Origin of the sequence: Pseudomonas sp. zfem005, from assembly GCF_032621735.1 — a bacterium.
In the GTDB taxonomy this organism is placed as follows: Bacteria; Pseudomonadota; Gammaproteobacteria; order Pseudomonadales; family Pseudomonadaceae; genus Metapseudomonas; species Metapseudomonas solani.
Map to the genome: position 1 here is coordinate 115,344 of NZ_JAVYJE010000006.1, position 115,343 is coordinate 230,686.

Genomic DNA, 115,343 nt, shown 5'->3' on the forward strand with positions numbered 1-115,343 from the left:
ACTATGGTTTCGAACTCGTTGAGATTGGGGGTGATCAGGCTGGCACCGCGGTAGATGCCGAAATCCTTGCCCTTGGGGTCGGCCAGCACCGGGATGCCCTTGCGACGGGCGGCCTGGATCAACGCCTGGTGGTTCTTCAGCGCGCCCTTGCCGTAGTCGGAGAGCACCAGCACCTTGACCCCGGAGAGCAGGCGCTCGACTTCGACGGCCAGTGCTTCGGCGTCGGTCTCGAAGGGCTCTTCGAAGTCCATGCGCAACAGTTGCTGGTGGCGGCTCATGACCCGCAGCTTGACGATGGTCGGCTGCGTGGGGATGCGCTGGAAGCGCGCGTCGACGCCAGCGGCGCCGAGGCTGGCGAGCAGGCTGGCGGCGGCCTCGTCCTCACCGGTCACGCCCACCAGGGCAGCCGGCGCGCCGAGGGCGGCGATGTTCAGCGCCACGTTGGCGGCACCACCCGGGCGATCCTCGATCTGGTCGACACGTACCACGGGCACCGGCGCTTCAGGGGAAATACGCGAGGTGCCGCCATGCCAATAACGGTCGAGCATGACATCGCCCACCACCAGAACGGGGGCCAGATCGAAACGGGGCATGGTGAGCTTCATGAAGACTCCAGGAGCATGGAAAAACGGCGCGGATCATAACATAGCAGCTGACCCGCCCCGTCGCCGGAGGCCGTCAATCGGAAAGGCGTCTCACCCAGAAAAGCTCGTGGCGGCGCACTGCCTTGCGGAAGAAGTCGTCCTCACCGCTCTCCGGCCAGCGCCGCGCGGCGAGCAGCCACTGGATGGTCCGGCGCAGGCGCTTCTTGAACGACAGCGGCACCTGCAGGTCATGCTGCATGGCCAGCGCCTGGGCCTTGTCCAGACGTGCCTGTTCACAGAGCACGGGGCTCCACAGGGCATCCGCCGGCAGCGGATCGATGCAGGGTGGCAAGGCGATGCCACCACCCGCCGGGCCCATGGGCCAGCGGTCGTTGTCCACCAGGTGGTTGGCGTAGAGCAGCTGCACGGCGGGCGTCCAGCCGCTCTGCTCGATGGCCTGGTCGAGGGCGCGACTGGCCTGGATATGGTCCGGGTGCGGATCGAGCTGCGGATGCGGCACCACCACCACGTCGGGCTGCAGGCGCGCCAGCAGGGCCGCCAGGTCGCCCACCAGGTTGCGCCAGCTCGATGCGCCGTCGAGGTCGCCGGGCAGGGCCAGGGCATTGAAGCGGCGCACGCTGCGGATATCCGTCTCGCCCGACTCCAGCGAGGCGAAGGCACGCTCCGGCTCAGCCTCCATGGCCTCCAGGCGCAGGCAGTAGTAGCCGAGCTGCAGGCAGCGGGTGGCCGGCACGCCACCCCAGAGCGGCACCGCCAGGCTGCTCCAACTACGCAGGCGCCCCTTCAGGCGCGCTGCGGCGGCGCTGTCCAGCCCCAGGCGACGATACACCTGGGCCTCGATCTCGCCCTGGGTCAGGGTGACGATATGCACATCGCTGCAGCGGCTATAGAGGCCAAAGGCCGCCAGCTCGGCATCGTCCGCATGGGGCGCGATGACCAGCACCTTCTGCTTGGCGTAATCGGGGTTGCTGAAGGCATAGAGCGAAGCATCGGGAGCCAGGCGGCAGAAGCGCCCGCGCAGACGCAAGGTCCCAGCGGCGAGCGCGGCCTGGGCACCGGAAAGATTGAGGTAGCGGCGCCCATTCACCCCGCGCTCGAAATCCTGGCGATCGGTGCACTCACCGCAGTCGATCAGTACATGAGGGTCTAGCCAGCGGCCAAGCCAGCCGCAGCGGATATTGACCTCCAGCATCAGGGTATCGACGCCCACCGGCAGATTTCCGGCTGCCGCCTCGACGCGCCCGTCCACCAGGTGCACTGGCAGCGGCTCGATGCCGGCCGGGAAACAGTATTGATAGTCGTCACGGGGGGAGTAGAACAGGTGGTCGGCGAACCAGGCCTCGTGGGCTATCCAGCCGAGCACCAGAAGCACTGGCGTGGTGCTCCAGGAACCGAACCAGTCCAGCGCCACCAAGACCAGCAGGGCGCCAAACATGAACAAACGCTTATGGCGCCGATGACGGCGCAGGAGCAGTTGCTTGCGTGTTTCCATTCACTCACACCCGAAAGACGGGAACCTTGTTGCACCAACGATCCTTGTATTCCACATCCGCGCGCCCGAACGAATAACGCAGGGCCTTGCCTCTGGCCCGGGCATCCTCCCAGGCGGCCTGCGTATTGACGAAGCTGAGAACGCTGCCGGGGCTGAAGTCCCGGCTTTGTGGATCGACGCCGCCGTTGATGTATTCGGCGCTGATCCATTTTGGAGATTCCACCCTGTACACCACCTGAACGGCGATGGGCGCTCCCTCCAGCATTAACAGGCTGCCGCTGAGGAACTCCCGGAGCAGCCCGAACACCTCTTCCAGATGCCCCTTGCCAGGCACATCGAACCCCCAGCGGCGCTCGAACAGGTCGGTATAAATAGTGGCCAACTCGGCAGCGCTGAGTTCAGCGACCGGGCGCAAGGTGCCGCCCGCCTCCTCCAGCAAACGCAGTTCGCGGCGCTGGTTATAGCGGAATTTTTTGGAAAACTCCTCGGGAGCACGGCACAGCGCCAGCGACTCTTTCTGCAGGCGCAATCCTAGCAAGCGGCTGCGGTTGGGCTCACCCAGGTAGCTGCTGCGATGGCGTAGGACGGCGCCGCTATCAGGGCGCGCCGGCAGGATGACCTCGGCGTTACCGAGGTCGAACAGGTGGCGTTTGCCAGCACGCTTGAGCACGTCCCGCGACAGCGCGAGATAACGGCCCCAGGTGGGGATGGCCGCCACCGGCTCGTCACCCTCGAACCAGCCGAGGTAGCGCACCGGAATGCCGGCCATCGCGGAGAGCCGCTCCACCACATCCGGGTGGGTCATCAGGCTGCCACCGAAACGCGCCCAGACGGCGGCGTAGTCGGCGGCACTCAGGGAATACCAGCCGCGCTCACGGCAGGCGCGTATCAGGTTCAGCACAGCCCGGTACCTGGGAATGGAAACTTCATCTCAGACACATCGACGGCTCAACCGCGCTCCGCCGCCTGGACCTTGTCCTCGGCGAACTGGTTGGCATGCAGGCGCGCGTAATAGCCATCCAGGGCAATCAGCTCGGCGTGGTTGCCACGCTCGACGATGCGACCCTGGTCCATGACCAAAATCAGGTCGGCCTTCTCGATGGTGGAGAGGCGATGGGCGATGACCAGGGTGGTACGACCATCCATCACGCGATCCAGCGCCTTCTGGATGTGGCGCTCGGATTCGTTGTCCAGCGCCGAGGTAGCTTCGTCCAGCACCAGCAGCGGTGCGTTCTTCAGCAACGCCCGGGCGATCGCGAGGCGCTGGCGCTGGCCACCGGACAGCAGCACACCGTTTTCGCCGACGTCGGTGTCCAGACCGTGAGGCAGCTTCTCGATGAACTCGCTGGCATAGGCCGCCTCGGCCGCCTGCTCGATATCCGCACGCGGCGCACCGGCGAGGTCGCCATAGGCGATGTTGTTGGCCACCGAGTCGTTGAACAGGTTGACCTGCTGGGTGACCAGCGCGATATGCCGGCGCAGGTTACGCAGGCGGTAGTCCTGGACCTCGACACCGTCGAGGAGGATCTGACCTTCGCTGTGCTGGTAGAAACGCGGGATCAGGTTGGCCAGCGTGGACTTGCCGCTACCCGAGCGGCCCACCAGGGCGATCATCTGCCCCGGCTCGGCGGTGAAGCTGATGCTATCCAGAACGGCCTTCTCGGTACCGGGGTAGCGGAAGCTCAGGTCCCGTACTTCCAGCCGGCCAACGACCCGCTCGCGCTCGACGGAACCGGTATCGGTCTCCGGCACCTCATCCAGCTGTTCGAAAATGCTTTCGGCACCCGCCACGCCCTTCTGTACCGTGGAACTGACTTCCGACAGCTGGCGGATGGGCTTGGGCAACATTCCGGCCACGGTGATGTAGGCCACCAGCTCGCCCGCCGACGCGTCCCCACGCAGGAACAGCACCAGGAACATCAGCACGGCCATGGCGGAGAAGATCACCAGTTGCAGCATCGGCGTGTAGATGGCACCGGTCTTGGTCATGCGCAACTGCTTGTCGGTGTTGCTCTGGCTGGCGTCGAGGAAGCGCGCCTCTTCGTAAGGCTCTCCGCCGAAGCTGCGCACCACGCGATAACCCTGGATGGTCTCGGAAGCCACGTGGGTGACGTCACCCATGGCCACCTGGATCTTCTTACTCTGCTTGCGGAATTTGCGGCTGGCCGTGGTCACCATGAAGGCGATCAACGGCAGAATCGCCACCATCACCAAGGTCAGTTTCCAGTTCATCCACAGCAGGTAGGCGAACAGGCAGACCACCGTCATGCCCTCACGGATCACCACCTTGATCGCATCGGTCGCCGCCCCCGTCACCATGGTGACGTTGAAGGTGATGCGCGAGATCAGGTGCCCGGAGTTGTGGTTGTCGAAGTAGCGGTTGGGCAGCACCAGCAGGTTGTTGAACAGCGCAACGCGCAGGTCGTGCACCAGGCCGAGGGAAACCTTGGCCAGGTAATAGTTGCCGAGGAACGAGCCAACACCCTGCCAGGCGGCGATCAGCACGATCAGCAGCGGCACCATCTGCAGCAACTGCAGGTCGCGCAACACCGGCACATTGGGGAACAGCACCACGCTCGGGTCGTTGAGGCCATCGACGAAATACTGGAGGATCGCCCCCAGCATCGGCTGGGTGGTGGCGAAGATCACAAAGCCGACGATGCTCAGCACGAACTGCCAGATATAGGGACGGACGTAGCTCAGCAGTCGCAGGTAGATCTTCATGCTGGACGGCTGGGATTCCGTCAGTTGTTGCTCGGTCATTCGCTCAGCCTGGGGGTGGCAGAAAAGGCGGAGAGCTTACCACAGCGTGCCTAGCCACCGTTGTTGGACTAAGATGCAGCCCTTTTCACGGAAATAGACCTTCTCAGGTGCAGGCTTCTTTCATGCTCTCACAGTCCCGGTGGCAGTCTCTTAGCTCTTTCATCGTCAAGCGCTGGCTGGTGCTCGGCTATCTGGTACTGCTCACCGGGCTGTTCTGGCTGCCCAACGGCAGTGCCTACACCAAGGTGTTCTATGCCCTGATCGCCTTCCCCGCCCTGCTGGCTCTTGCCTTGGCACCTCGTCGCTGCAGCGACCTGCTACATGAACCCATGGTGCTTGTCTTCCTTGTCTTATCGGCCTGGACGCTTACAACCCTCGCCTGGTCCGGTACTGACGATAGCTTTGGCGGATTGGTCAAGCGGCCGCTGTATCTGCTTTTATTTATGGCCGCCTGTAGCCTGATCGCCCTGGAAAGTCGCGAGTTATTGCTGAGCACCCTGCGCACCGCAGCCATGCTCGTCGCCTTTGCCGCACTCGTGAGTCTGGGCTGGTTTCTGCTGGAGCCGCCCCCCGAGAACCGCCTGATAGGTACCGGCGCCCTGCGTAACCCGCTGCTCACCTCTCATGTCCTGGGTATGTTCTGCACTTACTGGATCGCAACCTGGCTTAGCCGCGATGCCCGCCAGGAGTGGCTAGCGCCACTCATGACTCTGCCGATATTGCTGGCCCTACTCGCCACTGGCTCGCGCACGCCACTGATGGCACTGGTTGTAACCAGCCTATGGATGCTGCTTATAACACCCCGCCGTGCCGCCTTGCTGATACTCACCATTGCAGTGACAGGTGGGCTGTGCCTAGCCTTTTTCCCCGACCTGCTACTGCAGCGCGGTGGCTCCTTCCGCCCGCAAATCTGGGCAGACGCCCTGCGTCAGGCTCAGGACCACCTCTGGCTCGGGCACGGCTACGACAACCGATTCGTCTTCATAATCGAAGGCCTGAGCACCATACTGAGCGACCCACACAACGTTGAACTCGCGGTGCTTCTCGAACTGGGCCTCGTGGGGCTGGGTTTCTGGCTTGTGCTGCATGGCCTCGGCCTGTGGCACTGCCTGCGCCAACGTAAGGACAAGGCTTTCCAGGTCGCCTCAGCGCTGGTGGTCTATGGCTTGGCAGCAGGCATGACCGAAGGCAGCAGCTTCCTATCTCGCCCCAATGAGAGCTGGTTCCTTATCTGGATTCCGCTGAGCCTGGTGATCGCCCTGGCCATCCAAAAGCGAGGCCTGGGTAAAGAATGAAAAACCTGAGTGCATCAGAACTGCAGGAACTACTGACCGACTCGACAGCCATTGAGGGTGATGGCCATGGCCTGAAGGTGGCACGCCTGAAAAACGGGGACTTCCTCAAGCTGTACCGACGCAAGCGCATGCTCAGCTCTGCACTCTGGTCTCCGCCATCTCGGCGTTTCGCGAACAATGCCGAGCGCCTTCGCAAGCTCGGCATCGTCACTCCGAAGATCCAACAGTTGCTACTGATCCCGGAGCTGCAACTGAACGCTGTGATCTATAGCCCTCTCCCCGGAGATACCCTCAGGAACCGCTGGCGCCACCTTGATACGGCGAGCCGGGAGCAGGAAGTCGAGTTATTCGGCACCTTCCTGGGCAAGTTGCACCAGTTGGGGGTGTACTTCCGATCCCTGCACCTAGGCAACGTGCTGCAGCTGCCCGACGGCGAACTGGGCCTCATAGATCTATCAGACATGAAGATTGCCACTAAACCGCTAGCGAGTTGGAAGCGCCGGCGTAACCTGCAGCACATTCTTCGTTACAAGGAAGATGCCGGCTGGTTGCTTAGCGAACATCGCCAGGCCTGGGTTCGTGGCTACGCGGTTAGCTGCGGCCAGACGGCCGCAGTGCGCTTCGAACGTGACCTGTCCAAGACAACTCTGCCCGGCTAGCCCAGGTAGAGGCGGCCAAGTGCGTTAAGGGTCTTGCCATTCCAATAGCGCAACGGCAGGCGCCCCAGCAGTTCACGAGCCAGCGGCTTGTCATCACGCGCCGTCTTCAGCAGCATCGAGTTGATAAAGCGCGCACAAACCTCGGCATAGTTCGGGTGATCGCCAAAATGGGCATATGTGGCAAGCACGGCGTCGATCATCATGCGCCGGTTCTTGTAGGTATTGGTGTCGTGCACCCGGTAGAGGGCCAGTACATCAGGCAAAATGTCGATGAAGTAGCCGGCGCGGGCAATCTTCAATTCGATCAGCAGGTCCTCCAAGCGTATCGCTGGATCGAACCCGCCAACCGCCTCTAGAGCATCGCGACGAAACAGCAGTGTCGGCGCCGGAGCACCGTCCTTTCTGGCATTGAAAAGGTCCTCGAAATCCAAGCGACGCAGGGGGCGATCGCGATCCTTTCCGGGAATCGTTCGGCCCTGCCCATCAATAGTGCATATATTGCCGGCGCAGATACCTACCTCCGGCTTGTCCTGCATATAAGCCACTTGCAGTGCCAGACGCTCGGGCAGCATCACGTCATCGGAGCCGAAAGGAGCAATCAGGCTGCCCTTCGAGCGTGCTACCAGTTCATTGAGGGTATGGGCCAACCCCTTGTTCTCACGAGCGACGAAGTCGAAGCCGTGCTCCTCTTGCATCCTGCGGATGCGCGCAACGCTGTCATCGCTAGAACCGTCATCCACTACCAGCAACTCAATGCCAGGATAGGTCTGAGCCAGCACGCTGTTGATACAGGCTTCGATGTAGTGACCATGGTTGTAGGAGGAAATGATCACACTGACCAGAGGCGAATCCTGAGTCTCAGTCATTTCGGCCTCCTTCCAGCAACCCCGCCAACAACTCTCGATACTGGCGGCGGAAGTCCTCGATCGAATGGGCGCGGCGGAGATAACCGTAGGCCCGCTCGCCCTCCGCGATGCGCTCCGAGTCAGTAAGAGCCATTACCGCCCGCAAGTGCTCCGCCAATGCAACATGCTGGCGTGTCGGAAAGATGCGACCACCGCAATCCTCCAGAATCGGCTTGAGGCTGGGAATATCCGAGCCAATCACAGGTAAGTGGCCGCTCATACCTTCCAGCAGCGCCAAGGGCAGGCCTTCGCTGAGGGACGGCATGACAAAGCTATCGAATGCCCGCACGTACTGCAGCGCATCATCCCGAGCCCCTAGCAGCCGAACGCACCCATCAAGCTCCAGCTCTGCAATCACGGCCTCCAATTCGGCACGCGAACGACCTTCACCGATGATTGCCAGCAGCGCACCAGGCCACTCATCCTTGATTTCGGCAAAAGCACGCAGCAAATGAACATGACCCTTGACCGGTACCAGACGACCAATGGCCCCGAACACGAAAGCATCCGCCGGCAAGCCAAGCAGCTCGCGCGCACTCGCACGGGGTAGCTGCAAACCTTCCGCACGGTCGATGTCGATGGCATTGTTGATCTGGCAGGTGTTCGCCGAAGTGAAACCGGCCTTGGCATCAACCAAATAATTGCGCACAGCACGCGACACACCCACCAGCCGCCAGTTCGATGTCACCAACTGGCGTACAGTCCAGCAACGGAAGGAGCGGTCGTACTCGCCGAATCCATGGGCAACGCCAATGCAGGCACGAAAACCGAGCAGCTTGTTAAGCAGCATCAGCATATTCACCGGTTTGAATCGGTGGCCAATTACCGCGTCATATCTCTCTTCACGACAATGTTTGTAAAGCGCCCAAAGGGCACGCAGGCGCAGCCCACTCACCTGAGACTGGCGGTAACCAAAATAGATAGAGCGGCCAGCCTTGCTCACGGGCTCACCGGGGCCAGGACGACCGCGCAGGAATGCTGTGGTGACGTCATAGCGCTCGGCCGGCAAGGCCTGGACAATCTGCTCGGCAAGATCCGAGGCGTTAACGTTATAGTAGTTCTGCAACTGTAGAACTTTGATACGGCGCTGACTCATACCGACTTCTTCTTGGCTCCCAGCCACAAGCGCAAGGCCTTGCGGCTGTATGAAAGTTTGAACAGCACACGCCAATCGACTCGCAGCGCCTCACAATAGTAGTAGCGGGCACCGTCCTGGTCGCCGGCCAGCATGCAGGTACGAAACAACGACAGGCAACGCTGCGCCTTGTAGCGCTGACGCAGCTCTTGCCCAACTGCGGGCAACCTGTCGAATACCTCATCCACCAGTTTCAGATCCACCTTCCGCGCGGCCTCGGCGTTGTGCCGCAAACTGCCGGGGTGTTTGTGGATACGTGCGAGGGAGAAGTCCAGGCGTCTCACCGGGCCCAGGGCCAGGGTGTAGGCGAATACGGGGATATCTTCGCTGTGCCGCAGGTGCTCCGGATAGGGGCGCTGGAGCAGGAGGTCGCGCCTGAATACGCAGGCGCCGTGACTGATGGCAATGGTCTTGTCCAACAGGTAGGCGGACAGACGCTGCTGTAGGTCGTTCGGCACCTCGGAAACAGGGTGCTCGCGCTCGCGGCCATCAGGCTGAACCGCTACGTGCCCAGCCAGCCACAGACCGGTATCGGGGTGGGCACGCAACTGCTCGCTAAGCCGGGACAGCACACCCGGCGCCAACTCGTCGTCGGCATCCAGCAGCAGTACGAAACGGCCACTGGCAAGGCGCACGCCATGGTTACGCGCAGCGGAGGGGCCGGCGTTTTCCTGACGGACCCCATGGAAGCGTTCGCCGTAGCGAGTCGCCAGTGCTTCGAATACAGCCGGGGTGTCATCGCTGGAACCATCGTCGATGACCCAGAGCTCTACATCGCCATCGGCCTGGGAGAGCACCGACTCGACCGCTCGCGGCAGCACCCTGGCGTAGTTGTACGCCGGGATGATGACGCTGAGCAGCGGACTATCCGACATTGTCATACCAATCCACGCCATCCTTGACGACCAACACATCCTCCATGATCAGGTACTGCAGATCGGAGCCGTAGAACATGTTCAGCGCGTCGGTGGGCGAGCAGATCATCGGCTCGCCGCGACGGTTGAGGGAGGTGTTCAGGGAGACGCCGTTGCCGGTGAGGTTCTCCAGCTCCTTCATCAGGTCATACCAGCGCGGATTGTGGCGGCGCTCCAGCACCTGGGCGCGGGAAGTGCCGTCCTCGTGCACGACTTCGGAGACGCGCTCCTTCCACTCGTCGTTGACCTCGAAGGTGAAGGTCATGAACGGGCTCGGGTGGTCGACCTTGAGCATCTGCGGCGCCACGGTGTCGAGCATCGACGGGCAGAAGGGCCTCCAGCGCTCGCGGAACTTGATCTGTTCGTTGATGCGGTCGGCGACGCCGGGGATGCTCGGGCAGCCGATGATGGAGCGACCGCCCAGGGCGCGGGGGCCGAACTCCATGCGGCCCTGGAACCAGGCCACCGGGTTGCCGGCGACCATGATGCTGGCGATGCGCTGCGGGGTGTTTTCGATGCGCTTGAACACCGGCTTGTTCGGATGCTTGGCGCAGGCGGCGATGACGTCCTCGTTGGAGAAGGCCGGGCCGAGGTAGACGTGCTCCATCTTCTCCACCGGTACGCCGCGCTTGTGCGAGATGTAGGCGGCGGCGCCGACGGCGGTGCCGGCGTCACCGGAGGCGGGCTGCACGAACAGCTCCTTCACATCCGGGCGGGCGATGATCTTCTGGTTCAGCTTGACGTTCAGCGCGCAGCCGCCAGCGAAGGCGATCTTGCCGGTCTCGCGGAGGATGTCGCCGAGGTAGTACTCCATCATCTCCAGCGCCAGCTTCTCGAACAGGGCCTGCATGCTGGCGGCGTAGTGGATGTAGGGGTCGTCGGCAATATCGCCCTGGCGTTTCGGGCCGAGCCACTCGATCAGCTTGGGCGAGAAGTAGTAGCCCTTGCCGTTTTCCTTGTAGCGACGGAAGCCGATGACGTTGGCGTATTCGGTGTTGATCACCAGCTCGCCGTTCTCGAACTTGGCCAGGCGCGAGAAATCGTACTTGGCGGCGTCACCGTAGGGCGCCATGCCCATGACCTTGAACTCGCCGTCGAGCATCTCGAAGCCGAGGTATTCGGTGATCGCGCCATAGAGGCCGCCCAGGGAATCCGGGTCGAAGAATTCCTTGATCTTGTGGATCTTGCCGTTCTCGCCCCAGCCGAAGAAGGTGGTGGCGTACTCGCCCTTGCCGTCAATCCCGAGGATCGCGGTCTTCTCCTTGAAGCCGGAGCAGTGATAGGCGCTGGAGGCGTGGGCCAGGTGGTGCTCCACCGGCTCGATCTTCACCTTCTTGGCGTCGAAGCCCAGTTGCTCCAGGCACCAGACGATCTTGTTGCGGTAACGCTTGTAGCGGCGGTTGCCCATGAGGATCGCGTCGAGGGCGCGGTCCGGGGCGTACCAGTAGCGCTTGGCGTACTGCCAGCGGGCCTTGCCGAACAGGCTGATGGGGGCGAAGGGAATGGCCACCACATCGACGTCGGAAGGCTTGATGCCGGCCTGCTCCAGGCAGAACTTGGCCGATTCGTAGGGCATGCGGTTCTTCGCGTGCTTGTCGCGCACGAAGCGCTCTTCTTCGGCGGCCGCGATCAGCTTGCCGTCGATGTAGAGCGCGGCGGAGGGGTCATGGCTGAGGGCGCCAGAAAGGCCGAGAATCGTCAGTGCCACAGTGTTAAGCCTCTTGAAAGCAGCTGGCAGCCTGAAACGGGAAGCCCGAGGCGCCAGCGGTCATATGGTTCACGGCCCAGGGGGCTGTTTCTTCCAGCTTCAAGCACTCGGCTTCAAGCTGTCTTTCGGTAAACGTCGGTCCAGCAACTGGTGCAACGCCGAATCGGCGGGCCAGTTGCGCAGGAAGCGGGCACGGTCGCGGGCGTAGGCCCGGGCGAAACTGCGCTCGCTTCGGTGTTGCTGCACGGCATCCAGATCGATGAGGCACCAGGCGCCGTTCTGCCAGAACAGGTTGTGTCCCTTGAGGTCGCCATGGCTGATGCGCTCACGGATCAGCGCGGCGAACAAGCGGTCCAGCGCCTGCAGATCGGCTTCGGCCGGCAAGCCATTGCCTTGCGGATCGGCCTGGGCTTCCTGAAAACGGGCGATTATATCGTGCCCGGGCAGATATTCGGTAATCAGGTAGGCGCGGCTGCGCAGCCAGCACCAGCGGCGCTCGATCATGGCCAGGGGCTGCGGGGTGGCGATGCCGAGGAAGGCCAGGCGATTGCCCTCCTTCCAGCTGTGCCAGGCACGGCTGGGGCGCCAGAAGCGCTTCAGCCAATGCAGCGGGCCCTTGATGTTGTAGCGCTTGAGCAGCAGTTGCCGCCCACCGGCTTCCACCTGCGCCACCGTGGCGGTGCCGCCGCCCTTGAGCAGACGACCGGCGGCGAGGGCCGCGTCGGGGTCGTCCAGCAACGGCGACAGAGCATCCAGCGCATCACGCCGGGCGGCGCGGAAACCGAAGGCCGAGCCGATCACGCTGAACAGGCTGCAATCACGGCCGACCTTGGCGAGGAAGTCGCGCAGGCGCCAGCGGCGTACCCGGGCGATCTCCTTCTGCAACATCTCCAGCGGCAACGCGTGCTCGCCGTTGGCCAGCAGGTAGTGCACCAGCAACTCTTCGAGGAAGGGGTCGAGGTCCGCCGGCAGCTGGGCGAAGAACACCCCGAGGTTGGCCAGCACCTTATCCCGCGCCAGGCTCTGCCCGGGGGATTCACCGCGTACGCCACCACCGTCGATCAACTGCAGCGCGCCCTGGTGGCGAAGGATGTTGTCCAGATGCAGGTCTTCCTGGACCAGCCCCTTGCCATGCAATTGCCCGATCAGGGCCAGCGCCTCACCCAGCACGGCCTGCTGGCCATCGGAGAGCGGCGCCTCGGCTTCCACCGCGCGCCACTCGTCCCACAGGCTGCTAGCGCCTTCCAGGTAGTCGAACAGCAGCCAGCCGCCCTGCCCCGCGGCAAAGCCTTCGGCCAGCAGAGCCGGCGTCGGCAACCCCTGCTGGGCGAGCAGTTTTGCGCCGGCCAACTCCCGCTGGTAATGACGCTCGGCCTTGGCGCCGACCATCAGCTTGGCCAGCACCTCGCGGCCCCGCCAGCGGGCGAGGCCGACATAACGCTGCCCGGGCAGCACGCGGAACAGGCGGACCAGCTCCAGGCCATCCGCAGCGTCCACGGCCAACGGCAGGTTCGGTGCGCGCCCGGCACCGGCGAGTTCGGCCAGCTTCAAGCGCGACGCTCCTTGTTGCGGCGACGCGCGCCGAGGCGGCGGACCCAGGTATCGATATCGCTGCTGGAGTGCTCGGCGCCCAGGTAGGCCACCAGCAATTCGCGGAGCTCGCTTTCGCCCCAGGCGTTGGCACGGCGCACCAGCGGCTCCAGGTCCTTGACCCGGTCACGACGCCCCAGCAGCAGCGGGCGGGTCTTCTCCAGGTCGATCAGGCAGCTTTCGTAGTGGCCGCCGCTTTCGCGCAGGAAGATGTGCTTGGGGTAGAAGCAGCCATGCACCTGGCCGGCCCCATGCAGCCGATGGGCAAGCGTGCCGACGGCGAGGATGATCGCCGCGCGCGGCTCCTCGTCCAGGCTGGGCCAGCGCTCCAGCAGCTCGGCCAGTTCGGTCCAGCCGTCCAGGGCACGGGTAAGCAGGATGGCGCGGCGCTCGCCGTGCACCTCTCGCTCGGCGAAGAAGGCCGCGCGCAAGGCCGGGACCTCCAGCACCTGGTAACGCTGGATATTGCGGAATTCGCGGGCGAAGGTGGGCTCGCCGAACGGGCGCGCCAGGCTGCGGCTGAGGTAGTTGCTCTGCCGCTTGAGGTAATAGGCGGCATCACCCAGGTCGAGGCGGAACACGCTGCTCCAGCCGCCACGGCCGGTATTGGGGGCGTCCACCGCCTCGAGCTGCAGGTTCCACAGCGCCTCGAAGTTGTCGAGGCCATGACGGGCCAGGATGTCGCGGTCACTGGCGGCGATGAAGTCGCTCATTCGCGTCCCTCGAAGAAGCCGATGATCTGCCTGATACGCCGCTTGTCGGCGACGTTCAGGCGCTGGCGCCCGCAGTACTGCAGGTAGAAACGCAGGCGCTGGGTGCGGCTCAGCTGGTACTTGGCCACCTTGTCCAGGCAGGCCAGGTCCTTGGTGATGCGGCGCCGCAGGAAGGGGCCGAACCAGAAGGCGCCGGTGGGGCAATCGATGAGGAACAGCTCGCCCTCGTCGTTGACCAGCAGGTTGCGCCACTTCAGGTCGTTATGGGCGAAGTGGTGGCCGTGCATGGCGCGAGTGGCGCGGGCCAGCTGTCGGCTGACGCCATCCACCCAGGCCGCGTCGTCCAGGCGCGGGTCGTCACGCAAGGCCAGCGCCGCCATATCGGCGGTGCGCTCCAGCTCACGGGTGATCAGCGCGCCACGGTGGAAAAGCCCGCAGCGCCGCTCCAGGCCCCAGCCCACTAGCGGCGCCGTGGGGATGCCCCACTTGCTGAAGCTCTTGAGGTTCTGCCATTCGGCCTTGACCCGCGGCCGGCCGATCCAGCGGCGCAGGCCCTTGCCCGCCCCCCAGTAGCGTTTGACGTAGTAGCGGATGCCCGCATGCTCGATCCGCAGCACTTCGGAGAGCGGGTCACCGGTGATCCAGTCGCCCTTGAGGGCGAACACCGCATCGAGGTCGGCGAACAGGCCGGCGACGCCTTCGTCGAGCCCCGGCGCCAGTTTCCAATCGCTCAATCCGTTGCTCCTTCCACGTACTTGCGCTGGTAGCGCACCAGCAGGCGCGCGGCCTTCTGTTCCATCCAGGCCAGCAGAGCGATCTCTTCGCGCAGCACCTGGCGCAGCGGTTGCTGGAAATAGACCTGGAGGAAGCGCAGCTTGTCGTGGCGGGTCAGGCCGATGTTCAACGCCGAGAAATACAGGGCCGCCAGGTCCTTGTCGCGCCAGCGGCGCGGCGTGCTCGCGCGCACCTGGGCGCGGTGCAGGTCGATCACCGAGAGGCGGAAGTCCCCGGGCGTGACCGGCTTGTCGGTGTGCAGGAGGAAGTGGCAGATGTAGCAATCACGATGATTGACGCCTGCGCGGTGCATCTCGCGCACCATGCGCGCCACCTCGTCGATCAGTGCGCGCTTGAGCTTCAGCGGCGGCGGGTTCTGCTGCCAGTCGAGGCTGAAGTCTTCCAGGCTGATGGTCGGTGCCAGCTCTTCGGTGACGATGAAGGAGTGTTGCTGCGCGGGGTTGCTCCCGCGCTCGCCGAAGGCCACCGCGGTCATGGTCGGTACCCCCACCTGCTGCAGGCGCTGGATGGCGGCCCATTCGAGGCCGGCGCCGAGCACCGGCAGCTTGGCGGTGATCAGGTTCTTGAAGATCTCGCCCCAGCCGATGCCACGGTGGATCTTGACGAAGTAGCCGCGCCCGTCGACCTCGGTGCGCAGGGTGCGCCGGGCCTCCAGCTCACGGAACACCTCGCCCTGCAGCTTCTCGACCTCGGCGAAGGCGTCGCGCCCGGCCCACAGGTCCTTGAAGGGTTGTGCGAGCACCAGTTTCATGGGCGCGCCTGCAAGATCACGTCGGCCGCGCGCTGCGGCATGCTGTAGAGGTCCGCCGCATCGGCGAAGGCCAGGCCATTGCGGGCCCATTCGTTGCGGGCGTTATCGTTGTCGAGCATTTCGGCCAGCATGCGGTTCAGCTGCTCCTGTTCGAAGGGGCTCGGCACCACGCGGCCTGCCCTGGCCTCGTCGATGTAGTGGGCGTAGCCGCAGACGTCGGTCACCAGCACCGGCAGCCCGGCGACCAGCGCCTCCAGCAGCACGGTCCCGGTGTTTTCGTTGTAGGCGGGGTGGATCAGCAGGTCGGCGCCCAGCAGGAAGCGTGGGATGTCGCTGCGCCCCTTGAGGATTTCGACCTGATCGGAAATACCCAGCGTCTTCATCTGCAGGATGAAAGGCTTGGGGTCGTCCTGGCCGATGACGATCAGCCGCGTGCGCTTCTTCAGCGCCTTGGGCAGCGCGGCCAGCGCGCGCAGGCTGCGGTCCAGACCCTTGGTCTTGAAGCCGGAGCCGATCTGCACCAGCAGCAGCTCGTCGTCCGCCAGCTTGAACTCGCGGCGGAACTCGGCGCGGATCTCGGCGGCGTTGGCCGGGGCGCGGCGGTCGGCGGCGATACCCGGCGGCAGCAGATGGAAGCGCTCGGCCGGCGTGGCGTAGTGCTTCACGAACAGCGGTTGCTGGACCTCGGAGATCATCAGCACCTGGGTTTTCGACTCGGGGGCGAACACGGCCCGCTCGTAGTCGGCGAAGTGCTTGTAGCGGCCCCACTTGCGGTACAGGCCGTTGCGCAGGGTCTGCGCCTTGTCCTCGAAGCAGGGGTCGGCGGCGTAGTACACGTCCAGGCCGGGCATCTTGTTGAAGCCGATCACCCGGTCCACCGGGCGCTTGGCCAGGTCGGCCTCGACCCAGGCGGTGAACTTCTCGTTGCGCTTGTGGTTGAACAGCGCCTTGACCGGCGCAATCAGCACTTCGAAACCGTCCGGGATGTCGCCTTCCCAGATCATGGTGTAGACGCGGATGGCGTGCCCACGGCGCTGGCAATCCTGGGCGATGCGCATGAAGTCGCGCTGCAGGCCGCCGAACGGGAAGTACTTGTAGAGCACGAATGCCAGTTGCATCAGTGAGTGTCCTCGGTCAGCAGCAGGGCCTCCAGCTGGGTGGCCACGCGCTGCGGATTCAGCCGGGTGAAGCACAGGGGCTGCTCGCGTTTCAGGTCGAAGCGGCGCCTGTCTTCCTCGGTCGGCTGGTAGGTACAGGTCTTCTTCAGGCACGGCGCGCAAGGGAAGTCGCTGCCCAGGTGCACCTGCGAACGCCCATAGGCACCGGTGAAGCCGGGGTTGGTCGGCCCGTAGAGCGACAGGGTCGGGACATCCAGCGCCGCCGCCAGGTGGCCCAGCCCGGTGTCGACCGCCACGCAGGCACGGGCCCCCGCCAGCACCTTGGCCATGCCGGCCAGGGATAATTTGGGGAGCACTGCGGCGTTTTCCAAGCCCTCGGCGATGCGCTCGGCCCGCGCCTTCTCGTTCGGGTTGCCCCAGGGCAGGCGCAGGTTCCAGCCGTGCTCGCAAACCCGCTCGGCGAGGTCGCGCCAGTAGGCTTCCGGCCAGTGCTTGGTGTCCCAGGTAGTGCCGTGCAGGAACAGCAGGTAAGGCGCGCTGCCCGGTGCATCGGCCAGCTGCGAACGGCTGAGCCCGTAGTCGCCGGTGGTGGTCGGCAGCGGGTAGTCCAGTGCCTTGGCGAACAACTGGCGCACACGCTCGACGGCGTGCTGTCCCCAGGCCACGGAGTGGGTCTGGTCGTAGAAGCGCGCGGCGATGGGTTCGCGGGCGGACTCGCGGTCCAGCCCGGCCACGGGCGCCTTGGCGTAACGGGTCAGCCAGGCACTCTTGAACAACCCCTGGGCATCGATGATCAGGTCGTAACGGGTCTCGCGCAGGCGCGCCTTGAAGCGCTTCCACTCGCCACTGCGGATGGTCTGCATCAGGTTCTTGCGCCAGCGGCGGATGGCCACCGGGATGACCTGCGCCACCGCCGGGTGCCAGGCGGGAATCTCGGCGAACCCCTCCTCCACCACCCAGTCGAACTGGATGCCGGGGATGGCCCGGGCGGCATCGGTGAGCGCCGGCAGCGTGTGGATCACATCACCCAGGGACGAGGTCTTGACCAGCAAAACCCTCATTCAGCGACCTCGGCCGGATCGGCCACCAGGCGCCCCAGGGCATCCATCACCGGGCGCGGCTTGAGCTGGCGCAGGCAGTTGTAGTGGCCGAAGCGGCAGGTGCGGTCGAAGCAGGGGCTACATTCCAGGCCCAGGCGCACCACCTCCACCTGTTCCGCCAGGGGCGGGGTGAACAGCGGCGAGGTGGAACCGTAGACGGCCACCAGCGGGCGGTTCAGCGCAGCGGCCACGTGCATCAGGCCGGAGTCGTTGGAGACCACGGCGCCGGAGCAGGACATCAGGTCGATGGCCTCGGCCAGGCTGGTCTGTCCGGCGAGGTTGATCACCTCTTCGCGCAGGCCCGGGATCAGGCGCATGCGGATGTCTTCGCCACCGGGGTGGTCGTTCTTCGAGCCGAAGAGCCAGACCTGCCAGCCGTCGCGGACCTTCAGCTCGGCGACCTTGGCGTAGTGCTCGGCCGGCCAGCGCTTGGCCTCACCGAATTCGGCGCCAGGGCACAGGGCGAGGATGGGGCGGTCGAGGCTGAGGCCGAACTTGGCCAGGGCCGCGTCGCGGCTCGCCGGTTCGATGCTCAGGGTCGGCCGCGGATAGGGTTGCGGCAGCTCGGCGCCGGGCTCGTAGGCCAGGGCCATGAAGCGCTCGATCATCAGCGGGTAGCGGGACTTGTCCAGCTTGCGGATGTCGTTGAGCAGGCCGTAGCGCATCTCGCCCTTCCAGCCCGTGCGCTTGGGAATGCCCGCGAAGAAGGGCACCAGCGCGGACTTCAGCGAGTTGGGCAGGAGGATCGCCTGGTCATAACGACCGGCGAGGGACTTGCCGATGCGGCGGCGCGTGGCCAGTTCCAGCACGCCGTGGCCGAGCGGAAAGCTCAGGGCCTGGCGCACCTCGGGCATGCGCTCGAGAATGGGCCGGCTCCACTCGGGTGCCAGGACGTCGATCTGGCAGTCGCCATGGCGGGCTTTCAGGCACTGGAAGAGTGTCTGCGCCATCACCATGTCGCCCACCCAGGAGGGGCCAACGATCAGAATATTCATAAAGGCAGCTTCGGGGCCTCAAGCGACAAGCCGCAAGCTTCAAGCAGTACCCACTGCTTGCGGCTTGCGGCTTGCACTTTGCAGCCTTGTCTATTTATTTGACCAGGGTGCGCCACTCGGCGTGCGCGGCGGTCTTGCCGGTCACCAGGTCGAAGTAGGCCTTCTGCAGCTTCTCGGTCACCGGACCACGGCTGCCGATGCCGATCTTGCGGCCGTCGACTTCGCGGATCGGGGTGACTTCAGCGGCGGTGCCGGTGAAGAAGGCTTCGTCGGCGATATACACCTCGTCACGGGTGATGCGCTTCTCGACCAGCTTCAGGCCCTGCTCTTCGGCCAGGCGCAGCACGGTGTTGCGGGTGATGCCGTTGAGGCAGGCGGTCACTTCGGGGGTGTAGAGCACACCGTCCTTGATGATGAAGATGTTCTCACCGGAACCCTCGGCTACGTAGCCTTCCGGGTCCAGCATCATGGCCTCGTCGGCGCCGCCGGAAATGGCTTCCTGCAGGGCCAGCATCGAGTTGATGTAGGCACCGTTGGACTTGGCGCGGGTCATGGAGATGTTCACGTGGTGGCGGGTGAAGGAGCTGGTGCGCACCTTGATGCCCTTCTGCAGCGCTTCCTCGCCCATGTACGCGCCCCAGTTCCAGGCGGCGACGATGACGTGGACCTTCAGGCCGGTGGCGCGCAGGCCCATGCCTTCGCTTCCGTAGAACACCATCGGGCGGATGTAGGCGCTTTCGAGGTTGTTCTCACGCACGGCGGCGCGGGTGGCCTCGTTGATCTGATCCTTGGTCCACGGGATCTGCATGTTCATGATGTGAGCGGAGTCGAACAGGCGGTCGGTGTGCGCCTGCAGGCGGAAGATCGCCGTGCCGTCCGGGGTGTTGTAGGCGCGCACGCCTTCGAACACGCCCATCCCGTAGTGCAGGGTATGGGTCAGTACGTGAGTGGTCGCTTCGCGCCACGGCACCAGTTCGCCGTCATACCAGATCACGCCATCACGATCGGCCATCGACATATTTGCCAGCTCCTCAAGGATTCGATTGATTCAGCTCGGCGAGTTAGCACGCTGCTAGCTCAAGCCCAACTCACGCCAGATCCGCATCACGCCTTGGCGCTCCGCGTGGAACTGGTCACCACTCACTACGCCCGGCTGCTTCTGCAACGCCTGCCGGTGGGCGGCGGAGCGATAGGCCTTGTAGGCCTCCTGCAGCAGGCTGACCGCTTCACCGGACAGCAACCCGACCTGCTCGAGGCCGTCGAGAATGCGGATGTTATCGGTGTAGCGCACCAGCTCCGGGTGCTGTCGCGACCAGGCAAGGGCCGCATATTGCACCATAAATTCGATATCGACGATACCGCCGGCGTCCTGCTTCAGATCGAAGGGAGCGGTGGTTTCGAAGGCGTTCGCAGCGGTTCCCGCCGCGGTCTCGCGCGTTCCCAGGGTGGTGCGCATCTTCGCCCGCATCTCGCTGACCTCCTGGCGCAGGGTGTCCAGCTCGCGCTCGCGGCCGAGCACCGCCAGGCGCACCGCCTCGAAGGCCGTTGCCACACGCTTGCAGCCCACCAGCACGCGGGCACGTACCAGCGCCTGGTGCTCCCAGGTCCAGGCCTCGTTCTCCTGGTAGCGCTGGAAGGCGCCCAGGGAGCTCACCAGCAGGCCCGCCGCGCCTGAGGGGCGCAGGCGCATGTCCACCTCGTAGAGCGAGCCGGAGGTGGTCTGAGTGGTGAGCAGGTGGATGATGCGCTGGCCCAGGCGGGTGAAGAACTGGGCGCCGTCTATGGGTTTCTCGCCATCGGTCTCGGCCTGGGGATCGCCATCGTGGATGAACACCAGGTCGAGGTCGGAACCGTGGCCGAACTCCAGGCCGCCGACCTTGCCGTAGCCGACGATGATGAAGTCCGGGTCGCAATCGCTGCCATCGGCACGGTGCGGCACACCATGGCGGGCCACGGTATGGCGCCAGGCCAGGGTCAGTACTTGGTCGAGAATGGCCTCGGCCAGCCAGGTCAGGTAGTCGCTGACCTTCATCAGCGGCAGGGTGCCAGCGATTTCGGATGCCGCCACTCGCAGGCTGTGGGCCAGCTTGAAATGGCGCAGGGCCTCCATCTGCTGCTCGAGGTCGTCCTCGGGGATGCGCGTCAGTCGCTCGCGCAGCTCGGCCGCCAGCTCGGGTGCCAGCGGCGGGTGATAGAGGCGGCCCTCGTTGAGCAACTCGTCCAGCAACAGCGGATAGCGGGCAATCTGTTCGGCGATCCAGGGGCTGGCGGCGCAGAGAGTGATCAGGCGCTCCAGGGCGCCGGGGTTCTCGCTCAGCAGCACCAGGTAGGCCGAGCGCCGGGCCACCTTTTCCACCAGAGGCAGCACGCGCTCCAGCACCAGATCAGGGTTGGCGTGTTCGCTGGCCATGGTCAGCAGGCGCGGGATGAAGGCGTCCATGCGCTCGCGACCCAGGCGCTGCATGGCTCGCAGCTGCGGGCCGTTGCGCAGGTCGATCAGGCGCTTCATGGCCGCCAACGGGTCGAGGAAGCCGGATTCGCTCAGTTGCCGGCAGGCGCTCTCTTCATCCAGGGCGTCCTCCCACAGCGGCAGCCACTCGCCGCCGATGCAGGCGTCCTGCGGGCCGGCGTCCTCGTCTTCGTCGGGGTCGGCGATGACCTGGTGGAAGTGCCACTCGACACGGCCGCGCCAGTACATCAATCGCTCATGGAAGGCCGCCCAGTCATCGAAGCCCATGATGAAGGCGACGCGGGCCCGATCCAGGTCGTTGTCCGGCAGCATCTGCGTCTGCCGGTCGGCAATGGCCTGCAGGGCGTGCTCGGTATAGCGCAGGAAGGCATAGCCATCGCGCAGCTCGGCCACCACGGCCGGCGGCAGGTAGCCCTGCCCTTCCAGAGTCGCCAGTACCTTGAGTAGCGGCCGCTGCTGCAGGCTCAGGTCGCGCCCGCCGTGAATGAGCTGGAAGGCCTGGGCGATGAACTCCACCTCGCGGATGCCCCCGGAGCCAAGCTTGACGTTCTCGGTCATGCCCTTGCGACGCACCTCCTGCTGGATCAGCTGCTTCATCGAGCGCAGCGCTTCGATCGCGGAGAAGTCCAGGTAGCGGCGATAGACGAAGGGCCGCAGCATCTCCAGCAACTGCGCGCCGGCCTGCTGGTCACCACCGACCACCCGCGCCTTGATCATCGCGTAGCGTTCCCAGTCGCGGCCCTGGTCCTGGTAGTACTGCTCCAGCGCATTGAAGCTGAGCACCAGCCCGCCGGACGAGCCATAGGGGCGCAGGCGCATGTCGACGCGGAAGACGAAGCCGTCGACGGTGATGGCGTCCAGCGCCTTGATCAGCTTCTGGCCGAGACGGATGAAGAACTCCTGGTTATCCAGGGCGCGCTTGGCACCCTCGGTCTCGCCGCCTTCCGGGTAGCCGAAGATCAGGTCGATGTCCGAGGACAGGTTCAGTTCGTGGGCGCCCAGCTTGCCCATGCCGAGGATGACCATGTGCTGCGGCAGCCCGGAGCGGCGCCCGGTGGGGGTGCCGAACTGCGCGCAATGGCGCTCGTAGAGCCAGTGATAGGCGCGGTCGATGCAAGCGTCGGCGAGATCGGAAAGGTCGCGGCAGGTTTCCGCGAGGTCCGCCTGGCGGGTCAGGTCGCGCCAGATGATGCGCACCTGCTGGCGGTTGCGAAAGCGCCTCAGGCGGCGCGCCAGCTCATCTTCACTCTCGCACTCAGCAAGAACTGAATCCAATTGTGTACACAATTCATTGGATTTAAGTGTACATTCCAGCTCGCCCGATTCCGCCAGCTGCATGAGCATCGCCGGATCGCGCTGCGCCTGCTCGGCCACGAAGTCACTGGCCGCGCACACCCGCTGGAATGCCTGCTGCCGTTCGTCGGGCCAGCCCTCGAACACCCGCCGCGGAGATTCCGGCAGGCCCTCCCCAGCGGAGGTGAAAGCCTGGCGCGCACGGTCGGCGAGCGATTGCAATTGCGGGGGAAGGGCGACAAGCGGGGGCAGGCTCATGGTCTATCCTGTGATCGGCGTACGCCGGGCCTGTGGTTGCTGGCCTTGCACCGCCCATCTGTAGTTTTACTACGAAAGATTGTGTCCAGAGTGCTGAAACGGCCGTCGAAATGTAGTAAAACTACACAAGGCCGGTTCGACCCCCGGTAAATCCAAGAATTAGCTTCTGCCCGCCCAAAAGGCTGGCAGTGAACATAGGCGTCCGATTCTGGAAGCCTTTCCGCCCTGGAGCAAGCCATGCAAGACCTCGATCCCGTCGAAACCCAGGAATGGCTGGACGCCCTGGAATCGGTTCTCGACAAAGAAGGCGAAGACCGCGCGCATTACCTGATGACCCGTATGGGTGAACTCGCTACCCGTAGCGGTTCGCAGCTTCCCTATGCCATCACCACGCCCTATCGCAACACGATCCCCGTCACCCACGAAGCACGCATGCCTGGCGACCTGTTCATGGAACGCCGCATTCGCTCGCTGGTACGCTGGAACGCGCTGGCCATGGTCATGCGCACCAACCTGAAGGACTCCGACCTGGGCGGTCACATCTCCAGCTTCGCGTCCTCGGCGACCCTCTACGACATCGGCTTCAACTACTTCTTCCAGGCCCCGACCAACGAACACGGCGGCGACCTGATCTACTTCCAGGGCCACGCCTCCCCCGGTGTCTACGCCCGCGCCTTCATGGAAGGCCGTATCACCGAAGACCAGATGAACAACTTCCGCCAGGAAGTCGATGGCAACGGCCTGTCGTCCTACCCGCACCCCTGGCTGATGCCGGACTTCTGGCAGTTCCCCACCGTATCCATGGGCCTCGGCCCGATCCAGGCGATCTACCAGGCACGCTTCATGAAGTACCTGGAAAGCCGCGGCTTCATCCCCGCCGGCAAGCAGAAGGTCTGGTGCTTCATGGGCGACGGCGAGTGCGACGAGCCGGAATCCCTCGGCGCCATCTCCCTGGCCGGCCGCGAGAAGCTCGACAACCTGATCTTCGTCATCAACTGCAACCTGCAGCGCCTCGACGGCCCGGTTCGCGGCAACGGCAAGATCATCCAGGAACTCGAAGGCGTGTTCCGTGGCGCCCAGTGGAACGTCAACAAGGTCATCTGGGGTCGCTTCTGGGATCCGCTGCTGGCCAAGGACGTCGACGGCATCCTGCAACGCCGCATGGACGAAGTCATCGACGGCGAATACCAGAACTACAAGGCCAAGGACGGCGCGTTCGTCCGTGAGCACTTCTTCAACACCCCCGAGCTCAAGGCGATGGTCGCCGACCTCTCCGACGACGAGATCTGGAAGCTCAACCGTGGCGGCCACGACCCGTACAAGGTCTATGCGGCCTACCACCAGGCGGTCAACCACAAGGACCAGCCCACCGTCATCCTGGCCAAGACCATCAAGGGTTATGGCACCGGTGCCGGCGAAGCGAAGAACACCGCGCACAACACCAAGAAGGTCGATGTCGACAGCCTGAAGTCGTTCCGCGACCGCTTCGACATCCCGGTGAAGGACGACGAGCTGGAAAACCTGCCCTTCTTCAAACCCGAGGAAGGCAGCGCCGAAGCCCGTTACCTGAGCGAGCGCCGTGCCGCACTGGGTGGCTTCGTGCCCCAGCGTCGCGCCAAGAGCTTCAGCATCCCGACCCCGCCGCTGGATACCCTCAAGGCCATCCTCGACGGCTCCGGCGACCGTGAAATCTCCACCACCATGGCCTTCGTGCGGATCCTCTCGCAGTTGGTCAAGGACAAGGAAATCGGCCAGCGCATCGTCCCCATCATCCCGGACGAAGCACGTACCTTCGGTATGGAAGGCATGTTCCGCCAACTGGGCATCTACTCCTCCGTCGGCCAGCTCTACGAGCCCGTCGACAAGGACCAGGTGATGTTCTACCGCGAGGACAAGAAGGGCCAGATCCTCGAGGAAGGCATCAACGAAGCGGGCGCCATGAGCTCCTTCATCGCCGCCGGCACTTCCTACTCCAGCCACAACCAGCCGATGCTGCCGTTCTACATCTTCTATTCGATGTTCGGCTTCCAGCGTATCGGCGACCTGGCCTGGGCCGCTGGCGACAGCCGTACCCGTGGCTTCCTGATCGGCGGCACCGCCGGCCGCACCACGCTCAACGGCGAAGGCCTGCAGCACGAGGACGGCCACAGCCACATGCTGGCCGGCACCATCCCCAACTGCCGCACCTTCGACCCCACCTATGGCTATGAACTCGCGGTGATCATCCGCGAAGGCATGCGCCAGATGACCGAAGAGCAGCAGGACGTCTTCTACTACATCACCGTGATGAACGAGGCCTACACCCAGCCCGCCATGCCGGCCGGTGTCGAGGAAGGCATCATCAAGGGCATGTACCTGCTCGAAGAGGACAAGAAGGAAGCCGCGCACCACGTGCAACTGCTGGGCTCGGGCACCATCCTGCGCGAAGTCCGCGAAGCGGCGAAGATCCTCCGCGACGAGTTCAACGTCGGCGCCGATGTCTGGAGCGTCACCAGCTTCAACGAACTGCGCCGCGATGGCCTGGCCATCGAACGCCACAACCGCCTGCACCCGGGCCAGAAGCCCAAGTCGACCTACGTCGAGCAGTGCCTGAATGGCCGCAAGGGTCCGGTCGTGGCCTCCACCGACTACATGAAGCTGTTCGCCGAACAGATTCGTCAGTGGGTGCCGAGCAAGGAATTCAAGGTCCTGGGTACCGACGGCTTCGGCCGCAGCGACAGCCGCAAGAAGCTGCGCCACTTCTTCGAAGTGGACCGCTACTGGGTTGTCCTGGCGGCACTGGAAGCCCTCGCGGATCGTGGCGACATCGAACCGAAAGTGGTGGCCGAGGCCATCGCCAAGTTCGGCATCGACCCCGATAAGCGCAACCCCCTGGACTGCTGAGGAGACGCATTGTGAGTGAGTTGATCCGCGTACCCGATATCGGCGGCGAAGGCGAAGTGATCGAGATTCTGGTCAAGGTCGGCGACCGCGTCGAAGCCGACCAGAGCCTCGTCACCCTGGAATCCGACAAGGCCAGCATGGAAGTCCCCTCGCCCAAGGCCGGCGTGGTGAAGAGCCTGAAGGTGAAGATCGGCGACCGCCTCAAGGAAGGCGACGACCTGATCGAACTGGACGTCGAGGGCGCCGCCGCTGCGGCACCCGCAGCCCAGGCACCGGCTGCCGCCCCCAAGGCGGAAGAGAAGCCCGCTGCCGCACCGGCACCGACGGCCCCCGCCAGTGAAAGCGTCCAGGACGTTCACGTCCCGGACATCGGTTCCGACAGCAAGGCCAAGGTCATCGAAGTGCTGGTCAAGGCCGGCGATCGCGTCGAAGCCGACCAGAGCCTGATCACCCTGGAGTCCGACAAGGCCAGCATGGAGATCCCCTCGCCCGCCGCTGGCGTGGTCGAGAGCGTCGAGGTCAAGCTGGATGCCGAAGTCGGCACCGGCGACCTGATCATTAAGCTGCGCGTTGCGGGTGCTGCACCCGCTGCCGCCAAGGCCGCTGAACCACCTGCCGCCGAGCCGGCACCGGCCCAGGCTCCCGCAACGGCTCCGGCCGCTGCGGCTGCCGAAGCGGTGCAGGACGTCCACGTCCCGGATATCGGCTCCGACAGCAAGGCCAAGGTCATCGAGATCCTGGTCAAGGCCGGCGACAGCGTCGAAGCCGACCAGAGCCTGATCACCCTGGAATCCGACAAGGCCAGCATGGAGATCCCCTCGCCCGCCGCTGGCGTGGTCGAGAGCATCGTGGTCAAGCTGGACGCCGAAGTCGGTACCGGCGACCTGATCCTCAAGCTACGCACCCAGGGCTCCGCCCCGGCCGCCGCTCCGGCCCCTGCCGCGCAGGACAGCCAACCGGTCCATCGCGTACCGGCAGGCGCCAGCCCGGCCGTTGCCGCCGAGGTCAACGCCATCGCCTCGCTGTCGGCCGCTGCCGCCGGCAGCGCCGGCGCCCCGGCCCGCTCCAACGGTGCCAAGGTCCATGCCGGCCCGGCGGTGCGCCAACTGGCCCGTGAATTCGGCGTCGAGCTGGGCGCGGTCACCGCGACCGGCCCGCACGGCCGCGTGCTCAAGGAAGACGTGCAAGCCTACGTCAAGGCTGTGATGCAGAAGTCCAAGGAGGCCCCGGCCGCTGCCGCAAGCGCCACCGGCGGTGCCGGCATTCCGCCGATCCCCACCGTGGACTTCAGCAAGTTCGGTGAAATCGAAGAAGTGGCGATGACCCGCCTGATGCAGGTCGGCGCCGCCAACCTGCACCGCAGCTGGCTCAACGTCCCGCACGTGACCCAGTTCGACTCTTCCGACATCACCGAACTGGAAGCCTTCCGCGTCGCCCAGAAAGCCGTGGCCGAGAAGGCCGGCGTCAAGCTGACCGTGCTGCCGCTGCTGCTGAAAGCCTGCGCCTACCTGCTCAAGGAATTGCCGGACTTCAACAGCTCCCTGGCCCCCAGTGGCAAGGCGCTGATCCGCAAGAAGTACGTGCACATCGGCTTCGCCGTGGACACCCCGGACGGCCTGCTGGTCCCGGTGATCCGCAACGTCGACCAGAAGAGCCTGCTGCAACTGGCTGCCGAAGCTGCTGCCCTGGCCGAAAAAGCCCGGACCAAGAAGCTCTCGGCGGACGACATGCAAGGCGCCTGCTTCACCATCTCCAGCCTCGGCCACATTGGCGGCACCGGCTTCACGCCGATCGTCAACGCGCCGGAAGTGGCGATCCTCGGTGTATCCAAGGCCACCATCCAGCCGGTCTGGGACGGCAAGGCCTTCCAGCCGCGCCTGATGCTGCCGCTGTCGCTGTCCTATGACCACCGCGTGATCAACGGCGCTGCCGCCGCGCGCTTCACCAAGCGCCTGGGCGACGTGCTGGCGGATATCCGCACCATGCTGCTGTAAACCTTTGCTTCATCGCGAGCACGCCACGCTCGCACCTCGACCCCGCCCCTTTAGGCGGGGTTTTTTTTGGCCTGGAAATACCCCTGAAGGAAACCCACGCCCATCGCCCAGGCGTCGTCCTACGGCAGCCCGTATCGTGCGTTCAGAAGAGAGGAAAGACACGCAGCCCATCAGCCGGTGCCGATGGGCTTCGTCGCTGCAGCCAGGTCAGCCCTTCTGCAGATTGCGGATCAGGAAGCTGAAGGCCTTGGCCAGTTGTCCGGCGCCATCGAGATCCCGGACGATGGTCAGCATCGGTTCCGTGGAGCCGGGCACGTTGAGCACACAGGCCAGGCCTTCGCGAGGGCACGCGTAGCTGATGCTCGGATCGACGCCGAACACCGGCAGCAAACGGTTGCGTACCGAAACCCCGGTGCCCGAGGTGGCACGCACCTCTTCGCGCAGCATCAACTCGCCCGGCTTGGCCAGGCTCACCTGGTACTCCAGGTCGCGGCGGTCGCTGGAACCCACCTGGTAGCCGGCGCTCAGGGCGTAGGTCCTGAGCAGCGCATTGGTATGCGCAAACAGCGCCTTGCGCTCGTCGTCGGTCAGGTAGAGACGCTTGATTTCCGTCAGGTAACGGGTCTGTTCGGCGCTGCTGAGAACAGGCTCAGGAGCGGCCACCGAGACCGGTGATAAAAAAAACAGCCCACATAGCACCAAAGCCCCACCAAGTTGTCTTGTCAGCCCCATCCGCATGATGCACCCTTGCCCGACGCCATAATATGAAGTGGGCCGAGGCCCGACTCGGTCAGCATACTGGAACCCACCCGCCCGATGAAAAGCCATCCCGATGCCGCCAGCCGTACGGTGGCCGAGGTTGTGACGCAGTTGCCAGTCCCTTCGCGGCTTGGCCTCATGCGTTTCGAGCGGCTCAACGAGGCCAGCTGGGCGCTGCTGTTCCTCGACCCCAATTGCGAACGCCAGATCGGCCTGCCGGCCACCGAGCTTTGTGCCCTGGTCGGCTCGCCCTACGCCAGCCTGATGTCCCCCGAAACGCGCTACCGCCTGCATGACGAAATCCAGCGTCAGCTGACCGGCAGCGCCAGCTACCAAGTGCAGTACGGCCTGCACACCCCCGACGGCGTGCGCACCATCCTCGAACTAGGCGAAGCCTTCCAGCAGCACGGCCGCAACCTGCTGCGCGGTTACCTGCTGCCGGTGGACGTCGACGACCGTGAAGACGACGACCATCGCCTCAGCGAACTGGAAGCCCAGAACCAGCGCCTGAAAAGCTCCCTGGATCTCTACCAGCGCTCCCAGGAAGACCACCTGCAGCACCTGATCCGCTCCCGCGCGCAGCAGAGCCTGATCGTGCGCCTGGCCCGCCACCGCTACAGCCCCGGCGACCCGGCCCTGGAAGCGGCCAAGCTGATCACCCAGGCCGCCTGCGAGGCCTACGAGGTCTCCCGCGCCTCCCTGTGGATGTTCGATGGCGACCTGCTGCGCGCCATCACCCTCTACCGGCGCGACCAGGACCACCACGAACACCCGGGCGCCATCGACGTCAGCCGCTACCCGCAGTACCTCGAAGCCCTGCACAGCGGCCGCGCCATCGACGCCCACAACGCCCAGCGCGACCCGCGCACCATCGAGCTGGTGGACGACTACCTCAAGCCCCAGGGTGTGGTCGCCCTGCTCGATGCCAGCGTGCGCATCGGTGGCGAGGTGGTCGGCGTGCTGTGCCTGGAACACACCGGCGGCCAGCGCGTCTGGCAGACCGATGAAATCGCCTTCGCCGGCGAGCTGGCCGACCAGTTCGCCCAGGTTCTGGTCAACCAGCAACGCCTCGACGCCACCAACGCCCTGCACCTGTTCCAGCGCGCCGTCGAACAGAGCGCCAGCGCCTTCCTGCTGGTGGACCGCGACGGCCTGGTGGAATACGTCAACCCCAGCTTCACCGCCATCACCCAGTACAGCTCCGACGAAGTCCACGGTCGCCGCCTCTCCGAGCTGCCGGCCCTGGAAAACCTCAGCGACCTGCTGTTCGACGCCCGCTCCAGCCTCACCACCAGCAACAGTTGGCAGGGCGAGTTCCGCAGCCGGCGCAAGAACCTCGAGCCGTACTGGGGCCAGCTGTCGATTTCCAAGGTATTCGGCGAGAACGGCGAACTGACGCACTACATCGGCATCTACGAGGACGTCACCCACAACAAGCTGGCCCAGCAGCGCATCGAAAAGCTGGCCTACACCGACAACCTCACCGGGCTGGGCAACCGTCCCTACTTCATCCGCAGCCTCGAAGAGCGCTTCCAGAGCGACCACGAGTCGCCCCTCTGCCTGCTGCTGGTGGACATCGACAACTTCAAGCGCATCAACGACAGCCTCGGCCACCAGACCGGCGACAAACTGCTGGTCAGCCTCGCCCGCCGGCTGCGCAACACCCTCGGCCAGGGCGACATCCTCGCGCGCTTCGCCAGCAACGAATTCGCCGTGCTGCTCGATGGCGCCGACCTGGAGAGCGGGCAGAAGACCGCCGGGCAGATCCTCCACACCCTCGACAAGCCGCTGTTCGTCGACAACCAGCTGATCAGCGTCACCGGCTCCCTGGGCCTGGCCTGCGCGCCCCAGCATGGGCGTGATCCGCAGACCCTGATGAAGCACGCCGGCCTCGCCCTGCACAAGGCCAAGGCCAACGGCAAGCACCAGCTGCAACTGTTCACCGAAACCCTCAACGCCGAGGCCAGCTACAAGCTGTTCGTCGAGAACAACCTGCGCCGCGCCCTGGCACAGAACGAGCTGGAAGTCTTCTACCAGCCCAAGCTGTGCCTCAAGTCCGGGCAACTGCTGGGCATGGAGGCGCTGCTGCGCTGGCAGCACCCGGAGCGCGGCATGATCCGCCCCGACCAGTTCATCAGCGTCGCCGAGGAAACCGGGATGATCATCCCCATCGGCAAATGGGTGATCCGCGAAGCCTGTCGCATGAGCCGGCGCCTCAGCGCCTCGGGCATGGGCGATGTGCAGGTGGCGATCAACCTCTCGCCCAAGCAGTTCAGCGACCCGGACCTGGTGGGCTCCATTGCCGCCATCCTCCACGAGGAGCAACTGCCCCCGGGCCTGCTGGAACTGGAACTGACCGAAGGCCTGCTGCTGGAAGCCACCGACGACACCAAGCACCAGCTCAACCGTCTCAAGACCCTAGGCCTGACCCTGGCCATGGACGACTTCGGCACCGGCTACTCGTCCCTCAGCTACCTGAAGAAGTTCCCGATCGACGTCATCAAGATCGACCGCAGCTTCATCAAGGACATTCCCGACAACCAGGACGACATGGAAATCACCTCCGCGGTGATCGCCATGGCCCACAACCTCAAGCTCAAGGTCGTCGCCGAAGGCATCGAGAGCGCCTCCCAGCTGGCCTTCCTCCGCCGCCAGCGCTGCGACGTCGGCCAGGGCTACCTGTTCGACCAGCCCATTCCCGGGCACCTGCTGCTGGAAAGCCTGCGCCGCTACCCCTGCCGCCCGCAGCCCTGAGCCCTGAGCCCTGAGCCCTGAGCCCTGAGCCTGCGGTAACATCGGCCATTCCCGCAGGTCTATCGACCAGCCACCCAATCAGGAGAACGCCATGGTCCTGCGCTCGCAGATCCTCGCTCACAAAATCGAGCTGCCCACGGCGGCACAGGCGCTGCCCGGCCGTGAATCGCCGATGCCGGTGCCCGACGCCCACTTCGTCAACGGCCGCCCGCTGCAAGCCCCCTTCCCCGCCCACCTGCAACAGGCGGTGTTCGGTCTCGGCTGTTTCTGGGGCGCCGAGCGCCGCTTCTGGCAACAGGAAGGCGTCTGGTCCACCGCGGTCGGCTACGCCGGCGGCCACACCCCGAACCCGACCTACGACGAAGTCTGCTCCGGCCTCACCGGCCATACCGAAGTGGTGCTGGTGGTGTTCGACCCGCAGGTGATCAGCTACGAGAAGCTGCTCTCGGTATTCTGGGAAGCCCACAACCCGACCCAGGGCATGCGCCAGGGCAACGACATCGGCACCCAGTACCGCTCGGCCATCTACTGCAGCGACGCCGCCCAGCTGGAAGCCGCCAAGGCCAGCGAAGCCCGCTTCCAGGCCGAACTGAGCAACTCAGGCTTCGGCGCCATCACCACCGAAATCGACGAAGCCCCGACCTTCTATTACGCCGAGGCGTATCACCAGCAGTACCTGGCGAAGAATCCGGGGGGTTATTGCGGGTTGGGGGGGACGGGGGTTTGTATGCCGGTTTAGAGCTTGAAGCGGGAAGCTTGAAGCTGGAAGAAGGAGCACCGGCCTGAGGCTTCCGGCTTCCGGCTTCTGGCTTCTGGCTTCTGGCTTCTGGCTTCTGGCTTCAAGCTTCAAGCTTCAAGCTTCAAGCTATCAACTGTCCGCAATAATCCAATCCAACCGCCAGCCACCCTGACTCTGCGCAAGCTTTTCGCTCAGCCAGGGCAGCAGTTGGCGCAGTTCCTCTTCCAGTCCCCATGGCGGGTTGGCGATGGCCAGGCCCGAGCCGTTGAGGCCGAGGGCGTTGTCCGCCGGGTGCACCATCAGTTCCACGCGCAGCAGCTTGGGCGCCCCGGAGGCTTCCAGGCCCTGGTAGAAGCGCTTGAGCTGGCGCTGGTCCTTGATCGGGTACCAGATCGCCACGACTGTCTGGCGCATGCGGCCGATGGCCTCCTTCAGCGCAGTGACGCAACGCTCCAGCTCGTCGGCTTTTTCGAAGGGCGGGTCGATCAGCATCAGCGCGCGCTTCTCAGCGGTGGGCAGCAGGGCGCGGGGCAGGTGCCAGCCTTCGCCCAGGTGCACGGCAACGCGGCGGTCGCCGGCCATGTTCTCCTTCAGCGCCTGGCCGTCTTCCGGGTGCTTTTCGTTCAGGTGCAGGCGGTCCTGCGGGCGGGTCAGCTGGCGTGCCAGCTCCGGCGAACCGGGGTAGTGGCGCAGCGCGCCATCGGGGTTCAGGGCGTGGAGCACGCCGAGGTAGTCCACCATCAGTTCCGGCAGGTCGGGCTGGCCCCAGAGCCGACCGATGCCCTCCTCCCATTCCCCGGTGCGGTTGGCCTGGTCGCCGGCCAGGTCGTAGAGGCCGACACCGGCGTGGCTGTCGAGGTAGGCGAAGGGCGCCTCCTTGCGTGACAGCAGGGCGATCAGGCGGGCCAGGGTCAGGTGTTTGAGCACATCGGCGTGGTTGCCGGCATGGAAGGCGTGACGGTAGTTCATGGTGTGGGAATCCTCGCGAGGCGCGCAGTTTACCAGCCGCGACGCTGGCCGGGTTTTGCCGCTTTATCACCCTTATGGATGTTGCTAGGCGACCTTCATTCACCGATCTAGACTCCGGCCATCCAACCGGAGATCCGACATGTCCGAGACCCTGCTCAGTTCCCGCAACCTGGCCTTCGAACTCTACGAAGTGCTGGACGCCGAAGCCCTGACCCAGCGCGAGCGCTTCGCCGATCACAACCGCGAAACCTTCGACGCCGCCATCGGCACCGCCCGCAGCATCGCCGAGAAATACTTCGCCCCGCACAACCGCAAGGGCGACGAGAACGAGCCGGAGTACCACAACGGCGCCGCCACGCTGATCCCGGAAGTGAAGCCCGCCGTCGACGCCTTCCTCGAAGCCGGCTTCCTCAACGCCACCCGCAGTTTCGAGCAGGGCGGCATGCAACTGCCCACGCTGCTGTCCCAGGCCTGCTTCGCCCACTTCCAGTCGGCCAACGTCGGCAGCTCCGCCTACCCCTTCCTGACCATGGGCGCGGCCAACCTGATCGAGAGCTTCGGCAGCGACGAACAGAAGCAGCGCTTCCTGCAGCCGATGATCGACGGCAAGTTCTTCGGCACCATGGCGCTCACCGAGCCCCACGCCGGCTCCTCGCTGTCGGACATCCGCACCCGCGCCGAACCGGCCGGTGACGGCACCTACCGCATCAAGGGCAACAAGATCTTCATCTCCGGCGGCGACCACCCGCTGTCGGACAACATCGTGCACATGGTGCTGGCCAAGCTGCCGGACGCCCCCGCCGGGGTCAAAGGCATCTCGCTGTTCATCGTGCCCAAGTTCCTGGTCAACGACGACGGCTCCCTCGGCAAGCGCAACGACGTGATCCTCGCCGGCCTGTTCCACAAAATGGGCTACCGCGGTACCACCTCCACCGCCTTGAACTTCGGCGACAACGGCGACTGCGTCGGCTACCTGGTGGGCAAGCCCCACGCCGGTCTGTCCTACATGTTCCAGATGATGAACGAGGCGCGCATCGGCGTCGGCATGGGCGCGGTGATGCTCGGCTACGCCGGTTACCTCTACTCCCTGGAATACGCCCGCGAGCGCCCCCAGGGCCGCCTGCCCGACGGCAAGGACCCGACCAGCGCCCAGGTGGCGATCATCGAGCACGCCGACGTGCGCCGCATGCTGCTGACCCAGAAGGCCTATGTGGAAGGCGCCTTCGACCTCGGCCTGTACTCGGCCCGCCTGTTCGACGACACCCAGACCCTCGCCACCGAGGAGGAGCGCAAGCAGGCCCACGAGCTGCTCGACCTGCTCACCCCCATCGTCAAATCCTGGCCCTCGGAGTTCTGCCTCAAGGCCAACGAACTGGCGGTGCAGATCCTCGGCGGCCACGGCTACACCCGCGAATACCCGGTGGAGCAGTACTACCGCGACAACCGCCTCAACCCCATCCATGAAGGCACCCACGGCATCCAGTCCCTGGACCTGCTGGGCCGCAAGGTGGCGCAGAACAACGGTGCCGGCCTCAAGCAGCTGACCCGCCTGATCAACGACACCTGCCAGCGCGCCAGCGCCCACGGTTCCCTCGACGCCCTGCGCCAGCCGCTGGAGCAACTGGTGTCGCGCCTCTCCGCCGTGACCCTGGCCCTGCTCGGCGACCTGATGCAAGGCAAGGTCAACCAGGCCCTGGCCAACTCCGCGCTGTACCTCAACGCCTTCGGCCACGCGGTCATCGGCTGGCGCTGGCTGGAACAGGCGATCCGCGCCGAAGAAGGCCTGGCCCGTGGCAACGCCGCCGACGCCGACTTCTACAAGGGCAAGCTGCAGGCCGCGCGCTACTTCCTCACCTGGGAAGTGCCGGGTGTGCACCACGCCCTGGCCATTCTCGAAGCCCGCGACGACACCTGCCTGGAAATGCGCGACGCCTGGTTCTGATTTCAACTTTTCAGGGTTTCCCTGCCCCGCGCACATGCGGGGCTTTTTTTGCCTGCGAATCGGCCAGCCCACCGATGACCGGCTCGGCACCGGCATTCCCCGGATCGTCAAATCGACCTCGGACAATATCCTGACCACCTGGTCGAATCCGTGAACACAGGCTTCGGCCCTGTTCAAAAAACCTGTGGATTTATGCCGATCAGCGCTTGCGGCGCGTTGCGGGTAGCAGGTTAGAATCCAGCTGGCATGCACGCTGCATGCATCCCTCCAGCGTCACCCCCGACATCATTGCCAGGAGCTTCAATACGTGGATGCAGCCACCATCAATAGCCTGTTCCTGATCGGCGCGTTGCTGGTCGGCGCAAGCATTCTGGTGAGCTCGGTTTCCTCGCGCCTGGGCATCCCCATCCTGGTCATCATCCTGGCCGTGGGCATGGTCGCCGGCATCGATGGCCCGGGCGGCATCGGCTTCAGCAACTACCCGCTGGCCTACCTGGTGGGCAACCTGGCGCTGGCCATCATCCTCCTCGACGGCGGCCTGCGCACACGGGTCTCCAGCTTCCGCGTGGCCTTGTGGCCGGCGCTGTCGCTGGCCACGGTCGGCGTCTTGATCACCACCGGGCTGACCGGCATGGCCGCGGCCTGGCTGTTCAACCTCGACATCATGCAGGGCCTGCTGATCGGCGCCATCGTCGGCTCCACCGACGCCGCGGCGGTGTTCTCCCTGCTCGGCGGCAAGGGCCTCAACGAACGGGTCACCGCCACCCTGGAGATCGAGTCCGGCAGCAACGACCCGATGGCGGTGTTCCTCACCGTCACCCTGATCGACATGCTGGCCAAGGGGCAGAGCGAAATCAGCCTGTCCTTCCTCGGCCACCTGGTCAGCGAGTTCGGCATCGGCGCCCTGCTCGGCCTCGGCGGCGGCTGGCTGCTGCTGCAACTGATCAACCGCATCAACCTGCCCAACGGCCTCTACCCGCTGCTGGTGGTGAGCGGCGGCCTGCTGGTGTTCGCCCTGACCAACTTCCTGCACGGCAGCGGCATCCTCGCCGCCTACCTCTGCGGCCTGGTGCTGGGCAACCGCCCGATCCGCTCGCGCCACAGCATCCTGCACATGCTCGACGGCATGGCCTGGCTGGCGCAGATCGGCATGTTCCTGGTGCTGGGTCTGCTCGTCACGCCCCACGACCTGCTGCCCATCGCCCTGCCCGCCCTGGGCCTGGCGCTGTGGATGATCCTCTTCGCCCGCCCGCTGTCGGTGATGATCGGGCTGATCCCCTTCCGCGCCTTCCATGACCGCGAAAAGGCCTTCATCGCCTGGGTCGGCCTGCGCGGCGCGGTGCCCATCATCCTCGCGGTGTTCCCGATGATGGCCGGCCTGCCCCACTCGCAGCTGTACTTCAACCTGGCGTTCTTCATCGTCCTCGTCTCCCTGCTGCTGCAGGGCGCCAGCCTGCCGCTCGCGGCCAGGCTGCTGCGGGTGACGGTACCGCCGGAGCCGGCGCCCATCTCCCGCGCCGGGCTGGAGATCCACCCCACCAGCGAGTGGGAGCTGTTCGTCTACCGCCTGGGCGCGGAGAAGTGGTGCATCGGCGCCGCCCTGCGCGAACTGAAGATGCCCGAAGGCACCCGCATCGCCGCGCTGTTCCGGGGCACCGAACTGCTCCACCCTTCGGGCAGTACCGTGCTGGAGGCGGGCGACATCCTCTGCGTGGTCGGCCACGAGCACGACCTCTCCGCCCTCGGCAAACTGTTCAGCCAGGCGCCCCAGCGCGGCCTCGACCTGCGCTTCTTCGGCGACTTCGTCCTCGAAGGCGATGCCCAGCTCTCCGCCGTCGCCTCGCTCTACGGCCTCAAGCTGGAGAACATCGACGGCACCCAGCCCCTGGGGCGCTTCATCTCCCACGAGATCGGCGGCGAACCCATCGTCGGCGACCAGGTGGAATGGAACGGCCTGACCTGGACCGTCGCCCTGATGGAAGGGAACAAGGTGCGCAAGGTGGGCGTCAAATTCCCCGAAGGTCACGGGCGCCCAGGCCCCGGACTGTTCCTCTGAAGGCGCGGCACGCCCCACCACGGGCGCCGCGCCTGGCATATCATTAACCGCACTTTTTCCAGAGCCGCCCCCAGCGACCATGTCTTTCCTGCGCCCCCTCATTGCCGCCGCCCTCATCGGCTTCAGCCTCGGTGTGACCAACCTGCACGCCGCCGAACCACCGACCAGCGCCAAGGTCCAGCAAAGCCTGGACAGCCTGGCCGAGCGCAAGCTGTCCGAAGCCGAGCAGAAGGCCGTGCAGCAGGTGCTGGAACAGACCCTGACCCTGCTGGGCAACGAAGCCGAAAGCGAAAAGCGCCTGGCCGACCTCAAGCGCCAGCTCACCGACGCCCCGCGCCAGACCAGCGACGCCCAGCGCGAATTCACCCGTCTCAAGGCCAGCAAGCCGGTGGACGTCACCGAGCGCTACAGCAAGTCGTCCCTGGCCCAGCTCGACCAGTTGCTCAACCAGCGCAGCACCCAGCTGGCCGACTGGCAGAAGGACCTGGCCGAGGCCAACAGCCTGATCATCACCGCCCAGACCCGCCCCGAGCGCGCCCAGGCCGAGATCGCCAGCAACCAGGCCCGCGCCCAGCAGATCAACGCCACCCTCAAGATCGGCAAGGAAGGCAGCAAGGCGCTCTCCGACGAGCAGCGCGACCAGTACAACGCCGAACTCGCCGCCCTCGACGCCCAGACCCAGCTGCGCCGCCAGGAGCTGGCCGGCAACAGCCTGTTGCAGGACCTCGGCAACAGCCGCCGCGACCTGCTGGTGGAGCGCATCCATCGCCTGGAGCAGGAAACCCAGGCCCTGCAGTCGCTGATCAACGACAAGCGCCGGGAAAGCTCCGAGCAGACCGTCGCCGAACTCTCCCGCGAGGCGCAGAAGGCCACGCCCGATAGCCTGCTGGCCGCCGAGAGCGCCACCAACCTCAAGCTCTCCGACTACCTGCTGCGGGCCACCGACCGCCTTAACGAACTGACCCAGCAAAACCTGCAAACCCGCCAGCAACTGGACACCCTCAGCCAGGCCGACCAGGCCCTGGAGGAGCAGATCAGCGTGCTCAAGGGCAGCCTGCTGCTGTCGAAGATCCTCTACCAGCAGAAGCAGGCCCTGCCGCACCTCAAGCTCGACGGCGACCTGGCCGACGAGATCGCCGACATCCGCCTTTACCAGTTCGAACTCAGCCAGCAGCGCGACAAGCTCAACAGCCCCCAGGCCTACGTCGACGACCTGCTGTCCCGCCAGCCCGCCGACCAGGTCACCCCGGAACTGCGCGCCACCCTGCTCGACCTGGCCACCACCCGCACCGAGCTGTTCGACCGCCTGAGCCGCGAGCTCAACGCCCTGCTCAACGAATCCATCACCCTGCAGCTCAACCAGAAGCAGCTGCAAAGTACCTCCCAGGCGTTGCGCGCGACCCTGGAAGAGCAGATGTTCTGGATTCCCAGCAACAAGCCGCTGGACCTTTCCTGGATCAAGAACGCCCCGCACTACCTGCAACGCCAGCTCGCCGACGTGCCCTGGGGTTCCGGCCTGGCCGAGCTGGGCGAGGGCCTGGTGGACCGCCCCTGGCTGTTCATCCCCCTGCTGCTGATGATCGGCGCGCTGCTGTGGCGGCGCAGCTGGATCTACGCCAAGCTCACCGACCTGCACCAGGACATCGGCCACTACAAGCGCGACAGCCAGATGCACACGCCCCTGGCGTTGCTGCTGAACGTCCTCCTGGCCCTGCCGGTGACCCTGTTCCTCGCCCTCTGCGGCCTGGCCCTGCAGATCGACGCCCGTGGCCAGAACGCCACCCTCGGCGCCGCGCTGATGGAGATGGCCCAGGCCTGGCTGGTGTTCTACACCCTGTACCGCATCCTCTCCCCGGGCGGCGTCGCCGAGCTGCACTTCCGCTGGCCGCGCCCGCAGGTGTCCCTGCTGAGCAAGCAGATCCGCCGCCTCGGCATGGTGGTGATGGCCCTGGTGGCCGTGGTCACCGTCGCCGAGCACCAGCCCCAGGCCCTGGCCGAGGACGTGATCGGCATCATCGTCGTCATCTCCTGCTACGCCCTGATGGCCCTGGTGCTGAGCAACCTGCTGCTGGCCGAGCCGATGCGCGAGCACACCTCGCCCTTCCGCTTCCTCATCGGCCTGGGCTTCACCCTGCTGCCGCTGGCGTTCATCGTCGCCGTGGGCTTTGGCTACTACTACACCTCGCTCAAGCTCACCGACCGCCTGATCAACACCCTCTACCTGCTGATCCTCACGCTGGTAATCGAGGCCGCCTTCGTCCGTGGCCTGGCCGTGGCCGCCCGGCGCCTGGCCTACGCGCGCGCCCTGGCCAAGCGCCAGGCGCAGACCAAGGAGAACGCCGAGGGCGAGGAAGTGGCGGTGGAAGAGCCGACCCTCGACATCGAGCAGGTCAACCAGCAGTCCCTGCGCCTGATCCGCCTGGCCCTGCTCGGCACCTTCATCGCTGCCATGTACCTGGTCTGGGCCGACCTGATCAGCGTCTTCGCCTACCTCGACGAAGTGACCCTCTACCAGTACGCCGCCGGCACCGGCGACGCCGCCACCCAGGTGCCCATCAGCCTGCTCGACGTGCTCGGCGCGCTGATCATCGCCGGCATCACCACGGTGCTCGCACGCAACCTGCCCGGCCTGCTGGAAGTGCTGGTGCTGTCGCGCCTGAGGCTCGCCCAGGGCAGCGCCTATGCCACCACCACCCTGCTCTCCTACGCCATCGCCGGCATCGGCTTCGTCAGCGCCCTGTCCACCCTCGGGGTCAGCTGGGACAAGCTGCAGTGGCTGGTGGCCGCGCTCTCGGTGGGTATCGGCTTCGGCATGCAGGCGATCTTCGCCAACTTCATCTCCGGCCTGATCCTGCTGTTCGAGCGCCCGGTGCGCATCGGCGACCTGGTGACCATCGGCACCGTCACCGGCACGGTGAACCGCATCCGCATCCGCGCCACGCACATCACCGACAGCGATCGCAAGGAAGTGATAGTCCCCAACCAGACCTTCCTCACCAGCCAGCTGATCAACTGGACCCTGACCGACACCGTCACCCGCATCGTGCTGGTCTACAACGTCAATCGCGGTGCCGACCTGGAACTGGTGCGCAAGCTGCTGCTGCAGGCCACCCAGGAGAACACCCGCGTGCTGCGCGACCCGGCCCCCAACGTGCAGCTGAAGACCTACGGCGCCACCACCCTGGAGCACGAGCTGAAGATCTACGTGCGCGAGCTGGGCGACCGCGGCCTGGCCACCGACGAGCTGAACCGGCGCATCGACCAGCTGTTCCAGGAGCACAACATCAACATCTCCTCGGTGCCGAAGATGGACGTCATCCTCAGCCGCAAGGTCGAGGCCCACGCCCCGTCCGAGGAAGCTGCCGCCGACGCCGCCGAAGAGCAGGCCAAGTAGGCCGCTGCCACGCGGGGACCACCGGTCCCCGCGACTTCCCCCGGCTCCGGCCGCGTGACAAGCTGAGCCCATGAAACGACTCGACGACCTGCAGTTCGACAACCGCTTCGCCCGCCTGGGCGATGCCTTCTCCACCGAAGTCCTGCCCGACCCGCTGGCCGACCCGCACCTGGTGGTGGCGAGCCCGGCGGCCATGGCGCTGCTCGACCTGGACCCGGCCGAGGCCGACACGCCGGTGTTCGCCGAGCTCTTCGCCGGGCACAAGCTGTGGTCCGACGCGGCCCCGCGCGCCATGGTCTATTCCGGGCACCAGTTCGGCAGCTATAACCCGCGCCTCGGCGATGGCCGCGGCCTGCTGCTGGGCGAGGTGGTCAACGACGCTGGCGAGCACTGGGACCTGCACCTCAAGGGGGCAGGCCAGACCCCCTACTCACGCATGGGCGACGGCCGCGCGGTGCTGCGCAGCTCGATCCGCGAGTTCCTCGCTAGCGAACACCTGCACGCCCTGGGCATCCCCAGCAGCCGCGCGCTGTGCGTCACCGGCTCCAGCACCCCGGTGTACCGCGAGAAGAAGGAACGCGGCGCCATGGTCATGCGCCTGGCCCCCAGCCACGTACGCTTCGGCCACTTCGAGTACTTCTACTACACCCGTCAGCACGAGCAGCTGAAGACCCTCGGCGAGCACGTCCTGGCCTGCCATTTCCCCGAGTGCCTCGACGCCGACGAACCCTGGCTGGCGATGTTCCGCACGGTGATCGAGCGCAACGCCGAGATGATCGCCGGCTGGCAGGCCTATGGCTTCTGCCACGGGGTGATGAACACCGACAACATGTCGATCCTCGGCATCACCTTCGACTACGGCCCCTACGCCTTCCTCGACGACTTCGACGCCAACCACATCTGCAACCACTCCGACGACAGCGGGCGCTACAGCTTCAGCAACCAGGTACCCATCGCCCACTGGAACCTCGCCGCCCTGGCCCAGGCGCTGACGCCGCACATCGCCGTGGAAGCCCTGCGCGAGGCGCTGGAGCTGTTCCTGCCGCTGTACCAGGCGGCCTGGCTGGACCGCATGCGCCGGCGCCTGGGCTTCACCCAGGCAGAGGATGGCGACGAAGCGCTGGTGCAGCGCCTGCTGCAACTGATGCAGACCAGCGCAGTGGACTACAGCCTGTTCTTCCGCCGCCTGGGCGACAGCGCGCCCGAGCAGGCGGTGGCCGTGCTTCGGGACGATTTCGTCGACCTCGCCGGCTTCGACGCCTGGGCCGCGCAGTACGTCGAGTGCGCCGCGCGCGAAGGCGACGACCAGGACGCCCGCCGCCAGCGCATGCACGCGGTGAACCCGAAGTACATCCTGCGCAACTACCTGGCCCAGCGCGCCATCGAGGCCGCCGAGCGTGGCGACTACAGCGAGGTGCGCCAGCTGCACGCCGTGCTCACCCGTCCGTTCGACGAGCAGCCGGGCATGGAACGCTACGCAGAGCGCCCGCCCGAATGGGGCAAGCACCTGGAAATCAGCTGCTCTTCCTGAGCCCCCGAGCCCTCGGCGGGCCTCAGCGGGCCAGCCCCTGGGTCTGCTCCACGCGCCGCAGCAGGTAAGGGAAGAAGGGGTTGGACGTGGCACGCTGCAGCGCGCCCATGTCCATCACCAGCGCACCCCGCTCGCCCCGCAACGACAGGTCACCCAGGTGGATGCCGAAGTCATCGGCCGGGTCGGGGCGCCGGCCATACAGCCCATCGCTCTCGGGGAAGGGCACAGCCACGTGGGACAGCGAGAACAGCTCACGGGGGAAGGTCAGCTCCAGCGGCGTCACCCACTCTTCCCGCGCACCGGCTTCGGTCACCCGCTCGACCACCTCGCGGCTGCTCGCCGTGACATTGGTGACCACCGCCGTGCGGTAGTTGCGCGGCGGCGGCGGCAGCAGGCGCGCCAGCGCCAGGCTCGCCTCCAGCCGCAGCAGCGGGCCGAAATCCACCGAGCGGTTGATGTCGAACAGCACCAGCTCGCTGCCGTTGTCCGGCAGCAGGCGGTAGAGCCCGTCCACCACCGCTGGCGTGCTCACCGTGGCATCCACCACCGACTGGAAGGTCAGCAGCGGCGGCATCGCACTCAGGCCGTCACGGTGCGAGGCCCGCTGCAGCTGTTCCTGCAGGGCCGCCGTGAGCAGGTAGGACTGGCGCGCGCCGTTGACCGGAAAGGAGTTGTACTTGAACGGGTTGTACTCGGGCAGCAGGTCCAGCCAGGCGGCCTTGGCGAAGGCCGGGAACACCGCCGGCCAGCCCGCCACCCCGGCGAAACGTGCATAGCCGGCGACGCCCACCATGGGCGAGAGCAGCACCAGCCGCTCGGCCCGGGGCAGCGCTGGGTCCTCCAGGGCATCCAGCGAATACTTCAGCGCCAGCGCGCCGCCATTGGAGTAACCCACCAGCCGCAGCGGCCGCGACTCGCCCACCAGGCGCCGGGCCTCGCGCACGGCCAGGCGGGTGGCGGCCAGCCACTGCTGCCAGCTCACGTCGGTCAGCGCCGCCGGCACCGTGCCGTGGCCCGGCAGGCGCAAGCCCACCACCACGAAGCCCGCCTGGCGGTAGCGCAGCGCCAGGTGGCGCAGGCTGTAGGGCGAATCGGTGAGGCCGTGCAGCATCACCACCGCGCCCACCGGCTCGCCTTCCGGGCGCAGCACGTAGGAACGGTTCCAGTCTTGGTGGAAGTGCCCGGGGTAGAGCGGGCTACCGGGGAAGTAGCGGTTCGCCGGCACCCGTTCCTCAGGCTCAAGGCGCTCGCTGACCTGCTGGCGCACCTGGTCGAAGACATGGGCTTCGGCCCCCATCCAGGCGGCCCAGTCCGCCTGGTCCAGGGCCTTCTCGTCGAGCTCGTCCGGCACGAAGCGGTGCCAGGGCAGCAGCGCCGGCTCGCCCTGGATATCCAGCACCCGCACGGCGAAGACCAGCAGCACCGCCAATGCCATCAGCAAGGCGCCACGCCCCAGCCACCGGATGATCCCTGTACGCATCGCCCCGCTCCCGTCTTCAGGCCCCTGCCAGCAACCAGTCCAGCCCCATGCGTACATGCTCCTCGGTGCTGTCCACCAGGGGCAAGGGCGAATCACAACCGTCCAGCAGCAGGCCGATCTCGGTGCAGCCGAGGATCGCCGCCTGGGCCCCCTCGTCCTTGAGCTGCTGCAACTGTGCCAGGTAGAAGGCCCGCGCCTCGGGCAGGAAGCGGCCCAGGCACAGCTCCTGGAAGATCACCCGGTCGATCTCCACCATCGCCGGCGCATCCGGCACCTGCACGCGAATGCCGAAGCGCTCGCCCAGGCGTTGCCGGTAGAAATCCTCCTGCATGGTGAAGCGCGTGCCCAGCAGCGCCGCCCGCTCGCAGCCTTGCGCCTTGAGGGCCGCCCCCACACCGTCACCGATGTGCAGCAGGGGGATGTCCACCGCCGCCTCGATCGCCGCCGCCACCTTGTGCATGGTGTTGGTGGCCAGCAGCAGGGCCCCGGCGCCGGCACGCTCCAGGCCTTGCGCAGCGGCAGCCAGCTGGCGCCCTGCCTCGTCCCAGCCACCGGACTTCTGCAGGGCGGCGATGCCGGCGAAATCCACCGAATGCAGCAGCAACGGCGCCGAATGCAGGCCGCCCCGCGCATCGCGCACGCCTTCGTTGAGCAGGCGGTAATAGCTCAGGGTCGACTCCCAGCTCATGCCACCCAGTACACCCAGCAACCCCATGACGCGTTCTCCCGAGCAAAATCCCAGCCTAGCCCAGGCAGGCGTGCTGCCTGGACATACAGTTATCCGGCGATGGGCAGGTACAGCCGCAACGGGCCACCCGAACCTTTGAAAATGGAATATGAACCTGCGGAAATCTTCTTAGACTCTCTAAGCAAAGCCGCTTATCTTCGCCGCCTGCTTATTCCAGCCTGTTCTACCACCCACTGTCAGGCACCGTACCCCGCATGAAGATCCGCAATCTCGACCTCAGCCAGAGCCCGATCAACACCGAGCACGAGGCACTGGGTATCCCCCCCGTCGAGGACTTCGTCAGCCACCCCGACAACCACCCGGTGCTGCGCGCCGCGATGTGGTTCGCCGTGCTGGTGCTGGTCAGCCTGCTGGGCTTCCTCGCCTGGCGCCTGTTCTTCGGCGACCACGGCGGGGCCACCGGCCTGGACATCATCGAACGCACCCTCAGCAGCCCGACCTTCTGGAGCGCGGTGGCCGTGGGCTTCCTCGCCCAAGTGGTGGATGGCGCGCTGGGCATGGCCTACGGCATCACCGCGACCACCTTCCTGCTCACCGCCGGCGCCTCCCCCGCTGCTGCCAGCGCCAGCGTGCACATCGCCGAAGTCTTCACCACCGGGCTCTCGGGCATTTCCCATGTGAAGCTGGGCAACGTCAACAAATCCCTGTTCCTGCGCCTGCTGCTGCCCGGCATCATCGGTGCGGTGCTCGGCGCCGTGCTGATCACCACCTTCGACGGCGCCGCGCTCAAGCCCTTCATTTCCGCCTACCTGCTTCTGATGGGCCTGTACATCCTCAGCAAGGCCTACCGCCACGTCGCCCAGCGCCGGGCGCCGAAGCACGTGGCCAAGCTGGCCCTGTTCGGCGGTTTCGTCGACGCCGCCGGCGGCGGTGGCTGGGGTCCGGTGGTCACCAGCAGCCTGCTGGGCTCTGGCAGCGATCCGCGCACCACCATCGGCTCGGTGAACTTCGCCGAGTTCTTCCTGACCATTTCCAGCGCCACCTCCTTCATCCTCCTGGCCGGTGAGCTGAACACCTGGATGCTGGTGGCCGGGCTGGTCTTCGGCGGCCTGTTCGCGGCGCCCTTCGCCGCCATGCTGTGCAAGAAGCTGCCAGCGCGCACCCTGCTGACCCTGGTCGGCACCCTGATCACCCTGATCAGCGCTTTCAACATCTACATGGCCCTGCGCTGATCGGGCGGTTCTAGCCACCGAACTTTTCGGTCTAGCCGCGCCAGCCGCTGATTGCTCCAGGTCATTGACCGCACCCCTTCCGCTTTCACATGCTGCGCTCCTTCATCAGCCCCGAAGGAACGCAGCCACAATGAAACCGGAAACCCTCGCCATCCACGCCGGCTACAGCCCCGACCCGACCACGCGTGCGGTGGCGGTACCGATCTACCAGACCACCTCCTACGCCTTCGACGACACCCAGCACGGTGCCGACCTGTTCGACCTCAAGGTGCCCGGCAACATCTACACCCGCATCATGAACCCCACCAACGACGTGCTGGAGAAGCGCATCGCCGCGCTCGAAGGCGGCGTCGGGGCCCTGGCCGTGGCCTCGGGCATGGCCGCCATCACCTACGCCATCCAGACCGTCGCCGAAGCCGGCGACAACATCGTCTCGGTGGCCAAGCTCTACGGCGGCACCTACAACCTCTTCGCCCACACCCTGCCGCGCTCCGGCATCCAGGTGCGCTTCGCCGCCCACGACGACATCGCCGCCCTGGAAGCGCTGATCGACGAACGCACCAAGGCGGTGTTCTGCGAGTCCATCGGCAACCCGGCGGGCAACATCATCGACCTCGCCGCCCTGGCCGCCGCTGCGCACCGCCATGGCGTGCCGCTGATCGTCGACAACACCGTAGCCACGCCCATCCTCTGCCGCCCCTTCGAACACGGCGCGGACATCGTCGTGCACTCGCTGACCAAGTACATCGGCGGTCATGGCAACAGCATCGGCGGCATCGTCGTCGACTCCGGCAAGTTCCCCTGGGCCGAGAACAAGGCACGCTTCCCGCTGCTCAACACCCCGGACGCCTCCTACCACGGCGTGACCTACACCGAAGCCTTCGGCCCCGCCGCCTTCATCGGCCGCTGCCGCGTGGTGCCGCTGCGCAACATGGGCGCGGCGCTGTCGCCGTTCAACGCCTTCCTCATCCTCCAGGGCCTGGAAACCCTGCCCCTGCGCATGGAACGCCACACCGAGAACGCGTTGAAGGTCGCCCACTTCCTCCAGGCCCACCCGCAGGTGGCCTGGGTGAAATACGCCGGCCTGCCGGACCACCCCGAGCACGAACTGGCCCAGCGCTACACGGCAGGCAAGCCGGCGGCGATCCTGTCCTTCGGCATCGTCGGCGGCGCCGAGGCGGGTGCGCGCTTCATCGACGCGCTGAAACTGGTGGTGCGCCTGGTGAACATCGGCGACGCCAAGTCCCTGGCCTGCCACCCGGCCTCCACCACCCACCGCCAGCTCAACGACGAGGAGCTGGAAAAGGCCGGCGTGCCGCGCGACATGGTGCGCCTGTCCATCGGCATCGAGCACATCGACGACATCCTCGCCGACCTCACCCAGTCCCTCGAGGCCGCACGGGGCTGATGCCCAGGGGTTGATATTCGGCAGGTCGGCTCCAGATCAGGGGAATCTGTTCCGGAGCCGACCATGACCGATCCCCTGATGATTCCCTGCGCCCACTGCGCCGGGCTCAACCGCATCCCCGCCGAGCGCCTGGGCGACTCGCCCCGCTGCGGTCACTGCAAGTCCGCCGTGATCCCCGCCACGCCCTTCGACCTCAACGAAGCCGGCTTCGCCAAGCAACTGCGCGGCGACCTGCCCTTGCTGGTGGACGTCTGGGCCGACTGGTGCGGCCCCTGCAAGGCCTTCGCCCCCACCTACCAGCAAGCCGCCGCCCAGCTCCACGGCCGCTGCCGACTGGGCAAGCTGGACAGCGAGGCCAACCGCCAACTGGCCGGGCAGCTCAACATCCGCTCCATTCCCACGCTGATCCTGTTCAAGGGCGGTGTCGAAGTCGCCCGCCAGAGCGGCGCCCTGCCCCTGCCGCAACTGCTGGGCTGGCTGAAGAGCCAGGGCATCTAGAACGTCGGGGCGGGCGCCGCTTCGGCTAGCCTTGCCCGGCGTACATCTCGTTCAGCGCCCGCTGCATCTCCTCGGCGGAGACCTGGCGCTTGTGCGTGGAGATGGTCCAGGTGTTGCCGAACGGGTCGATGACCCGGCCTTCCCGCGAGCCGAAAAACATATCGGCCACCGGGCTCAGCTCCCGGGCGCCTTCGCGTATCGCCCGGGCGAAGGTCGCGTCCGAATCGGGCACATAGATCTGCGCCAGCAGCGGCTGCTCCGGCCAGCCTTCCATCGACTCGCCGAGGTTGATCCGCGAGTCGCCGAACCTCAGCTCGCAATGCACCACCTTGCCGTCCGGCGTCGTCAGGCGTAGCAGCTCTTCCGCGTCGAACACCGCCTGGTAGAACCTGACGGCACCGGCTAGGTCGCTGACGATGCTGTTCGGGGTAACAGTATTGAATCCCTGTGGTTTGAAGGTGGCGTTCATGGGCTTTCCCTGCTGGTTCGAGCGAGCGCGACATGCGCAGGCCGATGATTACCCTAGGCAATGAAGCGCGTCCGTTACAGGCTCAACCTCCCGGTGAAAGTCCCACCTAACGGCCGGGTCCTGATCGTTTCGGTCACCCGTGCTGGCCGTCCCGGTCATTGCCGCCGACGCGCATCCGGCTAGGCTCCAGGCATTCGTCCAGCCGGAGTTCGCCATGCAATTCAACGAAGAAATGGCCCGCCACTTCACCGAAGATAAGATCGCCTTCGTCCGCCGCACGGGCCTCAAGGCCCTGACCCTGGAGCCGGGCCATGTGCAACTGCTGATGCCCCTGGCCGGCAACGAGAACCACATCGGCACCCTGTACGCCGGCGCCCTGTTCACCCTGGCGGAGATTCCCGGCGGCGCGCTGTTCATCACCAGCTTCGACACCCGTCGCTTCTACCCCATCATCAAGGACATGAGCCTGCGCTTCCGCCGCCCGGCCAAGGGCGACATCAGCGTCGAGGCGCGCATCGGTACCGAGGAGATCGAGCGCATCCAGGCCGAGGCGAGTGCCAACGGCAAGGCCGACTACCTGCTGGAGCTGGACCTGGTGGACGCCACCGGCGAGGTGGTGGCGCAGAGCCGTGGGCTTTACCAGCTGCGCGCCCACTGAGCCCGGGGGCGGATTGCCCTGGATCAAGTTGCCGCGCGGCGAATTGCCCCAGAGTGGCACCTCACCCGGAGGTGCCATCCATGTTCAGCCATATCCTCATCGCCCATGACCTGAGCCGCGAGGCCGACCTCGCCCTGCAACGCGCCGTGGACCTCGCGCGCCAGTACGACGCCCGCCTGACCCTGCTGCACGTGCTCGAAGACCACCTGCCCAATGCGCTCCAGGAAAACCTGCGCGAAGGCGCCCAGCGCCTGTTCCAGCAGCGCCTGGAACAACTCGGCGCGCCGCCCACCCAGGTGCTGCTGCGCAAGGGCCGCCCGGCGCTGCAGATTCTCGAAGAGGTGGAAGAAAGCAGGGCCGACCTGCTGGTGATCGGCAACCACCACCACAACGCACCGGAGCTGTTCATCGGCACCACGCTGGAGCGCGTCGCCCGGCACATCGACATCCCCTTGCTGCTGGCGGTGGGCGAAAAACCCGCCCCCTACCGCAAGGGCCTCACCGCGCTGGACTTCTCCCTCTGCGCCTGCGACGCCCTGCGCAGCGCCTGCAGCCTGCTGAGCGCCGAAGGCCACCTGCTGGCCGTGAACGTGATGGAGGTGACCGGCCGCCTGCTGGCCAAGGCGGGCAGCGCCGGCGAATACCTCAAGACCCAGCGCGAGTTGCTGGAGCAATTGCTGAAGGATGAACTGGGCAACGTGAAGGCCGCCCCGAGGATCAGCCTGGAGGTCACCCACGGCACCCTGCCACGCGCCCTGGACGAGGCCATCGCCGCGACCCAGCCGCAGTTCGTCACCCTCGGCAGCCACGGCCGCAGCATGATCTCCCAGGCGCTGCTGGGCAGCCTGGCGCTGCATTACCTGCAGCGCCCGCCCTGTGATGTGTTGGTGGTGAAGTAGGCGGCAAAGCCGGAAGCCGGAAGCCGGAAGCCGGAAGCTTCAAGCTTCAAGCTTCAAGCTTCAAGCTTCTAGAAGATTGTGCAGCTCGACGAATTGCTGGGTCAGCTTGTGGCTGCGGTCCAGGTGGATCAGCGGGGTGCAGGCCTGGTGGGATTCGCGCATCTTCACCGAGCTCATCAGGTTCACCGGCAGCACCGGCAGGCCTTCGGCGACCAGCTCGTCCAGCAACTGCTGGGGCAGGCTGGCGCGAGGCTGGAACTGGTTGACCACGATGCCTTCCACCTCCAGGCCGTCGTTGTGGTCTTCCTTCAACTCCTCGATCTCGGCCAGCAGGCCGTAGAGGGCATTGCGCGAGAAACTGTCGCAATCGAAGGGGATCAACACGCGATCGGCCGCGATCAGCGCCGAAACCGTATAGAAGTTCAAGGCCGGCGGCGTATCCAGGTAGATACGGTCGTAGTCCTCGGCCAGCTCGTCCAGCAGTTTCGCCAGCTTGTTGATCTTGTGCTTGGCCTCGAGCTTGGGCTGCAGGTCGGCCAGCTCCGCCGTGGCGGTGATCACATGCAGGTTGTCGAAGGGGGTTTCGTAGATATCGACCTTGCCCTTCTTGCCGAAGGGGCCGGAAGAGAGGGTCTGCTTGAAGAAATCGGCGATCCCCATGGGAATGTCGTCGCCGGTGAGGCCGGTCAGGTAGTGAGTGGAGTTGGCCTGCGTGTCGAGGTCGATCAGCAGCGTGCGATAACCCTCCGAGGCACTGACCGCCGCCAGGTTGCAGGCGATGCTCGACTTGCCCACGCCGCCCTTCTGATTGAACACCACTCGCCGCATCGCACACCTCCCGGATCCCTTGGATAGTCCCGGATTCTATGCAAAGCCCGTGACAAGGGCGAGCACTGCCGGGGCTTTCTTACCGGCGGATATTTATGTGCCTTACATCTGAAGATTGTGTCTGAAGTTTGCGAAGTAACCCGACGCTCGGGGATAATGCGGCACTTTGCTATGGCGTCATCGACAAGGCCTTTGTCGTTCAGGGATTGCCAGTCGACAAGGACGCCCGACAGGGGCCGAAAAGAGCTCTTAGCGTGACTCACTTCAGCATCGAACAATGGCGTGCCTGGGCCCCGGGCCTGGAAAGCGAGGACGACTGGCGCGCCTGGTGCAGGCAGCCGTTCGCGCCCGCCGACAGCGAAATCCAGCCCGATGTCTCCTTCCTCCCCGCCATGCAGCGGCGCCGCCTGTCGCGCCTCGCACGCATGGCGATGAGCGTCGCCTGGCCCCTGGCCGCCGAGGGCGAGCAACTGCCCATGGTGTTCGCCTCGCGCCACGGCGAGACGCCGCGCACCCTGGCCCTGCTGCAGGACCTGGCGCGCGGCGAGCCGCTGTCACCCACCCAGTTCAGCCTCTCGGTGCACAACGCGATCATCGGCCAGTGGTCGATCCTGCGCGGCGACACCAGCGAGATGACCGCCCTGGCCGCCGAAGGCGATGGGCTGGAGCACGCGGTCCTGGAAGCCGCCGGCATGCTCGCCGAGGGTGCCCCGGCCGTGCTGCTGGTGATCACCGAGGAAAGCCCGCCGGAGATCTACCGCCCCTGGGTGGAGGACGTGCCCTTCCCCTACGCCGTCGCCCTCAGGCTCGCGCCCGGCGACCAGTGGCAGCTGAGGCTGTCCCCCGAAGCGCCGGAACAGGCGCCGGAACCCTGGCCCCACGCACTGGGCCTGCTGCAAGCACTGCTCAACGATCTGCCCCACCGTCAGCATCAATGGAAGAGCCGTAAATGGACCTGGCAACGCAACCGGCCCTGAACGCCCGCCCCAACGCCCCCTACTGGTGGCGCCTGATCGCCACCGCACTGTCCTTCACCCTGTTCGGGGTCGGCGGCGTGCTGCTGCGCATCGTCGTGTTCCCGCTGCTCTCGCTGCTGCCGGGCGATGCCACCGACCACCGCCGCCGTGCCCGCGCCACCACCAGCCGGCTGTTCTGGCTGTTCGTCCAGTTCATGTACCGCAGCGGCGTGCTCACCTACGAGGTGGAAGGCGCCGAACGCCTGGGCCGCCCCGGGCAGATGATCATCGCCAACCACCCCTCGCTGATCGACGTGGTGGTGCTGATCGCCCTGATCCGCGACACCAACTGCGTGGTCAAGCAGAGCCTGTGGGACAACCCCTGCATGCGCGGCCCGATCCGCGCCGCCCAATACATCAGCAACAGCGGCAGCATGGACATGCTCGACGAGGCCGCCGCCGCCCTGCAGGAAGGCCAGACCCTGATCGTCTTCCCCGAAGGCACCCGCACCACGCCGGGGCAGGCCCCGCAATTCCACCGTGGCGCGGCCGCCATCGCCCTGCGCGGCGCCCGCATCCTCACCCCGGTGACCATCAGCGTGACCCCGACCACCCTGACCAAGGCCGAGCCCTGGTACAGCATTCCGTCGCGGCGCTTCCACTTCCACCTGCGTGTCGGCCAAGACATCGACCCGCAGAGCTTCGCCTCACAGGGGTCGGCACCCATCGCTTCACGCCGCCTCAACGACCATCTGCATCAACATTTCATGAAGGAGCTCGGCCTGGATGAGCGCTCTGCAACTTGAGATCAAGAACCTGATCATCGAGGCCCTGGGCCTCGAAGACATCGGCCCCGACGACATCGACGCCGAACAGACCCTGTTCGGCGAAGGCCTGGGCCTGGACTCGGTGGACGCCCTGGAACTGGGCCTGGCCATCCAGAAGCGATTCGGCATCAAGATCGACGCCGATGCCAAGGACACCCGCAAACACTTTGCCAACGTGGCCAGCCTCGCGGCCTTCGTCTCGGCACAGAAAGCCGCCTGAGGAAAAGACCGCGATGCAAACCCGTGACGAGATCTTCACCACCCTGCGCGACGCCCTGGTCGAACTCTTCGAGCTGGACCCGGCGCAGATCAGCCTGGAATCCAACCTCTACGAGGACCTGGAGATCGACAGCATCGACGCCGTCGACCTGATCGACCACATCAAGCGCCACACCGGCCGCAAGATCGCCGCCGAGGACTTCAAGGCCGTGCGCACCGTCAGCGACGTGGTCGAGGCCGTGCACCGCCTGGTGAACGAGCCCGCATGAGCCGCCTGATCGGGCTGCTGCTGGTGCTGGCCGGGCTGGGCTACCCCTTCGCCGTGTACTACGGCATGGAGCACCTGTCGCCGCGCCTGTTCGCCCTGCTGCTGGGCGGCCTCTGGCTGGCCCGCAGCCTGAGCGCCGCGCAACGCCCCGGCAACCGCTGGACGGCCGTCGCCGCCCTGGGTTTCTGCCTGCTGCTGGGGCTGGTCAACCAGGCCGACCTGCTGCGCTGGTACCCGGTGCTGATGAGCGCCGTGCTGCTCGGCCTGTTCGGCGCCAGCCTGCTCCACGGCACCCCGCTGGTGGAACGCATGGCACGCCTGCGCGAGCCCGAGCTACCCGAGGTGGCGGTGCGCTACACCCGTCGCGTCACGGCCGTCTGGGCCGGGTTCTTCCTCGCCAACGGCCTGGTCGCCGCCGGCCTCACCCTGTGGGCGCCGCTGAGCTGGTGGACGCTCTACACCGGCTTCATCGCCTACCTGCTGATGGGCCTGCTGTTCGCCGTTGAATGGCTGGTGCGCCAGCGTGTACGGAGGTTCGCGTGAGCTGGATCGCCCTGCAAGACCTGCTGCTGCAGGCCGACCCGCGACGCCCGGTCACCCTGGCCCCGGCACTGGACCAGGCCGCCCTCGCCGAACAGGCCCTGCGCCTGGCCGGCGCCCTCCGGACCCGTGGCGCCCGGCGCGTCGCGCTCTACCTCGAAGACGGCGCCGAGCTGGCCGCCGCCCTGCTGGCCGCCTGGCGTGCCGGCATCGACGTGCTGCTGCCGGCCGACGCCCAGGCGCAGACCCGCAAGCGCCTGGCCGAACGCTGCGACCTCTGGCTCGACAGCCTCGACGGCCTCGATGGCGAGCCGCTGGCCCCTGCCGCGCTGGACCTGGACGCCTGCCGCCTGGTGCTGTGCACCTCCGGCTCCAGCGGCGAGGCCAAGCTGATCGACAAGACCCTGCGCCAGCTGGCCAATGAAGTCCAAGCCCTGGAAACCCTCTGGGGCGCCGACCTCGCCGGTGCGACCCTGGTCGCCAGCGTCTCCGCCCAGCACATCTACGGCCTGCTGTTCCGCGTGCTCTGGCCGCTGTGCGCCGGCCGCCCCTTCGTGCGCCGGGCGCAGCCCTTCGCCGAGGACATCCAGCAGGCCAGCCTGGAAGCCGGCGACTTCGCCTGGATCGCCAGCCCCGCCCTGCTCAAGCGCATGGGCGACAACCTCGACTGGCCCGCCCTGCGCGGCGTGCGCCGGATGTTCTCCTCCGGCGGCGCCCTGCCCGCCGAAGCCGCCGCCGAGTTGCAGCAACGCCTCGGCCAGTGGCCCACGGAAATCTACGGCAGCTCCGAAACCGGCGGCATCGCCTGGCGCCAGGGCGGCGCCCTGTGGCAGCCCTTCGCCGGCGTCGAGCTGGGCCGGGACGAGGAAGGCGCGCTGAACCTCGCCTCGCCCTACCTGCCCGCCGGCCACCGCGAACAGACCGCCGATGCCGTGCGCATCGACGCCGACGGCCGCTTCGAACTGCTCGGCCGGCTCGACCGCATCGTCAAGCTGGAAGAAAAACGCATCTCCCTGCCCATGCTGGAACAGGCCCTGGGCGAACACCCCTGGGTGACCGAGGCCCGCCTGGGCGTGGTGCAGGAAGGCCGCGCCTTCCTCGGCGCGCTGGTGGCCCTGAGCACCGAGGGCATCCATGCCCTGCGCAACCAGGGTCGGCGCACCGTCACCGAGACCCTGCGCCGCCACCTGGCCGGCCACTGCGAAACCATCGCCCTGCCGCGCCGCTGGCGCCTGCTGCGCCAGTTGCCCTGGAGCAGCCAGGGCAAGCTGCCCCAGGCGCTGGTGGAGAACCTGGTCAAGGCCCACCGTCCGAAGACGGTGGAGCCACTGGCCAGCCGCGAAATCGACGGCGAATGGCAGCTGGACCTGGAAGTGCCGCTGGACCTGGCGCACTTTTCCGGCCACTTCCCACGCACACCGGTCCTGCCCGGCGTGGTGCAGATCGACTGGGCCCAGCACCTCGCCCGCCAGGTCATGACCCTGCCCCCGCGCTTCGCCGGCATGGAAGTCCTCAAGTTCCAGCAACTGGTCCGCCCCGGCGACCGCCTGCAACTGTCCCTGCGCTTCGACACCGACAAGGGCAAGCTCTACTTCGCCTACCGCAACGGCGAAGCCGCCTGCTCCTCCGGGCGCATTCTGCTGGTGGCCGACCATGCGTAAGGCCAGCGCTGCCCTCTCAACCGTGGATATGAACCTGCCGCTCTGGATCGGCGAACACCTGCTCGTGCCCGGCTCAGAAGGTGGGCGGGGCAAACGCCCCTTAAGGGGTCCGAATGCAGGCGTTGCGCGAGAGGCGTGTCAGGCCGTGGATCGCCTGTCGCGCCGGGCTCCCGGCGCAACGATGGGAGCGAGGGCACCCCGGCGCAGCCGGGGCCGGATGCAGGGGCAAGTTTTGGGATTCCTTTTCACCGGGCTGGCGACCCAGCGACTGGAAAAGGGACTCGCCCGGCAAGGCGAAACAGAGACTCGACGCACACTCGGCCACGAACCGGGCCACGAAACCCACCCGCACTGCCCGATGCCGACATGAACCCGTTCAAGCCCTGCGCCGTCATCCCCGTCTACAACCACGAGCACGCCCTGCCCCTGGTGGTCGACGCCCTGCGCCAGCACGGCCTGCCCTGCGTGCTGGTGGACGACGCCTCCAGCCCCGCCTGCGCCCAGGTGATGGACCAGCTGGCCACCCAGCCCGACGTCCACCTGGTGCGCCTGGCGGTGAACCAGGGCAAGGGCGGCGCCGTCATGGCCGGCCTGCGCGAAGCCGGCCGGCTGGGCTTCTCCCACGCCCTGCAGGTGGACGCCGACGGCCAGCACGACCTCGAAGACGTGCAGCGCTTCCTCGCTGCCGCCCAGGCCCGCCCGGGCGAGCTGATCTGCGGCTACCCGCAGTACGACGAGAGCGTGCCGAAAAGCCGCCTCTACGCCCGCTACCTGACCCACGTCTGGGTGTGGATCAACAGCCTGTCGCTGTCGATCCGCGACGGCATGTGCGGCTTCCGCGTCTACCCCCTGGCGCCGACCCTGGCGCTCACCGAGACCACCCGCCTCGGCAAGCGCATGGATTTCGACCCGGAGGTCCTCGTGCGCCTGGCCTGGCGCAACCAGCCCATGCACTGGCTGCCGACCCGGGTGCACTACCCGCTGGACGGGCTCTCGCACTTCCGCCTGTTCCACGACAACGCGCTGATCTCGAAGATGCACGCCAAGCTGTTCTTCGGCATGCTCCTGCGCGCACCACTGATCCTCTGGCGCAGGTGCCGGCCATGAGCGAAGGGCACTGGGCACGGCAGGACGAGCGCGGCAGCTTCCTGCTGATGAAGTTCACCGCCCTGGCGGTGCGCCACCTGGGCCGGCGCGTGCTCAGCCCGCTGCTCTACGTCATCGTCTTCTACTTCTTCCTCTTCGGCACCAAGGCCCGGCGCAGCGCCCGGCGCTACCAGGCCAACCTCGCCGCCTGGAGCGGCCGCCCGGAGCTGGCGCCCACCCTCGGCTCGGTGTTCGCCCAGTTCATGGCCTTCGCCGACGCCCTGCTGGACAAGCTCGACATCTGGCGCGGCAAGCTGCCCCTGGAGCGCATCGAACTGGTGGACCCGACCGGCCTGCGCCAGCAGTTGCGCGGCGGGCGCGGCCAACTGCTGGTCGGCGCGCATCTGGGCAACCTGGAGGTGTGCCGCGCCCTGGCCGAGCTGGGCGAGAAGGTGCAGATGAACGTGCTGGTGCACACCCGCCACGCCGAACGCTTCAACCGCCTGCTGGGCGAGGCCGGCGCGAGCCACCTGCGGCTGATCCAGGTCAGCGAGCTGGACCCGGCGATCATGCTGCAATTGAGCGAACGCCTGGAGCGCGGTGAATGGCTGGCGATTGCCGGCGACCGCGTGCCGCTGCACGGCGGGCGCACCACCCAGGTCGATTTCCTCGGCCACCCCGCCGCCTTCCCCCAGGGCCCCTGGCTGCTGGCCGGGCTGCTCAAGTGTCCGCTCAACCTGATGACCTGCCTGAAGATCGACGGCCACTACAAGGTCTTCCTCGAACCCTTCGCCGAGCGGGTGCAATGGCGCCGCAGCGAGCGTGACGCGGTGATCGAAGGCTGGGTCCAACGCTATGCCCAGCGCCTCGGCGAGCTGTGCCTGAAGGCCCCCGAGCAATGGTTCAACTTCTACCCGTTCTGGAACGAACATGACGACACATCAGCCTGAACCCGTGGTCTTCGGCGAGCTGCCGCTGTCCATCGAGCAGGTCGTGGCCCTCTCCCAGCGCCGCGCCCCCGCCCTGCTGCAGGGCGACGCCGCCTGGCGCGAGCGCATCGCCAGGGGCGCGCGCTTCCTCGACACCCTGCTGGACAAGGAAGGCGTGATCTACGGCGTCACCACCGGCTACGGCGACTCCTGCGTGGTGGCCGTGCCGCTGGAGCAGGTCGAGGCCCTGCCGCGCCACCTGTTCACCTTCCACGGCTGCGGCCTGGGCAAGGTGCTGGACGAGGCCGCCACCCGCGCGGTGCTGGCGGCGCGCCTGCAGTCGCTGTGCCATGGCGTTTCCGGCGTACGCGTGGAGCTGCTGGAGCGCCTGCAGGCGTTCCTCGAGCACGACGTGCTGCCGGTGATCCCGGAAGAGGGCTCGGTGGGCGCCAGCGGCGACCTCACCCCTCTTTCCTATGTCGCCGCAACCCTCTCCGGCCAGCGCGACGTGTTCTACAAGGGCCAGCGCCGCAGCGCCGCCGAGGTTCACGCCGAACTGGGCTGGCAGCCGCTGGTGCTGCGCCCCAAGGAAGCCCTGGCGCTGATGAACGGCACCGCCGTGATGACCGCCCTGGCCTGCCTGGCCTACGCCCGCGCCGACTACCTGCTGCAACTGGCCACCCGCATCACCGCGCTCAACGTAGTGGCACTGGAAGGCAACCCGGAGCACTTCGACGAGCGCCTGTTCGCCGCCAAGCCGCACCCGGGGCAGATGCAGGTGGCCGCCTGGCTGCGCCAGGACCTGGCTATCGACGCGCCGACGCCGCCGCTGCACCGCCTGCAGGACCGCTACTCGCTGCGCTGCGCGCCCCATGTGCTGGGCGTGCTGGCCGACAGCCTGGGCCTGCTACGGCAGTTCATCGAGACCGAGCTGAACAGCGCCAACGACAACCCGCTGATCGATGCCGAGGCCGAGCGCGTGCTCCACGGCGGGCATTTCTACGGCGGCCACATCGCCTTCGCCATGGACAGCCTGAAGAACCTGGTGGGCAACGTCGCCGACCTGCTCGACCGCCAGCTCGCCCTGCTGGTGGACGTGCGCTACAACCACGGCCTGCCGAGCAACCTCTCCGGCGCGCCGCAGGCCACGGCCATGATCAACCACGGCTTCAAGGCGGTGCAGATCGGCGCCAGCGCCTGGACCGCCGAGGCGCTGAAGAACACCATGCCGGCCAGCGTCTTCTCGCGCTCCACCGAATGCCACAACCAGGACAAGGTCAGCATGGGCACCATCGCCGCCCGCGATGCCCTACGCAGCCTGGAGCTCACCGAACAGGTGGCCGCCGCCACCCTGCTGGCCGCCAACCAGGGCGTCTGGCTGCGCCAGCGCGAGAATCCGCGCGCGCTGCCCGAGCCGCTGACCGCCATGCACCAGCAACTGGCCGGGGACTTCCCGCCGGTGATCGAGGACCGCGCCCTGGAAGGCGAGCTGCGCCTGTGCCTGGAGCGCATCCGCGCCCGCCACTGGAGGCTCTATGCGTAGCGCCGGGGTGATCCAGGCCGAGGTGGAAGTCCTCGTGCCCTTCTTCGACGTCGACATGATGGAAGTGGTCTGGCACGGCCACTACGTCAAGTACCTCGAAGTCGCGCGCTGCGCCCTGCTCGACAAGCTCGGCCACAACTACTCGCAGATGCGTGACGCCGGCTACGCCTGGCCGATCATCGACCTGCAGCTGCGCTACATCCGTGGCGCCCGCTTCGGCCAGACCATCGTCGTGCGCGCCGACCTGGTGGAGTGGGAGAACCGCCTGAAGATCAACTACCTGATCACCGACGCCGCCACCGGCGAGCGCCTGACCCGGGGCAGCAGCGTGCAGGTGGCGGTGGAGATCGCCACCCGCGAGATGCTGCTGGCCTCGCCCAAGGTGTTCGTCGAAGCCGTGGAGCGGGCGCTGCCATGACCGCCCGCCTGCTGCGCGCCTTGCTGCTGGTGCCGGCCCTGCTGGCGGGTTCGCTCGCCCAGGCCTTCGACCTCGACCAGCTCGCCGCGCAACTGGGCAAGCCCGCCGTGGTGCGCGGCCCCTTCGTGCAGGAAAAACACCTGCGCGCCCTGCCCAGACCGCTGACCAGCGAAGGGCATTTCGTGCTCTCCCGCGAGCAGGGACTGCTCTGGCTGCTGGAGAAGCCGCTGCAGCAGGACTACCGCATCGGCGCCGCCGGCATCGCCCGCCGCGTCGACGGCCACTGGCAGAAGCAGCCCGGCCAGGACGTCGCCGCCCAGCAGAGCCGCCTGTTCCTCGCCGTGCTCAAGGGCGACCACCAGGGCCTGGCCCGCGACTTCCAGCTTCAGCTCAGCGGCGACGCCGACCACTGGCAGCTGCAACTGACCCCGAATTCCCTGCTGCTCAAGCAGATCTTCAGCGCCATCCAGATCCAGGGCGGCGCCCTGGTGGAACGCATCGAGCTGCTGGAAACCCAAGGCGACAGCACCGTGTTGCGCCTGCCGGCAAGCCAGCCAGGCGACGCCCTCGATGCCGCGGAGGCACGCGACCTTGCGCCCTGAACGCCTGTTGCCGCGCCTGTTCCTGCTGGGTCTGGTGGCCCTGCTGGCGCTGGCCGCCTGGCAATGGCGCAACGGCCCGCCGGTGGCCGCCGACATGCTCGCCCTGCTGCCCCAGGGCGCCGGTGACGCCTGGGTGCAGCGCGCCGAACAGCGCATGCAGGAACCGCTGAACCGCGAGGTATTGCTGCTGGTGGGCCACACCGACGCCGGGCGCGCCCAGGCCCTGGCCCGGCAGATTGCCGAACGCTGGCAAGGCGAACCGCGCTTCGAGCGCGTGCAGTGGAGCCTGCAGGCCGACCTGCCCGCCCTGCGCCAGCAACTGCAGGACAGCCGCCTGGCGTTGCTGCCCCATGCCGACCGCCAGCTGCTGGAGCAGGCGCCAGAACGCTTCATCGCCCAGCGCGCCGAACGCCTCTTCGACCCCTTCTCCGCCGTCGCCCTGGTGCCTGCCGAGGACGACTGGCTGGGCATCGCCGGCCTCGCGCAGAAGGCCCTGGTGCCCGCCAGCCGGGTGCAGACGGACCTGGCCAGCGGCGCACTGCAGGTGCAGGACGGCGACACCACCTGGGTGCTGCTGCGTGCCCGTACCCAGAACGGCGCCTTCGATATGCAGGCACCACCCTGGCTGGCCGGCGAAGTGGCCGGCGCCCGCCAGCAGATCGAAGCCGCAGGCGGCCACCTGCTGGCGGCCAGCGGCCTGCTCCACGCGGCCGCCGGCCAGGCCAAGGCCGCCCGTGAAATCAGCCTGATCGGCGGGGGCGCCAGCCTCGGCACCCTGCTGCTGATGCTGCTGGTATTCCGCCGCCCGCGCACCCTGCTCAGCCTGCTGCCGGTGGGCCTGGCCCTGGGCGCGGGCTGCACCGCCTGCGTGCTGGTGTTCGGCGAGATCAACGCGCTGACCCTGGTGCTCGGCGCCAGCCTCACCGGCGTCGCCGCCGACTACCCGCTGCACTACCTGAGCAAGAGCTGGACCGGCCAGCCCTGGCGCGCCTGGCAGGCGGTACGCGACACCCTGCCGGGGCTCAGCCTGAGCCTGGGCACCAACCTGATCGGCTACCTGGCCCTGGCCTTCACCCCCTTCCCGGCGCTGACCCAGATCGCGGTGTTCTCCGCCGCCGGCCTGGTCACCGCCTACCTGTGCTCGGTGTGCCTGCTGCCGGCGCTGCTGGGCAACCTGCGCCTGGCGCCGCCGACCGCGCCCCTGCGCCTGGCCGAGCGCCTGCTGGCCTGCCGCGAGCGCCTGCTGGCACGCACCGGCAGCCTGCCCTGGCTGCTGGCCCTGTTGGCCTTCTGCGCCACCGGCCTGTGGCAGGTGCAGCCGCAGAACGACCTGCGCCAGTGGCTCGGCGCCGAGCCGCGCCTGCTCGATGAAGCCCGCGAGATCGCCCGCCTCACCGGCCTGCAACCCACCAGCCAGTTCTTCCTGGTGCGCGGCGACAGCCAGGAGCAGATGCTCCAGCGCCAGGCCGAGCTGGCCGAGCGCCTCGACGCGGCGGTGGCCGACGGCAACCTGCAGGGCTACCGCGCCCTCAGCCAGTTGGTCGCGCCCGAAGCGGAACAGCAAGCACTGCGCAACGCGCTCGCACAGTTACCCCGGCACTGGCAGCCGTTGCTCGACCTGGGCATCCCCGCCGAGGTGCTGGAAAACGAACTCAACCGGCTGCGCAGCCAAGCCCCGCAAACGCTGGATGCAGCCCTGGCCGGCCCCCTGGGCGAGGCCTGGCGCCCGCTCTGGCTCGGCAGTGACGACCAGGGCCGCGCCGCCGGCATCGTCAGCCTGCAAGGGCTGGCCTCCCCGGCGCTGATGGCCGATGCCGCGCGAGGCCTGGACGGTGTGCAACTGATCGACCGCATCGGCGAGCTCAACCAGCTGTTCGCCGCCACCCAGTTCAGCGCCGCCGAGCTCAAGCTGGCTTCCTGCGCGGCCATTCTCGTGCTGCTGTGCATCCCCTTCGGCCTCGGCGGCTCGCTGCGCATCGTCGCCCTGCCACTGCTGGCGGCGCTGGCGTCCCTGGCCTGCCTCGGCTGGCTGGGCCAGCCGCTGACCCTGTTCAGCCTGTTCGGCCTGCTGCTGATCACCGCCATCGGCGTCGACTACGCCATCCTCATGCGCGAAGCGGTGGGCGGCGCGGCGGTGAGCCTGCTGGGCACCCTGCTGTCGGGCATGACCAGCTGGCTGTCCTTCGGCCTGCTGCTGCTCAGCCAGACCCCGGCCATCGCCAACTTCGGCCTGGCCATCAGCCTCGGCCTGTTCTTCTGCTTCCTGCTCGCCCCCTGGGCACAGGCCGCACAAGCCCATGGCAAGGAGGTGCCGGCGTGAGCGTCGTGCTGTTCTGGATCGGCCTGCTGGCGCTGTTCGCCCTGGCCACCTGGGTGGGCCGCAAGCTGGGCCTGATCCCCATCGTCAGCCAGCTGCTGCTGGCCAGTTTCGGCCTGCCGCTGGTGATGCTCTGGCTGGGCGCGCCCGTGGGCCTGGACAACGCCCAGGTGCTCGCCGCGCCCTGGCTGCAGTCACTTTACGGAGTGGCCTTCACCCTGCTGCTGGGGCACATCCTCAGCGATGTGATCGACCTGCGCCTGCAGGCCTCCAGCGTGAAGATCGCCCTGCCGAGCTTCTTCCTGCCGTTCTTCTGCGGCCTGGGCTGTGCCCTCTGGCTGCTGCCGGCCGACGGCCTGCTCTCGGCCATCGCCGTGGGGCTGCTGTTCGCCCTGACGGCGATCCCGGTGCTGTTCCTCTACCTGCGCCACCTGGGCTACGACGAGGCGAGCATCCGTCGCCTGCTGCAGGCGGCGATCCTGATGGACCTGATGTGCTGGAGCATCTTCGGCCTGGCCCAGGGCAGCGCCGAGCCCACCACCCTGCTCTGGCCCCTGCTGGCGGCGCTGCTGCCGCTGGTGCTGTACCTGGCACGGGTGCGTGCGCCGCTGGTCTACAGCCTGGCCTTCTTCGCCCTGCTGCTGACCCTGCAGCAGCTCAAGCTCAACGCCCTGGTGTTCGGCATCGCCTACCTGCTGGTGATGGCGGCGCTGCGCCTGCCCTTCCGCCTGCCGCTGCCGGCCGGCGTGTTCCACGCCGTGCAGGTGTGGCTGGCGGTGCCGCTGATCCTCGCCTTCGGCCTGCTGCAGATCGACTGGCACACGGCCTGGCAGAACTATTCCTGGCTGCAGTTCGGCGCCCTGCTGGTGTTGCCCATCGTCAGCAAGCTGGCGGGCAACTGGCTGGGCCTGTCCTGGGCCGAGGGCCGCCTGGCGGCCAGCCCGGTGAAGTGGCGCGAAACCGTGCTGCTGAACACCCGCGGCCTCACCGAAATCGTTTTTCTCAACCTTCTGTTCCAACAGCACATCATCAGCGCGCAGCTGTACTTCGCGCTGATGCTGATGGGATTGATCGCCACCCTGTTGCCGGCCCTGACGCGCAGAGCGCACGCGCCCGCAGCCCCCGCCCCGGAAAGGAGTCCCCATGAAGCCCATTGAAATCCAGCAGCGTCAGGTCGTGGTCATCGGTGCAGGCCCTTCCGGCGCCATCGCCGCCGCCCTGCTCAAGCGCAAGGGCCACGATGTGCTGATCCTCGAGCGCCAGCGCTTCCCGCGCTTCTCCATCGGCGAGAGCCTGCTGTCCCATTGCCTGGACTTCATCGAGGAGGCGGGGATGCTCGACGCGGTCATGGCCGCCGGCTTCCAGATCAAGCATGGCGCGGCCTTCGCCTGGGGCGAGCGCTACACCGATTTCGACTTCCGCGACAAATTCACCCCGGGCAAGGGCACTGTCTTTCAGGTGCAGCGGGCCAACTTCGACAAGCTGCTGGCCGACCAGGCCGCGCTGCAGGGCGTGGAAATCCGCTACGAGGAAGAGATAGTCGCCGCCGAGTTCGGGGGTGATTGCCCGCTGCTCACCGTGCGCCGCCTCGACGGCAGCGAGTACCAGGTGGAGACCGCCTTCGTCCTCGACGCCAGCGGCTACGGCCGGGTGCTGCCGCGCCTGCTGGACCTGGAAGCGCCCTCCAGCTTCCCGGTGCGCCAGGCGGTGTTCACCCACATCGAGGACCGCATCGACGATGCCGGCTTCGACCGCGAGAAGATCCTCATCAGCATCCACCCCGAGCACCGCGACATCTGGTTCTGGCTGATCCCCTTCAGCAACGGCCGCTGCTCCCTGGGCGTGGTGGGCGAGCCCAGCCACTATGCGGGCCGCCCCGAGGACCTGGACGCCTGCCTCAAGGGCTTCATCGCCGAGACGCCGAACCTGCGCCGCCTGCTGGCCAATGCCGTGTGGGACACCCCGGCCCGCGTCCTGGGCGGTTACTCGGCCAACGTCAAATCGCTGCACGGCCCGGGCTTCGCCCTGCTGGGTAACGCCGCCGAGTTCCTCGACCCGGTGTTCTCCTCCGGCGTGACCATCGCCATGCGTTCGGCGAGCATGGCCGCGGCCGTGCTCGACCGGCAGCTCAACGGCGAGACGCCGGACTGGGAAAGCGAGTTCTCCATCCCGCTGAAGAAGGGCGTGGACACCTTCCGCGCCTATGTCGAAGGCTGGTACCAAGGCAGCTTCCAGGATGTGATCTTCCATGCCGGCGGCTCGCCGGAAATCCGCGGGATGATCTGCTCGATCCTCGCGGGCTACGCCTGGGACGAGCGCAACCCCTTCGTCGCCGAGCCCAAGCGCCGGCTGCGGATGATCAGCGAATTCTGCGCCAGCGAATGAGGGAGCCGACCATGGAACGCGCCGCCGCCACCTACGTCGAGGAGACCCGCTTCGGCTTCTGGTTCCTGCAGAGCCACACCTGGCAGCACCACGTGCTGCGCGTGGCGATCAACGACCTCAAGGGCCTGTTCGCCGAGCCCCTGCCGGAAGCGCCGGTGCTGCTGGACGCCGGCTGTGGCCAGGGCAAGTCCTTCGGCCTGCTGAATGCGGCGTTCGCCCCCGCGCGGATGATCGGCCTCGACGCCGACCCGCACAGCCTCGACTGCTCCCGCGCCGAGGCTGAGCGCCTGGGGCTGGAGGTGCAGCTGGTGAGCAGCGACTGCGCCGAGATCGCCCTGCCGGACGCCAGCGTCGACCTCCTTTTCTGCCACCAGACCTTCCATCATCTGGTGGAGCAGGAACGCGCCCTGGCCGAGTTCTGGCGGGTGCTGAAGCCGGGCGGCTACCTGCTGTTCGCCGAGTCCACCCGCTATTACATCGACACCTGGGTGATCCGCTGGCTGTTCCGCCACCCGATGCACGTGCAGCGCACCGCCGAGGAATACCTGGAGATGCTGCGCGGCCAGGGTTTCGCCTTCGAGCCGCGCAACGTCTCCTACCCCTACCTGTGGTGGAGCCGCTCCGCCGACTTCGGCCTGCTGGAGCGCTGGGGCCTGCGCAACCCGCCGCCGCCCGGCCAGCGCGACGAGACCCTGGTCAACGCCGTGGCACGCAAGCCCCTGGAGAATGACGGCCGATGAGACGCCTGCTGCTCGCCGGCCTGTGCCTGCTGCTCGCCGCCTGCGCGGCGCGTACGCCGGTGCCCGAGCGGCCGCCGAGGCTGGAGCTGCCGCAGTCATTGCAGGTGCAGCGCCAGGCCGATGGCGAGGTGCGTGACTGGCTGCTGGTGGTGCAGGCCGAAGGGCCGGCGCTGCGCTGGTCGCTGTTCGACCCCCTGGGCGTGCCCCTGTCGCGCCAGCTGCTGCAGGACGGCAACTGGCGCAACGACGGCCTGCTGCCGCCCAACGACGAGGCCCGCGAACTCTTCGCCGCGCTGCTCTACGCCCTGGCCCCGGCCGAGGCGCTGCAACCGGCCTACGCGGGCATCGAGCAGCGCATCGCCGAAGATGGCCGCCGTGAGCTGGCCGGCCGCTGGAGCATCGCCTACCGCGCGCCGCAGGACTTCGACCTGCAGCGCCGCGATGGCCCGCATTACCGAATCACCGCCCTCGACGAGGAACCCCGATGACCGCCAATCTCAATGCCCTGGGCCTGGTCTGCGCCTTGGGCCAGGGCAAGCAGGCAGTGGCCGACGCGCTGTTCGCCGGCGACGCCTCGGGCATGCGCCGCCAGGGTGGCTGGGTCGCCGAGCGCGAACTGAGCATCGGCGCCGTGCCCGGCGAATTGCCGGCCATGCCGGCCGGGCTGGAGGACTGCCAGAGCCGCAACAACCAGTTGCTGCTGGCCGCCACCCTGGAGATCGAGCCGCAACTGCGCGCCGCCATCGAGCGCCATGGGCTGGACCGGGTGGGCATCGTCCTCGGCACCAGCACCTCGGGCATCCAGGAAGCCAGCGAAGGCATCGGCGAGCACCTGCGCAGCGGCACCCTGCCGGACGACTACCGCTACCCGCAGCAGGAACTGGCCGCACCAGCGGCCTTCCTCGCCGCCTGGCTGGGCACCCGCGGCCCGGCCTATTGCATCTCCACCGCCTGCACCTCCAGCGCCCGCGCCCTGATGAGCGCACGCCGGCTGCTGGCCCTGGGCGTGTGCGACGCGGTGATCTGCGGCGGCGTGGATTCCCTCTGCGGCCTGACCCTGAATGGTTTCAGCGCGCTGGAGGCGGTTTCCGCAGAGCCCTGCAACCCGCTGTCGCGCAACCGCAACGGCATCAATATCGGCGAGGGCGCGGCGCTGTTCCTGCTGGACCGCGAGCCGGGCCCCATCGCCCTGCTGGGCGCCGGCGCCTGCTCCGACGCGCACCACATCTCGGCCCCCGAACCCAGCGGCATCGGCGCCCAGCGCGCCATGCGCCAGGCCCTGGCCGACGCCGGCACCTGTGCCGAGGGCATCGACTACCTGAACCTGCACGGCACCGCCACTGCGCACAACGACGCCATGGAGAGCCAGGCCACCGCCGCGCTGTTCCCGGCGGGGGTGCCGGTGTCGTCCACCAAGCCGCTGACCGGCCATACCCTGGGCGCCGCCGGCGCGCTGGAGGCGGCCTTCTGCTGGCTGGCCCTGAGCGAACACAACCGCGACCGCCTGCTGCCGCCGCACCTGTGGGACGGCGACGCCGACCCGGAGCTGCCCGCGCTGCAGCTGGTGCGCCACGGCGGCGCGCTGGAGAAAGCCGGCGGCCGCCGGCTGATGAGCAATTCCTTCGCCTTCGGCGGCAGCAACATCAGCCTGATCATCGGAGATGCGCCATGAACGACTGGCCGATTGCCGAGCTGGTCCCCCACGCCGGGGACATGATCCTCATCGACCGCGTGCTGCGCTTCGGCGACGAGGACGTGGAAACCACCGCCACCGTGCGCCCCGGGCTGTTCAGCCAGGACGACGGCAGCCTGCCGGCCTGGGTCGGCGTCGAGCTGATGGCCCAGAGCATCGCCGCCTACGCCGGCTGCCAGGCACGCCAGGCGGGACAACCCGTGGAGCTGGGCTTCCTGCTCGGCACCCGCATCTTTCAATGCGACGTCGACCGCTTCCCGGCCGGCGTCGAGCTGCATATCCGCGCCACCCGGACGCTGCAGGACGACAACGGCATGGGTGTCTTCGAATGCCAGCTGGACGGGCCCGGCATCGCTGCCTTCGCCCGTCTCAATGTCTTCCGCCCGCCGCAGGTGGCCCGTTACCTGGAGGAACCCCAACCATGAGCGAGACCATCCTGGTCACCGGCTCCAGCCGCGGCATCGGCCGCGCCATCGCCCTGCGCCTGGCGCGCGCCGGCTTCGACCTGGTGCTGCACTGCCGCTCGCGCCGCGATGAGGCCGAGGCGGTGAAAGCCGAGATCGAGGCCCTGGGCCGCCATGCCCGGGTGCTGCAGTTCGACGTGTCCGACCGCGCCGCCTGCCGCGAGCAGCTGGAGGGCGATGTCGAAGTCCACGGTGCCTACTACGGTGTGGTGTGCAATGCCGGCCTGACCCGCGACGGCGCCTTCCCGGCACTGACCGAGGAGGACTGGGACAGCGTGCTGCGCACCAACCTGGACGGTTTCTACAATGTGCTGCACCCGCTGTGCATGCCGATGATCCGCCGCCGCAAGCCGGGCCGCATCGTGTGCATCACCTCGGTCTCGGGGCTGATCGGCAACCGTGGCCAGGTCAACTACAGCGCCTCCAAGGCCGGCGTGATCGGCGCCGCCAAGGCCCTGGCCATCGAGCTGGGCAAGCGCCGCATCACCGTCAACTGCGTGGCGCCGGGGCTGATCGACACCGAGATCCTCGACGAGCAGGTACCGGTGGAGGAGATCCTCAAGATGATCCCGGCCCAGCGCATGGGCACGCCGGAGGAAGTGGCCGGCGCCGTGAATTTCCTGATGTCCGAGGAGGCGGGGTACATCACCCGCCAGGTCCTCGCTGTTAATGGTGGGTTGTGCTGATGAAACGCGTCGTCATTACCGGCATGGCCGGCGTCACCTCCCTGGGCAACGACTGGGCCGGCATCTCGGCCAACTTCCTGGGCAACCGCAGCGGCATCCGCCGCATGGACGAGTGGGACCGCTTCACCGAGCTGAACACCCGCCTGGCCGGCCCCATCGACGACTTCGCCACCCCCTCGCACTGGACCCGCAAGCAGATGCGTAGCATGGGCCGCGTTTCCAAGCTGGCGGTCTACGCGGCGGAGCGAGCGCTGGCCGATGCCGGGCTGAGAGGCGATGCGATGATCCAGGATGGGCGCATGGGCGTGGCCTGCGGCTCGTCCACCGGCAGCACCGACGAGATCAAGGCCTTCGGCAACATGTTGCTGAACTCGGTGGCGGACGGCCTCAACGCCAACTCCTACGTGCGCATGATGCCGCACACGGCGGCGGCCAATATCAGCATCTTCTTCGGCCTCAAGGGCCGCCTGATCCCCACCTCCAGCGCCTGCACCAGCGGCAGCCAGGGCATCGGCTATGCCTATGAGGCGATCAAGTTCGGCCGCCTGCCGATGATGCTCGCCGGTGGCGCCGAGGAGCTCTGCCCCACCGAGGCGATGGTGTTTGACGCGCTTTACGCCACCAGCCTGAAGAACGACGCCCCGCACACCTCGCCGCGCCCCTACGACAGCGGCCGCGACGGCCTGGTGATCGGCGAAGGGGCCGGCATCCTGGTGCTTGAAGAACTGGAGCACGCCCTGGCCCGTGGCGCGAAGATCCACGCCGAGATCGTCGGCTTCGGCTGCAACTCCGACGGCCAGCACACCACCAAGCCGGAGCAGGCGACCATGCGCGGCGCCATGGAGCTGGCCTTGCAGGACGCCGGCCTGGCGCCCGAGGCCATCGGCTACGTCAACGGCCACGGCACAGCCACCGAGCAGGGCGACGTGGCGGAATCCCTGGCCACCAGCAGCCTGTTCGGCGCGCGCATGCCCATCAGCTCGCAGAAGAGCTTCCTCGGCCACACCCTGGGCGCCTGCGGCGCGCTGGAGTCCTGGTTCAGCATCGAGATGATGAACAGCGACCAGTACATCCACACCCTCAACCTGGATGCCGTGGACCCGGCCTGCGGCGAGCTCGACTACCTGCGCGGCGAGCCCCGGCAGATGAGCAACGAGTACGTGATGAACAACAACTTCGCCTTCGGTGGGGTCAACACCTCGTTGATCTTCCGTCGCTGGCGCTGAACAGAAAACAACCGATATCCCAACAAGACCGTCAAGGAGACACCATGAGCCTCAAGACCTGGACCGCTGTTGCTGTACTGTCCGCCGCTGTTCTGCCCGGTATCAGCCAAGCCCGCGATACCGTGCATTACCTCGACTTCAACACCGTGGTCACCGAGGCCGTGCAAGCGGGTCGCCTGGATGGCAGCGTGAAGTTCTACCTGGCCGGCAACACCCCGGCCGGCAAGGTGACGGTGATCAACCCCAACATCACCACCAACCAGAAGACCAACGCCTTCAACAAGAGCGACGAGGAAGCCTGCCGCTGGGTGCTGCAGTCCGCCCTGATCCGCCTGCAGGACGCGGCCAAGGCGGCCGGCGCCAACGCGGTGGTGGACATCGCCAGCAACTACAAGAGAAAGGAATACAAGGACGCCACCAAGTATGAGTGCCACGCTGGTGCCTTCGTGGCCGGCGTAGCCCTCAAGGGCGCCATCGCCAACGTCAAGTAAGGCGTTGCAGCTGTTGGAAGGCCGCGCAAGCGGCCTTTTTCATGGGCACGGGAAATGCCCTGAACGAATTAGCTGACCGGAAAGTCAACTCAATCGAGACCGACCCAGCCCTCGAGGAGACCCGGCATGCCCCAGCAGACATTCACCCTTCACTACCGCTTCCACAACGAACCGCGACACCACGTGCTGGAACTGGACCGGCGGCCCGCCCCCGGAGAAGCCGCCATGCGCCTGCTGGTGCTGCACTTCGCCGATGCCGAGAACAGCCTGGTGATGCCCCCGGCGGACGCCACCGAGGAAGAGGTGATCCAGCAGGCCGAGCTGCTGGGGATAAGCGATATCCGCCTTTCCTGAGCACTACGGAGATAGGCGCTCCTTGTCGATGAACGGCGCAGATGACATCAAATTGCCACCTTCGTATAGTGCCGCTGCCCACACGCAACGCGAAAAGCCATCAGGGCCCGGGCATACGCCAAGACGACAAGGAGCTGATCTTGCGCAACTTCCAAAGGAACCTGTTTCTCTCGTTCGCCCTCTCCACCACGCTGCTTTCCGGGTGCGCCAGCATCGTCAGTGACAGCGCCTATCCGGTATCGGTGAGCAGCACGCCGGTGGGGGCGAATTTCGAGATCAAGGACAGCACGGGGAACGTCATCCACAGCGGCACCACGCCGGGGACGGTGACGCTGAAGTCCGGCCGCGGCTACTTCAAGAAGGCCAACTACACCATCGCCTTCAAGAAGGAAGGCTTCGCCGACCAGGAGATCAAGCTGAATTCGAGCCTCAACGGCTGGTACTGGGGCAACCTGCTGTTCGGCGGCCTGATCGGCATGCTGATCGTCGACCCACTGACCGGCGCGATGTACAAGCTGCCGGAAAACACCGCGGCGAACCTGGGCAACCAGCTGGTCGGCCAGGCCGGCGGCAAGGACCTGACGCTGCTCACCATCGACCAGATCCCCGAGGACCGCAGGGCGGAACTGATCAAGGTGAACTGAGAAAGGAAAAAGGCCGCATCAGCGGCCTTTTTCATGGGCGGGTACCACTCAGCGGTGGTACTGCGCCGACAGCTCGTGGACGGCCTCGAAGAAAGCGCCGGCGTTGGCCGGGTCGACTTCCGGGGTGACGCCGTGGCCGAGGTTGAACACCTGGCCGCTGCCCTGGCCGTAGGCTGCGAGGATGCGCCCCACCTCGGCGCGGATGGCGGCGGGGTTGGCGTAGAGCACGGCCGGGTCCATGTTGCCCTGCAGGGCGACCTTGGAACCGACGCGGGCGCGGGCGCTGCCGATGTCGCAGGTCCAGTCCAGGCCCAGGGCCTCGGCGCCGCTGTCAGCCATGGATTCCAGCCACAGGCCGCCGCCCTTGGTGAACAGGATCACCGGGACGCGACGCCCGTCATGCTCGCGGATCAACCCATCGATGATCTGCTTCATGTAGGCCAGGGAGAACTCCTGGTAGGCCGCCGCCGAGAGGCTGCCGCCCCAGGAGTCGAAGATCTGCACCGCCTGGGCGCCAGCGAGGATCTGCCCGTTGAGGTAGGCGATGATCGATTTCGCCAGCTTGTCGAGCAGGGCGTGCATGGCCTGGGGATCGTTGTAGAGCATCGCCTTGGACTTGCGGAAGTCCTTGCTGGAGCCGCCTTCGACCATGTAGGTGGCCAGGGTCCAGGGGCTGCCGGTGAAGCCGATCAGCGGCACGCGGCCGTTCAGCTCGCGGCGGATGTTGCGCACGGCGTCCATCACGTAGCCCAGGTCCTGCTCGGGATCGGGGATCGGCAGGGCCTCGACGTCGGCCAGGCTGCTGACCACCTTCTTGAAGCGCGGGCCTTCACCGGTCTCGAAGTACAGGCCCTGGCCCATGGCATCGGGGATGGTGAGGATGTCGGAGAAGAGGATCGCCGCGTCCAGCTGCGGGTAGCGGTCCAGCGGCTGGATGGTGACCTCGCAGGCCAGCTCGGGGTTCTTCATCAGGCTGACGAAGTCACCGGCCTTGGCGCGGGTGGCCCGGTATTCCGGCAGGTAACGACCGGCCTGGCGCATCATCCAGACGGGGGTGACATCAACGGGCTGCTTGAGCAGGGCGCGGAGGAAACGGTCGTTCTTCAAGACGGTCATGGCAGTGTCCAACGAAAAAGTGCGGGCATTTTCGCAAAGCCCAACGCAAAAGGCACGGCGGGTGCCGTGCCTTTTGTCTATAGCGACAGAATGTCGCGGCGAGGAGCTACAAGCCACAAGCCCGAGTTGAAGCGGGCGCCAATTGCAGCTTGAAGCTTGCCGCTTATGACTGCTCCTCAGTTCGGATCGTAGGGTGGACCACACTTCACCGGTCCACCGCAGCGGAGCCCGGTTCGGCACCGCCGGTGGATGCAAAGAGCGGCATCCACCCTACGCACTTGCAGCTTGTGTCTTACCTCTTAAACACCGAGATAATCGAGGATGCCTTCCGCGGCGTTGCGGCCTTCGAAGATCGCCGTCACCACCAGGTCGGAACCGCGGACCATGTCGCCACCGGCGAAGATCTTCGGGTTGCTGGTCTGGTGCTTGAACTGGTTCTGCTCGGGTGCGACCACACGGCCCTGGCTGTCGATGCTGATGTCGAACTGCTCGAACCAGGAAGCCGGGCTCGGGCGGAAGCCGAAGGCGATCAACACGGCTTCCGCCGGGATGATTTCCTCGGAGCCCGGGATCGGCTCGGGGCTGCGACGGCCACGGGCGTCCGGCTCGCCGAGACGGGTCTCGACCACCTTGACGCCTTCCACCTTGTCTTCGCCGACGATGGCGATGGGCTGGCGGTTGAAGAGGAATTTCACACCCTCTTCCTTGGCGTTCTTCACCTCTTTGCGCGAGCCGGGCATGTTTTCTTCGTCGCGGCGGTAGGCGCAGGTCACCGACTTGGCGCCCTGGCGGATGGAGGTGCGGTTGCAGTCCATCGCGGTGTCGCCGCCGCCGAGGACCACGACGCGCTTGCCCTTCATGTCGATGAAGTCTTCCGGCGCCTTTTCGAAACCGAGGTTGCGATTGACGTTGGCGATGAGGAAGTCGAGCGCGTCGTGCACGCCCGGCAGGTCTTCGCCCGGGAAGCCGCCCTTCATGTAGGTGTAGGTGCCCATGCCCATGAACACGGCGTCGTACTCATCCAGCAGTTGCTGCATGGTGACGTCCTTGCCGATCTCGGTGTTCAGGCGGAACTCGACGCCCATGCCGGTGAAGACTTCACGGCGGCGGCTGAGGACGGTCTTCTCCAGCTTGAATTCGGGGATGCCGAAGGTCAGCAGGCCACCGATCTCGGGGTTCTTGTCGAACACCACCGGGGTCACGCCGTTGCGCACCAGGATGTCGGCACAGCCGAGGCCGGCCGGGCCCGCACCGATGACGGCGACGCGCTTGCCGGTGGGCTTGACCTTGGACATGTCCGGGCGCCAGCCCATGGCGAAGGCGGTGTCGGTGATGTACTTCTCCACCGAGCCGATGGTGACCGCGCCGAAACCGTCGTTGAGGGTGCAGGCACCTTCGCAGAGGCGGTCCTGCGGGCACACGCGGCCGCAGACTTCCGGCAGGGTGTTGGTCTGGTGGGACAGTTCGGCGGCGGCCAGGATATTGCCTTCCGAAACCAGCTTCAGCCAGTTCGGAATGAAGTTGTGCACCGGGCACTTCCACTCGCAATAGGGGTTGCCGCAACCGAGGCAACGGTGCGCCTGGTCAGCCGCTTGCTGCGGCTTGAACAGGTCATGGATCTCGACGAATTCGCGCTTGCGCTGACGCAGCAGCTTCTTCTTCGGATCCTTGCGCCCGACCTCGATGAACTGGAAGTCGTTGTTCAGACGTTCAGTCATTTGAAAAACCTCTTAACAGCAGCGGCAAGCTACAAGTTGCAAGCTGCAAGACTCATCACGGTTAGCCAGCGGGCCCGGCGTGCATCACGCTCGGGCTCGCGGCTTGGGCTGCTTGTTATTGCGGGTTGGCTCGGGTGCTGGAGAGCAGCGACGCCAGGTTCGCGGCCTTGGGCTTGACCAGCCAGAACTTGCGCAGGTAGTCGTCCAGGTTCTCCAGCAGGTGGGCGCCCCACTCGCTTTCGGTTTCCTTGACGTACTCGGCCAGCACGCTTTGCAGGTGGCTGCGGTAAGCCTCCATCGCCTCGTTGCTGATGCGCTGGATTTCCACCAGTTCGTGGTTGACCCGGTCGACGAAGCTGTTGTCCAGGTCGAGCACGTAGGCGAAGCCGCCGGTCATGCCCGAACCGAAGTTGTAGCCGGTCTTGCCGAGGACGCAGACGAAGCCGCCGGTCATGTATTCGCAGCAGTGGTCGCCGGTGCCTTCCACGACGGTGTGGGCGCCGGAGTTGCGCACGGCGAAACGCTCACCTGCGGTGCCCGCGGCGAACAGTTTGCCGCCGGTGGCGCCGTACAGGCAGGTGTTGCCGATGATGGCCGACTCCTGGGTCTTGAACGGGCTGCCCTTGGGCGGGGTGATAACCAGCTTGCCGCCGGTCATGCCCTTGCCGACGTAGTCGTTGGCGTCGCCTTCGAGGTACAGGTTCAGGCCACCGGCGTTCCACACGCCGAAGCTCTGGCCCGCCGTGCCCTTGAAGCGGAAGGTGATCGGCGCCTTGGCCATGCCCTGGTTGCCGTGCACACGGGCGATTTCGCCAGAGACACGGGCACCGATGGAACGGTCGCAGTTGCAGATATCCAGGGCGAACTCGGCACCGCTCTTGGCGTCGATGGCAGTCTTGGCCATCTCGACCATCTTCTCGGCCAGCAGGCCCTGGTCGAACGGCGGGTTCTTCTCGACTTCACAGAACTGCGGCTTGTCGGCCGGGACCTTGTCGCTGCCCAGCAGCGGGGACAGGTCCAGGTGACCTTGCTTCTCGGTCTCGCCAGGGAGCATTTCCAGCAGGTCGGTACGGCCGATCAGCGCGCCCAGGCTCGGCACACCGAGCTTGGCCAGCCACTCACGGGTGTCTTCGGCGACGTAGGTGAAGTAGTTGGTGACCATCTCGACGGTGCCGATGAAGTGGTCCTTGCGCAGCTTGTCGTTCTGGGTGGCGACGCCTGTGGCGCAGTTGTTCAGGTGGCAGATGCGCAGGTACTTGCAGCCCAGGGCGACCATCGGGCCGGTGCCGAAGCCGAAGCTCTCGGCGCCGAGGATGGCGGCCTTGATCACGTCGAGGCCGGTCTTCAGGCCACCGTCGGTCTGTACCCGGACCTTGCCGCGCAGGTCGTTGCCGCGCAGGGTCTGGTGGGTTTCGGCGAGGCCGAGCTCCCAGGGGCTGCCGGCGTACTTGATGGAGCTCAGCGGCGATGCGCCGGTGCCACCGTCGTAGCCGGAAATGGTGATCAGGTCGGCATAGGCCTTGGCCACGCCGGCGGCGATGGTGCCGACACCGGCTTCCGCCACCAGCTTCACCGAGACCAGCGCCTTGGGGTTGACCTGCTTGAGGTCGAAGATCAGCTGCGACAGGTCTTCGATGGAGTAGATGTCGTGGTGCGGCGGCGGCGAGATCAGGGTCACGCCGGGCACCGCATAGCGCAGCTTGGCGATCAAGCCGTTGACCTTGCCGCCAGGCAGCTGGCCACCTTCGCCGGGCTTGGCACCCTGGGCGACCTTGATCTGCAGCACTTCGGCGTTGACCAGGTACTCGGGGGTGACACCGAAGCGGCCGGTGGCGACCTGCTTGATCTTGGAGCTGCGCACGGTGCCGTAGCGCGCCGGGTCTTCGCCGCCCTCACCGGAGTTGGAGCGGCCACCGAGGCGGTTCATGGCCTCGGCCAGGGCCTCGTGGGCTTCCGGCGACAGGGCGCCGAGGGAGATGCCGGCCGCGTCGAAGCGCTTGAAGATGGCGTCCAGCGGCTCGACCTGATCCAGGGACAGCGGCTGCTCGGCGAGTTTCACCTTGAGCAGGTCGCGCAGCATCGACACCGGGCGGTTGTCCACCAGGGCGGCGTATTCCTTGTACTTCTCGTAGTTGCCCTGCTGCACGGCGGCCTGCAGGGTGTTCACCACGTCGGGGTTGTAGGCGTGGTATTCGCCGCCGTAGACGAACTTCAGCAGGCCGCCCTGCTGGATCGGCTTGCGGTTGTTCCAGGCCTCATTGGCGAGCAGCTTCTGCTCGGCCTCGATGTCGACGAAGCGCGCACCCTTGATGCGGCTGGCGACGCCACGGTAGCTGAGCTCGACCACTTCCTCGGACAGGCCGACGGCTTCGAACAGCTGCGCACCGCGGTAGGAGGCGATGGTGGAGATGCCCATCTTCGAGAGGATCTTCAGCAGGCCCTTGGAGATGCCCTTGCGGTAGTGCTTGAAGACTTCGTAGAGATCGCCCAGGACTTCGCCGGTGCGGATCAGGTCGGCCAGCACTTCGTAGGCCAGGTAGGGGTAGACGGCGGAAGCGCCGAAGCCCACCAGGACGGCGAAGTGGTGCGGGTCACGCGCGGTGGCGGTCTCGACCAGGATGTTGCAGTCGCAACGCAGGCCTTTCTCGGTCAGGCGGTGGTGCACCGCGCCAACGGCCAGGGAGGCATGGGCCGGGAGCTTGCCGGGGGCAATGTGGCGGTCGGTGAGGACCAGCAGCACCTTGCCGGAGCGCACGGCTTCTTCGGCCTGGTCGGCGATGTTGCGCACGGCGGCTTCGAGGCCGACGGACTCGTCGTAGTTGAGGTCGATGACCTGGCGCTCGAAGCCTTCGCGGTCGAGGCTCATCAGCGCACGCCACTTGGCGGGGGAGATCACCGGGCTGCTGAGGATCACGCGGGTGGCGTGCTCGCGGGACTCGGAGAAGATGTTGCGCTCGGCGCCCAGGCAGATTTCCAGGGACATCACGATGGCTTCGCGCAGCGGGTCGATCGGCGGGTTGGTGACCTGCGCGAACTGCTGGCGGAAGTAGTCGTAGGTGGAGCGCACACGACGCGAGAGCACGGCCATGGGAGTGTCGTCGCCCATGGAGCCGACGGCTTCCTGACCCTGCTCACCCAGCGGGCGCAGGACCTGATCACGCTCCTCGAAGGTGACCTGGTACATCTTCATGTACTGCTTCAGCTGGTCACTGTCGTAGCTGGCCACGCCATGGTCGTCGTCGAGCTTGGCCTGGATGCGCACGGCGCTCTGGCGCAGCCACTGCTTGTAGGGGTGGCGCGACTTGAGGCGGTTGTCGATGTCGTCGGTGGTCAGGACCTGGCCGGTCTCGGTGTCCACGGCGAGGATCTGGCCCGGGCCGACACGGCCCTTGGCGATCACGTCCTCGGGCTTGTAGTCCCAGACGCCGATCTCGGACGCCAGGGTGATGTAGCCGTTGCTGGTGGTGACCCAGCGGGCCGGGCGCAGGCCGTTGCGGTCGAGCAGGCAGACGGCGTGGCGGCCGTCGGTCAGCACGACGCCGGCGGGGCCGTCCCAGGGCTCCATGTGCATGGAGTTGTATTCGTAGAAGGCACGCAGGTCGGCATCCATGGTCTCGACGTTCTGCCAGGCCGGCGGAATGATCATGCGCAGGCCGCGGAACAGGTCGATGCCGCCGGTGACCATCAGCTCGAGCATGTTGTCCATGCTGGAGGAGTCGGAACCGACGCGGTTGACCAGCGGGCCGAGCTCGTCGATATCGGGCAGCTGGTCGTTGGCGAACTTGGTGCGACGGGCCAGGGCCCAGTTGCGGTTGCCGGTGATGGTGTTGATCTCGCCGTTGTGGGCGAGGAAGCGGAAGGGCTGCGCCAGCGGCCACTTCGGCAGGGTGTTGGTGGAGAAGCGCTGGTGGAATACGCAGATGGCGGTCTGCAGGCGTTCGTCACCCAGGTCCGGGTAGAACTGCTGCAGGTCGGCCGGCATCATCAGGCCTTTGTAGATGATGGTCTTGTGCGAAAAGCTGCAGATGTAGTGCTCGCTGTCGTCGGCGTTGGCCACCGAGGAACGACGGCGGGCGCTGAACAGCTTGATGGCCATTTCCTGGTCGGAGAGGCCTTCACCGCCGATGAACACCTGTTCGATCTGCGGCAGGCGCTCCAGCGCCAGGCGACCGAGGACGCTGGTGTCGGTAGGCACCTTGCGCCAGCCGATCAGCGTGAGGCCGGCGGCTTCGATCTCGCGGTTCATGTTGGCACGGGCGGCTTCAGCGCGGGCCTGGTCCTGGTTCAGGAAGACCATGCCAACGGCGTATTGAGCCGGCAGTTCGACCGCGAACTCGGCCTTGGCCGTGGCACGCAGGAACAGATCGGGTTTCTGGATCAGCAGGCCGCAACCGTCACCGGTCTTGCCGTCGGCGTTGATACCGCCGCGGTGGGTCATGCAGGTCAGTGCTTCGATAGCGGTTTGCAAAAGATGGTGGCTTGCCTCGCCTTGCATATGGGCGATCAAGCCGAAACCGCAGTTATCCTTGAACTCATCAGGATGGTACAGACCTGCTTTCATAGGGAACTCTCACCAGGAACTGCCTTGTTAAAAAGGCAAAATTGCTTTGTAGTTCAACCACTTACCACACGCGCAGGACTAGGCGCCAGCTTTGCGCAGGCAAAAGGGAGGTCATTGTACATATCCACCTGGCTCGTCACAAATCTTCACGACGATCCAATGAAAGTTTATGTCGCCAAACCGAAGGATTAGACCGGAAGGTCGTGCTATCGACCCTCCGGTCACGGAGGCGGGAGGGAGGGGGTGCCCGCTGTTAGCGGGCGATTTCCTGCTGGATGCTGGCGAAGCTCTTGGGCCAGGGCTTGCCGGCCTGGACCTTGGCGGGAAGACCCTTGATCGCAGCCTGGGCGGCGTTGCGACTGGCGAAGTTGCCGTAGGTGACGACGTACAGCGGCTTGCCCTGGTGGACCTTCTTGAAGTAGCGGTACTCGCCGCCGTTCTGCTGGACGAACGCCTTGGCGCTGCCTTCGGAGCTGGTGCCGAGAATCTGCACGGCATAGTGGCCGCCAGCCTGGGAGCGGTACCAACCATCACCTGCACCGGCGGATGCGGTGCCGGCGCTGGCCACGGTCGGGGCGGCAGCGGGCTTGGCTGCGGCAGGCTTCTCGGCCGGCTTGGCTGGCGGGGTGGCCGCAACGGCGGGCTTGGCAGGCGCTGCCGGAACCGCAGCAGGCGCGGAGGAAGCCGAGGTCGGCGCCGTGGCGATCGGCTGGATAGGTTTGGCCGCCGCTGGCTGCTGGGTGATCACCGGAGCCGGCGGCACGGCCGGAGCGGCACCCGCAACGGCGCCAACGGGCGGCGCGACCGTGGTGACGGTCGGCGGGATGGACGCCTGAGAACCGGGCTGGGCACCGCCGTCATCGAGATCATCCTGGCCAGCGGCCTGGGCCAGCGGTTCACGGATCACCGGCTGGGCCTCGCCCACCAGGGGCAACGGCAGCGGTTGCGAGGAGCCGGCGAACTCGACGGCAGGTGCACCGCCCGGCGCCGGGGCCTGGCCAGCGGGCGCTTCAGCAGCGGGTGCCGGCTGCTGCCCCATGGGCAGTTGCGCAGTGGTGGGCTGGGTGGACGCCGGGCTATCCGAGCGATTCTGCATCGCCAAGGCCGCAACCACGCCAATCGCGACGACCCCCAGTGCCAGCAGGTGCTTCTTCGGTAGATTCAAGCTGAACCCTCCTTTGCGCGAGGCCCCCCGCTCGGCGAGCATGGCCTCGACCAACAGTTCACGAGCGGACTGATTGATGCCGCCGGGCCAACCACCGGATTGCAGATGAACGTCCTCGATCTGCTCTTCGGTCAACAGCTCAATCCCCTGTCCGGCGCCCTCGAGCCGCTGCGCCAGATATTCGCGGGTTTCGTCCTCGCTGTAGGGCAGAAGTTCAATGGCGTGGAAACGTTCTTCACCATCGGCCAGCAGTTCCAGGCGCGGCAGCAGGCTGGAATCAGCGAAGAGAAACACGTGCGGACGCGCTTCACTGTTACCCGCAGCCAGTGCCAGCAGATTGTCGAGGCCCGCATCGTCGAGCTCCTCGGCATCATCCACCAGCAGGTAGACCTCCTGACCGGTCAGCGCCAGCTGCCCGACCTGGGCCAGGATGGAACGCGAGTCGGTCTGCGCCACACCCAACCCCTGGGCGACCAAACGCATCAGGCCACCGGCCTCGGCTGCGCCACGGGCGGATATCACCACGCTTTGCACCGCCTGCTTGTTGGTGCTGGCGACCAGCGCCTGGCGCAGCAGGGTCTTGCCGCTGCCTTGGGGACCGGTTACCACCAGCAGCAGCTGGCTGTAGCGGGCCAGGTGATGCAGCTGCCCCAGCACCGGCTTGCGCTGGGCGGGATAGAACTTGAAGCCGGGTACCCGCGCGGCGAAGGGGTCGTGGGTGAACTGGTAGTGGGCCAGGAAGGCCTCATCGGCGTGCAGGCTGGTCATGGGACTCTTTTTACTCTCCAAGCTGGTCAGCCAGGGCGCGGTAGTCCGCGCTCAGGGTGTCGTCCAGAATATTTCGCGGGTAATCCGCCGTCACATCGGCCTCGCCGATCGCGCGCAACAGCACCAGGCGCAGCTGACCGTCGAGGACCTTCTTATCAACTGCCATGTGTTCGAGGAACTGCGCAGGCGTCATCTCCTCCGGCGGCACGATGGGCAAGCCGGCATCGCGCAGCAGGCGGATCGAACGATCACGCTCCTCTTCGCTAATCCAGCCCAGGCGCCGGGACATCTCCAGGGCCATCACCGTACCGGCCGAAACCGCCTCGCCGTGCAGCCAGACGCCATAGCCCATGTGGGTCTCGATGGCGTGGCCGAAGGTGTGGCCGAGGTTGAGGGTGGCACGCACGCCGGACTCGCGCTCATCGGCACCGACTACACGCGCCTTGGCGGCACAGGAGCGCTCGATGGCTTCGGTCAGGGGCTCCTGCTCCAGGTTGCGCAAGGCTGGCATGTGCTCCTCCAGCCAAGGCAGGAAGGGCTCATCGCAGATCAGGCCGTATTTGATCACTTCGGCGAGGCCGGCGGAGAGCTCGCGCGGCGCAAGCGTGCGCAGCGTCGCAGTATCGATGATCACCGCCTGGGGCTGGTAGAAGGCACCGACCATGTTCTTGCCCAGCGGGTGGTTGATACCGGTCTTGCCACCCACGGAGGAATCCACCTGGGACAACAGCGTCGTGGGCACCTGGATGAAGTCGACGCCGCGCTGGTAGCAGGCCGCCGCAAAACCAGCCATGTCGCCGATCACCCCACCGCCCAGGGCAATGATGGTGGTACGACGGTCATGACGCGCCGTGAGCAGGCCGTCGAAGATCAGCTGCAGGGTTTCCCAGTTCTTGAAGGCTTCGCCATCGGGCAGCACGATCGGCTGCACCTTGTAGGCGGAAAGCGTGCGGGTCAGCTGTTCGAGGTAGAGCGGGGCGACGGTCTCGTTGGTGACGATTGCCACCTGCTTGCCGGCGATGTGGGGCGCGAAAAGCTCGACCTGCGACAGCAGGCCAGCACCGATATGGATGGGATAACTACGCTCGCCAAGATCGACCTGAAGTGTCCGCATGGGGCCCCCGCTATGAAAAGGGCACTAGGATAGCGCAGTTCCGCCCCTGCTTTAACGGGGTGGCAGTGCCTGCAATCGTTCGAGTATCTCCTGCACCACCATGCGCGGCGGCCGCTCGTCGGTCTCGATGATGATGTCAGCGATTTCGCGGTAGAGGGGATCACGGATAGCCATGAGGTCGCGCAGCACCCGGCCTGGATCGGCAGTGCGCAGCAAAGGCCGGTTGCGGTCGCGGGAAGTGCGGTCGATTTGCTGCTCCACCGAGGTGTGCAGGTAGACCACGCGACCGCCGCCCCTGAGCGCTTCCCGGTTGGCCGGGCGCAAGACAGCACCGCCACCGGTCGCGACCACCACGCCATCAGCGAGGCAGAGCTCTTCCAGCATCGACTGCTCGCGATCGCGAAAGCCCTGCTCGCCCTCGACATCGAATATCCAGGGGATATCCGCGCCCGTCCGCTGCTCGATTTCCTTATCGGAATCCTTGAAGGGCAGGCGCAGTTCTTTGGCAAGCAAACGCCCGATGGTGCTCTTTCCAGCTCCCATCGGGCCAACGAGGATCAAATTACGCACTGATGTCAGCGACTCACCGCAATAGCCTGGTTGTTCATGATACGCGGGGTGAGGAAGACCAGCAGCTCGGATTTCTTGTCCTGGACCACATCACGCTTGAACATGCGACCTAGGAACGGCAGGTCACCGAGGAAGGGAACCTTGTCGGTCGCCTTGGTCTGGGTGTTGGAGAACACACCACCGATCACGATGGTTTCGCCATCGCTGACCAGAACTTTGGCGTTGACCTCGTTCTTGTTGATCGGCGGTACGCCATTCAACGCGTTGGAGAAGTCCGGGGCGTCCTTGGTCACCTTGACTTCCATGATGATGCGGTTGTCAGGCGTGATCTGCGGGGTCACTTCCAGGGACAGGGCCGCTTCCTTGAAGGAGGTGGTGCTGGCACCGCTGGAGCTGGCTTCCTGATACGGAATCTCAGCGCCCTTCAGGATCTTGGCGGTTTCCTTGTCCGAGGTAACGACCTTGGGCTGGGACACGATCTCGCCGTTACCGGTCTTCTCCATGGCGGAGAGTTCGAGGTCGAGGATGGTGTTGTCGGTTACGAAGCCGATGCCGAGGGAAGAAGTGGCACCCGTGGCCCCCATATCAACGAAGGTACCAAGCGCGGCGTTCGGAGAAGTGCCGCCTCCGCCTGTACGGATACCACCGTTACCACCAATCACGAAGTTGTTGTCGCCTACCCGAGCCCCGCGCCAGTTCACGCCCAGCGACTTGTCGTAGTCCACGTTGGCTTCGACGATACGGGCCTCGATCATGACCTGACGGACCGGGATATCGAGCTGCGCAACGATACGGCGCAGTTCGTCCAGTTTGTCTTGGGTCTGGTAGGCAATGATGCTGTTGGTGCGGTCATCCACAGTGATCGAGCCGCGCTCATCCGAGGATTCGTTGCCACTGGTCACGGACTGGAACAGCTTGGCGATGTCCGCCGCCTTGGCGTAGTTCACCTGGATTAGCTCGCGACGCAGCGGTGCCAGTTCGGCAATCTGCTTCTGAGACTCGAGCTCCTGGCGTTCACGCGCAGCGATCTCGTCTGCCGGAGCGACCAGCAACACGTTACCCACCTTGCGTTTGTCGAGACCCTTGGTCTTCAGGACGAGGTCCAGCGCTTGATCCCAGGGCACATTCTGCAGGCGCAGCGTGATATTGCCTTGAACGGTATCCGAGGCCACCAGGTTGAGGTCGGTGAAGTCGGCGATCAACTGCAGCACCGAACGTACATCGATATCCTGGAAGTTCAGCGAGAGCTTTTCGCCGGAGTAGGCAAAGCGCTCGTTCTTGCGCTTCTCGACATCGTCCTGCGTCAACGGCTTGATGCTGACGGTGAGCTTGTTGTCGGTCTGATACGCCAGGTAGTCGTAATAGCCAGTGGGCTCGATGGTGATACTGGCGTTCCCCGAGGAGCCAGAAGCACTGACGAATTGAACAGGGGTCGCGAAGTCTTTCACATCAAGACGGACACGCAGAGACTCGGGAAGCTGGGTCTTGGAGAAGTCGAGGCGGATCTTGCCACCCTGCTCCTGAATATCCGGGCTCACAGTCGGGTCGGACAGAGTGATGACAACATTGCCCTCGCCCTGATCGCCGCGCTGGAAGTCGATATTGTTGATTGCCTTGCCGACCGCCGCAAAAGCCTTGACGGGCGCAGCTGCGGCGGGCGCCGCCACAGGAGCGGAACTGGCAACTTGCTGACCGGCAACAGCTGCTTCACCAACTATGACGAAGAGATTGTTACCCTCAACACGCGTGCTGTAAGGCACGAGTGTCGCTAGATTGACGATCAACCGGGTACGGTCTTTAGCTTCGACGATAGTGACGCTGCGCGCGTTACCGACGCCGAGCTCACGGTTCTTGCTGCCCAGCTTGTTGGCCACCCCGGGAAGATCCAGAGCGATGCGCGCCGGTTGCTCGATGGTATAGCCACGCGGCGCCACAATAGGCTCATCAAAAGCGAGTTTCAGTTCGACCTTGCCACCAGGCAACGCCGCTACATCGAGGCCCTGCAGGTCAGCGGCCAGCAGTACTGGCGACAACATGACGGCCAATAGAGAAATACCGAGGCGCGAAAGCGAGCTGTTCATTATCTGGTTCCGTTGTGCAGACCGGTGTTTGTTGTTCATAAGTCACCCCGCCCTTAAGAGCGCTCTTTGAGCGTGAGACTGCGCGGGCGCTCCAGCCAGCCGCCCTCTCCGTCCGGGACTATCTCGACGACGTCAATCTTGGATTCATTGATAGCGATGACTTTGCCGTCATTGCGGCCCAGGAAATCGCCAACCCTTATTCGGTGCACCCCTCCAGCACCCCGAACAAGCGCAAACATGCCCCCCTCATTGGAAAGCGTGCCTACCATCTCGAATGCTTCGATATTGAAGCCCTCAAGGAATTGCTTGACCCGGGTTTCATCCGGATGCACATCCTTGCTGCCCTTTATCTTGTTCGCCAAGTCGATCTTGACCGGCGGCTGGAAAGGACTGCGCAAGGCCGCCGCGCTGTAAGTAAATGCCTCATAGGGCTGAAACTTCGGGAGCGGTTCGATCGAGCCCTTCGGACGAGCACGAACCTCATCCATGTACGCTTGAAGATCAGCGAAGTCACCGCTATTTCCGCAACCGGAAAGACTCGCCAACAGCAGACCAGAAAGAATAAGACGGGCGCTGATATTCATTTCTGCAGCCCCTTGTCGTTATAGCGATAGGTCTTAGCCAAGATACTCATACGCAGCTTGGAAGTGCTGTCAGCACCCGCTGGCGCAATGGTGAAATCATGCAACGTAACGATACGCGGCAGGCTGGCAACACCGCTGACGAAAGTTGCCAGGTCGTGGTAACTACCCACTACGGAGATCTGAATTGGCAGTTCGATGTAGAACTGCTGGGCTGCCTCAGGAAGTAATTTGATCTCTTCGAACTCAAGACCACTTCCCAGCCCGGTTCGAGTAATGTCCTCCAACAGGCCAGGCACTTCGGTATCGCTTGGCAGCTGGCGAAGAAGAGCCCCGAAGGAAGTTTCCATTTCCTTCATCTGGTCTTTATAGGCCTCCAGATTCGCTGCCTGGAATGCTTTGGTGGAGAATTGTTCCTTAAGCGCCAATTCTTCAGCTCTTTGTTGGTCGAGTTGCACCTCAAGATCCTTGAGGTGGAAGTTGTAACCTAGAGCGAGAATGGCAGCCATCAACAGCACACAGGCTATTGCCTTGACAGCAGCCGGCCAAGAGCCAACGTTATTGAAGTCAAGATCGTTCAGGTCGACCTTGCGCAAGCTTTCTAGGGAGTCAGCCAAGCTCATTTCTTGACTCCTTCTGCATCGACAGCAGGCTGGGTCTGCTGCACAGTCAACTGGAAGATATTCGCCTGATCGACAGCGCCGGCAGTTATTGCCTTCACCTCAGTCAGGTTCGGCGCTGTCAGCCACTCGGAGGCATCGAGATTACGCATCAGGTTCGAAACCCTGTTGTTGGATTCGGCCGCACCGACAATCGCAATACTCTGCCCTTTCATCGTCACGCCGCTGAAATAAACACCATCCGGCAGTGTGCGAACCAACTGATCGAACACTCGACCGATAATGGGGCGGTTGCCCTGCAGGTCCTGAATGATCTTCATCCGTTCAAGCAGTTGCTGACGACGGGTCTTGAGTTCGCTGATCTCCTTGATCCGCGTATCCAGCACGGCGATTTCCTTGCGCACGAACTCGTTACGCGCCTGCTGGTTCTCGATCTCGGCGTTCAGGTACTGATCGCCAAGGAACACCAGGCCAGCCGAAACCACCAGCACACCCGCCAGGGCCACGAGAAAGCGCTGCTTGCGCTCCTCGCGTAGCTGCTCCCGCCAGGGAAGTAGGTTGATGCGTGCCATCAGTCGAAACTCCTCATCGCCAGTCCGCAGGCAATCATCAGCGCCGGGGCATCACTGGCCAATGCACCCGCATTGACCTTGCCGCTCAGCGCCATCTCCGCGAAGGGGTTGGCAACCTGGGTAGGAGTGCCGATCTTCTGCTGGATCAGCCGATCCAGATCAGGAATGGACGCAGTACCGCCCGCCAGGAGGATGTAGTCGACATCGTTGAACTGACCCGCAGCGAAGAAGAACTGCAGCGAGCGAGACACCTGCTGGACCACTGCATCCTTGAACGGCTGCAACACTTCGCTGTCGTAGTCATCCGGAAGACCGCCCTGCTTCTTGGCAAGACCGGCTTCTTCCACGGACAGGCCATAGCGGCGCTGAATCTCCTCGGTGAGCTGACGCCCGCCAAAAAGCTGCTCGCGGCTATAGATGGTCCGCCCGTTGTGCAGAACGCTCAGCGTCGTCATGGTCGCGCCGATATCCACCACTGCAACGGTCAGCTCGTCATGGCCGCTGCCCAGCTGCGCAGCGAGCAGCCCATAGGCGCGCTCCAGTGCATAGGCTTCGACATCGACGACCTTGGCGGTCAGACCTGCCAGTGCCAGCGCCGCCTCACGGACTTCGACGTTCTCCTTGCGGCATGCCGCAAGGAGCACATCGACCCGCTCGGAGTTGCGCGAAGACACACCCTGCACCTCGAAGTCGATGGCGACTTCTTCGAGCGGGTAAGGGATGTACTGGTCCGCCTCGATCTTCAGCTGGTTTTCCAACTCGTCGTCGGAAAGACCGGCATCCATCTCGATGGTCTTGGTGATTACAGCGGAGCCCGCCACGGCAACAGCCACGGACTTGGAGCTGGATTTCGCCTTGCTCAGAACACGAGACAACGCCTGGCCGACCCCCTCCAGTTCGGCGATGTTCTTTTCGACCACAGCATTCGGTGGGAGCGGCTCGACGGCGTAGGCCTCTACCTTGTAGCGGCTTCCCGAGCGACTCAATTCAAGGAGCTTGACTGAGGTCGAGCTTATGTCGATCCCCAGCAGCGTATTCGCTTTCTTGTTGAAGAGCCCTAGCACGACCGATTTCCTATCAGCATCCGAGACTTACGGACGATTTATGTTTTTCCACATTAAATAACAGTCTTGACAGAAGCGCAAATGGCGACCCAGGAAAAAAAACGCTTATAATGTGAACAGTTTTTCCCTTTTAAGATCTGCTTCCGCTTAACTCATTCTTTTATCTGGAAATCCAAGAGCCTTGATACGCCTGCTGAAGTTTTTCTGGTGGTCCTGCGTCGCCGTTTTTTGTGGGCTGTTGCTCAGTTTCAGCGGCGCTTACCTCTACCTTAGCCCGACTCTTCCTTCTGTCGATTCCCTACGCAGCATCCAGCTGCAGATCCCGCTGCGCGTGTACAGCAGCGACGGCAAGCTGATCGCCGAATTCGGCGAGATGCGCCGTGCGCCCATCCGCTTCGCGGACATACCACCGGAATTCATCCAGGCATTGTTGGCTGCCGAGGATGACAACTTCGCCAACCATTATGGCGTCGACCTCACCAGCCTGGTGCGCGCTGCCACGCAATTATTGAAAAGTGGTCATATCCAGAGCGGCGGCAGCACCATCACCATGCAGGTGGCGAAGAACTATTTCCTCACCAGCGAGAGAAGTTTCTCCAGAAAGATCAATGAAATACTTCTCGCCCTGCAGATAGAACGGGAGCTCAGCAAGGATGAAATCCTCGAGCTCTACGTAAACAAGATCTACCTCGGCAACCGCGCCTACGGTATCGAAGCTGCCGCCCAGGTGTACTACGGCAAATCGATCCGTGATGTCAGCCTGGCGCAGATGGCGATGATCGCCGGCCTGCCCAAGGCCCCCTCGCGCTTCAACCCGCTCGTCAACCCTGCACGCAGCAAGGAGCGCCGCGACTGGATCCTTGGCCGCATGCTCAAGCTCGGCCGCATCGACCAGGCACGCTACGACCAGGCGATAGCAGAGCCGATCGACGCCAGCTACCACGTACCGACGCCGGAAGTGAACGCGCCCTATGTTGCCGAAATGGCCCGCGCCGAGATGGTCGGCCGCTTCGGCAGCGAGGCTTATACCGAAGGCTTCCGCGTCACCACCACAGTGCCGAGCGACCTGCAGGAAGCGGCCAACAACGCACTGCGCGGCGGGCTGATGGAATACGACCAGCGCCACGGCTATCGTGGCCCGGAATCACGCTTCCCCGGCATGACCCGCGAAAGCTGGACACAGGAACTGGCCAAGCAGCGAACCATTGGCGGCCTGGAGCCGGCGATCGTCACCCAGGTGGAGAAAAGCGGCCTCCTCGTGCTCACCCGTGGCGGCAAGGAAGAAACCGTCGGCTGGGACAGCATGAAATGGGCCCGCCCCTTCCTCAACACCAACAGCCTCGGCCCACGCCCCCAGCAACCGGCCGATGTCGCCCAGGTCGGTGACCTGATCCGCGTCCAGCGCCAGGCCGATGGCAACCTGCTTTTCGTCCAGCAGCCGGCAGCCCAAAGCGCACTGGTATCCCTGGATCCGCAGAACGGCGCAATCCGCTCCCTGGTCGGTGGCTTCTCCTTCGAGCAGAGCAACTACAACCGCGCGGTCCAGGCCAAGCGCCAGCCCGGCTCGAGCTTCAAGCCGTTCCTCTACAGCGCCGCCCTGGACAACGGCTTCACCGCCGCCAGCCTGGTCAACGACGCCCCCATCGTCTTCGTCGACGAGTACCTGGACAAGGTCTGGCGCCCGAAGAACGACAACAACACCTTCCTCGGCCCGATCCGCCTGCGCGAGGCGCTCTACAAGTCACGCAACCTGGTATCGATCCGCCTGTTGCAAGCCGTGGGCATCGAATACGCGCTGAACTACATCAGCCGCTTCGGCTTCAACAAACAGGAACTGCCCCGCAACCTGTCCCTGGCCCTGGGCACCGCCACGCTGACGCCCATGGAGATCGCCAGCGGCTGGAGCACCTTCGCCAACGGCGGTTACAAGATCCAGCCCTACCTGATCGATCGCATCGAAAGCCGGGACGGCAAGGTGATCTTCACCGCCAACCCGCCTTCCGTGCCGAAAGACGACGCGCCGGATACCGAGGTCGCCCAGACGGTCGCCGCACCAGACAGCCGCCTACCCAGCGTCGAGCATCAGGAGCCGGCGGTAGCCGAGCGCATCGTCGACGCGCGCACCACCTACATCCTCAACAGCATGCTGCAGGACGTGATCAAGCGCGGCACCGGCAGACGCGCACTATCCATGGGTCGTGGCGACATCGCCGGCAAGACCGGCACCACCAACGAATCCAAGGACAGCTGGTTCTCCGGCTACAACGCCGATTACGTCACCACCGTCTGGGTCGGCTTCGACCAACCGGAAAGCCTCGGTCGCCACGAGTACGGCGGCACCGTTGCCCTGCCCATCTGGATGACCTACATGAGCGCGGCCCTGAAGGACAAACCGGAGCACGTGCTGCCCGAGCCCGAAGGCATACTCACCCTGCGCATCGACCCCCTGAGCGGCCGCGCCGCCGCGCCAGGTGCACCCAACGCCTTCTTCGAACTGTTCAAGAGCGAGGACTCACCGCCGCCGATGAGCGAGTTCGACCCAGGCATGAGCGCCCCGGGCAGTCCACTACCCGCAGACGAAGCAGCACCCATCGATCTGTTCTGATCACGAGTGTCAACCAAGAGCCCGCCTCCATGACGGGCTTTTTGCTTCACCCCAGAACGAAATAGCAGCCAATAAAAAACCCGCCGTGAGGCGGGTTTTTTCATCGACTGACGGATCAACCGTTGAACACGTCATCCACCGACTTCAGCGGATAGTGTTTCGGGTAGGGCAGGGTCGCCACGCCGGACTCGATGGCAGCCTTGGCCACGGCATCGGAAACGATGGTGATCAGGCGCTTGTCCATGGGTTTCGGAATGATGTACTCACGGCCGAACTCCAGGGAGTCCACGCCGTAGGCATCACACACATCCTTGGGCACCGGCAGCTTGGCCAGGTCACGCAGGGCCAGTGCGGCGGCGATCTTCATCTCTTCGTTGATGCGGGTGGCGCGAACGTCCAGGGCACCACGGAAGATGAAGGGGAAGCCCAACACGTTGTTGACCTGGTTCGGGTAGTCGGAACGACCGGTCGCCATGATCACATCGTTACGGGTCGCGTGGGCCAGCTCCGGCTGGATCTCCGGATCCGGGTTGGAGCAGGCGAAGACGATCGGGTTCGGCGCCATGCGCTTGAGGTCTTCGGCGCTCAGCAGGTTGGCACCCGACAGGCCGACGAACACATCCGCACCTTCCAGCGCGTCCGAGAGGGTGCGCTTGGGTGTTTCATGGGCGAAGACCGCCTTGTACTGGTTCAGATCGTCGCGGCTGGCATGGATCACGCCCTTGCGGTCGATCATGAAGATGTTTTCGACCTTGGCACCCATGCTCACCAGCAGCTTCATGCAGGAGATGGCTGCAGCGCCCGCGCCGAGGCAGACGATCTTGGCTTCCGGCAGGCTCTTGCCGGCGATTTCCAGGGCGTTGAGCATGCCGGCAGCGGTCACGATCGCGGTGCCGTGCTGGTCATCGTGGAAGACCGGGATGTCGCACTGCTCGATCAGGGTGCGCTCGATCTCGAAGCACTCGGGCGCCTTGATGTCTTCGAGGTTGATGCCGCCGAAGGTGATGGAGATGCGCTTGACGGTGTCGATGAAGGCCTGGGGGCTCTCGGCGTCGACTTCGATGTCGAACACATCGACACCGGCGAAGCGCTTGAACAGCACGCCTTTACCTTCCATGACCGGCTTGGAGGCCAGCGGGCCGAGGTTGCCCAGGCCGAGGATCGCGGTGCCGTCGGAGATAACTGCCACCAGGTTGCCCTTGCCGGTGTACTTGAAGGCCAGCTCCGGATCGCGGGCGATCTCGCGGACGGGCTCGGCCACACCCGGGCTGTAGGCCAGCGACAGGTCGCGGGCGGTGGCGGTCGGCTTGGTCAGCTCGACGCTGAGTTTCCCGGGACGGGGCTGGGCGTGGTACTCGAGAGCGGCAGTTTTCAGATCAGACATTTTGGCATTCCGCTTTTACTGTTGTGACAGACGGACGGGCGAGGATACGCAAGATACCGGGGGGCGACAAGACTGTTCAGTCACGCTGCGTCAAGCCCTCTAACGTACGACTTTAAGCCAATCCCCCGCTTTCGGCTCACCGATTGGATACAAATTATTCATCAATCGGATACGATTTTCCAGCTCGACGGGATCCCCCGGCAAACCAGCGCCGCGAGCCATGCTCCTGATGGTTTCACCGGCCTTCACCTGCACCAGATGCAGCCGCAGGGGCTGGGCCAGGTTCTTCTCTTCGGGCTTGAGCGAGCGGAAGCTGTGGATGACGGAAAGGAAGTTCGCATCCTCCGTTTCCAGGGAGGCCCTTCCTCTCATCCCAGCGATAAAGAGATACGCCTGATCCCCTTTGAAGACGACAGCCACACGTCGGGCGGAATCGCCGGGAATCACCGCCGTCACGCCTATCACGCCATCCTTGCTGAAGGTCTCCTCCATCACCAGGCGCTGGCGGCCCGCGCGTTTGTGCAGCAACTCCGCAGGCGTCAGCCCCGGGGTGCGCTCCGCCAACTGCATGGCGATGAAGGCCTGCTGGTCAGCGGTGTGACCGATCAGCGCATCAGACCTGTTGATCAGCCCCCAGCCATCCGGGTAGCGCAGCGCGAAATCCAGGCCGACGTGATAGAACTGCTGCCCGCGCTGGATGCCCGACTCGGCGGAGTCACCGAAGGGCAAGCCCTCGATGGCCTTCAGGTAGGCATCACGATTCACCTCCTGCTGCCCACCGGCCAAGGCGCGAGCCGGCCCGACCACCTGCTGCAGGCGCGTGTCGTTATCCGGGTGGGTATCGAAAACGCCGTGGTAGCTGCCCGACTCGGGTACTTCCTGCCCCTTGCGCTTGGCCTCGTCGCGGGCGAACGCCTCCTGATTCTTCAGCACCTTGACCACCTCGATCATCGCCTGGGGGTCGTAGCCGCTGCGGGCCAGGTACTGTGCGCCGAGGCCATCGGCCTGCAACTCCATGTCACGGCCGTACCCCCGGACCATCGCGCCGCCCAGCACATTGGTCAGGTCGCCCGCAGCACTGACGCCGGTGCCGATGGCCACCGCCTGGCCAAGGATGTTCCAGGCCTGGGACTGGCTCTGCTGCTGCACGCTATGGCGCGCCGTGACGTGGCCCACCTCGTGGGCCAGCACCGCCGCCAGCTCCGCCTCGGAGTTCAGGTAGGCCATCAGGCCGCGATGTATATAGATGTAGCCGCCCGGCAGGGCGAAGGCGTTGATGTCCGGCGAGTCGACCACGGTGAAGATGTAATTGAGGTTGGCGCGATGGCTGTGCTTCGCCACGCGCTCGCCCACCCGCTGCACATAAGCCTGCAGCCGATCATCGGCGTAGCGCGGGTATTCCTTCTGGATCTGCTGGTTGTAGCGGCTGCCGAGGTCGAGTTCCTGGCTTTCGCTCATCATCACGAAGTTGCGCTCACCGGTGGCCGGGTTGACGGCGCAGCCGGTGAGGAGGGAGAGCAGCAGGCAGAGCAGCAGAATAGGCAAAGCGGGCATGGATCACCTCGGCGACCGCTCGCGCAACCACTGCGTCCTGCGGGGCTATGCGGTTTTTACGCTGCAGCCGGGGGCCGGTCAATCACCGCCCTTGCGCAGGGGCGGGCGAACACCGGAAACGAAAAAGGCGCCCATCGGGCGCCTTTCTCTGTACAGCTGGAAGGTTTCATCGAAGCCTTCCCGGCTATTCGGTCGCTTATTTGGCGCCGAATACACCGAAACGCTGCTTGAAGCGATCGATACGGCCGCCGGTGTCCAGGACTTTCTGCTTACCGGTGTAGAACGGGTGGCACTCGGAGCAAACGTCGAGGCTGATGTTCTTGCCCAGGGTAGAGCGGGTCTTGATGACGTTACCGCAGCTGCAGGTAGCTTCGATCGCTACGTATTCGGGATGGATTTCCGGTTTCATGGCTTGATCCTCAGGTCTGGCGTGCCGCCACCCGACCCTATGTCGAGCACCGCACGGAAACAGGCGCGAGATGATACCAGAGCTTCGCCATCACGCAAGTCGGCCGCCACGCCTGGCGACGTGCGGCCGTGCTAGGATCGCCGCGCCCATTCGGAGACCCCCGTGCCCAACGCCATCCTGCGCCTTGCCCTGCCCTCGCCCCTGCGCCGCCTGTTCGACTACCGCGCGCCCGCTGGCGTATCGGCCCGGCAGTTGCAGCCCGGCGTGCGCCTGCGCGTGCCCTTCGGCCGTCGCGAGGTAATCGGCGTCCTGGTGGAAGTGGCCGAGCACAGCGATGTCCCCGAAGACAAACTGCGCCCGGCCCTGGAACTGCTCGACCAGAAACCGCCGCTGCCCGCCGAGCTGTTCAAGCTCTGCCTGTGGACCGCCCAGTACTACCAGCACAGCCTCGGCGACACCCTCAGCTGGGCCCTGCCCGTGCTGCTGCGCCAGGGCGAGCCGGCCGAAGCGCGCCAGGAGCGCTTCTGGCATGTCAGCGAAGGCGCCCGCGCCGACGACCCGCGCCTGGCCCGCGCACCGCGCCAGCGACAGGCATTGACCACCCTCGCCCAGCACCCCCATGGCGTCGCCCACCAGTTGCTTGGCCAATTGCAACTGAACAAGGACAGCCTCGACCTGCTGCAGGAAAAGGGCCTGGTCTACATCGAGACACGCCGCAGCACAGCCGCGCCGCGCCACGAGCACTGGCTGGCCCAGGCCGAGCTGCCGCTCAACGCCGAACAGCGCGCCGCCTACGACGCCGTGTATTCCACCTTCGGCCAGTTCAATGCTTTTCTCCTCGCCGGCGTCACCGGCAGCGGCAAGACCGAGGTCTACCTGCAGCTGATCCGCGAGACCCTCGCTGCCGGCAAGCAGGCACTGGTGCTGATCCCCGAGATCAACCTCGGCCCGCAAACGCTGGAGCGCTTCTCCCGCCGCTTCAACGCACGCATCGCCCTGCTGCATTCGGCGGTCAACGACCGCGAGCGCCTCGATGCCTGGCTGGCCGCTCGCGACGGCGAGGCCGACATCATCATCGGCACCCGCTCGGCACTGTTCACGCCGATGAAGAACCCCGGCCTGATCATCATCGACGAGGAGCACGACGCCTCCTACAAGCAACAGGAAGGCCTGCGCTACCACGCCCGCGACCTGGCCCTGGTACGCGCACGCCAGGACAACATCCCCATCCTCCTCGGCTCCGCCACGCCTTCCCTGGAAAGCCTGCAGAACGCCCACGCCGGCCGCTACGGCCTGCTGCGCCTGACCCAGCGCGCCGGCGGCGCCCGCCAGCCGCGCTTCCTGCGCCTGGACATCAAGAGCCGGCCGCTGGACTCGGGCCTCTCTGGGCCGCTGCAGCAGGCTATCGAGCAGACCCTCAAGGCCGGCCAGCAGGTGCTGGTGTTCCTCAACCGCCGCGGCTTCGCCCCGACCCTGCTGTGCCATGACTGCGGCTGGATCAGCCAATGCCCGCGTTGCGATGCCCGGATGACCCTGCACCAGCGCTCCGGCGAACTGCGCTGCCACCACTGCGGCCACACCCAGCGCCAGCCCCGCGCCTGCCCGGACTGCGCCAAGGTCGACCTGCGCCCCGTCGGCGCCGGCACCGAGCGGGCGGAAGAGCGCCTGAACATCCTATTCCCGAACGTCCCCGTGCTGCGCATCGACCGCGACAGCACCGCGCGCAAGGACGCCATGAACAAACTCTTCGCCACCATCAACAAGGGCGAACCCTGCATCCTCGTGGGCACCCAGATGCTCGCCAAGGGGCACCACTTCCCCCGCGTCACCCTGGTGGCGATCCTCGATGCCGACGGCGGGCTGTTCTCCGCCGACTTCCGCGCCAGCGAGCGCATGGCCCAGCTCATCGTCCAGGTGGCCGGCCGTGCCGGGCGTGCGGAAGAACCGGGCCGGGTGATCATCCAGACCCACCTCGCCGACCACCCGCTGCTGGTGCAACTCACCGAGGAGGGCTACTTCGCCTTCGCCGAGCAGGCCCTGTCCGAGCGTCGTGCCGCCGGCCTGCCGCCCTTCGCCCACCTGGCGCTGCTGCGTGCCGAAGCGCACAAGCCCGGGCAGGCCGAGGAATTTCTCGATGCCGCCTGCGCCGAAGCGGAACATTTGCTCGCCGAACAGGGTCTGTCCGGCATCGAGTTGCTCGGCCCGGTGCCCGCCCCCATGGAGCGCCGTGCCGGCAAGCACCGTGCGCAGTTGCTGGTCCAGGCCAACGCCCGCGCCACCCTGCACCGCCTGCTGACGCCCTGGAGCCTGGCCCTGGAGCAGTTGCCCGGCGGGCGCAGCGTGCGCTGGTCACTGGATATCGACCCGATCGATCTTTTCTAGCGGCAGGTCGCGTTCCAGGGCCGCCGCCAAGGGCTTCCCACATGCGGCTTGGCGCTTGCCGCTTGAAGCTGCGGGCTCCGCGCACCGATAATGCCCAGTTTTCAACCAGCGCCCAGGCGCCGCCGCACACCGGCCGAGAGCAGAACATGAAAGACACCATTCGCCAGCTGATCCAGCAAGCCCTGACCCGTCTCGCCAGCGAAGGCGTGCTGCCCGAGGGCCTCAGCCCGGCCATCCAGGTGGAAAACACCAAGGACAGGACCCACGGCGACTTCGCCAGCAATATCGCCATGATGCTGGCCAAGCCGGCCGGCCTCAAGCCGCGCGACCTGGCCGAAAAGCTCATCGCCGCCCTGCCCCAGGACGACCAGGTAAGCAAGGTGGAGATCGCCGGCCCCGGCTTCCTCAACTTCTTCCAGAACACCCAGGCCCTGGCCCAGCGCCTGGACGCCGCCCTGGCCGATGCCCACCTGAATGTACGCAAGGCCGGCCCGGCCCAGCGCGTGGTCGTCGACCTCTCCGCCCCCAACCTGGCCAAGGAGATGCACGTTGGCCACCTGCGTTCCACCATCATCGGTGACGGCGTGGCACGCGTGCTGGAGTTCCTCGGCGACGAGGTGATCCGCCAGAACCACGTGGGCGACTGGGGCACCCAGTTCGGCATGCTGCTGGCCTTCATGCAGGAACAGCCGGTGGGCAGCGACGCCGAACTGGCCGACCTGGAAGGCTTCTACCGCGCCGCCAAGAAGCGCTTCGACGAGTCCAGCGAGTTCGCCGATCGCGCCCGCGAGCTGGTGGTCAAGCTGCAGGCCGGCGACGACGAGTGCCTGCGCCTGTGGAACCGCTTCAACGACATCTCCCTGAGCCACTGCCAGGCCGTCTACGACCGCCTGGGCGTGAAGCTCACCATGGCCGACGTCAAAGGCGAGAGCGCCTACAACGACGACCTGGCCAATGTGGTCGCCGACCTGCGCGCCAAGGGCCTGCTCACCGAGAGCGACGGCGCCCTCTGCGTGTTCATGGACGAGTTCAAGAACGCCGAAGGCGACCCGCTGCCGCTGATCGTGCAGAAGGCCGGCGGCGGTTACCTCTACGCCACCACCGACCTGGCCGCCACCCGCTACCGCAGCGGCGTGCTCAAGGCCGACCGCGCCCTGTACTTCGTCGACCAGCGCCAGGCCCTGCACTTCCAGATGGTCTTCGCCGCCGCGCGACTGGCCGGCTTCGTACGCCCCGACTTCGAAATGGAACACATGGGCTTCGGCACCATGAACGGCGCCGACGGCAAGCCCTTCAAGACCCGCGACGGCGGCACCGTAAAGCTGATCGACCTGCTCAACGAAGCCGAAGAGCGCGCCTACGCCCTGGTCAAGGAAAAGAACCCGGAGCTGAACGAGGCCGAGCTGCGCCAGATCGGCCAGGCCGTCGGCATCGGCGCCGTGAAGTACGCCGACCTCTCCAAACACCGCACCAGCGACTACAGCTTCAACTTCGAGCAGATGCTGAGCTTCGAGGGCAACACCGCGCCCTACCTGCTCTACGCCTACACCCGTACCGCCAGCGTGTTCCGCAAGCTGGGCAAGGGCATCGACGAGATCGGCGGGCAGATCATCCTCGCCGCCGAACAGGAGCAGGCCCTGGCCGGCAAGCTGGCGCAGTTCGCCGACACCCTCAACAACGTCGCCGCCAAGGGTGTACCGCACATCCTCTGCACCTACCTCTACGACCTGGCCGGCCTGTTCTCCAGCTTCTACGAGAACTGCCCGATCCTCGCCGCCGAGGAAGCAGCCACCCAGCAAAGCCGCCTGCGCCTCGCCGCGCTGACCGGCCGCACCCTCAAACAGGGCCTGGAGCTGCTCGGCCTGCAACCCCTGGAACGCATGTAACGGACTATGGCGAAGAAGAAAGCAGCACCCAAGCGCGGAGCCAGCCGCTACCAGGCACCGCCGAAGAAGCCGGTGCCGGGCTGGGTCTGGCTGGCGATGGGCCTGGTCATCGGCGGCTTCGTGGTCATGCTGATGAAGCTCGAGCCCGGTCGCGACGACATCCGTCGCACCAAGCCCGAGCAGCAGCAGGCGGCGAACGGCAAGCCGACGCCGCGCCCGCAAGCGGGCGGCCAGCAACAGCCCCAGGCGATGCCGGAGCCGACCAAGCCCAAGTACGACTTCTACACGCTGCTGCCGGAATCCGAAGTCATAGTGCCCCCGGACGCCATGCCCAAGGAAACGCCGCCGACCACGCCCACCCAGCCGGTGACGCCCGAGGAAGCCGCGAAGATCGACGCCGCCCGCGCCGAAGCCGCCCTGGCCGGGCAGGTGCCGCCGCCCCCGCCCACCGTGGCCAAGGCGCCGGTCACCCAGTTCTTCCTCCAGGCCGGCTCCTTCCGCAAGAAGGATGACGCCGACCGCGTACGCGCGCAGATCATCCTCCTGGGGCAGAACGTCCAGGTGGAATCCGGCACCGTGCGCGAGGAGACCTGGTACCGCGTGCTGGTCGGCCCCTTCGCCACCCGTGAGCAGTTGGCTGGCGCACAGAAACAGCTGGCCGGCAGCGGCTTCGGTAATCTCCTGTTGCAACAACGACAGGCACGCTGATCGGCTATTCGCAGGCGCGCGGTTGAAAAGCCGCGCCGCCTCCCCCATCTGGGTTTCCATTCGGGCAATTCGCCCCGCTGCGTGGAGACTCTCCCCTTGACCACAATCGTTTCAGTCCGCCGCAACGGCAAAGTCGTCATGGGCGGCGACGGCCAGGTTTCCCTCGGCAACACCGTGATGAAGGGCAACGCCAAGAAGGTCCGGCGTCTCTACCACGGCCAGGTGCTGGCCGGCTTCGCCGGTGCCACCGCCGACGCCTTCACCCTGTTCGAACGCTTCGAAGGCCAGTTGGAGAAACACCAGGGCCACCTGGTCCGCGCCGCCGTCGAGCTGGCCAAGGACTGGCGCACCGACCGCTCCCTCAGCCGCCTGGAAGCCATGCTCGCCGTGGCCAACAAGGACGCCTCGCTGATCATCACCGGCAACGGCGACGTGGTCGAACCCGAGCACGGCCTGATCGCCATGGGCTCCGGCGGCGGCTTCGCCCAGGCCGCGGCCACCGCGCTGCTGCAGCGCACCGAGCTGTCCGCCCGCGAAATCACCGAGACCGCCCTGAACATCGCCGGCTCCATCTGCGTGTTCACCAACCAGAACCTCACCATCGAGGAGCTGGACGCCGCCGAGTAAGGCCGTCCAGACCGGAGCTTTCGTACATGTCCATGCCCCCCCGCGAGATCGTCCACGAACTCAACCGCCACATCATCGGCCAGGACGACGCCAAGCGCGCCGTGGCCATCGCCCTGCGCAACCGCTGGCGGCGCATGCAGCTGCCGGTCGAGTTGCGCGCCGAGGTGACGCCGAAGAACATCCTGATGATCGGCCCGACCGGCGTCGGCAAGACCGAGATCGCCCGTCGCCTGGCCAAGCTGGCCAACGCGCCCTTCCTCAAGGTCGAAGCCACCAAGTTCACCGAAGTGGGCTACGTGGGCCGTGACGTCGAATCGATCATCCGCGACCTGGCCGACGCCGCCGTGAAGATGATGCGCGAGCAGGAAATGCACAAGGTGCGCTTCCGCGCCGAGGACGCCGCCGAGGATCGCATCCTCGACGCCCTGCTGCCGCCGGCCCGCAGCGGCTTCGGTGACGAGCCCGCCCGCGAGGATTCCAACACCCGCCAGCTGTTCCGCAAGCGCCTGCGTGAAGGCCAGCTGGACGACAAGGAGATCGACATCGAAGTGGCCGAAAGCCCGGCCGGCGTCGAAATCATGGCCCCGCCCGGCATGGAGGAGATGACCAGCCAGTTGCAGAACCTGTTCTCCAACATGGGCAAGGGCAAGCGCAAGAGCCGCAAGCTCAAGGTCAAGGAAGCGCTGAAGCTGGTGCGCGACGAGGAAGCCGCGCGCCTGGTCAACGAAGAGGAACTCAAGGCCCGCGCCCTGGAGGCGGTGGAGCAGAACGGCATCGTCTTCATCGACGAGATCGACAAGGTCGCCAAGCGCGGCAACGTCGGCGGCGCCGATGTCTCCCGCGAGGGCGTGCAGCGCGACCTGCTGCCGCTGATCGAGGGCTGCACCGTCAACACCAAGCTGGGCATGGTCAAGACCGACCACATCCTGTTCATCGCCTCGGGCGCCTTCCACCTGTCCAAGCCCAGCGACCTGGTGCCGGAGCTGCAGGGCCGTCTGCCGATCCGCGTGGAGCTCAAGGCCCTGTCGCCCGAAGACTTCGAGCGCATCCTCACCGAACCGCACGCCTCGCTCACCGAGCAATACAGCGCCCTGCTGAAGACCGAAGGCCTGAACATCGAGTTCGCACCGGAAGGCATCAAGCGCCTGGCCGAGATCGCCTGGCAGGTCAACGAGAAGACCGAGAACATCGGTGCCCGTCGCCTGCACACGCTGCTGGAGCGCCTGCTGGAGGAAGTCTCCTTCAGCGCCGGCGACCTGGCCGCCCAGCACGACGAGAAGCCGATCCTGATCGACGCCGCCTACGTCAACAGCCACCTCGGCGAGCTGGCCAAGGACGAAGACCTGTCGCGGTATATTCTCTGAAGCTCAAAGCCTGAAGCTGGAAGTCTGAAGCGGAGAGGTGCCGCTTCTGGCTTCTGGCTTCTGGCTTCTGGCTTCCAGCTTCCAGCTTCCAGCTTCCAGCTCCGCTGACACTCGGACTAACACCCATGCGCATCCCCACTTCGATCGAATTGCATAAAGCCTCCCGCACCCTGGTGCTGGGCTATGGCGAGGTGAGCTACAGCCTGCCGGCGGAGTTCCTGCGGGTGCATTCGCCCTCGGCCGAGGTGCAGGGCCACGGCAAGCCGATCCTGCAGTACGGCAAGGCGCGGGTCGCGCTCGTCGGCGTCGAACCGGCGGGCAACTATGCCCTGAAACTGACCTTCGACGACGGCCACGACAGCGGCCTGTTCACCTGGGACTACCTCCATGAGCTCGCCGTCCGCCAGGACGCCCTCTGGGAGGATTACCTGCAGCAGCTTTCCGCCGCCGGGCGCTCCCGCGATCCCGACGAAAGCGTCGTCCGCCTGATGCTCTGACCCGGTGCGCCGGCCAGCCCCTTTCTGGCCATGCCGCACTAGGTTAGAGCGCATTTTCTAGAAGCTCGCGACATACTCCCCGGCGCGCGCCCGACCCAGGGCCAGCTTGCGCAAATCCACAAACTCGGGTAACCAAGAACTGGCAGGTTCCATGCATTTGGCAACCACAGGTTCATAGAAATCGGCGAAGTTCTCTTCGCACCCCCGGTAACCCGAGCAGTACCAGGCACGCTTAACTGTCCCGTACAGCAGTAACCCGGTATCCGCCTCTGGACAATGGAGCGTCGTAGATGAGCAACAAGAACAATGAAGACCTGCAGCGCCAAGCCTCTGAGAATACCCTCGGGCTGAACCCGGTGATCGGCATCCGCGGCAAGGATCTGCTGACCTCCGCGCGCATGGTCATGCTGCAGGCCATCAAGCAGCCCTTCCACAGTGCCAAGCACGTCGCCCATTTCGGGGTCGAGCTTAAAAACGTCCTGCTCGGCTCCTCGGCCCTGCAGCCGGAAGCCGACGACCGTCGCTTCGCGGACCCGGCCTGGAGCCAGAACCCCCTCTACAAACGCTACCTGCAGACCTACCTCGCCTGGCGCAAGGAACTGCACCAGTGGATCGAGCACAGCGACCTGTCGTCGTCCGATACCAGCCGCGGCCACTTCGTGATCAACCTGATGACCGAAGCCATGGCCCCCACCAACACCATGGCCAACCCGGCAGCGGTGAAGCGCTTCTTCGAAACCGGCGGCAAGAGCCTGCTCGACGGCCTCTCGCACCTGGCCAAGGACCTGGTCAACAACGGCGGCATGCCCAGCCAGGTCAACATGGACGCCTTCGAGGTCGGCAAGAACCTCGCCACCACCGAAGGCGCCGTGGTCTTCCGCAATGACGTGCTGGAGCTGATCCAGTACAAGCCCATCACCGAGCAGGTGCACGAGCGCCCGCTGCTGGTGGTGCCGCCGCAGATCAACAAGTTCTACGTCTTCGACCTGTCCCAGGAGAAGAGCCTGGCGCGCTTCAACCTGCGCAACGGCATCCAGACCTTCATCGTCAGCTGGCGCAACCCGACCAAGGCCCAGCGCGAATGGGGTCTGTCGACCTACATCGAGGCGCTCAAGGAAACCATCGAGGTGGTGCTGAAGATCACCGGCGCCACGGACCTCAACATGCTCGGTGCCTGCTCCGGCGGCATCACCACCGTCGCCCTGCTGGGCCACTACCAGGCGATCGGCGAGCACAAGGTGAACGCCTTCACCCAGTTGGTCAGCGTGCTCGACTTCAACCTGGACACCCAGGTCGCGCTGTTCGCCGACGAAACCACCCTGGAGGCCGCCAAGCGCCGCTCCTACCAGTCCGGCGTACTGGAAGGCAAGGACATGGCCAAGGTCTTCGCCTGGATGCGCCCCAACGACCTGATCTGGAACTACTGGGTGAACAACTACCTGCTCGGCAACGAGCCGCCGGTGTTCGACATCCTCTACTGGAACAACGACACCACGCGCCTGCCCGCCGCCTTCCACGGCGAGTTGGTGGAGATGTTCAAGACCAACCCGCTGACCCGCCCCGACGGGCTGGAGGTCTGCGGCACCCCAATCGACCTGAAGAAGGTCACCTGCGACTTCTTTTGCGTGGCCGGCACCACCGACCACATCACCCCTTGGGAAGCCTGCTACCGCTCCGCCCGTCTGCTGGGCGGCAAATGCGAGTTCGTGCTGTCCAACAGCGGGCACATCCAGAGCATCCTCAACCCCCCGGGCAACCCCAAGGCGCGCTTCTCCACCAACAGCGAGATGCCGGCGGACCCGAAGGAGTGGCAGGAAAACGCCACCAAGCACGCCGACTCCTGGTGGCTGTACTGGCAAACCTGGCTGGCGGAGCGCTCGGGCAAGACCAAGAAAGCCAGCTTCACCCTCGGCAACAAGGCCTACCCGGCCGGCGAGGCTTCGCCAGGGACCTATGTCCACGAACGTTGATCGCGCGCATTGCGCATTGCTGCCCCGGCACCCGGACGTGCCAGCCAGGCCCACCGCCAATACCGGCGGCGGCCTGAACCAGGCTCGGCCTGGCGCTACAGGGAGGCCCCTCGCGGGTGCCTCCCGTCGTTTCAATCCATAGGGGCCCGCGCATGCCGCAACCTTTCGTCTTCCGCACCATCGACCTCGATGGCCAGACCATCCGCACCGCCGTCAGGCCCGGCAAGGAACACCTGACGCCGCTGCTCATCTTCAACGGCATCGGTGCCAACCTCGAGCTGGTGTTCCCCTTCGTCCAGGCGCTCGACCCGGACCAGGAGGTGATCGCCTTCGACGTGCCCGGTGTCGGCGGGTCCTCCACGCCGAGCAAGCCCTACCGCTTCCCCGGCCTGGCCAAGCTCGCCGCCCGCATGCTCGACTATCTGAACTACGGCCAGGTCAACGCCATAGGCGTGTCCTGGGGTGGCGCCCTGGCGCAGCAGTTCGCCCACGACTACCCCGAGCGCTGCAAGAAGCTGATCCTCGCCGCCACCTCGGCCGGCGCGATCATGGTGCCCGGCAAGCCCAAGGTGCTCTGGCGCATGGCCAGCCCGCGGCGCTACATCCAGCCGTCCTATGGCGTGCACATCGCCCCGGACATCTACGGTGGCGCCTTCCGCCGCGACCCGACCCTGGCCATGGCCCACGCCAGCAAGGTGCGCTCCTCCGGCAAGCTCGGCTACTACTGGCAGCTGTTCGCCGGCCTCGGCTGGACCAGCATCCACTGGCTGCACCGCATCCGCCAACCCACCCTGGTCCTGGCCGGCGACGACGACCCGATCATTCCGCTGGTGAACATGCGCATGCTCGCCTGGCGCATCCCCAACTCGGAACTCCATGTCATCGACGACGGCCACTTGTTCCTCGTGACCCGGGCGGAAACCGTGGCGCCGATCATCATGAAGTTCCTCGCCCAGGAGCGTCAGCGCGCGGTAATCCACCCGCAGCCGATGCAACTGCGCAATCCCTGAAGCCCGCAGGCGGCGGTGCCTCCGCTCCATGATGGGGCGGCAGCACCGCATTCGCGCGGCAAAACGCCCGCTGTAACGAACTTGAATTTCCCGCGCAGTAGTCTGGAATGCACCTATTGCGCTCAGTGGTACGAGCCTTGCCTAAACCTCCTTGACGACGGATTGATTACGGAGCGTTGCCCCCATGCGAGAGAAACAGGTGTCGGGAGCCTTGCCGGTCCCCGCTAACTACATGAACGCGCAGAGCGCGATCGTCGGCTTGCGAGGCAAGGACCTGGCCTCCACCGTCCGCACCCTCGCCCTGCAGGGCTTGAAGCACCCCGTGCACAGCGCCCGCCACGTCCTCGCCTTCGGCGGCCAGCTGGGCCGCGTATTGATGGGCGAAACCCCGCACAAGCCCAACCCGCAGGATGCGCGCTTCGCCGATCCCTCCTGGAGCCACAACCCGTTCTACCGTCGCGGCTTGCAGGCCTACCTGGCCTGGCAGAAACAACTCTATGCCTGGGTCGAGGACAGCGACCTCACCGACGATGACCGCGCCCGCGCCCGCTTCGTCCTGGCCCTGGTCAGCGACGCCATGGCGCCCTCCAACAGCCTGCTCAACCCCCTCGCGGTGAAGGAGCTGTTCAACACCGGCGGCCTCAGCCTGCTCAATGGCGCGCGCCACCTGTTGGACGATGTGCTGAACAACAACGCCATGCCGCGCCAGGTCAGCAAGCACTCCTTCGAGATCGGCCGCAACCTGGCCACCACGCCCGGGTCGGTGGTCTATCGCAACGAGCTGCTGGAACTGATCCAGTACAAGCCGATGAGCGAGAAGCAGTACCTCAAGCCCCTGCTGATCGTCCCGCCGCAAATCAACAAGTTCTACATCTTCGACCTCTCGCCGGAGAAGAGCTTCGTCCAGTACGCGCTGAAGAATGGCCTGCAGGTGCTCATCGTCAGCTGGCGCAACCCCGACGCGCGCCACCGCGAGTGGGGCCTGTCCACCTATGTGCAGGCGCTGGAGCAGGCCGTCGACGTGGCCCGCGCCATTACCGGCAGCAAGGAGGTCAACCTGATGGGCGCCTGCGCCGGCGGCCTGACCATCGCCGCCCTGCAAGGCCACCTCCAGGCCAAGCGCCAACTGCGCAAGGTCAGCAGCGCCAGCTACCTGGTCAGCCTGCTGGACAGCCAGGTCGAAAGCCCCGCCGCCCTGTTCGCCGACGAGCAGACCCTGGAGGCGGCCAAGCGCCGCTCCTACCAGCACGGCGTCCTGGACGGCCGCGACATGGCGAAGATCTTCGCCTGGATGCGCCCCAACGACCTGGTGTGGAACTACTTCGTCAACAACTACCTGCTGGGCCGTCAGCCGCCGGCCTTCGACATCCTCTACTGGAACAACGACAACACCCGCCTGCCCGCCGCCTTCCACGGCGACCTGCTGGACTTCTTCAAGCACAACCCGCTGACCCGGGGCGGCGCGCTGGAAATCTGCGGCACCCCCATCGACCTGCAGAAGGTCACGGTGGACAGCTTCAGCGTGGCCGGCATCAACGACCACATCACCCCCTGGGACGCGGTCTATCGCTCGGCGCGGCTGCTGGGTGGCGAGAGCCGCTTCGTGCTGTCCAACAGCGGGCACATCCAGAGCATCCTTAACCCACCGGGCAACCCCAAGGCCAACTACCTGGAAAACGGCAAACTCAGCTCGGACCATCGCGCCTGGTACTACGACGCGAAGAACGTGCAGGGCAGCTGGTGGCCGGAGTGGCTGAGCTGGATCCAGGCGCGCTCGGGGGAGCAGCGCGAAACCCTGGTCACCCTCGGCAACCAGGCCCACCCACCCATGGAGGCGGCACCCGGCACCTACGTGCACGTGCGCTGAAGACGTTCGGCCGGCCGGGGAACACCCGGCCGACCGCATGCAACGACGACAAGAAGACTGGATGAAGACCCGAGACCGGATACTCGAATGCGCCCTGATGCTGTTCAACAGCGAAGGCGAACCCAATGTCACCACCCTTGAGATCGCCACCGAACTGGGCATCAGCCCGGGCAACCTCTATTACCACTTCCATGGCAAGGAACCGCTGGTGATGGCGCTGCTGGAGCGCTTCCAGGACGAGCTCGCGCCGCTGCTCGACCCGCCCGAGGACGTGGAGCTGGGTGTCGAGGACTACTGGCTGTTCCTGCACCTGATCGTCGAGCGCCTGGCGCAATACCGCTTCCTCTTCCAGGACCTCTCCAACCTCGCCGGTCGCCTGCCCAAGCTGGCCCGAGGCATGCGCGCCTGGCTCAACGCACTGAAGCGCACCCTGGCCTCGCTGCTGGCGCGGCTCAAGGCGCGGGAGCAGTTGGTCAGCGATACCGAATCCCTCGGCCAGTTGGTGGAGCAGATCACCCTCACCCTGCTGTTCTCCCTCGACTACCAGCGCATCCTCGGCAACGACGGCGAAGTACGCCTGGTGGTCTACCAGATCATGATGCTGGTGGCCCCCCACCTGCAGGACGACTCGCGCCAGGCCGCCGAGCGCATGGCCCGGCGTTATCTGGAAGCCTGAAACGCAAACGCCCGGCGCGAGGCCGGGCGTCTGTGGTCCCTGACGATCAGGACTGGCTTGGCGTGCTGGCCGGAGCGGACGGCGCCGGAGTGGCGGCGGGAGCGCTCGGTGCAGCGGCCGGAGCCGGGGTTGCGGCCGGGGTCGCCGGCTTGGCAGCTGCCGGTTTCGGCGCAGCGGCTTTCTTCACCGCAGGCTTCTTCGCAGCAGGTTTGGCAGCGGGCTTCGCCGCCGGCTTGGCAGCCGGTTTTGCCGCAACTGCAGGCTTGGCAGCGGCTGCGGGTTTGGCCGCTGCCGGCTTCGCCGCAGGCTTGGCTGCTGCCTTGGCGGCAGGTTTCGCCGCAGGCTTGGCGGCTGGTTTGACAGCCGGTTTCGCCGCAGCGGTCTTCGCAGCGGGTTTGGCTGCAGCCTTGGCGGCCGGCTTCGCAGCCGGTTTAGCGGCGGGCTTGGCAGCGGGTTTCGCCGCAGTGGTCTTGGCAGCAGGTTTGGCGGCGACCTTGGCGGCCGGTTTAGCGGCAGCTTTCGGAGCGGGCTTGGCAGCCGGCTTGACCGACTTGGCGGAGACGCCGGTGAGCTTCTCGATCTGCCGGGTCAGGCTGTCGACCTTGCTGTTCAGGTCCTTCACCTCGTTGCGGCTAGGAACGCCGAGACGGGAGATGGCACTGTTCAGGCGCTTGTCGAAAGCCTCTTCCAGCTCGCCCCATTTGCCGATCGCCTTGTCCTTGACCTCATCGACCTTGGACTTGGCGGAGCCGACGCGGGAACCAACCCGGGACTTGACCGCATCGACCTGCTTGTCGACTTCGGTCTTGGCCTGTTTTTCAGCCTTCTCACCATCCTTGACCAGCGTATCGAACAGCTTGGTGCCGTCGTTGCTGACCTTCGAGTAGGCCCCCAAGCCAGCCAGCCAGATCTGGCGCGAGTATTTCTCGATCTCGCCGATCCAGGAGTTGGTTTCTTTCGTGGTTTTTTTCTTACCAGCCATCCTGCTCTCCTTATTTGGTTCGCGCGACGTGCTCGAGCAACGCGCTCAGCTCGTCAAGCTTAGCAGAGAGTGCCTCAACGTCCTGTCGCGAGGGAATACCCAGGCGATTGAGTGCGACAGCGACGCGGTTGTCGAAGGCTTTTTCGATCTTGTCGAGTTGCACTTCGACCTTTTCCTTCACGCCGGTGACCGAGCCCTTGACGCTGCCCTTCACCGAATCGATCTGGCTGTTGGCGGCTTCGACGCGCGCATCGACGACCTTGCGGCCCTGCTTCTCGACGCTCTCGCCGGCCTTCACCAGGTCGCGCAGGTAGTCGGCGCCTTCCTGTCCGGCCTTGGCGTAGGCACCCAGGCCGGCCAGCCAGATCTTGCGGGCATAGAGACGGACATCGGAAAGGACGGTGGTCTTGGTTTCTTCGACTTTCTTCTTGACGACGGCGGCTTTGGCCATGGTGCACCTCACTCGGGTAATGGAGGACTCGCCCTTTCTCAGGGCTTGAGGTGCACGTTAACGAGGAAAATTAGAAACCGCATACTAGCCGCGGGTTGGGTGAAACGCGCCGTGCCCGCCCTCTCCACGTGCCGTGAAAAGGGCCCTCACGGCATCAGGCCAGGTACTCGTCCAGTGCCTTCTCGATCTCGCGCTTGATGCTGCCGCTCATGGCCGAAAGCAGCAGGCCCAGCTTCACCTCGACATTCACCTTGTCGTCACTGACCTCGATCTGCCCGTCGGCGCCGCTGCGCTTGAACTCCAGGGTGTCGCCACGCCACTGATAGCGCACGTCGTATTCACGGGCGAGGCGCTCGGCGAGCTGCTCGGCCTTGGCCCGGACGGCGCTGCGGCCCAGGTTGTGGGAACGTTCGACATTGATGCGGGCCATGGGCCAACTCCTGACTGCGACTTAAGGTCGCGCGACTATAGCAGGCCGCCCGCGGGCCCTGGCGAACCGGCACCGTTCGGGGCCAAGACAAAGCGGGCCAACCGCGCCTAAAATGGCCGCCAATTTCTTCCGGGGCAGCGACATGAACGATCCGCGCAAAGGCAGCGATGCCGAACCCACCACCCACTTCGGCTACCAGAGCGTTCCCGAGAGCCAGAAGGCCGACAAGGTCGCCGAGGTGTTCCACTCCGTGGCCGCCAAGTACGACCTGATGAACGACCTGATGTCCGCAGGCGTCCATCGGCTGTGGAAGCGCTTCACCATCGAACTCTCCGGCGTACGCCCGGGCAACCGCGTGCTCGACATCGCCGGCGGCACCGGCGACCTCACCCGCCAGTTCTCGCGCCTGGTGGGCAGCACCGGCGAAGTGGTGCTGGCCGACATCAACGCCTCGATGCTCAAGGTTGGTCGCGACAAGCTGCTGGACAGCGGCGTCGCCGGCAACGTCAGCTTCGTCCAGGCCGATGCCGAGCAGCTGCCCTTCCCCGACAACCATTTCGATGTGGTCACCATCGCCTTCGGCCTGCGCAACGTCACCCACAAGGACGCCGCCCTGCGCTCCATGCTGCGCGTGCTCAAGCCCGGCGGCCGCCTGCTGGTGCTGGAGTTCTCCAAGCCCACCAGCAACCTGCTGTCCAAGGCCTATGACGCCTACTCCTTCAGCCTCCTGCCGCTGATGGGCAAGCTGATCACCAACGACTCCGAGAGCTACCGCTACCTGGCCGAGTCGATCCGCATGCACCCCGACCAGGAAACCCTCAAGGCCATGATGGTGGAGGCCGGCTTCGAGCGCGCCACCTTCCACAACATGACCGGCGGCATCGTCGCCCTGCACCGCGGCATCAAGCCCTGATGCTTACCCAGGCCCTGCTCGCCGGCGTCGAACACGGCATCAACCGCGTCCTCAGGCTCGACGGCACCGCGCTGCCGCGCCTGTCGCGCCTCGAAGGCAAGGTGATCGAGATCGATTGCCAGGCCCCCGCCCTGCAGCTGTTCATCCTCCCCGGAGGCGACGGCCTGCAACTGGCGGCGAACTGGGCCGCACCGGCCGACTGCCGCCTGCGCGCGCCGGCCGCCAGCTTGCTGCGCCTGGCCCTGAGCCGCGAAAAGACCGCCGTCCTGCACCGCCCGGAAGTCGAGCTGGACGGCGATAGCGCCGCGCTCATGGAGCTCGCCGGCATCCTCCAGGACCTGGAGCTGGACTGGGAATACGAGCTGTCCCGCTGGCTCGGCCCGGTGGCCAGCCAACTGCTCGGCGCCCACCTGCGCAGCCGTGTCGACTGGACCGCACAGAGCCTCGACAGCCTGCGCCTGAACCTCGCCGACTACCTGGCCGAAGAATCGCGCACACTGGTCGGCCAGCGTGAAGCGGATGCCCGCTTCGCCGAACTGGACCGCCTCAAGGTCGACCTCGACCGCCTCGACGCCCGCATCGGGCGCCTGACCCAGAAAAGCAAACCCAACGCATGAAGCTGCTCGCCGTCCGCCGTCTGCTGCGCATCCAGAGTGTGGTCATCCGCTACCGCCTCGATGACCTGGTCTTCGACCTGCCGCTGCCCTGGTGGCTGCGCGCCCTCAGCTACCTGCTGCCCTGGCGTTGGTTGCCGCGCAAGCGCCTGGAACTCTCCCGGGGCGCACGCCTGCGCCTGGCACTGGAAGGCCTGGGGCCGATCTTCATCAAGTTTGGCCAGCTGCTGTCCACCCGCCGTGACCTGCTGCCGCCGGACATCGCCGACGAGCTCGCGCGCCTGCAGGACCAGGTCCCGCCCTTCGACCCCGAGCAGGCCGTGGCCCGCATCGAGGAGCAGCTCGGCGCCCGCGTCAGCGAAGTCTTCGCCCGCTTCGACGTCACCCCGCTGGCCTCCGCTTCGGTGGCACAGGTCCACGCCGCGCAGCTGAAAAGCGGCGAGGAAGTGGTGGTCAAGGTGATCCGCCCCAACCTGCGCCCGATCATCCGCCAGGACCTCGCCTGGCTGTTCATCCTCGCGCGCATCGCCGAACGTCTCTCCAGCGACGCCCGCCGCCTGCGCCCGGTGGAAGTGGTCAGCGACTACGAAAAGACCATCTACGACGAACTCGACCTGCTCCGCGAGGCGGCCAACGCCAGCCAGCTGCGGCGCAACTTCGAAGGCTCGCCGCTGCTCTACGTGCCCCAGGTCTACTGGGACCTGTGCCGCCCCAAGGTGCTGGTGATGGAGCGCATCTACGGCGTCCCGGTCACCGACCTGGCCACCCTCGCCGACCAGCGCACCGACCTCAAGCTGCTGGCTGAACGGGGCGTGGAGATCTTCTTCACCCAGGTCTTCCGCGACAGCTTCTTCCACGCCGACATGCACCCCGGCAACATCTTCGTCAGCAACCGCCAGCCCTGGAACCCGCAGTACATCGCCATCGACTGCGGCATCATCGGCAGCCTCACCCCCGAGGACCAGGACTACCTGGCGCGCAACCTCATCGCCTTCTTCAAGCGCGACTACCGCCGCGTCGCCCAACTGCACATCGACTCCGGCTGGGTGCCCGCCGAGACCCGGGTCAACGACTTCGAAGCCGCCATCCGTACCGTCTGCGAGCCGATCTTCGAGCGGCCGCTCAAGGACATCTCCTTCGGCCAGTTGCTGCTGCGCCTGTTCCAGACCGCGCGCCGCTTCAACATGGAAGTGCAGCCGCAACTGGTGCTGCTGCAGAAGACCCTGCTCAACATCGAAGGCCTGGGTCGCCAGCTGTACCCGGACCTCGACCTCTGGAGCACCGCACAGCCCTACCTGGAACGCTGGATGCGCGAGCGCATGAGCCCCAGGACCCTGCTGCACAACCTGCAGTCCCAGGTCGAACAGGTGCCGCACGTCGCCAACATGACCCGCGACCTGCTGGAGCGCATGAGCCAGCCCCACGCCGCCGACCCGCCGCCGCCCTGGCACAAGCCCCGTGACGGCCTGGCCCTGCGCCTGATCGGCGCCGCCCTGCTGGTCGGTGCCGCCACCCTCGGCCTGGAGCAACACGCCGCAGCCTGGCCCGCCTGGCTGATGCTGGCCGGTGGTCTGTATCTGGTATTGCGCCGATAGCCAAGCCAGCGCCGGCGCTGGCACACTAGCCGCCCCGGTCAGGCCGTGCATCGCACCTGACCCGCTCGTGGAAACCGAAATGAACGACTGGCTGGAAGAAATTCACTGGAATGCCGATGGTCTGGTCCCGGCAATCGCCCAGGACCACAAGACCGGCCGCATCCTGATGATGGCCTGGATGAACCGCGAATCCCTGACGCTCACCGTCGCCGAGAACCGTGCCATCTATTGGTCACGCTCCCGTGGCAGGCTATGGCGCAAGGGCGAGGAATCCGGCCACGTGCAGCGCCTGCACGAGCTGCGCCTGGACTGCGACGCCGACGTCGTGGTGCTGATGGTCGAACAGCTTGGCGGCATCGCCTGCCACACCGGCCGTGAAAGTTGCTTCTACCGCGTCTTCGAGAATGGCGACTGGAAAACCGTCGACGCGGTCATCAAGGACCCCGATGCGATCTACCACGCAGGACACACCCATGAGTGACACCCTTACCCGCCTCGCCGAGGTCCTGGAAGCGCGCAAGGGCGCCGCAGCGGACTCCTCCTACGTGGCCAGCCTGTACCACAAGGGGCTGAACAAGATTCTCGAAAAGGTCGGCGAGGAATCGGTGGAAACCATCCTCGCCGCCAAAGACGCCGCCGTCAGCGGCGACTGCAGCGACCTGATCTACGAAACCGCCGACCTCTGGTTCCACAGCCTGGTCATGCTCGCCGCCCTCGGCCAGCATCCCCAGGCGGTGCTCGATGAACTGGATCGTCGCTTCGGCCTGTCCGGGCACGCTGAAAAAGCCGCCCGCCAGCCTTCCGCATAACGCATTAGCCTCAGGAGCAAACCATGGGTATTTTCGACTGGAAACACTGGCTGGTCATTCTGATCGTCGTCGTCCTGGTGTTCGGCACCAAGCGCCTGAAGAACCTCGGTTCTGATGTCGGCGAAGCCATCAAGGGCTTCCGCAAGGCGATGAACACCGAAGAAGACCAGAAGGCCGAGCAGCAGGCTGCCGCCCAGCCGCAAGCGCAACAGCCCGGCGCCCCGCTGAACCAGCCGCACACCATCGACGGCCAGGCACAGAAGGTCGAAGAGCCGGTAGTGCGCAAGGACTGACCCAGCATGTTCGGTATCAGCTTTGGTGAACTGCTGCTGATCGGCCTGGTGGCGCTGCTGGTGCTCGGCCCCGAGCGCCTGCCCGGTGCCGCCCGCACCGCCGGCCTGTGGATCGGCCGCCTCAAGCGCAGCTTCAACGCCATCAAGCAGGAAGTGGAACGCGAGATCGGCGCCGACGAAATCCGTCGCCAGCTGCATAACGAACAGATCATGGCGCTGGAGAAGCAGATCAAGGAGAGCATCGTGCCTCCCGCTGCGGAGCCCGTGCCCACGCCGGCCGCCCCGCAGCCGGCCCCCGAGGCCGTGCCCGCACCCGCGACAGCAGCGGCGGCCGAGGCGAGCCCCGTCGCGCCCGCCGCTGAAGCCGTCCCGGCCAGCGCACCGGCCGCCCCCGTCGTGCCCACCGAACAGCCACAGCCGCCACGCCCCCTATGAGCGATCAAAAGCCGGAACTGGACCAGGAAATGCCCCTGGTCTCGCACCTCACCGAACTGCGTACCCGCCTGCTGCGCTGCGTGGCCGCGATCTTCCTGATCTTCGCCGGGCTGTTCTACTTCGCCCAGAAGATCTACACCCTGGTCTCCGCGCCGCTGCGCCAGTACCTGCCCGAAGGCGCGACCATGATCGCCACCGACGTGGCATCGCCCTTCCTCACGCCGTTCAAGCTGACCATAGTGGTGGCACTGTTCCTCGCCATGCCGGTGATCCTGCACCAGGTCTGGGGCTTCATCGCGCCCGGCCTGTACAAGCACGAGAAACGCATCGCCATGCCCCTGCTGGTCTCCAGCATCGTGCTGTTCTACGCCGGCATGGCCTTCGCCTACTTCCTGGTGTTCCCGCTGATCTTCCACTTCTTCGCCAGCGTCACTCCCGAAGGCGTGTCGATGATGACGGACATCAGCAGCTACCTCGATTTCGTCATGACCCTGTTCTTCGCCTTCGGTGTCGCCTTCGAGATCCCGGTGGCCGTGGTGCTGCTGATCTGGATCGGCGTCGTCGACGTCGCCTACCTGAAGAAGATCCGCCCCTATGTGATCATCGGCTGCTTCGTGGTCGGCATGATCCTCACCCCGCCGGACATCTTCTCCCAGACCCTGCTGGCGATCCCCATGTGGCTGCTGTTCGAGGTCGGCGTGTTCTTCGGCGGCCTGATCCGCAAACGTGGCGATCACCCCGAGGACAGCACCGACGAGCCCGGCGACCAGCCGCCCGCCACCCAGCCGTGAACCTGCTGCTGCTCGAAGAGGGCGACCTGATCGCCCCCGATCGCGCCCTGCTGAAGGGTCGTCGCCTCAAGCACCTGCATGAAGTGCACCGCGCCGAAGCCGGCGACAGCCTGCGCGTCGGCCTGCTCGGCGGCGCCATGGGCGAAGGTCGCCTGCTGAGCCTGGAGGCGGACCGCGCCGAACTGCAGTTCAGCCTGGAACAGGCGCCACCGGCCAAGCTGCCGCTCACCCTGCTGCTGGCCCTGCCACGGCCGAAGATGCTGCGCCGCGTGTTGCAGACGGTCGCCGCCATGGGCGTGCCGCGCCTGGTGCTGCTCAACAGCTACCGGGTGGAAAAGAGCTTCTGGCAAACTCCCTTCCTCGAACCCGACGCCATCCGCGAACAGCTCATCCTCGGCCTGGAGCAGGCCCGCGACACGGTGCTGCCCGAGGTGGTGATCGAGAAGCGCTTCAAGCCCTTCGTCGAGGATCGCCTGCCCGCCATCACCGCCAACACCCTCGGTCTGGTCGGCCACCCCGGCCCCTGGCCCGCCTGCCCGCGCGCGGTGGAAGGCCCCATCACCCTGGCCATCGGCCCGGAAGGTGGCTGGATTCCCTACGAGGTGGAAAAGCTCCAGGAAGCCGGCCTCGACCCGGTGCAACTGGGTGAACGCATCCTGCGCGTGGAAACCGCCGTCACCGCCCTGCTCGCCCGCCTGTTCTGAAGCCTCTGGCTTCAAGCCGCGCCTGCGCCTGCCGATAACCCCAGCACTGCCTCGTTCGCTGGAGAAGTCCTCATGTTCCGCTGGTTCGGCAATATCAGTGTCAACCTCAAGCTGACCCTTGGCTTCGGCCTGGTACTGCTGCTCACCGTGCTCATCACCCTCACCGGCTGGCTGGCCCTCGACGCCACCCTGCAGCGCGGCGACAAGCTCGGCGCCAGCGCCAAGCTCAGCGAACTGACCAAGGACCTGCGCGTCGCCCGCCTGCAGTACCAGATCAAGCAGGAGCCGGCCACGGCCGACCAGGTCAACGCCGCCCTCAAGGCCATCGACGACTACGCCCTGGAGCTCAACAAGAAGCTCAGCGATCCCAAGGACCGCGACCTGATCAGCCAGGAAGAAGCGGCGGTAAACACCTACCAGCAAGCCTTCGGCCAGCTCGCCCAGGCCTACCAGGCCCGCGAAGCGGCACGCACCCAACTGGGCGCCAGCGCCGACGCGGCCGTCCAGGCCATTGGTGAAATCGAGCAGCGCATCCTCGCCGATATCGCCCTGGACGAAGCCTCGCGCCTCGAACAGTACCGCCAGCTCAGCGAGCTGCGCCTCTCGGTGCAGCAGGCGCGCTTCCAGGTGCGTGGCTACACCTACAGCAACGACCCGAGCCTGGAGCAGGCCGCCCTCAGCGCCGTGGACACTGCCCTGGCCGGCCAGGCCAAGCTCGGTGAAACCCTGGGTGAGGACGAGGACCTGGCCAAGGTCGCCGCCGGCCTCAAGGCCTACCGCAGCGCCATCAGCGCCTTCCGCGCCGCCACCGACAACACCCAAGTGCACTTCCAGAGCATGGCCGCCCAGGGCGACAAGCTGCTGCAGGTCAGCAACCAGCTGTTCGAGGGCCAGTCGGCCAAGCGCATCAAGGAAACCACCCGTACCCGCAGCATGCTGCTGACCGCCATCGCCGTCGCCCTGGCCATCGGCGTCGCCGCCGCGGTGATCATCACCCGACAGATCGTCCTGCCCCTGCAGCGCACCCTGGGCGTGGCCGAGCGCATCGCCTCGGGCGACCTCAGCGAAGACCTCAAGGTCGAGCGCGCCGACGAACTCGGCCAGCTGCAGAAGAGCATGCAGCGCATGACCCTGAGCCTGCGCGAGCTGATCAGCCACATCCGCGACGGCGTCACCCAGATCGCCAGCGCCGCCGAGCAGCTCTCCGCCGTTACCGGGCAGACCAGCGCCGGGGTCAACAACCAGAAGGTCGAGACCGACCAGGTCGCCACCGCCATGAACGAAATGGCCGCCACCGTGCAGGAGGTCGCGCGCAATGCCGAACAGGCCTCCGAAGCCGCCAGCTCCGCCGACCGCCTGTCCCGCGAGGGCGAGGTGGCGGTCAACGACGCAGTGGAGCAGATGGATCGCCTGGCCACCGAAGTGGGCCGCTCCAACGACGCCGTCGGCCGCCTCAAGCAGGAAAGCGACAAGATCGGCAGCGTGCTCGACGTGATCAAGTCCGTGGCCGAACAGACCAACCTGCTGGCCCTCAACGCCGCCATCGAGGCCGCCCGCGCGGGCGATGCCGGCCGTGGCTTCGCCGTGGTCGCCGACGAAGTGCGAGGCCTGGCCCAGCGCACCCAGAAGTCCACCGAGGAGATCGAGGAGCTGATCGCCGGCCTGCAAAGCGGCACCCAGCAGGCCGCCAGCCTGATGGACACCAGCCGCAGCCTGACCGAAAGCACCGTCGAGCTGACCCGCCGCGCCGGTCGCCGCCTGGGCACCATCGCCCAGGCCGTCTCCACCATCCAGCAGATGAACCAGCAGATCGCTGCAGCCGCCGAGCAGCAGGGCGCGGTGGCCGAGGAGATCAACCGCAGCGTGATCAACGTGCGCGACATCTCCGAGCAGACCGCCTCCGCCAGCGAGGAAACCGCCGCCTCCAGCGTCGAACTGGCGCGCCTGGGCAACGAACTGCAATCGATGGTCTCGCGCTTCCGCGTATAACCCGCCAGCCCTGGCACGCGTTTCGCGGCCAGGGCGCAATGCCCATGCAGGCTTGCGGCGCCGCTACGCCGCCAGCTACTCTCCCGCACCTTGCGTCCCTGGTCGCAGCTCCGGTGGCCCCTTCAGCCAGCCACCCGCGCCCAGCTCCAACAACTCGAAAGACGCCCCTACCCCACTCGAACACGGCAGCGCCACAAGCACTGCCGTGCGCAGCTCATTTCCGGGAGAAATCCATGTACCACTGGTGTACGCAACTGCTGGCCAACCTCACCGTCAGCAAAAAACTCGTGGCCGGCTTCGGCCTGGTCCTGCTGCTCACCCTCACGGTGATGCTCACCGGCATCCACGGCATCGACCGCATGATCGCCAGCAGCGACGAGATGGTCGCCGTCGGCGCCGTGGACAACCTGATCAAGGACGCCCGCGCCGAGCGCCTGCAGTTCCTCGCCAACGGCGACATGCAGCACGCGAAGAACATCGAGGAACTGGTCGACCGCATGCTCCAGCAGAACGAGCACATGCGCCCGCAGTTCGCCGAGGGGGAAGGCGCACGCCGCCTGGCTGGCCTCAATGCCGCCGTGCTCGCCTACCGCCAGTCCCTGGGCGACCTGATCCGCGCCCAGGAAACCCGCAACGCCGCCCGCGCCGTGCTGGTCAAATCCGCCGAGTCCAGCCTGCA

At 66.0% G+C, this 115,343-nt stretch carries 98 protein-coding genes and 3 pseudogenes (2 of these 101 cut by a window edge); 61 read left to right on the forward strand and 40 right to left on the reverse strand.

From position 1 onward, the window contains the following. From hldE to msbA, 4 genes are all read right to left on the reverse strand, one after another. Window positions 1–605 carry the 5' end (the start) of a bifunctional D-glycero-beta-D-manno-heptose-7-phosphate kinase/D-glycero-beta-D-manno-heptose 1-phosphate adenylyltransferase HldE gene (gene hldE, locus RTW82_RS14985; RefSeq protein ID WP_316925564.1) on the reverse strand. It extends 817 nt beyond the left edge of the window, so only the first 605 of its 1,422 coding nucleotides appear in the window; the start codon lies at window positions 603–605; the stop codon falls past the left edge of the window. A gap of 73 nt (window positions 606–678) precedes the next feature. After that, window positions 679–2,097: a PIG-L family deacetylase gene (locus tag RTW82_RS14990; RefSeq protein ID WP_316925565.1), complete on the reverse strand. Its 1,419-nt coding sequence runs from the start codon at window positions 2,095–2,097 to the stop codon at window positions 679–681. 4 nt (window positions 2,098–2,101) lie between these two features. Continuing rightward, entirely contained in the window at window positions 2,102–2,998 is an 897-nt protein-coding gene (locus tag RTW82_RS14995) for a GNAT family N-acetyltransferase (protein ID WP_316925566.1), read from the reverse strand. Window positions 2,999–3,045: 47 nt separating this feature from the next. Continuing rightward, on the reverse strand, window positions 3,046–4,860 hold the full coding sequence (gene msbA / locus RTW82_RS15000; RefSeq protein WP_265169943.1) for a lipid A export permease/ATP-binding protein MsbA: 1,815 nt from the start codon (window positions 4,858–4,860) through the stop codon (window positions 3,046–3,048). Between the two features lie 122 nt (window positions 4,861–4,982). On the opposite strand from msbA, the gene RTW82_RS15005 reads away from it, so the two are divergent. After that, entirely contained in the window at window positions 4,983–6,155 is a 1,173-nt protein-coding gene (locus RTW82_RS15005) for an O-antigen ligase family protein (RefSeq protein WP_316925567.1), read from the forward strand. Beyond that, the gene (locus RTW82_RS15010) at window positions 6,152–6,814 is read left to right on the forward strand and encodes a polymerase (protein ID WP_316925568.1); all 663 of its coding nucleotides are present in this window, start codon (window positions 6,152–6,154) and stop codon (window positions 6,812–6,814) included. Before RTW82_RS15005 ends, RTW82_RS15010 begins: the two co-directional genes overlap by 4 nt. Here RTW82_RS15010 and RTW82_RS15015 read toward each other — a convergent pair. The 13 genes from RTW82_RS15015 to glnE all read right to left on the reverse strand — a co-directional run bounded on the left by RTW82_RS15015 (window position 6,811) and on the right by glnE (window position 22,559). Continuing rightward, window positions 6,811–7,680, reverse strand: coding sequence for a glycosyltransferase (locus tag RTW82_RS15015; protein WP_043242305.1), 870 nt, complete (start codon window positions 7,678–7,680; stop codon window positions 6,811–6,813). The two genes, RTW82_RS15010 and RTW82_RS15015, sit on opposite strands and share 4 nt — an antisense overlap. Next, on the reverse strand, window positions 7,673–8,815 hold the full coding sequence (locus RTW82_RS15020) for a glycosyltransferase (RefSeq protein ID WP_043242302.1): 1,143 nt from the start codon (window positions 8,813–8,815) through the stop codon (window positions 7,673–7,675). Before RTW82_RS15020 ends, RTW82_RS15015 begins: the two co-directional genes overlap by 8 nt. Continuing rightward, window positions 8,812–9,729, reverse strand: coding sequence for a glycosyltransferase family 2 protein (locus RTW82_RS15025; protein WP_316925569.1), 918 nt, complete (start codon window positions 9,727–9,729; stop codon window positions 8,812–8,814). Before RTW82_RS15025 ends, RTW82_RS15020 begins: the two co-directional genes overlap by 4 nt. Then, window positions 9,719–11,476 (reverse strand): carbamoyltransferase, encoded by a 1,758-nt coding sequence (locus RTW82_RS15030; protein WP_043242298.1) that lies wholly within the window; start codon window positions 11,474–11,476, stop codon window positions 9,719–9,721. The genes RTW82_RS15025 and RTW82_RS15030 overlap by 11 nt, the downstream gene beginning before the upstream one ends. Window positions 11,477–11,575: 99 nt before the next feature. Further along, complete coding sequence (locus tag RTW82_RS15035) at window positions 11,576–13,027, reverse strand: lipopolysaccharide kinase InaA family protein (RefSeq protein ID WP_316925570.1); 1,452 nt, start codon at window positions 13,025–13,027, stop codon at window positions 11,576–11,578. Next, window positions 13,024–13,779 (reverse strand): lipopolysaccharide kinase InaA family protein, encoded by a 756-nt coding sequence (locus RTW82_RS15040; protein ID WP_316925571.1) that lies wholly within the window; start codon window positions 13,777–13,779, stop codon window positions 13,024–13,026. Before RTW82_RS15040 ends, RTW82_RS15035 begins: the two co-directional genes overlap by 4 nt. Then, window positions 13,776–14,513 carry a lipopolysaccharide kinase InaA family protein gene (locus RTW82_RS15045; RefSeq protein WP_316925572.1) on the reverse strand — a complete coding sequence of 246 codons (738 nt, stop codon included), beginning with the start codon at window positions 14,511–14,513 and terminating at the stop codon, window positions 13,776–13,778. Before RTW82_RS15045 ends, RTW82_RS15040 begins: the two co-directional genes overlap by 4 nt. Next, a complete protein-coding gene (rfaP, locus tag RTW82_RS15050) occupies window positions 14,510–15,325 on the reverse strand; it encodes a lipopolysaccharide core heptose(I) kinase RfaP (protein ID WP_316925573.1) in 816 nt (271 codons plus the stop codon). The genes RTW82_RS15045 and rfaP overlap by 4 nt, the downstream gene beginning before the upstream one ends. Then, window positions 15,322–16,443, reverse strand: coding sequence for a glycosyltransferase family 4 protein (locus tag RTW82_RS15055; protein WP_316925574.1), 1,122 nt, complete (start codon window positions 16,441–16,443; stop codon window positions 15,322–15,324). Before RTW82_RS15055 ends, rfaP begins: the two co-directional genes overlap by 4 nt. After that, window positions 16,443–17,504, reverse strand: a complete 1,062-nt coding sequence (waaC, locus tag RTW82_RS15060; RefSeq protein WP_316925575.1) for a lipopolysaccharide heptosyltransferase I — start codon at window positions 17,502–17,504, stop codon at window positions 16,443–16,445. Before waaC ends, RTW82_RS15055 begins: the two co-directional genes overlap by 1 nt. Beyond that, window positions 17,501–18,538, reverse strand: a complete 1,038-nt coding sequence (waaF, locus tag RTW82_RS15065; protein WP_316925576.1) for a lipopolysaccharide heptosyltransferase II — start codon at window positions 18,536–18,538, stop codon at window positions 17,501–17,503. The genes waaC and waaF overlap by 4 nt, the downstream gene beginning before the upstream one ends. 94 nt (window positions 18,539–18,632) lie before the next feature. After that, complete coding sequence (ilvE, locus tag RTW82_RS15070) at window positions 18,633–19,556, reverse strand: branched-chain-amino-acid transaminase (protein ID WP_021219812.1); 924 nt, start codon at window positions 19,554–19,556, stop codon at window positions 18,633–18,635. Window positions 19,557–19,610: 54 nt separating this feature from the next. Next, window positions 19,611–22,559, reverse strand: a complete 2,949-nt coding sequence (glnE, locus tag RTW82_RS15075; RefSeq protein WP_316925577.1) for a bifunctional [glutamate--ammonia ligase]-adenylyl-L-tyrosine phosphorylase/[glutamate--ammonia-ligase] adenylyltransferase — start codon at window positions 22,557–22,559, stop codon at window positions 19,611–19,613. Between the two features lie 237 nt (window positions 22,560–22,796). Between glnE and aceE the strand changes: the two genes are divergently transcribed. Together aceE and aceF are read left to right on the forward strand one after the other, a co-directional pair. Beyond that, the gene (aceE, locus tag RTW82_RS15080) at window positions 22,797–25,442 is read left to right on the forward strand and encodes a pyruvate dehydrogenase (acetyl-transferring), homodimeric type (RefSeq protein WP_316925578.1); all 2,646 of its coding nucleotides are present in this window, start codon (window positions 22,797–22,799) and stop codon (window positions 25,440–25,442) included. A gap of 11 nt (window positions 25,443–25,453) precedes the next feature. Beyond that, window positions 25,454–27,436, forward strand: a complete 1,983-nt coding sequence (gene aceF, locus RTW82_RS15085; RefSeq protein WP_316925579.1) for a dihydrolipoyllysine-residue acetyltransferase — start codon at window positions 25,454–25,456, stop codon at window positions 27,434–27,436. A gap of 207 nt (window positions 27,437–27,643) precedes the next feature. On the opposite strand, the gene RTW82_RS15090 is transcribed toward aceF, so the two are convergent. Then, a complete protein-coding gene (locus tag RTW82_RS15090) occupies window positions 27,644–28,174 on the reverse strand; it encodes a hypothetical protein (protein WP_316925580.1) in 531 nt (176 codons plus the stop codon). Between the two features lie 78 nt (window positions 28,175–28,252). On the opposite strand from RTW82_RS15090, the gene RTW82_RS15095 reads away from it, so the two are divergent. After that, window positions 28,253–30,949, forward strand: coding sequence for a putative bifunctional diguanylate cyclase/phosphodiesterase (locus tag RTW82_RS15095; protein ID WP_316925581.1), 2,697 nt, complete (start codon window positions 28,253–28,255; stop codon window positions 30,947–30,949). A 91-nt stretch (window positions 30,950–31,040) separates the two neighbouring features. Then, complete coding sequence (msrA, locus tag RTW82_RS15100; protein ID WP_021219818.1) at window positions 31,041–31,688, forward strand: peptide-methionine (S)-S-oxide reductase MsrA; 648 nt, start codon at window positions 31,041–31,043, stop codon at window positions 31,686–31,688. Between the two features lie 129 nt (window positions 31,689–31,817). Here msrA and RTW82_RS15105 read toward each other — a convergent pair whose 3' ends face one another. Beyond that, complete coding sequence (locus RTW82_RS15105; RefSeq protein ID WP_043242257.1) at window positions 31,818–32,657, reverse strand: 23S rRNA (adenine(2030)-N(6))-methyltransferase RlmJ; 840 nt, start codon at window positions 32,655–32,657, stop codon at window positions 31,818–31,820. 139 nt (window positions 32,658–32,796) lie between these two features. Here RTW82_RS15105 and RTW82_RS15110 point away from each other — a divergent pair, with 139 nt between their 5' ends. From RTW82_RS15110 to selO, 4 genes are all read left to right on the forward strand, one after another. Beyond that, on the forward strand, window positions 32,797–34,599 hold the full coding sequence (locus tag RTW82_RS15110) for an acyl-CoA dehydrogenase (protein ID WP_316925582.1): 1,803 nt from the start codon (window positions 32,797–32,799) through the stop codon (window positions 34,597–34,599). A 307-nt stretch (window positions 34,600–34,906) separates the two neighbouring features. After that, entirely contained in the window at window positions 34,907–36,655 is a 1,749-nt protein-coding gene (locus RTW82_RS15115) for a potassium/proton antiporter (RefSeq protein WP_316925583.1), read from the forward strand. 79 nt (window positions 36,656–36,734) lie between these two features. Then, window positions 36,735–40,049: a mechanosensitive channel MscK gene (gene mscK / locus RTW82_RS15120; RefSeq protein WP_316925584.1), complete on the forward strand. Its 3,315-nt coding sequence runs from the start codon at window positions 36,735–36,737 to the stop codon at window positions 40,047–40,049. Window positions 40,050–40,119: 70 nt separating this feature from the next. After that, window positions 40,120–41,580, forward strand: a complete 1,461-nt coding sequence (gene selO / locus RTW82_RS15125; RefSeq protein WP_316925585.1) for a protein adenylyltransferase SelO — start codon at window positions 40,120–40,122, stop codon at window positions 41,578–41,580. Window positions 41,581–41,602: 22 nt separating this feature from the next. On the opposite strand, the gene RTW82_RS15130 is transcribed toward selO, so the two are convergent. Together RTW82_RS15130 and RTW82_RS15135 are read right to left on the reverse strand one after the other, a co-directional pair. Beyond that, entirely contained in the window at window positions 41,603–43,060 is a 1,458-nt protein-coding gene (locus RTW82_RS15130) for an alpha/beta hydrolase (protein ID WP_316925586.1), read from the reverse strand. Between the two features lie 16 nt (window positions 43,061–43,076). Further along, complete coding sequence (locus tag RTW82_RS15135) at window positions 43,077–43,775, reverse strand: aspartate/glutamate racemase family protein (protein ID WP_316925587.1); 699 nt, start codon at window positions 43,773–43,775, stop codon at window positions 43,077–43,079. A 227-nt stretch (window positions 43,776–44,002) separates the two neighbouring features. Here RTW82_RS15135 and RTW82_RS15140 point away from each other — a divergent pair, with 227 nt between their 5' ends. The 3 genes from RTW82_RS15140 to trxC all read left to right on the forward strand — a co-directional run bounded on the left by RTW82_RS15140 (window position 44,003) and on the right by trxC (window position 46,886). Then, window positions 44,003–44,980 carry a sulfite exporter TauE/SafE family protein gene (locus tag RTW82_RS15140; RefSeq protein WP_021219826.1) on the forward strand — a complete coding sequence of 326 codons (978 nt, stop codon included), beginning with the start codon at window positions 44,003–44,005 and terminating at the stop codon, window positions 44,978–44,980. 130 nt (window positions 44,981–45,110) lie between these two features. Then, entirely contained in the window at window positions 45,111–46,388 is a 1,278-nt protein-coding gene (locus tag RTW82_RS15145) for a bifunctional O-acetylhomoserine aminocarboxypropyltransferase/cysteine synthase (RefSeq protein WP_021219827.1), read from the forward strand. A gap of 63 nt (window positions 46,389–46,451) precedes the next feature. Then, entirely contained in the window at window positions 46,452–46,886 is a 435-nt protein-coding gene (gene trxC, locus RTW82_RS15150; RefSeq protein ID WP_316925588.1) for a thioredoxin TrxC, read from the forward strand. A gap of 25 nt (window positions 46,887–46,911) precedes the next feature. On the opposite strand, the gene RTW82_RS15155 is transcribed toward trxC, so the two are convergent. Next, window positions 46,912–47,355, reverse strand: coding sequence for a VOC family protein (locus RTW82_RS15155; protein ID WP_316925589.1), 444 nt, complete (start codon window positions 47,353–47,355; stop codon window positions 46,912–46,914). Window positions 47,356–47,569: 214 nt separating this feature from the next. Here RTW82_RS15155 and RTW82_RS15160 point away from each other — a divergent pair, with 214 nt between their 5' ends. After that, a complete protein-coding gene (locus RTW82_RS15160; RefSeq protein ID WP_316925590.1) occupies window positions 47,570–48,013 on the forward strand; it encodes a YiiD C-terminal domain-containing protein in 444 nt (147 codons plus the stop codon). Between the two features lie 80 nt (window positions 48,014–48,093). Beyond that, window positions 48,094–48,912: a universal stress protein gene (locus RTW82_RS15165; RefSeq protein ID WP_316925591.1), complete on the forward strand. Its 819-nt coding sequence runs from the start codon at window positions 48,094–48,096 to the stop codon at window positions 48,910–48,912. Between the two features lie 60 nt (window positions 48,913–48,972). Here RTW82_RS15165 and RTW82_RS15170 read toward each other — a convergent pair whose 3' ends face one another. Then, the gene (locus RTW82_RS15170; RefSeq protein ID WP_271104185.1) at window positions 48,973–49,740 is read right to left on the reverse strand and encodes a ParA family protein; all 768 of its coding nucleotides are present in this window, start codon (window positions 49,738–49,740) and stop codon (window positions 48,973–48,975) included. Between the two features lie 254 nt (window positions 49,741–49,994). On the opposite strand from RTW82_RS15170, the gene RTW82_RS15175 reads away from it, so the two are divergent. The 23 genes from RTW82_RS15175 (at window position 49,995) to RTW82_RS15285 (ending at window position 69,789) form a co-directional block, all read left to right on the forward strand. After that, window positions 49,995–50,717 carry a beta-ketoacyl synthase chain length factor gene (locus RTW82_RS15175; protein WP_316925592.1) on the forward strand — a complete coding sequence of 241 codons (723 nt, stop codon included), beginning with the start codon at window positions 49,995–49,997 and terminating at the stop codon, window positions 50,715–50,717. Continuing rightward, window positions 50,690–51,502, forward strand: a complete 813-nt coding sequence (locus tag RTW82_RS15180) for a lysophospholipid acyltransferase family protein (protein ID WP_263151494.1) — start codon at window positions 50,690–50,692, stop codon at window positions 51,500–51,502. Before RTW82_RS15175 ends, RTW82_RS15180 begins: the two co-directional genes overlap by 28 nt. Beyond that, complete coding sequence (locus RTW82_RS15185) at window positions 51,483–51,743, forward strand: phosphopantetheine-binding protein (RefSeq protein ID WP_021219835.1); 261 nt, start codon at window positions 51,483–51,485, stop codon at window positions 51,741–51,743. The genes RTW82_RS15180 and RTW82_RS15185 overlap by 20 nt, the downstream gene beginning before the upstream one ends. Before the next feature lie 13 nt (window positions 51,744–51,756). After that, on the forward strand, window positions 51,757–52,011 hold the full coding sequence (locus tag RTW82_RS15190) for an acyl carrier protein (RefSeq protein ID WP_021219836.1): 255 nt from the start codon (window positions 51,757–51,759) through the stop codon (window positions 52,009–52,011). Next, window positions 52,008–52,553 (forward strand): hypothetical protein, encoded by a 546-nt coding sequence (locus RTW82_RS15195; RefSeq protein ID WP_316925593.1) that lies wholly within the window; start codon window positions 52,008–52,010, stop codon window positions 52,551–52,553. Before RTW82_RS15190 ends, RTW82_RS15195 begins: the two co-directional genes overlap by 4 nt. Beyond that, window positions 52,550–54,211 (forward strand): AMP-binding protein, encoded by a 1,662-nt coding sequence (locus RTW82_RS15200; protein ID WP_316925594.1) that lies wholly within the window; start codon window positions 52,550–52,552, stop codon window positions 54,209–54,211. The genes RTW82_RS15195 and RTW82_RS15200 overlap by 4 nt, the downstream gene beginning before the upstream one ends. A 366-nt stretch (window positions 54,212–54,577) precedes the next feature. Next, window positions 54,578–55,318: a glycosyltransferase family 2 protein gene (locus tag RTW82_RS15205; protein ID WP_316925595.1), complete on the forward strand. Its 741-nt coding sequence runs from the start codon at window positions 54,578–54,580 to the stop codon at window positions 55,316–55,318. Further along, the gene (locus RTW82_RS15210) at window positions 55,315–56,247 is read left to right on the forward strand and encodes a glycosyl transferase (RefSeq protein WP_316925596.1); all 933 of its coding nucleotides are present in this window, start codon (window positions 55,315–55,317) and stop codon (window positions 56,245–56,247) included. Before RTW82_RS15205 ends, RTW82_RS15210 begins: the two co-directional genes overlap by 4 nt. Continuing rightward, the gene (locus RTW82_RS15215) at window positions 56,228–57,769 is read left to right on the forward strand and encodes an aromatic amino acid ammonia-lyase (RefSeq protein WP_316925597.1); all 1,542 of its coding nucleotides are present in this window, start codon (window positions 56,228–56,230) and stop codon (window positions 57,767–57,769) included. Before RTW82_RS15210 ends, RTW82_RS15215 begins: the two co-directional genes overlap by 20 nt. Beyond that, a complete protein-coding gene (locus tag RTW82_RS15220; protein WP_316925598.1) occupies window positions 57,762–58,187 on the forward strand; it encodes an acyl-CoA thioesterase in 426 nt (141 codons plus the stop codon). The genes RTW82_RS15215 and RTW82_RS15220 overlap by 8 nt, the downstream gene beginning before the upstream one ends. Beyond that, window positions 58,184–58,789, forward strand: a complete 606-nt coding sequence (locus tag RTW82_RS15225) for an outer membrane lipoprotein carrier protein LolA (protein ID WP_316925599.1) — start codon at window positions 58,184–58,186, stop codon at window positions 58,787–58,789. Before RTW82_RS15220 ends, RTW82_RS15225 begins: the two co-directional genes overlap by 4 nt. Continuing rightward, window positions 58,758–61,109, forward strand: coding sequence for an MMPL family transporter (locus RTW82_RS15230; RefSeq protein ID WP_316925600.1), 2,352 nt, complete (start codon window positions 58,758–58,760; stop codon window positions 61,107–61,109). Before RTW82_RS15225 ends, RTW82_RS15230 begins: the two co-directional genes overlap by 32 nt. Further along, entirely contained in the window at window positions 61,106–62,263 is a 1,158-nt protein-coding gene (locus RTW82_RS15235; RefSeq protein WP_316925601.1) for a sodium:proton antiporter, read from the forward strand. Before RTW82_RS15230 ends, RTW82_RS15235 begins: the two co-directional genes overlap by 4 nt. Beyond that, complete coding sequence (locus tag RTW82_RS15240) at window positions 62,250–63,491, forward strand: NAD(P)/FAD-dependent oxidoreductase (protein ID WP_316925602.1); 1,242 nt, start codon at window positions 62,250–62,252, stop codon at window positions 63,489–63,491. Before RTW82_RS15235 ends, RTW82_RS15240 begins: the two co-directional genes overlap by 14 nt. Before the next feature lie 11 nt (window positions 63,492–63,502). Then, on the forward strand, window positions 63,503–64,231 hold the full coding sequence (locus RTW82_RS15245) for a class I SAM-dependent methyltransferase (RefSeq protein ID WP_184490611.1): 729 nt from the start codon (window positions 63,503–63,505) through the stop codon (window positions 64,229–64,231). Continuing rightward, window positions 64,228–64,719: a DUF3261 domain-containing protein gene (locus RTW82_RS15250; protein ID WP_316925603.1), complete on the forward strand. Its 492-nt coding sequence runs from the start codon at window positions 64,228–64,230 to the stop codon at window positions 64,717–64,719. Before RTW82_RS15245 ends, RTW82_RS15250 begins: the two co-directional genes overlap by 4 nt. Further along, entirely contained in the window at window positions 64,716–65,903 is a 1,188-nt protein-coding gene (locus RTW82_RS15255; protein WP_316925604.1) for a beta-ketoacyl-[acyl-carrier-protein] synthase family protein, read from the forward strand. Before RTW82_RS15250 ends, RTW82_RS15255 begins: the two co-directional genes overlap by 4 nt. Beyond that, window positions 65,900–66,349 (forward strand): hotdog family protein, encoded by a 450-nt coding sequence (locus RTW82_RS15260; protein ID WP_316925605.1) that lies wholly within the window; start codon window positions 65,900–65,902, stop codon window positions 66,347–66,349. The genes RTW82_RS15255 and RTW82_RS15260 overlap by 4 nt, the downstream gene beginning before the upstream one ends. Continuing rightward, complete coding sequence (gene fabG, locus RTW82_RS15265; RefSeq protein ID WP_021221330.1) at window positions 66,346–67,074, forward strand: 3-oxoacyl-ACP reductase FabG; 729 nt, start codon at window positions 66,346–66,348, stop codon at window positions 67,072–67,074. Before RTW82_RS15260 ends, fabG begins: the two co-directional genes overlap by 4 nt. Next, window positions 67,074–68,300 (forward strand): beta-ketoacyl-ACP synthase, encoded by a 1,227-nt coding sequence (locus RTW82_RS15270; protein WP_316925606.1) that lies wholly within the window; start codon window positions 67,074–67,076, stop codon window positions 68,298–68,300. Before fabG ends, RTW82_RS15270 begins: the two co-directional genes overlap by 1 nt. A 44-nt stretch (window positions 68,301–68,344) precedes the next feature. Then, window positions 68,345–68,791, forward strand: a complete 447-nt coding sequence (locus RTW82_RS15275) for an excinuclease (RefSeq protein WP_316925607.1) — start codon at window positions 68,345–68,347, stop codon at window positions 68,789–68,791. A gap of 126 nt (window positions 68,792–68,917) precedes the next feature. Beyond that, window positions 68,918–69,145: a hypothetical protein gene (locus RTW82_RS15280; RefSeq protein ID WP_316925608.1), complete on the forward strand. Its 228-nt coding sequence runs from the start codon at window positions 68,918–68,920 to the stop codon at window positions 69,143–69,145. A gap of 140 nt (window positions 69,146–69,285) precedes the next feature. Continuing rightward, a complete protein-coding gene (locus tag RTW82_RS15285; RefSeq protein WP_316925609.1) occupies window positions 69,286–69,789 on the forward strand; it encodes a hypothetical protein in 504 nt (167 codons plus the stop codon). Window positions 69,790–69,837: 48 nt separating this feature from the next. Here the strand turns inward: RTW82_RS15285 and hemE are convergent, their stop codons facing one another. The 11 genes from hemE to RTW82_RS15340 all read right to left on the reverse strand — a co-directional run bounded on the left by hemE (window position 69,838) and on the right by RTW82_RS15340 (window position 85,719). Further along, entirely contained in the window at window positions 69,838–70,905 is a 1,068-nt protein-coding gene (gene hemE, locus RTW82_RS15290) for a uroporphyrinogen decarboxylase (RefSeq protein ID WP_021221335.1), read from the reverse strand. 299 nt (window positions 70,906–71,204) lie between these two features. After that, on the reverse strand, window positions 71,205–72,623 hold the full coding sequence (locus RTW82_RS15295; protein WP_263400891.1) for an FAD-dependent oxidoreductase: 1,419 nt from the start codon (window positions 72,621–72,623) through the stop codon (window positions 71,205–71,207). Window positions 72,624–72,738: 115 nt separating this feature from the next. Further along, window positions 72,739–77,184: a glutamate synthase large subunit gene (gene gltB / locus RTW82_RS15300; RefSeq protein WP_316925610.1), complete on the reverse strand. Its 4,446-nt coding sequence runs from the start codon at window positions 77,182–77,184 to the stop codon at window positions 72,739–72,741. Between the two features lie 253 nt (window positions 77,185–77,437). After that, a complete protein-coding gene (locus RTW82_RS15305) occupies window positions 77,438–79,117 on the reverse strand; it encodes an AAA family ATPase (protein WP_316925611.1) in 1,680 nt (559 codons plus the stop codon). A 10-nt stretch (window positions 79,118–79,127) separates the two neighbouring features. Then, complete coding sequence (aroB, locus tag RTW82_RS15310; protein WP_021221339.1) at window positions 79,128–80,231, reverse strand: 3-dehydroquinate synthase; 1,104 nt, start codon at window positions 80,229–80,231, stop codon at window positions 79,128–79,130. Window positions 80,232–80,282: 51 nt separating this feature from the next. Next, window positions 80,283–80,801, reverse strand: a complete 519-nt coding sequence (aroK, locus tag RTW82_RS15315; RefSeq protein ID WP_081672329.1) for a shikimate kinase AroK — start codon at window positions 80,799–80,801, stop codon at window positions 80,283–80,285. 5 nt (window positions 80,802–80,806) lie between these two features. Beyond that, on the reverse strand, window positions 80,807–82,882 hold the full coding sequence (pilQ, locus tag RTW82_RS15320) for a type IV pilus secretin PilQ (protein ID WP_316925612.1): 2,076 nt from the start codon (window positions 82,880–82,882) through the stop codon (window positions 80,807–80,809). Window positions 82,883–82,935: 53 nt separating this feature from the next. Then, window positions 82,936–83,460 carry a type 4a pilus biogenesis lipoprotein PilP gene (gene pilP, locus RTW82_RS15325; protein ID WP_316925696.1) on the reverse strand — a complete coding sequence of 175 codons (525 nt, stop codon included), beginning with the start codon at window positions 83,458–83,460 and terminating at the stop codon, window positions 82,936–82,938. A 2-nt stretch (window positions 83,461–83,462) separates the two neighbouring features. Further along, a complete protein-coding gene (gene pilO / locus RTW82_RS15330; RefSeq protein WP_316925613.1) occupies window positions 83,463–84,086 on the reverse strand; it encodes a type 4a pilus biogenesis protein PilO in 624 nt (207 codons plus the stop codon). After that, window positions 84,083–84,655 (reverse strand): PilN domain-containing protein, encoded by a 573-nt coding sequence (locus RTW82_RS15335; protein ID WP_043245820.1) that lies wholly within the window; start codon window positions 84,653–84,655, stop codon window positions 84,083–84,085. The genes pilO and RTW82_RS15335 overlap by 4 nt, the downstream gene beginning before the upstream one ends. Then, window positions 84,655–85,719: a pilus assembly protein PilM gene (locus RTW82_RS15340; RefSeq protein WP_316925614.1), complete on the reverse strand. Its 1,065-nt coding sequence runs from the start codon at window positions 85,717–85,719 to the stop codon at window positions 84,655–84,657. The genes RTW82_RS15335 and RTW82_RS15340 overlap by 1 nt, the downstream gene beginning before the upstream one ends. A gap of 184 nt (window positions 85,720–85,903) precedes the next feature. Between RTW82_RS15340 and RTW82_RS15345 the strand changes: the two genes are divergently transcribed. Beyond that, a complete protein-coding gene (locus RTW82_RS15345; RefSeq protein WP_271661372.1) occupies window positions 85,904–88,324 on the forward strand; it encodes a penicillin-binding protein 1A in 2,421 nt (806 codons plus the stop codon). A 115-nt stretch (window positions 88,325–88,439) separates the two neighbouring features. Here RTW82_RS15345 and RTW82_RS15350 read toward each other — a convergent pair whose 3' ends face one another. The 3 genes from RTW82_RS15350 to rpmE form a co-directional block, all read right to left on the reverse strand. Beyond that, window positions 88,440–89,708: a malic enzyme-like NAD(P)-binding protein gene (locus RTW82_RS15350; protein WP_271659255.1), complete on the reverse strand. Its 1,269-nt coding sequence runs from the start codon at window positions 89,706–89,708 to the stop codon at window positions 88,440–88,442. Window positions 89,709–89,807: 99 nt separating this feature from the next. Next, the gene (locus tag RTW82_RS15355) at window positions 89,808–91,262 is read right to left on the reverse strand and encodes a M48 family metalloprotease (RefSeq protein ID WP_316925615.1); all 1,455 of its coding nucleotides are present in this window, start codon (window positions 91,260–91,262) and stop codon (window positions 89,808–89,810) included. A 196-nt stretch (window positions 91,263–91,458) separates the two neighbouring features. Next, window positions 91,459–91,671: a 50S ribosomal protein L31 gene (gene rpmE / locus RTW82_RS15360; protein WP_003453200.1), complete on the reverse strand. Its 213-nt coding sequence runs from the start codon at window positions 91,669–91,671 to the stop codon at window positions 91,459–91,461. Between the two features lie 162 nt (window positions 91,672–91,833). Between rpmE and RTW82_RS15365 the strand changes: the two genes are divergently transcribed. The 10 genes from RTW82_RS15365 (at window position 91,834) to RTW82_RS15410 (ending at window position 104,658) form a co-directional block, all read left to right on the forward strand. Then, a complete protein-coding gene (locus RTW82_RS15365) occupies window positions 91,834–94,053 on the forward strand; it encodes a primosomal protein N' (RefSeq protein WP_316925616.1) in 2,220 nt (739 codons plus the stop codon). A 146-nt stretch (window positions 94,054–94,199) separates the two neighbouring features. Next, window positions 94,200–95,939, forward strand: a complete 1,740-nt coding sequence (gene argS, locus RTW82_RS15370) for an arginine--tRNA ligase (RefSeq protein WP_316925617.1) — start codon at window positions 94,200–94,202, stop codon at window positions 95,937–95,939. Between the two features lie 6 nt (window positions 95,940–95,945). Further along, entirely contained in the window at window positions 95,946–96,647 is a 702-nt protein-coding gene (locus RTW82_RS15375; RefSeq protein WP_316925618.1) for an SPOR domain-containing protein, read from the forward strand. Between the two features lie 96 nt (window positions 96,648–96,743). Further along, the gene (hslV, locus tag RTW82_RS15380; protein ID WP_031288432.1) at window positions 96,744–97,274 is read left to right on the forward strand and encodes an ATP-dependent protease subunit HslV; all 531 of its coding nucleotides are present in this window, start codon (window positions 96,744–96,746) and stop codon (window positions 97,272–97,274) included. A gap of 26 nt (window positions 97,275–97,300) precedes the next feature. Continuing rightward, a complete protein-coding gene (gene hslU, locus RTW82_RS15385) occupies window positions 97,301–98,638 on the forward strand; it encodes an ATP-dependent protease ATPase subunit HslU (RefSeq protein WP_316925619.1) in 1,338 nt (445 codons plus the stop codon). Between the two features lie 125 nt (window positions 98,639–98,763). Then, window positions 98,764–99,135 (forward strand): gamma-butyrobetaine hydroxylase-like domain-containing protein, encoded by a 372-nt coding sequence (locus RTW82_RS15390; protein ID WP_184489690.1) that lies wholly within the window; start codon window positions 98,764–98,766, stop codon window positions 99,133–99,135. A 290-nt stretch (window positions 99,136–99,425) separates the two neighbouring features. Continuing rightward, window positions 99,426–101,105 (forward strand): class II poly(R)-hydroxyalkanoic acid synthase, encoded by a 1,680-nt coding sequence (phaC, locus tag RTW82_RS15395; protein ID WP_316925620.1) that lies wholly within the window; start codon window positions 99,426–99,428, stop codon window positions 101,103–101,105. Window positions 101,106–101,257: 152 nt separating this feature from the next. Then, a complete protein-coding gene (phaZ, locus tag RTW82_RS15400) occupies window positions 101,258–102,115 on the forward strand; it encodes a poly(3-hydroxyalkanoate) depolymerase (protein WP_316925621.1) in 858 nt (285 codons plus the stop codon). A 184-nt stretch (window positions 102,116–102,299) separates the two neighbouring features. Further along, the gene (gene phaC, locus RTW82_RS15405) at window positions 102,300–103,982 is read left to right on the forward strand and encodes a class II poly(R)-hydroxyalkanoic acid synthase (RefSeq protein WP_316925622.1); all 1,683 of its coding nucleotides are present in this window, start codon (window positions 102,300–102,302) and stop codon (window positions 103,980–103,982) included. 61 nt (window positions 103,983–104,043) lie between these two features. Further along, window positions 104,044–104,658 (forward strand): TetR/AcrR family transcriptional regulator, encoded by a 615-nt coding sequence (locus tag RTW82_RS15410; RefSeq protein ID WP_184489693.1) that lies wholly within the window; start codon window positions 104,044–104,046, stop codon window positions 104,656–104,658. 36 nt (window positions 104,659–104,694) lie between these two features. On the opposite strand, the pseudogene RTW82_RS15415 reads toward RTW82_RS15410, so the two are convergent. From RTW82_RS15415 to RTW82_RS15425, 3 genes and pseudogenes are all read right to left on the reverse strand, one after another. Further along, window positions 104,695–105,640 (reverse strand): annotated as a pseudogene (locus RTW82_RS15415) (phasin family protein); the annotation flags it as partial. Window positions 105,641–105,650: 10 nt separating this feature from the next. After that, window positions 105,651–106,091: a phasin family protein gene (locus RTW82_RS15420; RefSeq protein ID WP_021221360.1), complete on the reverse strand. Its 441-nt coding sequence runs from the start codon at window positions 106,089–106,091 to the stop codon at window positions 105,651–105,653. 154 nt (window positions 106,092–106,245) lie between these two features. Further along, the gene (locus RTW82_RS15425; RefSeq protein ID WP_021221361.1) at window positions 106,246–106,521 is read right to left on the reverse strand and encodes a polyhydroxyalkanoic acid system family protein; all 276 of its coding nucleotides are present in this window, start codon (window positions 106,519–106,521) and stop codon (window positions 106,246–106,248) included. A 142-nt stretch (window positions 106,522–106,663) separates the two neighbouring features. Here RTW82_RS15425 and ubiE point away from each other — a divergent pair, with 142 nt between their 5' ends. From ubiE to RTW82_RS32205, 12 genes and pseudogenes are all read left to right on the forward strand, one after another. Next, window positions 106,664–107,434 carry a bifunctional demethylmenaquinone methyltransferase/2-methoxy-6-polyprenyl-1,4-benzoquinol methylase UbiE gene (gene ubiE, locus RTW82_RS15430; RefSeq protein ID WP_043245833.1) on the forward strand — a complete coding sequence of 257 codons (771 nt, stop codon included), beginning with the start codon at window positions 106,664–106,666 and terminating at the stop codon, window positions 107,432–107,434. Beyond that, window positions 107,434–108,051 carry an SCP2 domain-containing protein gene (locus RTW82_RS15435; RefSeq protein ID WP_316925624.1) on the forward strand — a complete coding sequence of 206 codons (618 nt, stop codon included), beginning with the start codon at window positions 107,434–107,436 and terminating at the stop codon, window positions 108,049–108,051. Before ubiE ends, RTW82_RS15435 begins: the two co-directional genes overlap by 1 nt. Then, window positions 108,048–109,643, forward strand: a complete 1,596-nt coding sequence (ubiB, locus tag RTW82_RS15440; protein ID WP_043245830.1) for a ubiquinone biosynthesis regulatory protein kinase UbiB — start codon at window positions 108,048–108,050, stop codon at window positions 109,641–109,643. The genes RTW82_RS15435 and ubiB overlap by 4 nt, the downstream gene beginning before the upstream one ends. A gap of 79 nt (window positions 109,644–109,722) precedes the next feature. Next, complete coding sequence (gene hisI, locus RTW82_RS15445) at window positions 109,723–110,124, forward strand: phosphoribosyl-AMP cyclohydrolase (RefSeq protein WP_021221365.1); 402 nt, start codon at window positions 109,723–109,725, stop codon at window positions 110,122–110,124. After that, a complete protein-coding gene (locus RTW82_RS15450) occupies window positions 110,117–110,452 on the forward strand; it encodes a phosphoribosyl-ATP diphosphatase (protein WP_021221366.1) in 336 nt (111 codons plus the stop codon). Before hisI ends, RTW82_RS15450 begins: the two co-directional genes overlap by 8 nt. 23 nt (window positions 110,453–110,475) lie before the next feature. Further along, window positions 110,476–110,745: a twin-arginine translocase TatA/TatE family subunit gene (locus RTW82_RS15455; RefSeq protein ID WP_021221367.1), complete on the forward strand. Its 270-nt coding sequence runs from the start codon at window positions 110,476–110,478 to the stop codon at window positions 110,743–110,745. Window positions 110,746–110,751: 6 nt separating this feature from the next. Next, complete coding sequence (tatB, locus tag RTW82_RS15460) at window positions 110,752–111,180, forward strand: Sec-independent protein translocase protein TatB (RefSeq protein WP_021221368.1); 429 nt, start codon at window positions 110,752–110,754, stop codon at window positions 111,178–111,180. Continuing rightward, window positions 111,177–111,971 carry a twin-arginine translocase subunit TatC gene (gene tatC, locus RTW82_RS15465; RefSeq protein ID WP_316925625.1) on the forward strand — a complete coding sequence of 265 codons (795 nt, stop codon included), beginning with the start codon at window positions 111,177–111,179 and terminating at the stop codon, window positions 111,969–111,971. The genes tatB and tatC overlap by 4 nt, the downstream gene beginning before the upstream one ends. After that, window positions 111,968–112,675 (forward strand): 16S rRNA (uracil(1498)-N(3))-methyltransferase, encoded by a 708-nt coding sequence (locus RTW82_RS15470; RefSeq protein ID WP_316925626.1) that lies wholly within the window; start codon window positions 111,968–111,970, stop codon window positions 112,673–112,675. Before tatC ends, RTW82_RS15470 begins: the two co-directional genes overlap by 4 nt. A 72-nt stretch (window positions 112,676–112,747) precedes the next feature. Beyond that, window positions 112,748–113,809, forward strand: a pseudogene (locus RTW82_RS32195) (methyl-accepting chemotaxis protein); the annotation flags it as partial. A 141-nt stretch (window positions 113,810–113,950) separates the two neighbouring features. Further along, the gene (locus tag RTW82_RS32200) at window positions 113,951–114,664 is read left to right on the forward strand and encodes a methyl-accepting chemotaxis protein (protein WP_374981961.1); all 714 of its coding nucleotides are present in this window, start codon (window positions 113,951–113,953) and stop codon (window positions 114,662–114,664) included. A 329-nt stretch (window positions 114,665–114,993) separates the two neighbouring features. Beyond that, window positions 114,994–115,343, forward strand: a pseudogene (locus tag RTW82_RS32205) (methyl-accepting chemotaxis protein); its annotated part runs 640 nt beyond the window's last position; the annotation flags it as partial.

Coding starts and splice junctions, on each gene's coding strand:
- RTW82_RS15130 (WP_316925586.1), bottom strand. CDS start 43,060: ATGCGTACAGGGATCATCCGGTGGCTGGGGCGTGGCGCCTTGCTGATG.
- RTW82_RS15260 (WP_316925605.1), top strand. CDS start 65,900: ATGAACGACTGGCCGATTGCCGAGCTGGTCCCCCACGCCGGGGACATG.
- RTW82_RS15420 (WP_021221360.1), bottom strand. CDS start 106,091: ATGGCCAAAGCCGCCGTCGTCAAGAAGAAAGTCGAAGAAACCAAGACC.
- ubiB (WP_043245830.1), top strand. CDS start 108,048: ATGAAGCTGCTCGCCGTCCGCCGTCTGCTGCGCATCCAGAGTGTGGTC.
- selO (WP_316925585.1), top strand. CDS start 40,120: ATGAAACGACTCGACGACCTGCAGTTCGACAACCGCTTCGCCCGCCTG.
- RTW82_RS15180 (WP_263151494.1), top strand. CDS start 50,690: ATGGACCTGGCAACGCAACCGGCCCTGAACGCCCGCCCCAACGCCCCC.
- RTW82_RS32200 (WP_374981961.1), top strand. CDS start 113,951: ATGAACGAAATGGCCGCCACCGTGCAGGAGGTCGCGCGCAATGCCGAA.
- RTW82_RS15220 (WP_316925598.1), top strand. CDS start 57,762: ATGCGTAGCGCCGGGGTGATCCAGGCCGAGGTGGAAGTCCTCGTGCCC.
- RTW82_RS15025 (WP_316925569.1), bottom strand. CDS start 9,729: ATGTCGGATAGTCCGCTGCTCAGCGTCATCATCCCGGCGTACAACTAC.
- RTW82_RS15090 (WP_316925580.1), bottom strand. CDS start 28,174: ATGCGGATGGGGCTGACAAGACAACTTGGTGGGGCTTTGGTGCTATGT.
- rfaP (WP_316925573.1), bottom strand. CDS start 15,325: ATGAAACTGGTGCTCGCACAACCCTTCAAGGACCTGTGGGCCGGGCGC.
- rpmE (WP_003453200.1), bottom strand. CDS start 91,671: ATGAAACCGGAAATCCATCCCGAATACGTAGCGATCGAAGCTACCTGC.
- RTW82_RS14990 (WP_316925565.1), bottom strand. CDS start 2,097: ATGGAAACACGCAAGCAACTGCTCCTGCGCCGTCATCGGCGCCATAAG.
- phaZ (WP_316925621.1), top strand. CDS start 101,258: ATGCCGCAACCTTTCGTCTTCCGCACCATCGACCTCGATGGCCAGACC.
- RTW82_RS15095 (WP_316925581.1), top strand. CDS start 28,253: ATGAAAAGCCATCCCGATGCCGCCAGCCGTACGGTGGCCGAGGTTGTG.
- aceE (WP_316925578.1), top strand. CDS start 22,797: ATGCAAGACCTCGATCCCGTCGAAACCCAGGAATGGCTGGACGCCCTG.
- RTW82_RS15215 (WP_316925597.1), top strand. CDS start 56,228: ATGACGACACATCAGCCTGAACCCGTGGTCTTCGGCGAGCTGCCGCTG.
- RTW82_RS15275 (WP_316925607.1), top strand. CDS start 68,345: ATGAGCCTCAAGACCTGGACCGCTGTTGCTGTACTGTCCGCCGCTGTT.
- RTW82_RS15245 (WP_184490611.1), top strand. CDS start 63,503: ATGGAACGCGCCGCCGCCACCTACGTCGAGGAGACCCGCTTCGGCTTC.
- RTW82_RS15005 (WP_316925567.1), top strand. CDS start 4,983: ATGCTCTCACAGTCCCGGTGGCAGTCTCTTAGCTCTTTCATCGTCAAG.
- RTW82_RS15225 (WP_316925599.1), top strand. CDS start 58,184: ATGACCGCCCGCCTGCTGCGCGCCTTGCTGCTGGTGCCGGCCCTGCTG.
- RTW82_RS15010 (WP_316925568.1), top strand. CDS start 6,152: ATGAAAAACCTGAGTGCATCAGAACTGCAGGAACTACTGACCGACTCG.
- waaC (WP_316925575.1), bottom strand. CDS start 17,504: ATGAGGGTTTTGCTGGTCAAGACCTCGTCCCTGGGTGATGTGATCCAC.
- pilQ (WP_316925612.1), bottom strand. CDS start 82,882: ATGAACAGCTCGCTTTCGCGCCTCGGTATTTCTCTATTGGCCGTCATG.
- RTW82_RS15135 (WP_316925587.1), bottom strand. CDS start 43,775: ATGGGGTTGCTGGGTGTACTGGGTGGCATGAGCTGGGAGTCGACCCTG.
- RTW82_RS15110 (WP_316925582.1), top strand. CDS start 32,797: ATGTCCGAGACCCTGCTCAGTTCCCGCAACCTGGCCTTCGAACTCTAC.
- hisI (WP_021221365.1), top strand. CDS start 109,723: ATGAACGACTGGCTGGAAGAAATTCACTGGAATGCCGATGGTCTGGTC.
- RTW82_RS15355 (WP_316925615.1), bottom strand. CDS start 91,262: ATGCCCGCTTTGCCTATTCTGCTGCTCTGCCTGCTGCTCTCCCTCCTC.
- phaC (WP_316925620.1), top strand. CDS start 99,426: ATGAGCAACAAGAACAATGAAGACCTGCAGCGCCAAGCCTCTGAGAAT.
- RTW82_RS15015 (WP_043242305.1), bottom strand. CDS start 7,680: ATGACTGAGACTCAGGATTCGCCTCTGGTCAGTGTGATCATTTCCTCC.
- RTW82_RS15335 (WP_043245820.1), bottom strand. CDS start 84,655: ATGGCACGCATCAACCTACTTCCCTGGCGGGAGCAGCTACGCGAGGAG.
- RTW82_RS15040 (WP_316925571.1), bottom strand. CDS start 13,779: ATGAGCGACTTCATCGCCGCCAGTGACCGCGACATCCTGGCCCGTCAT.
- trxC (WP_316925588.1), top strand. CDS start 46,452: ATGACCGATCCCCTGATGATTCCCTGCGCCCACTGCGCCGGGCTCAAC.
- gltB (WP_316925610.1), bottom strand. CDS start 77,184: ATGAAAGCAGGTCTGTACCATCCTGATGAGTTCAAGGATAACTGCGGT.
- RTW82_RS15375 (WP_316925618.1), top strand. CDS start 95,946: ATGGCGAAGAAGAAAGCAGCACCCAAGCGCGGAGCCAGCCGCTACCAG.
- ilvE (WP_021219812.1), bottom strand. CDS start 19,556: ATGTCGATGGCCGATCGTGATGGCGTGATCTGGTATGACGGCGAACTG.
- RTW82_RS15205 (WP_316925595.1), top strand. CDS start 54,578: ATGAACCCGTTCAAGCCCTGCGCCGTCATCCCCGTCTACAACCACGAG.
- aroB (WP_021221339.1), bottom strand. CDS start 80,231: ATGCGGACACTTCAGGTCGATCTTGGCGAGCGTAGTTATCCCATCCAT.
- fabG (WP_021221330.1), top strand. CDS start 66,346: ATGAGCGAGACCATCCTGGTCACCGGCTCCAGCCGCGGCATCGGCCGC.
- RTW82_RS15450 (WP_021221366.1), top strand. CDS start 110,117: ATGAGTGACACCCTTACCCGCCTCGCCGAGGTCCTGGAAGCGCGCAAG.
- RTW82_RS15055 (WP_316925574.1), bottom strand. CDS start 16,443: ATGCAACTGGCATTCGTGCTCTACAAGTACTTCCCGTTCGGCGGCCTG.
- RTW82_RS15105 (WP_043242257.1), bottom strand. CDS start 32,657: ATGAACTACCGTCACGCCTTCCATGCCGGCAACCACGCCGATGTGCTC.
- hemE (WP_021221335.1), bottom strand. CDS start 70,905: ATGACCGTCTTGAAGAACGACCGTTTCCTCCGCGCCCTGCTCAAGCAG.
- RTW82_RS15145 (WP_021219827.1), top strand. CDS start 45,111: ATGAAACCGGAAACCCTCGCCATCCACGCCGGCTACAGCCCCGACCCG.
- RTW82_RS15425 (WP_021221361.1), bottom strand. CDS start 106,521: ATGGCCCGCATCAATGTCGAACGTTCCCACAACCTGGGCCGCAGCGCC.
- RTW82_RS15410 (WP_184489693.1), top strand. CDS start 104,044: ATGAAGACCCGAGACCGGATACTCGAATGCGCCCTGATGCTGTTCAAC.
- RTW82_RS15185 (WP_021219835.1), top strand. CDS start 51,483: ATGAGCGCTCTGCAACTTGAGATCAAGAACCTGATCATCGAGGCCCTG.
- tatC (WP_316925625.1), top strand. CDS start 111,177: ATGAGCGATCAAAAGCCGGAACTGGACCAGGAAATGCCCCTGGTCTCG.
- mscK (WP_316925584.1), top strand. CDS start 36,735: ATGTCTTTCCTGCGCCCCCTCATTGCCGCCGCCCTCATCGGCTTCAGC.
- RTW82_RS15140 (WP_021219826.1), top strand. CDS start 44,003: ATGAAGATCCGCAATCTCGACCTCAGCCAGAGCCCGATCAACACCGAG.
- RTW82_RS15020 (WP_043242302.1), bottom strand. CDS start 8,815: ATGAGTCAGCGCCGTATCAAAGTTCTACAGTTGCAGAACTACTATAAC.
- phaC (WP_316925622.1), top strand. CDS start 102,300: ATGCGAGAGAAACAGGTGTCGGGAGCCTTGCCGGTCCCCGCTAACTAC.
- RTW82_RS15160 (WP_316925590.1), top strand. CDS start 47,570: ATGCAATTCAACGAAGAAATGGCCCGCCACTTCACCGAAGATAAGATC.
- RTW82_RS15155 (WP_316925589.1), bottom strand. CDS start 47,355: ATGAACGCCACCTTCAAACCACAGGGATTCAATACTGTTACCCCGAAC.
- hslU (WP_316925619.1), top strand. CDS start 97,301: ATGTCCATGCCCCCCCGCGAGATCGTCCACGAACTCAACCGCCACATC.
- pilO (WP_316925613.1), bottom strand. CDS start 84,086: ATGAGCTTGGCTGACTCCCTAGAAAGCTTGCGCAAGGTCGACCTGAAC.
- RTW82_RS15295 (WP_263400891.1), bottom strand. CDS start 72,623: ATGACTGAACGTCTGAACAACGACTTCCAGTTCATCGAGGTCGGGCGC.
- RTW82_RS15390 (WP_184489690.1), top strand. CDS start 98,764: ATGCGCATCCCCACTTCGATCGAATTGCATAAAGCCTCCCGCACCCTG.
- RTW82_RS15280 (WP_316925608.1), top strand. CDS start 68,918: ATGCCCCAGCAGACATTCACCCTTCACTACCGCTTCCACAACGAACCG.
- RTW82_RS15455 (WP_021221367.1), top strand. CDS start 110,476: ATGGGTATTTTCGACTGGAAACACTGGCTGGTCATTCTGATCGTCGTC.
- RTW82_RS15210 (WP_316925596.1), top strand. CDS start 55,315: ATGAGCGAAGGGCACTGGGCACGGCAGGACGAGCGCGGCAGCTTCCTG.
- argS (WP_316925617.1), top strand. CDS start 94,200: ATGAAAGACACCATTCGCCAGCTGATCCAGCAAGCCCTGACCCGTCTC.
- RTW82_RS15240 (WP_316925602.1), top strand. CDS start 62,250: ATGAAGCCCATTGAAATCCAGCAGCGTCAGGTCGTGGTCATCGGTGCA.
- RTW82_RS15230 (WP_316925600.1), top strand. CDS start 58,758: ATGCCGCGGAGGCACGCGACCTTGCGCCCTGAACGCCTGTTGCCGCGC.
- waaF (WP_316925576.1), bottom strand. CDS start 18,538: ATGAATATTCTGATCGTTGGCCCCTCCTGGGTGGGCGACATGGTGATG.
- RTW82_RS15270 (WP_316925606.1), top strand. CDS start 67,074: ATGAAACGCGTCGTCATTACCGGCATGGCCGGCGTCACCTCCCTGGGC.
- ubiE (WP_043245833.1), top strand. CDS start 106,664: ATGAACGATCCGCGCAAAGGCAGCGATGCCGAACCCACCACCCACTTC.
- RTW82_RS15170 (WP_271104185.1), bottom strand. CDS start 49,740: ATGCGGCGAGTGGTGTTCAATCAGAAGGGCGGCGTGGGCAAGTCGAGC.
- msrA (WP_021219818.1), top strand. CDS start 31,041: ATGGTCCTGCGCTCGCAGATCCTCGCTCACAAAATCGAGCTGCCCACG.
- RTW82_RS15255 (WP_316925604.1), top strand. CDS start 64,716: ATGACCGCCAATCTCAATGCCCTGGGCCTGGTCTGCGCCTTGGGCCAG.
- msbA (WP_265169943.1), bottom strand. CDS start 4,860: ATGACCGAGCAACAACTGACGGAATCCCAGCCGTCCAGCATGAAGATC.
- RTW82_RS15305 (WP_316925611.1), bottom strand. CDS start 79,117: ATGACCAGCCTGCACGCCGATGAGGCCTTCCTGGCCCACTACCAGTTC.
- RTW82_RS15250 (WP_316925603.1), top strand. CDS start 64,228: ATGAGACGCCTGCTGCTCGCCGGCCTGTGCCTGCTGCTCGCCGCCTGC.
- RTW82_RS15165 (WP_316925591.1), top strand. CDS start 48,094: ATGTTCAGCCATATCCTCATCGCCCATGACCTGAGCCGCGAGGCCGAC.
- RTW82_RS15350 (WP_271659255.1), bottom strand. CDS start 89,708: ATGTCTGATCTGAAAACTGCCGCTCTCGAGTACCACGCCCAGCCCCGT.
- RTW82_RS15190 (WP_021219836.1), top strand. CDS start 51,757: ATGCAAACCCGTGACGAGATCTTCACCACCCTGCGCGACGCCCTGGTC.
- RTW82_RS15435 (WP_316925624.1), top strand. CDS start 107,434: ATGCTTACCCAGGCCCTGCTCGCCGGCGTCGAACACGGCATCAACCGC.
- RTW82_RS15195 (WP_316925593.1), top strand. CDS start 52,008: ATGAGCCGCCTGATCGGGCTGCTGCTGGTGCTGGCCGGGCTGGGCTAC.
- tatB (WP_021221368.1), top strand. CDS start 110,752: ATGTTCGGTATCAGCTTTGGTGAACTGCTGCTGATCGGCCTGGTGGCG.
- glnE (WP_316925577.1), bottom strand. CDS start 22,559: ATGAGCCTGCCCCCGCTTGTCGCCCTTCCCCCGCAATTGCAATCGCTC.